This window comes from Mesorhizobium sp. L-2-11 (assembly GCF_016756595.1).
Classification (GTDB): domain Bacteria; phylum Pseudomonadota; class Alphaproteobacteria; order Rhizobiales; family Rhizobiaceae; genus Mesorhizobium.
The window spans coordinates 3,393,822-3,509,164 of record NZ_AP023257.1 but is presented as its reverse complement, the minus strand read 5'-3'; the positions used below and the strand labels follow the sequence as shown (position 1 = coordinate 3,509,164).

Sequence of the window (115,343 nt, the reverse complement as noted above, 5' to 3'; positions counted from 1 at the left end):
AAGCGATCGTGGCGCCTTCAATGTGGCTAAAAGCATGGATCCTGGCGCCGGTGGCGATTGTCACGCCCGGCCCGAACCAGACATTGGGCTCGACGATCGTGTCGGCGCCGATCTCGGTATCGTGCGAAAAGAACACGCTTTCGGGCGCGATCAACGTGACGCCGGAGAGCATGGCTTCGCGCCGCCGGTGCGTCTGCCAGATGCCTTCCGCCGCAGCCAGTTCGGCGCGGTTGTTGATGCCGAGCACATTCTCGAATCCGGCCTCTGCCGCAACGACGTCAAAACCCTGCCCGCCGGCGATCTCGACGATGTCGGTGAGGTAATACTCGGCCTTGGCGTTGTCGTTGCCGACCTGGTCGAGCAGCTGCAGCGCGTGCTTGCCGGCGACCGCCATCAGACCGCCATTGCAGAAGGTGATTTTCTTCTCCTCGTCGGTGCAGTCCTTTTCCTCGCGGATGGCGATGAGCTTGCCGCCCTTTTCGATCAGCCGGCCATAGCCGGACGGATTTGAGGTGCGGAAGCCGACCACAACGACGGCAGCGCCTTCAGCCAGTTTCAGGCGCGCAGCGGTCAGCACCTCCGGGTCGATCAGCGGCGTATCGCCGAACATCACCAGGATGTCGTCGTAACCCTTTGAGATTGCACCGCGAGCCGCCAGTACGGCATGCGCCGTGCCGAGCCGCTTGTCCTGGACGAAGGTTGCCGCCTTCGGCGCGAATTTTTGCGTCGCCTTGCGCATCTCGTCCGCGCCATGGCCGATCACCAGCGCCAGATCGCCGCTGCCTGCGGCTTCCGCAGCCTTGACGACATGGGCGACCATCGGCAGGCCGGCGATCGGGTGCAGCACTTTTGGCACGGCGCTTTTCATGCGCGTGCCCTCGCCGGCGGCGAGGATGACGGACAGGCAGGTTCTCTGGCTCATGGAATGCGACCATATGAAAAGGGTTGGGAATCAAGGCATGTCTAGTCCGGAATCTCACTACCATTGGCGCCATGCTGCACCAATGCGGTTAAATTCCGGTGAGACTGGAGCAGCTGACTCTTAATCAGCGGGTTCACAGTTCGATCCTGTACTGTGCTTCGGCTTCTGAACAGCCAGCACGCTAACCCAACTGGCCCAACACCGGAAAGTTCTCCAGCAGCCAGTAGGAAGCGGCCTGCACGCCGCCGGTCAGGAAGAACACGCCGGCGACGACCAGCAGTGCGCCCATCGTCTTTTCGACACGGCCGAGATGGACGCGGAATTTTGCCAGAAAGCGCATGAAGGCGCCGGAAAACAGCGCCGCGATCAGGAACGGGATGCCGAGGCCGAGCGAATAGGCGGCAAGCAGTGCCGCGCCCTCGCCCACCGTCTCGCGGCCGCCGGCCAGCGTCAGGATCGGTCCCAGCACCGGTCCGATGCAGGGTGTCCAGCCGAAGGCGAACGCCAGTCCCATGACGTATGCGGCAACGATACTGGCCGGCTTGCCCTGCGACTGGAAGCGCGCCTCGCGCGACAGCAGCGGGATGCGCACTATGCCGAGAAAATTCAGCCCCATCAGGATGATAAGCACGCCGGCGGCCATCGCCAGCGGTTCCTGCCAGACGCGCAGCAGCCGGCCGATGGTCGAGGCGCCGGCGCCCAGCGCCACGAAGACTGTCGAGAAGCCGAGAACGAAGGCGATTGAGGCATAGAGCAGCGGGCTGCGTGCGTCGGCCTTGGCGGTGACGCCGGCATTGCCGCGGAAATCATCGACCGACACGCCGGCCATATAGCAGAGATAGGGCGGCACCAGCGGCAGCACGCAAGGCGACAGGAACGAGATCGCCCCCGCCCCGACCGCGCTGACATAGCCGATGTCCAATGCCATTCCCGAAACTCCTGATGGTTTGCGCTGCCATATAGCGGCGACCGCGCCGATCCGCCAATCACCAATGCGTGGCAAGTCGCACACGGCCGCCTGCCACGCCTGTCTCGCCCATCAAGGTCGCATCATGCCGGCCGCCTCTCCACACCAGGGCTGGCGCGTGATCGATGTTTCTCTTATATCGGCGGAAGTATTTGTCCCGTTCTCCCGGATTCATTGCCGGTTTGTCCAACGATTAGGGCAGCCGCTCTGCGTATCCAGGATTGCGGATATCACGTGACGCACCCTGGGTTGCGCGCCCAATGCAGGACTGCATTTTGGCCGCTTCCCCTTGACCGGATGCAAAAGCGCGGCCATGTGAGCGACAATTATACGAGATTTCGTCGCGCGCAGCGGAATTCTTCTGCCGCACCACAGCTGATATGAGACCTCATGGACGTCGTCGTCGTCGAATCGCCGGCCAAAGCGAAGACAATCAACAAGTACCTCGGAAAGAACTACAAGGTCCTGGCCTCGTTCGGCCACGTCCGCGATCTGCCTGCCAAGGATGGCTCGGTGCGTCCGGACGAGGATTTTGCCATGTCCTGGGCTGTCGACACCGCCTCGAGCAAACGTCTCGCCGACATTGCCAAGGCGGTCAAGGACGCCGACGGCCTGATCCTCGCCACCGATCCGGACCGTGAGGGCGAAGCCATTTCCTGGCACGTTCTGGAAGTGCTGAAGCAGAAGCGCGCGCTGAAGGACAAGCCGGTCAGCCGCGTCGTCTTCAACGCCATCACCAAATCGTCAGTGCTGGAAGCGATGGCCAATCCGCGCCAGATCGATGCGCCGCTGGTCGACGCCTATCTCGCCCGCCGCGCGCTCGACTATCTCGTCGGCTTCACGCTGTCGCCCGTGCTGTGGCGCAAGCTGCCCGGCGCCCGCTCCGCCGGCCGGGTCCAGTCGGTGGCGCTGCGCCTCGTCTGCGATCGCGAATTGGAGATAGAGCGCTTCATCCGCGAGGAATACTGGCAGATCGCTGCCATTCTCGGCACGCCACGCAAGGAAAATTTCGAGGCGCGGCTGACCGCCTTCGATCGCAAGAAACTGCAAAAGCTCGACATTTCCAACAAGGCGCAGGCCGACGACATCAAGGCGATGCTGGAAGGCGCGACCTTCAAGGCGCTGTCGGTCGAAGCCAAGCCGACCAGGCGCAATCCAGGTCCGCCCTTCACCACCTCGACGCTGCAGCAGGCCGCCTCCTCGCGCCTTGGCTTTTCGGCCACCCGCACAATGCAGGTGGCACAGCGGCTCTATGAAGGCATGGACATCGGCGGCGAGACCACCGGCCTGATCACCTATATGCGAACTGACGGGGTGCAGATGGCGCCCGAGGCGATATCAGCCGCGCGCGAAGCGATCGCCAAAGAGTTCGGCCCAAAATACCTGCCCGAAAAGCCGCGCAACTACACCACCAAGGCCAAGAACGCCCAGGAAGCGCACGAAGCGATCCGCCCGACCGACTTCATGCGCACGCCGGCTTCGGTCAGGCAATATCTCGATGCCGACCAGGCGCGGCTTTACGAGATTGTGTGGAAACGCGCCATCGCCAGCCAAATGCAGCCAGCCGAGATCGAGCGTACCACGGTCGAGATCGAGGCGGTCAACGGCGCCCGCAGCGCGGAGCTTCGCGCCGTCGGTTCGGTCGTTCGTTTCGATGGCTTCATTGCCGCCTACACCGAGCAGAAGGAGGAGGATGCGGAAGACGAGGAAGACCGCCGTCTGCCTGAGATCCGTGCCGGTGAACAACTCGAGCGCGAGGCGATCAACGCCACCCACCACACCACCGAACCGCCGCCGCGCTATTCCGAAGCCTCGCTGATCAAGAAGCTGGAAGAGCTCGGCATCGGCCGGCCGTCGACTTACACGGCGATCCTGAAGACGCTGGAGGACCGCGACTACGTCACCCTAGACAAGCGCAAGCTGTTGCCGCAGGCCAAAGGCCGGTTGTTGTCGGCCTTCCTCGAAAGCTTCTTCGAGCGCTATGTCGAATATGATTTCACCGCCTCGCTCGAGGAAAAACTCGACGAGATTTCCGACGGCAAGCTCGCCTGGAAGGATGTGCTGCGCGATTTCTGGAAGGATTTTTCCGGCGCCGTCGCCGACATCAAGGAATTGCGCGTCACCGACGTGCTCGACGCCCTCAACGAGGAACTGGCGCCGCTGGTGTTTCCGGCGCGAGAAGACGGTTCGAACCCCCGCATCTGCCCGAAATGCGGCACCGGCAACCTGTCGCTGAAGCTCGGCAAATTCGGCGCCTTTGTCGGCTGCTCGAACTATCCCGAATGCTCCTTCACCCGCCAGCTCGGCGACGCCGCCAACCCCAATGCCGAAAACGGCAATGGCGAGGACGGCACCAAGGTGCTGGGCAAAGATCCCTACACGGCGGAGGAAATCACGCTGCGCAGCGGTCGTTTCGGCCCCTATGTCCAGCGCGGCGACGGCAAGGAAGCCAAGCGCTCCAGCCTGCCCAAGGGCTGGACCGCCGATTCGATCGACCACGAAAAGGCCCTCGCCCTGCTGTCGCTGCCGCGCGACGTCGGCAAGCATCCGGAATCCGGCAAGATGATCTCGGCCGGGCTGGGGCGTTACGGTCCGTTCGTGCTGCACGACGGCACCTATGCCAATCTCGACAACATCGAGGACGTGTTCTCGATCGGTCTCAACCGCGCCGTATCGATGATCGCCGAGAAGCAGTTGAAAGGCCCGGGCGGGCGCAATGGCGGCACGGCCGCCGCCTTGAAGGAACTTGGCGAGCATCCGGCGGGCGGCGGCAAGATCGTCGTGCGCGACGGCAAATACGGGCCCTATGTCAATTTCGGCAAGGTCAATGCGACGCTGCCGAAGGGCAAGGACCCGCAGTCGGTGACGATCGAGGATGCGGTGGCGCTGATTGCCGACAAGGAAGCCAAGGGCGGCAATGGCGGCAGAAAGCCCTTCCGCAAAGCGGCCGCAGCTGCCAAAAAGCCTGCGGCCAAAAAGCCGGCGGCCCAGAAAACGGCGGCGAAGAAAGTGGCCAACAAAAAGGGATAGTGCATCGTGGCGCGCAGGGTATCCGGAAGAAGTCATGGCGATCTGCGCACCGCCGACACCAGGGCCAAGGTCAAGGATGATTACCGGCCGTCCCGCGACGAGATCCTGCGCTACATCGCCGAAAATCCGGATCGCTCAGGCAAACGCGACATCGCCAAGGCGTTTGCGCTGCGCGGCGAGGACCGTATCTGGCTGAAGGACGTTTTGCGCGACCTGCAGGATGAGGGGCTGCTGACCAAGGAGCGCAAGCGGCTCGCCCGCGTCGGCGCCCTCGCCCATGTCGCCGTGCTCGACATCTTTGGCCGCGACGCCGACGGCATGCTCTTGGCGCACCCGACCGAAGCTGTGGGCAACGGCGAGCCGCCTGTCATAGCGATCCGCGTGTCGCGCGGCGCCGGCGGCCCGACACCGGGCATTGGCGACCGCGTGCTGGCCAAGACCTTTCCAACCGATGATCCGACCGGCCCTGCCTATACCGGGCGGGTGATGAAGATCTTTGAGAAGCGCAGCGAGGCCGTTCTCGGCGTTTTTCGCGTGCTGCAGGACGGTACCTTCCGCATCGAGCCTGTCGAAAGACGCCAGCCGGAGCTGGTCGTCGACAAGGAATTCCAGAACGGCGCCAGGAACGGCGATCTGGTCGAGGTCGAGCCGGCGCGGGCCTCCCGCTACGGGCTGCCCAGGGCCAAGGTGCTGGCGGTGCTGGGTTCGCTGACCAGCGAAAAGGCGGTCTCGATGATCGCCATCCACGCGCACGACATACCGCATATTTTCCCGGCAGACGTCATCGCCGAGGCGGAGGCGGTCAAGCCTGCGGCATTAGCTGGCCGCGAAGACTGGCGCGAGCTGCCGCTGGTCACCATCGATCCGGCCGACGCCAAGGACCATGACGACGCCGTGTTCGCGACAGCAGATCCGGACGAGAAAAACCCCGGCGGCGTGGTCGTTACCGTGGCGATTGCCGATGTCGCCGCTTATGTGCGCTATGGCACTGCGCTCGACCGCGAGGCGCTGAAGCGTGGCAACTCGGTCTATTTTCCGGATCGTGTGGTGCCGATGCTGCCCGAGCGCATCTCCAACGATCTTTGTTCGCTGCGCGAAGGCCAGGACCGCCCGGCGTTGGCGGTCCGCATGACCTTTTCGGCCGATGGCCGCAAGCTCAGGCATTCGTTCCACCGCATCATGATGAAATCGGCGGCGAAGCTCGCCTATCGCCAGGCGCAGGCCGCGATCGACGGCGCGCCGGACGACAAGACCGGCCCGATCCTCGACACGGTGATGAAGCCGCTGTGGGACGCCTATGCCGTGGTGAAGCGCGGTCGTGAGACGCGCCAGCCGCTCGAGCTCGAACTGCCGGAGCGGAAAATCCTGCTCAAGGAGGACGGCACCGTCGACCGCGTCGTCGTGCCGGAGCGGCTCGACGCGCACAAGCTGATCGAAGAATTCATGATCCAGGCCAATGTCGCGGCGGCCGAGACGCTGGAGGCGAAACGACAGGCGCTGGTCTACCGCATCCATGACGCACCTTCGCTCGCCAAGCAGGAATCGCTGCGAGAATTCCTGCAGACGCTTGGCCTGTCGCTGGCGCGCGGCGCCCAGATGCGGCCGAACCAGTTCAACGGCATTCTGGATCGCGTCCGCGGCGCCGACCATGAAGGGCTGGTCAACGAGGTGGTGCTGCGCACGCAGATGCAGGCTGAATATTCGCCCAGCAATATCGGCCATTTCGGCCTCAATCTGAAACGCTATGCGCACTTCACCTCGCCGATCCGCAGATACGCCGACCTGATCGTGCATCGCGGGCTGATTGCCGCGCTCGGCTTCGGTGCAGGCGGACTGACGCAGGATGAAGCGGAGCGGCTGGAAGAAGTTTCTGCTCTGATCTCAGCCACCGAGCGCCGCGCCATGGCCGCCGAGCGCGACACGGTCGACCGGCTGATCGCCGCCTATCTGGCAGAGCGTGTCGACGATCGCTTCGATGCACGCATTTCGGGCGTCACCAAATCGGGACTATTTGTCCAATTGCCGCAGTATGGCGCAGATGGTTTCATTCCGGTCTCAAGTCTGGGCGGCGATTACTATATATACGACGAAACTGCCCGATCGCTTTTCGGAGAACGCACCGGCAAGGGCTATCAGCTTGCCGACCGCGTCGAGGTTCGCCTGATCGAGGTGGCGCCTATGGCCGGCGCGATGCGTTTCGAGATGCTGACCGACCCAAAGCCGCTGCCCGGCTCCAAACGGTCGTTTCACAAGGCCAAGGGCCGCGCCCGTGCGTCGCAATCGCGTCCAGGCTCGCGCGGCAGGAGACGGTAATGCCAAGCGATCTGAAAAAGAACGAACAGGTTTTCGGCGGCCAACAGCACTCGGGCCGGATCGCCCGCCCGCTGTGGACAGCGATGAAGCGTGGCGCGCTTGGCCGCTGCCCGCATTGCGGCGAGGGAAAGCTTTTTCGTGCCTTCGTCAAGACCGTCGATAAATGCGATCATTGCGGCGAGGAGCTTCATCACCACCGCGCCGACGACCTGCCGGCCTACCTGGTGGTGGCCATCGTCGGCCACATCGTGCTCGGCGCCTTCATGGGTTTCGAAGCGGCCTCCACTCTGTCCACCTGGCAGCACGTCGCCATCTGGGTGCCGCTGACCATCCTCATGGCGATCGTCTTGCTGCAGCCGGTCAAGGGCGCCGTCATCGGCCTGCAATGGGCGTCCTATATGCACGGCTTCGGCGGGGAAGAAGATCTGATCGCACCGCATCCCGAGGCTTGAAACCGAGGCTGGCGCAAATCGGCATGGCTGGACGCCACTTTCGCATCGGAGCAGATTCCGCTAGGTCGTGCGCATGGACGTTATGACCAAGGCGGAAGTCGACAAGGTTGAGCCGATCGCGCTCAACGCCAAGCCTATACGCCCGCGCGACGCCGCGACATTGATCCTGCTCGACCGCAGGGGCGCCGAGTTCCTGGTGCTGATGGGCAGGCGCCACGCCCGTCACGCCTTCATGCCGGGGAAATTCGTCTTTCCCGGTGGCCGTACCGATCCGGTCGACAGCCGAATTCCCGTTGCCACAGCGCTGCACCCTGAGGAACAGGCGAGGCTGACCGCCGGCGTTGGCCGCACCAGCCCGGCCCGCGCTCGCGCCATCGCCCTGTCGGCGATTCGCGAAACCTATGAAGAAGCCGGCCTGCTGATCGGCCAGAAGGGCGCCTTCGCCACGACCAGGCGCGATTGGCAGGGTTTTGCCGAGCACGGCGTAAGACCGTCGCTGGAGGCGCTGCGCTTCATCGCGCGCGCCATCACGCCGCCAAACCGGGTGCGACGCTTCGACACGCGCTTCTTCAGCGCCTGGCGCGAAGACGTCGCCGTGGAGCTGCCGGACGGCGGTCCCACCAACGAGCTGGAGGAACTGGTCTGGCTGCCGCTCGCCAAGGCTAAAGAAGCTGATGTGCCCGATATCACCAGGGCTATCCTGGAGGAGCTGGAAAAGCGGCTCGTCGACGATCCGCTGCTGCGCCCCGGTGGTTCCGTGCCGTTCTACCGGCTTGTCCGCAATCGCTTCGTTCGCGAAATTCTGTAGAGCTAGAGCATTCCCATCCCATGACGGTCGATACCCAGCAAGAGATCAAGGAACGCGTCCATTGGCTGCCGATGATCGCGGCGATCTCGTCGATCAGCGTCGTCGGCATCGCCATCGGCCTCGGCATGCCGCTGCTCAGCGTCATTCTCGAAACGCGCGGCCATTCGGCGTCGATGATCGGCTTCAACACCGCTGTCGCCGGCCTCGCCTCGATCGCTGGCGCACCGCTCGCCACCCCGCTCGCGATGCGGTTCGGCGTCGCCAGGACGATGCTCGCTATGATCGCCACGGGAGTGCTGGCCTTTGTCGGCTTCCATTTCGCACCGGACTTCTGGATGTGGTTTCCGCTGCGCGTCCTGCTCCACATCGCGCTGACGGTGCTGTTCATCCTGTCGGAATTCTGGATCAGCACATCGGCGCCGCCGCACCGGCGCGGTCTCGTGCTGGGCATCTACGCCACCGTACTGTCGCTCGGCTTTGCAGCCGGGCCATGGCTGTTCGCCCAGCTCGGCAGCGCCGGCTTCCTGCCCTTCGGCGTCATCATGGCGCTGGTGACGCTGGCAGCCATTCCAGTTCTGGCGGCCCGCAACGAGAGCCCGATGATCGTCACCAACGGCGAAACCAGCAACTTCCTGCGCTACATCTGGTTGGTGCCGACGGCGACCGCTGCGGTGCTGGTGTTCGGCGCGGTCGAGACCGGCGGCTTTGCGCTGTTTCCCGTTTACGGCAATCGCATCGGCTACTCCGAGGCCGACGCCGCCCTGCTGCTCACCATGATCGGCCTCGGCAACGTGCTGTTGCAGATCCCGCTCGGCATGATCAGCGACCGCGTCAGCGACCGCCGCTATCTGCTTCTGGCCTGTGCAACCATCGGTCTTGCCGGCACCATCTTCATGCCGCACTTCGCGCAGAACTGGCATCTGATGGCGGCGCTTCTGTTCGTCTGGGGCGGCGTCGTCGCGGCCATGTACACGATTGGCCTGGCCCATCTCGGCTCGCAGCTTTCCGGCCACGACCTGGCCTCGGCCAACGCTGCCTTCGTGCTCTGCTACGGTGTCGGCATGGTGCTCGGTCCGCAGGCGATCGGCATCGGCATGGACCTTTTCGGCCCCTCCGGCTTCGGCTGGGCGCTCGGCATGTTCTTTGCCTTCTATATCGCGCTGGTCGGCGCCAGGCTTATCCGGAAAATCCTGTAGAAAGTCCCGATCGATGCCTCGTGTGGCGCAAGGCTGCTGACATAACCGTGTCAGCAGCACCTGGGTAGATTGTCAGCAACACGCCACGAATATGAGGATGCCGCCATGATCGACTCCGGGTTTGAAACGAAATCGCTGCGGATGGAATTGCTGCTGCTTGTGACCTTCCAGGCGCCGGCTTCCGATGTCGACCGCATCATGGAAGCGGTGGTCGCGATCGCCCCGCTGACGATGGGCAAATACGACAGCAATGCCTACCAGTCGGCGCACGGCATCGAGCGCTACCGGGCGCTCGAAGGTGCTGCCGCCGGCGCCGAGACCGAATTGCGCCGACGGCATGGCACGGTGGAAGTGTCGTTCGAGCTGCCCGACGACCAGGCGTTGGCCGCCCGCATCGTCGAGGCGATCTTCCAGGTCCACAGCTACCAGGAGCCGGTGATCCGCATCCAGCCGATCCTCGCCAGCCGCTCGAAGGGATTGGACGACAGTTGCAATCCGAACCGCTGGTGGAACACCACGGGAGATTGGAAGAAGGCGGCTACAGTTAAGGAAGAGGCGCTCTCGCAGGGTTGACTTTCCGGGCGCGTTGTTTATGTGTCGCGCCAAGTTTCCCGCGTCCGGGTGTTTTCCCGTGCTCCAGCGGCCAAGACCCACGAACATAACGGACTGAAACAATGGCCAAAGCCGCAAACATCAAGATCAAGCTCCTGTCGACCGCCGACACCGGTTTCTTCTACGTGACCAGCAAGAACAGCCGCACCAAAACCGACAAGCTGTCGTTCCGCAAATACGATCCGGTCGCCAAGAAGCACGTCGAGTTCAAGGAAACCAAGATCAAGTAATCTGCTTCCTGCTCTAGACAAAAACGCCGCCCCCTGGGCGGCGTTTTTGTTTTTAACGCTGGAAAAGTGCATAATTTCCAATGCTTGGCGCAGAGTCTTGATGTCATTTTTAGAATGGGGGCCGGCCGGCGTTTGGCAGCGGTACGAGGAGGCCACTGTGTGCCAGCGCCGGCCGGCCGACCCCACGGACCCAGGAGATGCGGCGGACCTGAATCATGGGGTATTCTTCGGATCGATACGGCGATCTACGCTCGCGCCGGTCCCGTCATTGGCCTGCACATTTGCGCAACAGCCTGTGAAAATCAACAATTTCTTAACCACGCCCGGCGAATCGCCTGCGTTAAGGTAAATTCGTAACCCTGTCGCATTGACAGGATAATCAGCCCTTACGCCGCCTTGGCGACGACCCGATTGCGGCCGGCGCTCTTGGCTTCGTAGAGCGCGAGGTCGGCCCGCTTCATCAGCCCGGAAACCGAGTCGACACCCTTCAGCACCGCCGACACGCCGACGCTGACGGTAACCTCGATCGTCTTGCCGTCCTGACCGACGGCAAACGGCATCTGGGCGATCTCGGCGCGAATACGCTCCGCGACCTTTTCAGCGACCGCGCCGTCCGTGTCCGGCATCACCACGACGAACTCCTCGCCACCGAAGCGGCAGGCGAGATCGATGCCGCGCACATTCTTGCGCAGCCGTCGCGCGAATTCGCGCAGCACCTCGTCGCCGCCGTCATGGCCATGCGCGTCGTTGACGGCCTTGAAGCGGTCGAGATCGGTGATCATCACCGACAGCGGCCGCCGCCGCGCCACGGCACGGTCGAACAGTGTCTGCAGATGGCTGTCGAGGTAACGGCGATTGTGCAATCCCGTCAGCGCGTCGGTCACCGCCATCTCGATGGTCTGGGTGACGCTGGCGCGCAACTGGTCGTTGTAGCGCTTGCGGCGCACCTGCGTGCGCAGCCGCGCGGTCAGTTCCTGCTGGTCGATCGGCCGCATCAGATAATCGTTGATGCCGAGCTCGAGGCCGCGGACGATGCGCCCCTCCTCACCCTGCTCCGCCAGAAGGATGATCGGCACGAAACGGGTGCGGTCGAGCGAACGCAGTTGCGAGCAGAGCCTGAGCGGATCGAAATCGGCAAAACCCGTCGAGATCATCACGCATTCATAGGGCGTCTCGGCGGCCTGGAAGAATCCGGCATGCGGATCGGTGGCGATGTCGAGGTCGGCGCTGCCGCGCAGCATTTTCTGGACGCGCTCAAAGGAGGATTTACGCTCGTCGATCAGCAGAACCTTCGGCATGGTGTCCGCGGATGCGAAGTTGCGGCTCAACAGCTCCTCGATGCCGATATTGCGCGTGGTCGAGGCGCGCAGGCGCAGCTCATCAGTCAAGGTCTTCAGCCTGACCAGGCTTTTGACGCGGGTCATCAATTGCAGATCTTTCACCGGCTTGGTCAGAAAATCGTCCGCACCGGCCTCGAGGCCGCGCACCCGGTCCGAAACCTGGTCGAGCGCGGTGATCATGACGACCGGGATGTGCGACGTCGCCGGATCGCTCTTCAGCCGGCGGCAGACCTCGAACCCGTCCATGTCAGGCATCATCACGTCGAGCAGAACGACATCGACCTTGCCGTTTTCGCAGGTCTCGATCGCATCCAGCCCGTTGGTGGCGGTCAGCACCTCGAAATATTCGGCAAGCAGCCGGACCTCGAGCAGCCTGACATTGGCAGGGATGTCGTCGACGACGAGGATCCGTGCGGTCATCTCATAAAGCTCCGGCTCGACTGGAAGGACGCATCAGGCGTCGCCCAGGTAGGATTTGATGGTTTCGATGAAACGCGGCACCGAGATCGGCTTGGAAATATAGGCTTCGCAACCACCCTGGCGGATACGCTCCTCATCGCCCTTCATCGCGAATGCGGTGACGGCAATGACCGGGATGACATGGAGGTCGTCGTCCTCCTTCAGCCATTTGGTCACTTCCAACCCCGACACTTCGGGCAGCTGGATGTCCATCAAAATGAGGTCCGGCTTGTGCAGTCGCGCCAGATCCAGCGCTTCCAGACCGTTTCGCGTGCGTACCGTCTCGTAACCGCTCGCTTCGATGAGGTCGCGAAAGAGCTTCATGTTGAGCTCATTGTCCTCGACGATCATGACCTTCTTAGGCATCAAATTCCCGTCCCGGCCTGCCTTCCGCTCGAAGGATGCCGCCATGCGCCCTCGCCGGTACGCACCAAACCCTGCTCCACTCTACCGCGAGATAATTGACGAAACGGAAACCGGCTGCCGGAAAAGCTTCGCATTTCACCGCGAACTCCGCATTGCAGAGACAGATGGCTTGCCGCAGGCGACGCTTGCGATTACTGCCAAAAACAGACTCATTCCACGCACAAGAAGGTAGCGATGGCAAACGCAGCGTCAATGCGCGAGGAAGCAGAAACCATTGCCGTGAAGGCATTGGGCTTCGTCGCCGCCGATCCGGAACTTCTGCCGCGCTTCCTGGCGATCACCGGCATCGAGGCACATTCGATCCGCCAGGCCGCCGGCGAGCCGGGATTTCTGGCCGGCGTGCTGCAGTTCATCCTCGCCCACGAGCCGACGCTCATGCGGTTCGCAGCGGAAACCGGAACGCCGCCGGCTTCCGTCGGCATGGCGCTGCGGGCGCTGCCGCTTGGCGACGACGATCATGAGCGTTCGATATAAGCGACGACCGGATCGCCAAAGCGCTTACGGCGTCTGTTCTTCTTCGCTGTCGCCACCGTCATCATTCCCATCCGGATCGGCCGGTTTGACCATGACACCATTGACGGTGACCGAACCGTCCGGCTTGCCATTGACGACCCATTCGATGCGGCCGTCCGGCAGCGTCTTGCCGAATCCCTTGATCGCAAGCGCCACCGGCACATATTGCGCGGCTTCCGGCTCCGACTTCGCCGCCGCCTGCAGGCTCTCCACGATCCTGTCATAGCCTGCTATATCGATGGTCACATTGGCCTCGGGCTTCATGCCGGCGAACGTCATCTCGCCTTGCATCGCGATTTCCATGTCGCCGTTTTTCACCGTGCTGTGGCCGATGACAAATTTCGGCGTCTTGGCCATGAAATCAGCCTTGATCTGATCGCCGAAGTCGGCCGGCAGCGGTGGATTCCTGTTCAGATCAAAGGCTTCGATCGCTTTCTTCGCCATGCTGTCGAGATCGATATTGGCGCCGCCGAAATTCAGGCTGACATCGGTGGGCAGCAGCGCCGTGCTCCAGGCGGGCACAAGACTCTGGGGGATCTTCAGTCCCGCGGCCCTGATCGAATAGTAGATTGCTCCGTTCTGGGCGATGCCGTCGGCCCCGAAGCCCGTGTCCAGCTCGGTCGCACCGAAATGCCCGACCGGGCTTTCGACGGTGAGATCCTTGAACCCGTAGGTTCCGTCGATCCGCTCCCACAGCGGCAGCGCGGCGAGCAAGAGCGATTTGAGCTGCCCCTGGTTGGCCTTCAGGCTGGCCTCGTCTCCATTGGCGACGGCAAATGCCAGCAGATCGAGAAGCGGTCTGGTCCGCACGCCTTTGCCGGTCGCGTTCACCGACAGCGTTGGCGATTTGATCGTAAGCGGGAATTTCAGCCCGCTCTTGGGATCGTCAAAGTCGAGCGCTTCGGTGAAATCGGCGAGCGTCTGCGTCGCGGTGAAATCCACGCCGCCATTCGCAGCTTTGCTTGCTTTCATGGTGGCCGTACCGGCGCCGGTGCTCACCCTGGCGCGCTGCACGCTGTCCCGGGAATTCATCGTCATCCCGGCTATCGACTGTGTGGCGCTGGTGAAAGCCGCCAGTTCGGGATCGTAGACGCCGGAAAACTTGCCGTCTGTAATCGAGAACTGCATGCTCTGCGGGCCCTCTGGCCCCTTGAACTCGAAGGACCCGCTTTGCGACACATCCGCCGAGACGCTCCATGTCCCGTTGCTGCTTGGCTTGACGAGCAATGCGTAGGGGCTGAAGTCGAACTTGAAGGAATGCTGTGCCGCCAGCAGGTCCACGACAGGTTTGAAATCGACGGCGAGCTTGTAGGCGTCGCCTTCCACCGAAACCTTGAGGAAACCGCTGTCGATCGCCTTGCTGCCGATATAGCGGGCAAGATTTTCGGAGAGCTGCTTGGCACCCTCGCCGTCGACGGTCTGGCCGAAGGCAGGCGCGCTGAGCGCGAGGACAAAGACGGCCGGCAGAACACGATTCACGCAGAATCTCCGTTGCTATTTCCGTGGCAAGAACTCCAGCCGCAACCGTAAGCGGAAACCGGCGGGCTGCAATCCCCTCGTTGCGGCTGGAAGCCGATCTATAACGACCCTTCGCCGCCTGCGCTATCCTCCGGCATCGACTGTGGGGTCGCCTTCTTCGACGTGACAACGCAGGCGGTGCGGGCGTTGAGCAGGCCCCAGCCGAAGACGGCGTCCTTGCCCGGCGCGCCGAGATCTTCCGCCGACTTGCCAAGCGCGTCTTGAATGTCGGCAGCGGTGGCGTTGCTGTTTGCCGATTTCATCAAAGCAGCGGCTGCGGTGACGAAGGGCGCCGCGAAGGAGGTGCCGGTCTTCGGCCGTGCGCCGCTGACCGACGCGGCCGTCCACACCTGGACGCCGGGAGCGGCCAGGTCGATGTGCTCGCCACGGCCAGCACGCCTGTAGGGGCGCTTCATGCGATCGACCGCCGTCACCGCGATCACTTCAGCGTAGGCCGCCGGATAGGCAGGTTCGGCCCTGGGACCGCCATTGCCAGCGGCGGCGACGATCACCATGCCGCGTTCGGAAAGTTTTCGGACAAACTGCTCGAGAAGCGCATTCGCAGGACCAGACAGGCTCATATTCGTCACCTGCACGCCGCGCGCCGAAAGCAGGTCGAGCGCGCGAAGCAGATCGTAGGCGTCCGAGCGGTCATCCTGGCGATCGCCGCGATGAAACGAATCGACCGCAATGAGCCTGGCGTGCGGCAGCAGGCCGGGGGTACGGCTGTCAGCGCCGCCGACGAGCAGGGCCGCGACGGCGGTGCCGTGCTGGCGGCCGGACTCGGCAACGCCGTCGTCCGACAGGCGAAGAACTTCGACCCGGCCTTTCGAGAAGGCGGCATGCGCAGGATTGATCGCCGTGTCGATAAGGCCGATCGTGACATTGCCACCGCAGCCGGCCGGCAGCCCGGTACCGGCCGGCCAGCCGATCAGGCCCGCGGCGGTGCAGTGCGGCCCGGCACATTCGGTTTCTTGTCCGGGTCGGTAGTAATGCACGAAATCTGCCGTCGACTGCGGAGCGGCATCGATGACAAGATCGCGCGCAGCCTCCAGCGGCATGTTGGGTGGAATGCGCAGCCGAATCAGCTGCGATCCAAGAAGCTGAATGTCGGCACGGTCCAGTACGGTGAAGCCGGTTGCCTGAAGCCGACCGATCTCAGCCGAACTCAGCCCGGTCGCCACGATCTGGTCAGGTGCCCGAGACGGCAAAGGGAGGGCTGGCCGTTGCGTACGCCGGCCGCTGCGCCTTGGCGGGCGTGGAAGAAACCGATCCGTTAGCGTGCGAAACAGGTTCGGTCCGGTCGATCGGCGGGACGACGTTTGCGATCCACCAGACGAAGCGCCGGACCGACCCCCGTCATCACCACCGCCGTCGTCGCCGCCATCGTCACCGCCACCATCGTCATCGGCGAACGCCGATCTTGGTCCGAACTCGCCGAGCCCCAGTTGGCCGCTCGGCGCCTGAGGATCGACGATCAATGCAACGGCGACCCAGAAAAGCAGCAGGGCTTTTTGCCTCAACCAGGAGTTGTGGAACATCATCTCCCTCGCATTTCCGGCCTTCGCCGATTTTCCGACATCGCGAGGCTAGCGGAGCTATCCGGCGATAAGCTAGCCTTGCGAGGAACGGGCGCGGGGCCGCTTTATTCCAGAACTTGGAGCAACATGCCGGAAAAAGCCGACCGCGTCCAAGATCAGCTTGTCGCTTTTCTGCCGAATCTGCGCCGATTCGCGATTGCGCTGTGCCGGTCCCGCGATATGGCGGACGATCTCGTCCAGCGCGCCTGCGAACGGGCGCTCGCCAACGAGCAGCGTTTCGAGCCAGGGACGCGCTTCGACGCGTGGATGTTCAAGATTCTGAGAAATCTGTGGATCGACGATATCCGCAAGCGCAGGGTCGCCGGCCCGCAGGACGATATCGACGAGCGCCATGACATCGCCGGCGCTTCCGGTGAGCGCGAGATGGAGGCGCGGCTGGCGCTGAACAGCGTGGCGCAAGCCATAGGCGAGCTCGCCGCCGACCAGCGCGAGGTGCTGCTTCTGGTCTGTGTCGAAGAGCTTTCCTACAGGCAAGCCGCGCAAGTCCTTGCCGTGCCGATCGGGACGGTGATGAGCAGGCTGGCGCGAGCCAGGAAGAATCTGGCGGAGGCGACTGGAATATCTTCGGCGCCCGCCCGTTCTCCGGTCACAAAAGGGGCTGCAAAATGACCGAAGAGACTTTTTCGGACGAAATCCTGATGCGATTCGCCGACGGCGAGCTTGATCCCGACATGGTCGCCAGGATCGAGCAGGCGATGGAAACGGACGACCGTCTGGTTGCCAGGATCGCTGTGTTCATCGAGACAAGGGCGCAGGCGCAGGCCGCGCTGAAGCCGCTGCTCGACGAGCCGGTTCCCAAAAAACTTATCGCGGCCGTCGAGCAGGTGATCGAGGCCAGGCGTGCCGGCGAGAAAGCGGCGACGGCGTCGATATTGCCCTTCGGCAGCAGGCGCGTAGCAGGGCCCGCCTCGAGGTCTCGATGGATGCTGCCAGTTGCCGCCTCTCTCGCGGCGGCCGTTGTCGGCGGGCTCGCCGGCTATTGGGCAGCAGGCACCGACGAACGCACGCGGGGCGGCTTGTGGGTAGCCGGCGTCATCCGGCCGGCCCTGGCCCAAGCCCTTGAAACGGTCGAGTCCGGCAAGGAGATCAAGCTCGCCGGGATCAGCGACCGGTTCCGGGCCATCGCTACGTTCCGTAACGATAAGCAGGATTTGTGCCGCGAATTCGAGGTCGACTCGCAGAACCGCTCCACGGTGGTGTCGGTCGCCTGCCGTTCCGGCGACGAATGGCGCGTCAGCTTCGCGGTCGTGGCGCCCGGCGACGCCGGAGGCTATGCCCCGGCCTCGTCAACCGAAGCCCTCGACGCCTATCTTTCGGCGATCGAAGCAGGCGCTCCGATGTCAGCCGAGGAGGAAGTCCAGGCGCTGACCGAGATCCGTCAAAAGGACCGGAAGTGAAGCTGCGACGGCCCGGCTTTTTTGGAATAAAGCCGGGGATCGCCCGTTACTCCGCCGGGCCGCAACTGCCGGCCCGGTCTGAAACAAGGAGTAACTACCATGGCAAGACACTGGAAACTCAAGTCGGCACTGGTCGCAGGAATGGCAGCGCTCGCGGGCACCGCGGCGCAGGCAAAGGAGTCTCCCGCGGCGCCGGAAACCGAGCGTCCGCCAGCCGCAATGTCCAGCCAAAGCGACGGTTCCTTCATCGTCGCTGGCAACAGCTCTTCAAATTCGAGTTCCAATTCGTCGTCCAACGGTTCGTCGAATTCCAGCTCTAATTCGTCGAGCAATTCGAATTCGAACTCGTCGTCGAACTCCAGCTCCAATTCCTCGAGCAACTCGAATTCGAACTCATCGTCGAACAGTTCCTCCAACTCGAGCTCGAACGGTTCGGATCGCGGCTGGTCGCGCAACTGGCGGCGTTGACATCGGCCGGACGATAGAGCGACTGCGCGCTTCGACCCGCCGCTTTCGCAATCCACCGAGAAACGGGGGCCAACTGGCCCCCGTTTCGCATTCGCTGGCGATTGGCAGGCCGGCGCTCCACGGCGCCCCCCTCTGTCCTGCCGGACATCTCCCCCACTTGGGGGGAGATCGGCAGCTTCGCGGACAGCTCCTCCTTTTTTGCAAGGTTAGTGGTTGGCGAAATCAGTGATGAAGGCCGATCTCCCCCCTCGTGGGGGAGATGTCCGGCAGGACAGAGGGGGGCGCGAAGGATCACTACAGATCAGCATTAGGGTCTGCGCCGCTTCGCTTCGCGCCCCTGGCAATCCACAAGGAAACGGGGCCAGCGGCCCCGTTTCGCATTGTTCTCCGGTAAATAATTTAGCGGGCCGCGCGGGCCCATTTGCGATACCAGCCTTCGCTGGCAATCGTGTTGCGGTAGACCGTTTCGCGCTCGGTCGCCTCGGCTCCAGTCTCCGCCCCGATCTCGGCCTTGAGCGCCGAATCTTCGCGGCGAAACGGTATCACCTGGACGAGCGGCGTTGCCTTTTCGATGACGTAGAGGCCATCCGGCACGGTCGCAAAGAACGGAAAATGGATGTGGGCTGCATAGGTGTCGGTATCGACGATGCCGGCGACGCATTCAAAAGGCTGAGCCGGCCGATTGAGCGGCGGCAGGAACAGACAACTCCAGCCCGGCGGGGTACGGATCGACCAGTAATTGTGAAATTTGCATGGCGGTGCCGGTTCCTTCGGATTGCCGGCGACCTGATGGGCGCCATGATTGCTGACCATCACCCTGTCGAACTCCCAGCCGGCATCGACGGCGCTGCCGCCATCCTTGATCTCAAGGCGGACTGTCGCCGCGAGCGGCAGGATCCAGCCGGTTGTCATCGCGTCGAGAAACGGCATGCAGCGCTTGACGGTCAGGCCATTGTTGGTGGCCGAGGCTTGCTGCTGATCGACCGGCGGCAATTTGCGGAACCAATCCGGCAGGACCGTCTTGGCCGCCACCGGCGGCGCGATGACGCCATGATCTTCCGGCCGACAGGAAAACCGGATCGAGCGAGAGGTCTTCTGGGAAGAGCGAGAGGTCTGGGAAAAATGAAACATCGATGGCCTCCATGGAAAAATCCGAGGAGGAACGGGCCGCAGCCGGATTTATTCCCGGGCGGGCGTCAACCATCTGACGATGCAGGCCGACCACGAAAGTTCGGCCGCCGCAGAGCGACAGCGGCGCGCACAGCAGCGTTGGCTAAAGCACCAATCGCATCAGCGGCCGGCCCGCCTTGCGCTCGACCAGCCTCTCGAAACCGGCTTTCTCGAAGACCCGCGACGAGCCGACGAACAGCCCGATCGAACGCGAATCCTTCGACAGGTCGATCGGACATGCCTCGACCAGCCGAGCGCCATTCTGGCGAGCAAATTCGATGCCGCCTTCGACCAGCCGGTGCGTTATCCCTCTGCCGCGCGCCTTGACGCGGATGAAGAAGCAGGAAATCGCCCAGATGCCCGGATCGGTGGCGTCGGCGGGATCGACCGGCGCCGAGCCCCTGCCTTTGTTGTTCCATTCGGGCACGTCGGCGCGCGGGCCGATCTGCATCCAGCCGACCGCCTTGCCATCCTCGAACGCCAGCAGGCCCGGTGGCGGTCCGGCCTCGATCCGCGCCTTGATGTGGTCCTTGTTGCGCTCCCGGTTGCTGGCGCGGCGCGCTGCCGGCGAGAGCCGGAAATGTGTGCACCAGCAGCCGTAGCAGGCGCCCTGCTTGCCGAAAAGATCTTCAAAATCCGCCCAAAGCTCGGGCACCAGCGGCGCTATGGTCGTATTCACGAACTCTCTCCCGGCCCACTGCCTTGTCGTGGCGTCCGTCCTGACGTACCATTGCTTTTGTTCTCTTTATGTTCGCAACAATGGCGGCTCCTGTCAACAATCCCGATCACGGTTTTTGCCGCGACTGCCTGGCCTTTCAGCGCAGTGCAGCACGGCGCTGCGAGCGCTGCGGCAGTCCGCGGCTTGCCCGCCACCCGGAGCTCTATCGGCTGCATCTTGCCCATATCGATTGCGACGCGTTTTATGCGGCGGTCGAAAAGCGCGACAACCCGGCGCTGAAGGACCGGCCGTTGATCATCGGCGGCGGCAAGCGCGGCGTCGTCTCCACCGCTTGCTACATTGCCCGCATCCACGGGGTGCGCTCGGCAATGCCGATGTTCAAGGCGCTCGAAGCCTGTCCGGAAGCGGTCGTCATCCCGCCTAACATGGAAAAATACGGACGCGTCGGCCGCGAGGTGCGCGCCATGATGCAGGCGCTGACGCCGCTGGTCGAGCCGCTCTCCATCGACGAAGCGTTTCTGGACCTTGCCGGCACCGAGCGCCTGCATGGCTTGCCGCCGGCGGTGGTGCTGGCGCGCTTTGCGTTGGGGGTGGAGAAAGAGATCGGCATCACCGTTTCATCAGGCCTCTCCTACTGCAAGTTCCTGGCCAAGGTGGCGTCGGACTTTCGCAAGCCGCGCGGCTTTTCGGTGATCGGCGAGGCCGAGGCGACCGGCTTTCTGGCCGAGCAGCCGGTGACGCTGATCTGGGGTGTCGGAAAAGCCTTCGCAGCCACGCTTGAGCGCGACGGCATCCGCACCGTCGGCCAGTTGCAGCGCATGGAACGCGGCGACCTGATGCGCCGCTACGGCGTGATGGGCGACCGGCTCTACCATCTTTCACGCGGCCAGGACGACCGCCGCGTCCACCCCGACCAGGATGCGAAAAGCGTCTCGGCGGAGAACACATTCGACACCGACATCGCCTCCCCCGAGGAATTGATTTCGGTGCTGAGAGCGCTGTCGGAAAAAATCTCAGGGCGGCTGAAGAAATCCGGCATTGCCGGGCGCACCGTCGTGCTCAAGCTGAAAACGCAGGATTTCAAGACCCGCACCCGCAACCGGCAACTCGGCGACCCGACACGGCTGGCCGACCGCATTTTCTCGACCGGGCTCGAGTTGCTGCGCAAGGAGGCGGACGGCACCAGATACCGGCTGCTCGGCATCGGCGTCAGCGACCTCTCGAATGACGAAAAGGCCGATCCGCCCGACCTCGTCGATATCCAGTCTCGCAAGCGTGCCATGGCCGAAGGCGCCATCGACACGCTGCGCGACAAGTTCGGCCGCAGGGCGGTGGAGACCGGCTACACCTTCGGCAAGGGCCGCAACGCCCCCCCGCCAGAGCCGATCGAGGACTAACGGTCTGGCGTTTGGAACCCAATGCGGGGACGTTGCGGCCAGCCCTTTCTCCCCGTCACTATACGGGGAGAAATGCCCGGCAGGGCAATGCGGGGCAGCGCCGGCTTCAACAATTCCAGGAACCCTGCTCGCCGCCACTATCGACCGGTTGGCGCTGCCCCTCACCCGCCTGCCGGCGACCTCTCCCCGTATAGTGACGGGGAGAGGGACGATCTCGACGATTTTCGCCAATTGTCAGCGTTGGAGGATGTGTGCCGCGGTGGCCAGGCTCTTTCTGCCCGTAACTATACGGGGAGAAATGCCCGGCAGGGCAATGAGGGGCAGCGCCGGCTCGCCGACATCGATCGGGCGTGTGACTATTGGCGCGACTGGCAAAACCGTACTGATAGAAGGAGCAATGACGATGAAAGACCGCAGTCATGACGACGCAATGGCCGATCTTTTCCGGGACGATCCGGCGACGGCCGCTGCCACGCTCGACGCAATCCTTGCGGATGGCGACCAAGGCGAACTGCTGGTGACGCTCCGGCAAATGATCAAGGCGTTCGGCGGCGTGCCCGCCGTCGCCAAGTCGGCCGAGCTGAACCCCACGCAACTCTACCGTACCCTTTCGGAGAAGGGGAACCCAGAGCTGCGCAGCCTGAATGCCGTCCTTCGCACGATGGGCCTGCGCTTGGCGGTGCGGCCACTCGGCGAATCCGTGCCGCACGTCTGACGTTAAGGGGCACTGTGTCGCTTTAATCGGGAATTTCGCGACAATGGCCCTAGCCTTGAGCTAGGGCCTCAACGGTTTTTTGTCGCCGCTTCGATTTCGTCAGAACATCAAAGATCACCGCTCCCATGACCAGGCTGCCGCCAACCCATGTAGCCCAGGCGGGAAGCTCTCGGAAGGCCAGCCAGACCCAAAACGGTGCAAGCGGATTTTCCATGCTGCCTATGAGGGCGGAGCGTGTTGCCGAGATCAGCCGTGTTCCGACCGTCATCAGAAGCAGGCCGAGGCCGAATTGAGCTGTTCCGAACAGCACAAGGTCTAGCATGGTCGGGGCCGTCACCTGCATGGGCTGAGCGAATGGCAGCACCACAAACGCGCAGAGAAAGGCCGACAGGCCGGCGGCCGGGAGCATGGAAACGTGCCGATTCTTGCGGATGATGACCATCATTGCCGCATAGGATAGCGCCATCGTTGTCGCGAAGGCGTAACCCGCCAGATAGCCGCCCGAGGCTTGCGGGTTTACGATGATCGTCACGCCAACTAGCGCGAAGAAACTGGCCGCCCATGTCGTCCAGTCCTCACGCTCGCCTACGAAGACAAGGGCGAGTATGGCCGTCATGAATGGAATTGCGGCGTGGATTGTCATAACGTCCGCCACCGCAGCCAGGCGCAGCGCGTTGATGAAACAGATCGTGGCGAGGGTCGACAGGACCATGACCCAGAGGCCGGGCATCCCCATGGTCCGAATCGCCCCCCACAAGTCGTGCCGATAACGCCAGGCCACATAAGCGCCGATGAACAGGCCGCCGAAGATTCCGCGCCAGAACAGGACCGTCCAGAGATCGAGCGTGATCAGCCGGGTGAAGTATCCAGAGAGGCTATAGGCGATCGAAGAGCCGATAATCAGCAGCGTGCCGAGCCATTTTCCTTGATCGTCTTGCATCGTCACCCCCTTGCATCCGGACCTTTGTACTCCGATGCTACTGACACCGTTTTGTCAGTGGTGTTGGGAGGGACGCTCGTGCGCCGCGCCGATCGACCTTTCGATATTATCCAGGCGTTGCGCGGAAAGACGAAGCCGACGACCGCCGCTGCGCTGGCGCAGCAATTGGGGGGTGACGACCCGCACCATCTATCGCGACATCGCGACCTTGCAGGCGCGGCGCATCCCAATCGAGGGCGAACCGGGGCTTGGCTATTTTGCTGCGCAAAGGCTTCGATCTGCCGCCGCTGATGTTCACGATGGAGGAAGTCGAGGCCATCACTATCGAAGCCAACCTCGTTCATCGCATTCGTGACCTGAAATTACAGGAGGCGGCCGAAAGCGGAAGGGGATACAGTTCGGCCCGTGGGGATCGAACTGCTTGACGTGCGTAATGCCATCCGGACATGTTGTAAGATCGTAATCAACCTATATCGACGAGCAACAGCGCCGATCGCGACGCACGATTTGGCCATAGCTACGGTCTATTATGTCGATGTCACGTTGATCGCCGCATGGTGCGAGCTTCGCGGGGTTTATCGCTATTTCCGGGCAGATCGCATCGTGCAATCCGAAGTGCTCGAAGAGCGGTATGCCGCCGATAGCAGCCCTATGATGGCCGAGTGGATGGCGAAACGTTCGCAGAAGTCCGGACTTTTGCGCTATCTGCACCCAGATTTGGGTGCGGCAAGGTGACAAGCGTCCCTTGATGCAGCCCGAAGAAAAAGAGACTTGCGGCGACTATACAAATTTTTGTATAGTCGCCGCATGAAAATGCTCAAGTTCCGGGGTAGCGCCCTCAATGATCTGCGCGCTTTCCCGAACTTGGCACGGCGCGAAGCCAGCTCGACAAGGTACAGAACGAGCAACCTCCAACCGACTGGAAGCCAATGGCGACAATCGGGAAGGGTGTGCAGGAAATCAGGATTCGGGACGACGCCGGCGCGTTCCGGCTGATCTACGTCGCCAAATTCGCCGATGCGGTCTACGTGCTGCATTGCTTTCAGAAGAAAACGCCGAAGACCCGCAAAATGGATCTGGATCTGGCGGCGAAACGCTACGGCGATCTGATGAAGGAGTTGGGCTAATGAGCAACGAGACTTTTGCAAGTGTGTGGGACGCCATCGAAGACACCCCCGCCGAAGCAGAGAACATGAAGCTCCGCTCCACACTGATGATGGCGCTGGAACAGCATATAAGGGCAAAGGGCTGGACGCAGGTCGAAGCCGCGCGCCAGCTCGGCGTGACGCAGCCCCGCGTATCCGACCTCCTGCGCGGTAAGATCAACCTGTTCGCCCTCGATACCCTCGTCAATATGGTGGTCGCGGCCGGACTGCATGTTGAACTGCGCGTTCTAGAGGCTACCTGATCGGCATTGCCGGTTATTTTGTCGCTTTGATCGGGAAATTCGCACGAGTCATGCAGTGCCACTGCCAGCGTCGAGGCAGACTTGTGGCAGAACGAGCTTTATTTCTCCGGTCGCTTTGAAGGGCATCCTGCTGAACGGGTAAGCGGTACCCCATAGGTCAGCGCTAGCGGACCGGAGATGCGCCGCCCTATGGGCTTCGCTGACTTCGGTTCGGAAAAAACATGGTCGAACGAGAAGATCAGATGCGCCGCAAATCGATGCGGCTGGTCATCACGCGCTCGCCGGTTTTCGGGTCGACGTCGATAACGGTCAGCCGCATGCCGTCCTCGCCGTTCTTCTCGACGGTCATCTGCGCGGTGCGATCGCCGTTGACCTCCTTGGCCCAGCGGATGCCGAGATTGATCGCATTGCCCGAGCGCTTGCCGCTGAGCTGCGCCGGCCCGGTGCGGGATCCGACATAGGTGCCGGTGTACTTCGTCCCGCTGGATTTCAGATCGGCACTGATGGCGCGCGTCACCACGACGAGACCGCGGCAGGTGCCGTCCAGCGACAAGGAACTCGATGTCGCGTCGGAATCGAAGCGGCAGGAGACGTTCATCGTCGGCGCATCGGTGGTTACCTTGACAGTGCCCTTGCCGGCAAAATTCCCCTCGAACGAGCGGAGAAATTCGGCCTCGTCGGCATGAGCCGCGCCGGCCGCAGCCATCAGGCAGCCGGCAAGTGCAAATCGTGCGCATGATTTCATTGGATCTCTCCCCTTGAACTGGCTGTTGGACCAACGCTCGCCGTGACGGCAGGTTCCGCCTTCAACATGACCGTTTTGCTACAAGTCGCTTCTGGCCCAGCCGAATGCGTCGACTAGCGGTTGCGGTGAAAGTCCAGGCTTGCGACATAGCGCGCATGGCACCTTCGCTCCCCAAGGCCGCGTTCTGGATGGCGCTGTCGATCGCATCGTTTCTGACGATGTCGGTCGCCGGCCGCGCCACGACCGCCGAGCTCAACGTCTTCCAGGTGCTGGAACTGCGCTCGGTGATCGGCCTGTTCATCCTCCTGCCGCTGGTGATGATGTCAGGCGGTTTTGCGGCGATGCGCAGCAATCGCCCCACCGCCCACATCGCCCGCAACGTCGTCCATTTTATCGGCCAGGCGGCTTGGCTCTACGCCTTGACGCTGATCCCGCTGGCCGTGCTGATCTCCATCGAATTCACGACGCCGATTTGGACGGCCATTCTGGCGGTCGGCTTTCTTGGTGAAAGACTAAGCCGGCCAAGACTTGCAGCGATCGTGCTCGGGCTGATCGGGGTGCTGATCATCGTCCGTCCAGGCATCGGCTCCGTCGATCCGGGACATGTTGTCGTGCTGGGTGCCGCGGTCTGCTTCGGTATATCCGTGGTTTTGGTCAAATCGCTGACGCGGACGGACAGCGTCGTGTCCATCATCTTCTGGATGCTGGTCATCCAGTCGGTGCTCGGCCTTATCCCGGCACTCTACGAATGGCGCAACCCGCCGCTCGAACTGTGGCCGTGGATCCTGCTGATCGCCTTCACCGGCATGTCGTCGCATTTCTGCATGGCCCGTGCACTCGCCTATGCCGACGCCACCGTCATCTCGCCGATGGACTTTTTGCGGGTGCCGCTGTCGGCGCTGATCGGCTGGCTGCTGTATCAGGAGCAGATCGACGCCTTCACCGCCGGCGGCGCCTTGCTGATCCTGCTGGGCAACCTGCTCAATCTGCAGAAAAAAGCGACCAAACCAGCGGAAGTGGCAGCGTCTTAGCATTGCAGCCAAACGTCTTCGTTTGGCGTCCGACAAAATGCGTTGAAGCAAAGCGCTAGTGGATGGAATCTAACGCTTGGTGCCCGCGTTTGACGGCGGCAATCATCTGTCGGGGATGCGCTGCTTGTTGACGAACTGGGGATCGTTGGAGGGCTTGAACTGGCGCCGGAGGTTGGGCTGCAGCCCGTGCGCCTTCCAGATGCGACGCCAGCGCTTGCGCTGATGATGCCAGCCGCTTGCGCCATCATGGCGACGGTCCAGTGCGTCGTCTCGCCCGGCGGATCGGCAAGCGTCAGCGCCACCACGCGCTCGGCCACCTCGGGTCCGAGAGGCGGAATGCGCGAGGGCCGGGTCTTGTTGCGCAACAGCCCTCGAAGCCTTCAGTGGCGAAGCGCTCCTGCCAGCGCCACACGCAGGTCTCGATTTGCCGGTTGCCGCATGATCTCGACGGTGCCGGAGCCGTTGACGCCGGACATGCCGAGCGCGATCGCCCCGCCATTGGGGTTCGCGTGGTCGGCGTCCTGGGCGATTACGGCGGCTGATGATCCTCTAGAGCGGGATGAGATTACCTGCGGTCATAGCCTGAGTTTGCGAAGTAATTTGAGCACTCGAGCGGTGTGACGCGGTTGAGAATCTGGCCGATGGCGTTGCAGACCGTTTCAACGGTGCGCTTTGCGGCCTTTCGCAGCCAGTGCTTGAGCTTGGCGAAGAGCTGTTCGATCGGATTGAGGTCAGGCGAGTATTTCGGCAGGAAGAAGAGCCTCGCGCCGGCCTTTCGGATGGCGCGACGCACGGCCTTGCCTTTGTGGCTGCCGAGATTGTCCATCACAACGATGTCGCCCGGCTGGAGAGTGGGCACGAGAACCTTCTCGACATAGAGGAGGAACCTCTCGCCGTTGATCGGCCCGTCGATGAGCCAGGGCGCTTCGACGCGATCATGACGCAGCGCAGCCAGAAAGGTCATTGTCTTCCAGTGGCCATTGGGAACTTTGGCCTTGATCCGCTGTCCGACCGGTGCCCAACCCCTGAGCGGGGCCATGTTGGTCTTGGTCCAGGTCTCGTCGATGAACACCAGGCGGGCGGGGTCGATCCGGTCCTGATACAGAACCCATTGCCTCCGTCGGCGCGCAACATCGGGACGATCTTGCTCGGCGGCGATCAGCGTCTTTTTTTGTGAGACAGCTTCTCGGCGTGCACGAACTCCCACACCGAGCGGTAGTCAACCTTCAGGCCACGCTCGCCAAGTTCGGCCACAAGCCCGCGCAAGGTGAAGTCCTTCTCCCGGCAGCGCTCGACAAGCCAGTCGCGCCACGCTCCCGATATCTTCTTCGGCTTGTAGCCGCCCACTTGGCGGGGCGCCACGCTCCCCGTCTGTTCCACCCGCTTCAGCCACTCGATCGCCGCGCTGTAGCTGACGCCAAATCGAGCAGCCGCCGCGCGCCGCGAAAGCCCTTCAACCTTGACCGCCGCAACAACCCGTTCGCGCAGGTCCATTGAATATCCAACCATCAATGCTGGCCTCCTGCCCAGCAGCAAGGTTGAATCAGATCATCGCTGATTTGGGAATCCCACGACTCCCATAAATCTCATCCCGCTCTAGCCAGAATGATGACTGGCGTCGCGAGATAGTTCCCACCGACGGCAAGGGAAAATGCGATGTGATGACGATACGTCCATTGTCCGAGCAAGCCTCCAGGAATGCCCACCGCGTCCGGCGTGCCTGGTCAGGGTCCGTGTCGTACCGAAAGCTCCAGTCGGGGTATATGCATTGCATCGGCCAATGCATGAGATCGCCGGAAAACACTGCTACGCCTCGGGATCTCAGGCCGATGGCTACGTGCCCCGGGGTGTGGCCCGGCGTCGGCTCCAGCCACACTTCGCCATCGAGTTCATAATCCATATCGACAAACACAGCCCGACCAGCCTCGACGATTGGCAGCACATTGTCCTCATAGGTCCGTTCGTCGGCGTCGCCGGAGGCGGCCTGTGCGGCCTCGAACTCGCGCCGCGCCATGATGTAGCGGGCGTTCGGGAATGTCGGTATCCAACGCCCGTCCACCAATCGTGTGTTCCAGCCGCAATGGTCGATATGAAGATGGGTGCACAGCACGTAGTCGATCTGCTCGGGAGCAACACCCGCATTCGCCAGGCGCGCCAAAAAGGTGCCGTCATTGCGGCGATGCCAATGCGGGAAGTATGCGCACGTCTTGCCGTTGCCGACGCAACTGTCGACCAGAATGATGTGGTGGCCGGTACGAACCAGAAAACTCTGGATGGGAAGAATAAGCCGGCCGGTTGCCGGCGATATCAATCGGGGCGTGAGCCAATGAAGATGCGGTTCGAGTGCTTCCTCGGTGCAGTCGGGGAACCATTCCGACGGCGTCACCAGAGGGTCGCACATCTCCAGAATTCTGGTTACCCAGATATTCCCGATTCTCCAATCGTCCATTGATGCGATCCTTCTTCGATCGAGGACGGATCGCTAGAGATAACATTTGCGGCAAGATGGCGTCAGACATTTCTTCCGATACGAAGAAGGAGGCGCTCGCGATGTGGCCGCGCTTACGTTCTTAACCACTAGAATGCAGTTTTGGATTCGCAAAACCGCGCTCTCGCCTGGCATTTCAGTCGCCTTCGTCGGGTATGTTGAGGAGATGCCCGCAGGCCTTGCAGTGGACGGCGTCGGCTTCATGCCGCTGAAGGCCGCATTGCGGGCACGGGAAGAAGACCTTGTTGGGACGGAAGAGCGCCTGTGCCAGCCTGACGAACAGCGATATGCCGATGATCATGGTGACGATGGCAGTGAGCTTGCCGGCTATCCCCGGCAGGACGATGTCGCCGAAGCCGGTCGTGGTCACCGTGGCGACGGTGAAATACAGCGCATCGACATAGCCTTCGAGACCGGCCCCGGTGCGGAAGAAGAAGGTGTAGACGAAACCGGTGACGACAAACAGGAATGTCAGGAGATTGATGACTGCGTGGCTTGCCTCGCGCCATTTTTTGAGGCCGCGCATCTCGAAAAACCGCCACAGCGCGCCGCTGCGCGACAGCGACCACAGCCGCAATATGCGCAGGAAACCCAGATTGGCCAGCGCCGAAGGCATCAGCAGCGTCAGCAGGATGAAGGCGTCGACCCACGACGTCGGCTGTTTCATCAGGCGCAGCATGTCGTTTGAGGCCAGCAGCCGGGCAATCATGTCGGCGGCGACAAGCGCTGCGACAGAATAATCGAGCCAGAGGAACGAAGGCGATTCCTGGATCACCGGTGTGGCGATGAAGAAGGCGATGATGGCAACGTCGATGATAATAGCCGCAAGCTGAAACCTGAAGGCCGCGGGCGTGCGCCCGTGATAAAGCTTGCGCAACATGTCGCGCAGCCGCGCCAAGGCTGAAAACTCCGACCCGTCCTTGTCTGCCGGCTTCATGACCATTGCGATAGCCTTCGCTGCGACAGCCGTCCAGTGGGCAGAGCAGAGGGAAGCCGCTGTGGCTTGAGAACATCCGGAGCGTTCCAGACCCCGGAACGCAATCAGACCGGTTCGGCCTCGATGATGCTGATGCGAGGTCCGGCTTCAACGATACTCGCGACCCGAAAATCCGACGCCGCCAGCAGCAACCTGAATTCTTCCGCCGTGCGCTCCTGCCCGCCCGGCATGACCAGCATGTTCAGATCGCCGAATTTTGCGGCGGCGCCTTCATTGGACGGCGCCAGAATGCTCTCGATCACCAGCAGCTTGCCTTCTGGGCGAATCGCCCGGCGGCAGGTTTTCAGGATCCGGATGTTTGTGTCGTCGTCCCAGTCATGCAGGATCCATTTAAGCACAATCGCATCGGCGCCCTCGGGCACCGAGACGAAGAAATCGCCGGCGACAATGTCGCAGCGATCTGCCACACCCGCGGCGTCAAAGACCGGGCCGGCCTTCGCCACGACCTGTGGCTGATCGAATAGAATGCCGCGCTGGCCGGGATTGCGGCGGAGGATTTCGGCAAGCAGCGCGCCCTGCCCGCCGCCGACATCCATAACGGCAGAGAACCGCCGAAAGTCATAGGCCGCGAGCACCGCGGCGGCGACGCCACGCGACATCGCCGTCATCGCCCGGTCGAAAATGACGGACTCTTCCGGATGCCCCGCCCGGTATTCCCAAACGCCCTTGCCATAAGCGTGGCGAAAGGCGTTTTCGCCTGTGCTGACACTGTGCAGCAGATCGCTCCATGCCTGACGGAAATAGGGCCGCCCGGCCAGTATCGCCCATGGCGCGACCGAATGCTGAACATCGGATCGCAACGCACTGCCAACCGGGGTCAGCGAGAAGGACCGGTCTTCCGCTTCATGGAACACGCCGACCGACGCAAGCGCGCGCAGCAGCCGGTAAAGCGCCTGCGGATGGGTGTTGGTCAACGCGGCAAGTTCGCCGCTGGTGCGTTTCCCGTCCTTGAGATGGTCTGCGATGCCCAACGTGGCGGCGACGCATATCGCCTGAGACACCTGGAAGCCATTGACCATTTTCTGGAGTTCGGCAGCGGCATCCCGCTCATCCATGACCCGCTCCCCCGGCCGCCAAAAGACCTAGGCCGCCGAGCTCACAATACCAGCGGCATCGTCACCGGGCAATGCGACCGAACTGGCGGAATACGGTCGTTAGCTCACACCAGCTCCACTTCCACCACACCCGGCACAGCGCGCATGGCCGATGCGATCTGTGGCGAGACGCGGTAACGGCTGGGCAGTTCGATCTCGACCTCGCCCTGCGCCTCATCCTTGATGACGATGATGCTCACCTGACTGTCGCCGCGCTGGGTAAGCTGCGATTGAATCGCCGACGCCGGCCGGTCGTCCCTGACAAAGATGCGCAAGGCCTTCTGGATGCGGCTTGCCTCGTCCTCCAGCGACTGCACCGTCTGGATGCGCAGATTGACGCCTTCGGGCCTGTCTTCGGCCGATACTGTGATCACCACCGAACGGCCGGGCTCGAGCAGGTCGCGATATTGCGCCAGGCCTTCGGAAAACAGCACTGCTTCATACTGGCCTGACGTGTCGGAGAACTGCACGACGCCCATCTTGTTGCCGGTGCGCGTCTTGCGCTCCTGCTTGGTGGTGACGGTGCCGGCAAGCCGCCCGGCGGCAGCGCCGCGTTTGACGGCGGCCGAGAACTCGGCCCAGGTCTGCACCCGCATCTTCTGCAGCGCCGCCTTGTATTCGTCCAGCGGGTGCGCCGAGAGATAGAAGCCGACCACCTGGAATTCACGGTGCAGGCGGTCGGCGGCAAGCCACGGGTCGGTCGCCGGCAGATTGAGCGCCTGTGACTGCGCGCCGAGCGAGGCGCCGAAAATGTCGTGCTGGCCCGACATTGCATTCTGCTGCGCCAGCGACGCCAGCCCCATCATCCGCTCGACGCCCGCCATCATCGCGGCACGGTCGTGGCCGAAGCAGTCGAGCGCACCGGCCATGATCAGGCTTTCGAAGACCCGCTTGCCGACGATCTTCGGGTCGACCCTTTCGCAGAAATCGGCGAGGTTCTTGAACGGTTTTGCGCCGCGCATGGCGACGATATGCTCGACCGCCGCGTCGCCGACGCCCTTGAGCGCGGCCAGCGAGTAGAAGATCCGGTTCTCGCCGACTTCGAAGGCGCGGAAGCTTGATATCACCGACGGCGCCACGACATCGATGCCGAGGCGCAGGGCATCCTGGCGGAAATCGGCGAGCTTGTCGGTGTTGCCCATGTCGAGCGTCATCGACGCGGCCAGGAATTCGACCGGGTAATGCGCTTTCAAATAAGCCGTCTGGTAGGAGACGACCGCATAGGCGGCGGCATGCGACTTGTTGAAACCGTAGTCTGCGAACTTTGCCAGCAGGTCGAAGATGAAGTCGGCTTGCGGCTTGCCAACGCCGCGCTCGATCGCGCCCGAGACGAAGCGCTCGCGCTGCTTGTCCATCTCGGCGCGGATCTTCTTGCCCATGGCGCGGCGCAGCAGGTCGGCTTCGCCCAGCGAATAGCCGGCAAGCTCCTGCGCGATCTGCATCACCTGCTCCTGGTAGACGATAACGCCTTGCGTCTCCTTCACCAGATGGTCGATCTTCGGGTGGATCGACGCCATCTCTTCGTCGCCATGCTTTCTGGCGTTGTAGGTCGGGATGTTCTCCATCGGGCCCGGCCGATAAAGCGCGACCAGCGCGATGATGTCCTCGATGCAGTCGGGCCGCATGCCGATCAGCGCCTTGCGCATGCCGGCACTTTCCACCTGGAACACGCCGACCACCTCGCCGCGCGACAGCATGGCGTAGGTATCGGGGTCGTCGAGCGGGATGTGGGCGAGATCGATCTCGATACCGCGGCGACGGATCAGCTTGACCGCGGTTTCCAACACCGTCAGCGTCTTCAGGCCGAGGAAGTCGAACTTCACCAGCCCGGCCTGCTCGACATACTTCATGTTGAACTGGGTGACCGGCATGTCGGAGCGCGGATCGCGGTACATCGGCACCAGTTCCCAAAGCGGCCGGTCGCCGATGACGATGCCGGCGGCGTGCGTCGAGGCGTGGCGGTAGAGCCCTTCCAGCTTCTGCGCCATGTCGAGCAGCGTCTGCACGATCGGCTCGCGCTCCGCCTCTTCGGCAAAACGCGGCTCGTTGGCGATGGCATCGGCGAGCTTGACCGGATTGGCCGGGTTAGACGGCACCATTTTGCTGAGCTTGTCGACCTGGCCATAGGGCATCTGCAGCACGCGGCCGACATCGCGCAGCACCGCGCGGGCCTGCAGCGTGCCGAAGGTGATGATCTGGCCGACCTGGTCGCGTCCGTATTTCTGCTGGACGTAGCGGATAACCTCCTCGCGCCGGTCCTGGCAGAAATCGATGTCGAAGTCGGGCATCGACACGCGGTCGGGATTGAGGAAGCGCTCGAACAGCAGCGAGAAACGTAGCGGATCGATGTCGGTGATGGTCGTCGAATAGGCGACCAGCGAGCCGGCGCCCGAGCCGCGCCCCGGCCCGACCGGAATGCCTTGCGCCTTCGCCCATTTGATGAAATCGGCGACGATCAGGAAATAGCCGGGGAATTTCATCTTCTCGATAATGCCGAGCTCGAATTCCAGCCGTTGGCGGTATTGCTCGACCGTATAGCCAGGGGCCAGGCCGTGCGCGGCGAGCCGCGCCTCCAGTCCTTCATGCGCCTGTCTGACAAGCTCCTGCGCCTCCGCCTTCACCGCCGCGTCGGCGTCGGCGACATCGCCGCCGGCAAAGCGCGGCAGGATCGGGTTGCGGGTCTTGGGATAGTAGGAGCAGCGCAGCGCGATTTCGACGGTGTTGTCGATCGCTTCCGGCAGATCGGCGAACAGCCTCGCCATGTCGGCCTGGCTTCTCAGAAAATTGTCTGAAGACAGCCGCCGGCGATTGTCGACGGCGACGACCGACCCTTCGGCGATGGCGATCAGCGCGTCATGCGCCTCATAGTCGTCGCGCGAGGAGAAAAACGCCTCATTGGTGGCAACCAGCGGCAAGTCGTTGGTATAGGCGAGATCGACTGACGATTTCTCGATGACCCGGTCATAGCCAGAAACCCGTTCCAGCTCGACATAGAGCCGGTCGCCGAACAACGCCTTGAGCGCCAGAAGCCGTGTCTCGGCGAGGTCGCGGCGGTCCTCTTTCAGCGCGTTGCCGATCGGGCCGCGCGGCCCGCCGCTGAGACAGATCAGGCCGTCGCAATAGCCTTGCAGCATCTCGGTCGTCAGATGCACGGCCTCGCCGGGCGGCGTCTCCAAATAGACCCGGCTGACCAGCCTGACCAGATTGCTGTAGCCGGCCTCGGTCGCCGCGATCAAAACCACGGGCCGCATTTCCGGGCCTTGTCGCCTGCGGTCGCGCTGGCTGTCGCTGGCTTCACCGGAAAAAGCGAGAGCGGTCTGGCAGCCGATGATCGGCTGGATACCCTCCTTCACCGCCTTTTGCGCAAATTCGAGCGCGCCGAACAGATTATTGGTGTCGGTGACGGCGATGGCCGGGGCGTCATCCCTCACCGCATGACCGACGACCGTGCCGAGCTGCAAAGCGCCCTCGAGCAGCGAATAGGCCGAATGCACACGCAGATGAATGAACGGCCGCGCCGGCGCTTCCGGCCGCGACGCCTTCACAAAGGCCTCGCGCCGCAACGGATCGCGGGGAAGTGTATCATTCGCCATGGTTTTTTAGCGCCGTTTGAAAGGACTCAGTCGATGAAGATGTATTGTCCGGCACCGGACGATGCGAGTCCAGCGGCAGTGAGGCACAAAGCAAGAACAAACGCGCTGTGCGACAGAAAATGCGAATTCCTGCCCCACCCGAACTCGTGCCAACCTATTGTCAGGTCGCATTCCTTCGCGCCCCCCTCTGTCCTGCCGGACATCTCCCCCTCTAGTGGGGAGATTGGCTATCATCTCGGCTTTCGCCAATCTCGTCGGATGCAGAAGGGGTGCTGTCCTCGAAGCTGCCGATCTCCCCCCTGGAGGGGGAGATGTCCGGCAGGACAGAGGGGGGCGCTGTCCCGCCAACCTTGGAAGAGTGCCAAGGCGCGTTTCAGCCTCACGCAAATTCCATGATCACCGCGTCGACGGCGAGACTGTCGCCCGGTTTTGCCTTGAGTTTCGACACGGTGAGATCGCGTTCGGCGCGCAGCACATTTTCCATCTTCATCGCCTCGACCACTGCCAGCGTCTCGCCGGCCTTGACCTCCTGCCCTTCGGCAACGGCGATCGACACGACAAGGCCGGGCATCGGGCAGAGCAGCATCTTGGAGGTGTCGGGCGCCACTTTTTCCGGCATCAGCCTTTCGAGTTCGGCGATGCGCGGCAGCATGGCGCGTGCGCTCACCGACATGCCTTTCCAGGCGATGCGAAGCCCGTTCGGCACCGGCCTGACCTGCGCGGCAATTCTTCGCTCGCCGACCGTTCCGCGCCAGACGAGATCGCCCGGCCGCCAGTCGGACGCCACCGTCAGCGCCGTGCCGCCGTCGATCGACAGCCCGAGTTCCATCGGAATGGAGATCATGCCTTCGATAACCGAAGCCGAAAGGTAATCCTTGCCGATCTTGACCACCCAATCGCGTTTCAGCACACCCGAATGCGGCGCCAGCCGCCCGCCGAGCCGGTCGAGCCGGTCGCGGCGCAGCAGTTCGACCGCGGTTGCGATGGCTGCGAGCACGGCCTTTTCCTCGCTATCAGGCACGATCGGCGCGAAGCCGTCCGGATATTCCTCTGATATGAAGGCGGTCGATATCCGCCCTTCCCGCCAGCGCGGATGCTGCATCAGCGCCGCCAGGAACGGCATGTTGTGCTCGATGCCGTCGACGACAAAACTGTCGAGCGCTTCGGACATGGCGTCTATTGCCGCGAGCCGCGTCGGCGCCCAGGTGCACAGCTTGGCGACCATCGGATCGTAGAACATCGAGATTTCCGAACCCTCGGTAACCCCGGTATCGTTGCGGATGACGATGTCGCCGGACTGTCCCTCTTGCGGCGGCCGGTATCTCGTCAGCCGGCCGATCGACGGCAGGAAATTGCGATACGGGTCCTCGGCGTAGAGCCGGCTTTCCACCGCCCAGCCGTTCAGCCTGACGTCGCTTTGCTGGATGGCGAGCTTTTCGCCGGCCGCTATGCGGATCATCTGCTCGACCAGGTCGATGCCGGTGACAAGCTCTGTCACCGGGTGCTCGACCTGCAATCGCGTATTCATTTCAAGGAAATAGAAGTTCTTTTCGCTGTCGACGATGAATTCAACCGTGCCGGCGCTCTGATAGTCGACCGCCCTGGCCAGCGCCACTGACTGCTCGCCCATGGCTTTCCGGGTCTTGGCGTCGAGGAAGGGCGAAGGCGCCTCTTCGACAATCTTCTGGTTGCGGCGCTGGATCGAGCATTCGCGCTCGCCGAGATAAAGCGCGTTGCCGTGCGCGTCGGCCAGCACCTGGATCTCGATGTGGCGCGGATCGACCACGAACTTCTCGATGAAGACGCGGTCGTCGCCGAACGAGCTTTTGGCCTCCGACCGCGCCCGGTCGAACCCGTCGCGCACCTCGGCCTTGCTCCAGGCGATGCGCATGCCCTTGCCGCCGCCGCCGGCCGAGGCCTTGATCATCACGGGATAGCCGATCTCGCCGGCGATCTTTTCCGCATGGACAGCATTCTCGATGACGCCGAGCCAGCCGGGCACCGTGCTGACCTTGGCTGCATTGGCGAATTTCTTCGACTCGATCTTGTCGCCCATCGCCCTGATCGCTCTGGGTTTGGGGCCGATGAAGACGATGCCGTCTTTCTCCAGCGCCTCACAGAAGGATGCGCGTTCGGACAAAAACCCGTAGCCTGGATGCACGGCTTCAGCACCTGTCGCCTTGCAGGCAGCGATGATCCTCGCCGGCACCAGATAGCTCTCAGCGGCCGGCGAAGGCCCGATATGGACAGCCTCGTCGGCCATTTCGACATGTACGGCGTCGCGATCGGCATCCGAATAGACCGCCACGGTGGCAATGCCCATCTTGCGCGCCGTCTTGATGACGCGGCAGGCGATCTCGCCACGATTGGCGACCAGGATTTTTGTGAACATGCGGGTTGCGTTCCCTCGGCTGCCTTTCTTTTATGGGCTTCGCCCGGCCGGTCAAGGCAAGTTGGCGCATATCCCCGGGCGCAAGTCGTCCGGCGCCGGCCAAACCCGGCAACGAACTGTCAATTCGTCCCATAGTCCAGAACCTGCAGATACGCTAATGCTCCGCCCCGATTGCAGATTTGCCCTGAGAGGAGATCCCCGATGAAAACCCGCGCCGCTGTCGCTGTCGCCGCCGGAAAGCCGCTGGAGATCCTGGAGGTCGACCTCGACGGCCCGCGCGCGGGCGAGGTGCTGGTCGAGATCAAGGCGACCGGCATCTGCCACACCGACGAATTCACGCTGTCAGGCGCCGATCCCGAAGGCATCTTTCCGGCGATCCTCGGCCATGAGGGCGCGGGAATCGTCGTCGACGTCGGCAAGGGTGTCACCTCGGTCAAGAAGGGTGACCACGTCATCCCGCTCTACACGCCGGAATGCCGGCAATGCCCGTCCTGCCTGTCCAGAAAAACCAATCTGTGCACCGCAATCCGCGCCACGCAGGGGCAAGGGCTGATGCCGGACGGCTCGTCGCGCTTCTCGATCGGCAAGGACAAGATCCTCCACTACATGGGCTGCTCGACCTTCTCCAACTTCACCGTGCTGCCCGAGATCGCGCTCGCCAAGGTCAACCCCGACGCGCCCTTCGACAAGATCTGCTACATTGGCTGCGGCGTCACCACCGGCATCGGCGCGGTGATCAACACGGCCAAGGTCGAGATCGGTGCCACGGCCGCCGTCTTCGGCCTCGGCGGCATCGGCCTCAACGTCATCCAGGGGCTGCGCCTTGTCGGCGCCGACATGATCATCGGCGTCGACCTGAACAACGACAAGAAGGAATGGGGCGAGAAGTTCGGCATGACGCATTTCGTCAATCCGAAGGAGATCGACGGCGACATCGTGCCCTATCTCGTCAACATGACCAAGCGCGGCGCCGACCAGATCGGCGGCGCCGACTATACGTTCGACTGCACCGGCAGCACCAAGGTGATGCGGCAGGCGCTTGAGGCATCGCACCGCGGCTGGGGCAAGTCGGTGGTCATCGGCGTTGCCGGCGCCGGCCAGGAGATCTCAACGCGCCCGTTCCAGCTCGTCACCGGACGCACCTGGATGGGCACCGCCTTCGGCGGCGCGCGCGGCCGCACCGACGTGCCGAAGATCGTCGACTGGTACATGGACGGCAAGATCGAGATCGACCCTATGATCACCCACACGCTGAAGCTGCAGGACATCAACAAGGGTTTTGACCTGATGCATGAGGGCAAGAGCATCAGGAGCGTGGTGGTTTACTGAGAAATCGCGACGTGGACCGCGAAGAAGCATAGCAATCGATTTAGGTTTGCGCTGCCCCTCATTGCCCTGCCAGGCATTTCTCCCCGTATAGTGACGGGGAGAAAGACGCCTTCGCAAAGGATTTCGCCAATCTCCAGCGTTGCAGAAAGTGAGCGGAGATTGCAGCCAGATTGTCCAGCCGATAGATAGGTAACAGTTTGAACCGGATACATAGGTTACAGTTTTCCCCCCTTCTCCTGCGCAGTGGTGTCCGCCGCAGCGCCGGCTGGTCGGGGTTGCAAGGCGCTGCGGCGGACCAGGCGCATTCGCTTGAGATCGATGTGGCCGAGCGGGTGGGCGTAGAAGCGTAAGGCCCATTCGCCGGTTTCGGTTTCTTCGACGGCGACCGGCTCGCCGGCAAGCGAGGCCGAGACATAGATCTCGCCGCCCTGCCACTTGATCGCGCCATTGTTGCGCACGCGCCTGACTGCGGCCTCGGCCGGATAGTCGGGCTCGGGCACGTTGGCCGGCATTTGCCGCTCGCTACCGCGGTAGTATTCGGCCGGCGTGTCCATGCCGAGCGCCTCATGCGGACGCTCCTCATTGTACTCGCGACGGAAGGCGTCGAAAGCCTGGCTCTGCGCCTGTCTGTCGATCTCAGGCGCCTTGGCCAGCGGCAACATGGTCAGGTGAAAGCGCTCGTGGCAGCCGTTCTGCTGAGGCTTGCCGGGCGCGATCCGCTCCAGCGCGATGCCGAGCTTGATGAAGCGCACCGCAAGCGGCGTCAGCCCGGTGACGCCGGCCGACGCGAAGGGTGAACCATTGTCGCTTCTGAACCGATCCGGCAGACCATGCTCCTCAAACAGCCGTTCGAACACCGGCCAGGCCTCCTCATCTGCCGTCGAACCCGTCGCTTCGAGCGCCAACAGGTAGCGGCTCCACGCATCCAGCACTGTCAACGGTTCGCAGCGCCACCCGTCACGGGTCCGGAACCAGCCCTTGTGGTCGCCCGTCCACACCGCATTCGGCCTTTGCGCATCTGGCCAGGGGCCGTTGCCCACAGCTCTCCAGCGCCCCCGCCGCCGGCCGACAAGGCCGTGGCGCTTCAGAATCTCGCCGGCCGTCGAGATCGCCGGCCACGGGTGCGACGGCGCCTCACGCTTGAGCCGCCCGATGATCTTCTTGGGCCCCCATGCCGGATGCGCCTCCTTCAGCGCAACGATCCGCTCAACCAGATCGGCAGCGGTCGCGCGGCCGTGATTGAGCGGCGCTCGCGGCAGATCATGCAAACCTTCCGGGCCGAACTCCCGGTAACGACCAAGCCACTTGTAGCCGATCTTGCGCGATATCCCGTACCGCTCGCAAACAGCCGTCATCGTCTCCTCTCCCGAAAGGCAATCCACTATAAACCTCAACCGCTCGTCCATGATGTCAGTCTCTCGCCAAACCATCGCCGGTACCTCCCGGCGGACAAGAAAACTGTCACCTATGCAATCGGTCTACTCTGTTACCTATCTATCCGGTTCGGACAAGATTCCCTTCTCCCCGTCACTATACGGGGAGAAGGTGCCGGCAGGCGGATGAGGGGCGGCGCCGACATCGACATTAGTCATTCCAACATGGGTTGGCTTTCATACGCTTGGAACGAACCATGCCCGCACCCGCCATTTACGTCGATGCCGATGCCTGCCCGGTAAAAGTCGAGGTCGAAAAAGTCGCCGAGCGCCATGGCGTCGCCGTCACCTTTGTCTCCAATGGCGGCCTGCGCCCGTCGCGCGATCCGATGATCCGCAACGTCGTCGTATCCAAGGGCGCCGACGCGGCGGACGACTGGATCGTCGACAATGCCAAGCCCAACGACATCGTCGTGACATCAGACATCCCGCTTGCCGCCCGCACGGTGGCGCTCGGCGCTCATGTGCTTGGGCCGACCGGACGCCCGTTCACGCCGGAGACGATCGGCATGGCGGTGGCGATGCGCGACCTCAAGCAGCATCTGCGCGAGACTGGCGAAAGCAAGGGCTACAACGCCAGTTTCGCGCCGCAGGACCGCTCGCGGTTTCTCGGCGAGCTCGACCGCATCCTGCGGCGTGCGCTGAAATCCGCCGAACCGGATTAGCGCCTGATCCCGAACCGCAGGTCAGCGCAGCAAAATCGGAATCGATTTTTCGGGATCATGCGCACAATTAAAAAATGCTATGATGACGATTTGCGCGTCCGAAGGACACGCGGCGGTAGAGAAGATGGACCGCCATCAGAGGCCGGGCCATGACGACCGATCTGCCCCTGAAGAAACCACTGCACCGCCACATGCAGTTCGCGGTGTCGGCCTGCGTCGGTGTCGTGGCCCTGGCGATCGCGTTGGTCTTTCGCACTCCGCTCGCCTTTTCGATCGGCGCCAATGCGTTTTTCGCCGCCTACACCGTCATCGTCGTCGCCCAGATGCCGCTGCTCACCGGCCGCTATCTGAGCAAGAATGCCCGCGCCACCGACCAGCCGGTTCTGGTCATCTTTGCGGTGACGCTGATTGTCGTCGCCGTTGCAATCATCTCGCTGTTCCAATTGATCAATCGCGAGGGCAGCGCGCACCCTGTCGAACTCACCTTTGCGCTGCTGTCGATCCCGCTAGGCTGGTTCACCATCCACGCCATGACGGCGCTGCACTACGCGCATGTTTACTGGGTCAATGATGAAGAGACCGACACCGGCAGCAAAGCGAAACAGAAAAAGCCGGTCGGCGGCCTCGTATTTGCCGGTAAGGAACGGCCGGACGGCTGGGATTTCCTCTACTTCTCGACCACCGTCGGCATGACCTCACAGACCTCCGATACCGCGGTCTCGACCACGCAAATGCGTCACATCGTGCTTTTGCATTCGATCCTGTCGTTCTTTTTCAATACAGTGATCGTCGCCGCCGCGGTCAACCTCGCCGTCAGTCTCGGGAGCCGGTAGCACCGGGCAGTCTGTAATAATTCCGTGATCGGATGAAACATCGCTTTGGCCGGCAACGTATTGGGAGGAGAACGATCGGAAAGGCCGACTAAGCGGCCGGAAGGACGCGAAAAAATGCAATCGGTTGCCAGGAGCCAATCCACTGTAGGGCCAGATACTGCCGCGCCGAAGGATGCAACGCTGATCTACCGGCAGTCGCGCTGGACGCGGCTGACGCACTGGCTTTGGGCCATCTCGCTGTTCTTCATGCTGCTTTCCGGCCTGCAGATCTTCAACGCCCGCCCACAGCTCTATATCGGCAAGGAATCGGGATTCGCCTATAACAACACCATCTTCGCCATCGGCGCCGAGAACACCGCAAACGGCCCGCGCGGCTACACCGAAATCTTCGGCAAGCGCTTCGACACAACCGGTGTGCTCGGCTGGTCGGGGCCGGCGGGTCGGGAGACGTCCCGCGCCTTCCCGTCCTGGGCGACGATCCCCTCCTATTATGACCTCGGCACCGCCCGCGTTGTCCATTTCTTCTTCGCCTGGATACTGACCACGACACTGGTCGTGTGGCTGGTCGCCAGCCTGGTCAACGGCCATCTGCGCCGCGATCTTGTCCCGCGCATCGACGATCTCAGGCGCTTGCCGCGAGACATCGTCGATCATGCCAAATTCAAGTTCCACCACACGCGCGAATACAACACGCTGCAGAAGATGGCCTATGGCGGCGTGATGTTCGTGCTGCTGCCGCTGATGATCATCACCGGCCTTGCCATGTCGCCGAGCATGAACGCGGCGCTGCCGTTCCTCAACGACCTGCTTGGCGGCCGGCAGACGGCGCGGACAATCCATTTCATCGTGATGCTGCTGCTCGTCGCCTTCTTCATCATCCATATGCTGATGATCATCGCTGCCGGCCCGATCAACGAGCTGCGTTCCATCATCACCGGCTGGTACCGGACCGATCCGCCGGTGCATGGCGGCAAGACGCCGCAGAGGAGTGCGTGAGATGGCGAAGTTTGTGATCAGCCGCAGAAAATTCCTGACCTCGGCCAGCCTCGGCGTCTCCGGCATCATGCTGTCGGGTTGCGATGCCTTCGACAGCCAGCTTCGCGTCGGCGACGGCCTGCGCAGTTTCCTTGAAGGCGCCAACGGCCTGACCTGGCGCGCGCAACGCCTGCTTGCCGGCGATTCGCTGGCGCCGGAATTCACCGAAGCCGACATTCGCCAGCCGCAGCGGCCGAACGGCGTCACCGCGCCGGACGACGATGTCTACAAGGGCCTACTCGCCAACAATTTCGCCGACTGGCGCCTCGAGGTCTCCGGCCTCGTCGAAAAGCCGCTGTCGCTGACCCGTGAGCAATTGATGAACATGCCAAGCCGCACCCAGATCACCCGCCATGACTGCGTCGAAGGCTGGAGTTGCATCGCCAAATGGACCGGCACGCCGCTGTCGCTGGTGCTGGATCAGGCGGTGGTCAAGCCGCAGGCGCGCTACGTCATGTTCCATTGCCTCGACACGATCGACCGCAGCCTGTCCGGCGACATCAAATATTACGGCTCGATCGACCTGATCGATGCCCGTCACCCGCAGACGATCCTTGCCTATGGCCTGAACGGCAAGCCGCTGCCGGTCGAGAACGGCGCGCCGCTGCGCGTCCGCGTCGAGCGCCAGATCGGCTACAAGATGCCAAAGTATCTCCGCAAGATCGAACTGGTCGACAGTTTCGCCGCCATCGGCGGCGGCAGGGGCGGCTACTGGGAGGACAATGGCTACGACTGGTACGGCGGCATCTGATCGCAGAGCATGATCCCCGAAAAGTGGAAGCCGGTTTTCGGAAAAATCATGCTCAAAAGAAAATAGCCGCTCAGTAGCTATCGCGAAGACTTGTCGCTGACAGGTGACAAGGTGTCGCCGACAGGCTATGGATGACGAGTCGAGGGCTCGAAACGAGTCCTACCTGTTTGCGGGAGAGAGCAGCGAGAGCTGCCGCCGAAGGGGAAATCGCCCGAAATCTCTCAGGCAAAAAGAACCGTAGACGGGAAAGGCACTCTGGAAAGTCGGGGTTTTATTCGCCCCGCGCCGAAGGTGTAAGCGCTGCCGACAGAGTTACGGGGCGCGAGTCTCTCAGGCTTCAGACAGAGGGGCACGGACTGGCCGCCACTCGCGGCCGATTGCGTGCGACTCTGGAGACGACATGACGGGCGACGACACCAAACACCTTCCCCTCGAAGACTTGCACTTGGCCGCCGGTGCGCGCTTTGGCGCCTTCGCCGGCTGGTCGATGCCGCTCACCCATTCGGCCGGCGTGATGAAGGAGCACCTTCATACCCGCGAACATGCCGGCCTGTTCGACATCTCGCACATGAAGCTGTTCGAGATCAGTGGCCCGGGCGCTGAGGCACTGCTCAATCGTGCCTGCCCGTTCGACGCCGGCGCGCTTGAGATTTCCCAGTCCAAATACACGTTCTTTCTCAATGAAGCGGCCGGCATCATCGACGATCTGATCGTCACCAGGCTCGGCCGGCAACGCTTCATGGTCGTCGCCAATGCCGGCAATGCCGAAGCCGACGAAAAACACCTTCGCCAGCTTGCCGACTCTGATGCCAAGGGGGACTTTGACGCCAAGATTGAAGCACTCGACCGCGTCTTCCTGGCGATCCAGGGTCCCGAAGCCTGGGCTGCCCTGTCGCGCGCCGGCATCGAAACCGGATCGCTGCTGTTCATGCACGGCTTCGAGCCGCGCGAAAACTGGTTCATGAGCCGCTCGGGCTATACCGGTGAAGACGGTTTCGAGATCGGCCTGCCGGAAGCGGACGCGCGAAATCTCGTCGCCAAACTGCTCGAGGACGAGCGCGTGATGTGGGTTGGGCTGGCCGCCCGCGACAGCCTGCGGCTCGAAGCAGGGCTGTGCCTGCACGGATTGGACATCACGCCTGAGATCGACCCGGCCAGCGCCGGGCTGATGTGGGCGATTCCGAAGGAGGTTCGCGCCTCTGGCGCTTTCATCGGCGCTGACGCATTGCGTGCAATCCTGGAGCGCGGCCCGGCGCAGAAACGCGTCGGCCTGAAGCCGGAAGGCCGCCAGCCGGTGCGCGCCGGTGCAGCCCTTTTCGATGCCGACGGCAATCCCGCCGGGCACGTCACCTCCGGCGGCTTCGGCCCGTCGGCCGGCCATCCGGTCGCCATGGGCTACGTCCAGGCGTCGCTGGCCAAACCTGGCGCAAAACTGTTCGCCGACGTTCGCGGGACCAAAATCCCGGTCGATATCAATCCCCTGCCCTTCACGCCGCATCGCTATCGCAAAGGATGAACTTCATGGCAAAGACCTATTTCACCGAAGATCACGAATGGCTCCGCGTCGAAGGCGGTGTCGCCACCGTCGGAATCACCGACTACGCGCAGGAGCAGCTCGGCGATCTCGTCTTCGTCGAATTGCCGGAGCCTGGGAAAAAGCTGGCCAAGGGCGATACCGCCGTCGTGGTCGAATCGGTCAAGGCGGCGTCGGACGTCTATGCACCGGTCGACGGCGAGATCACCGAGGCCAACACCGCGCTTTCGTCCGATCCGTCCCTGGTCAATTCGGCGGCGACCAGCGACGGCTGGCTGTGGAAGATGAAGCTGGCCGATGAAAGCCAACTCGAAGGTCTCCTGGATGAGGCCGCCTACAAAGCCCATATTGGTTGAAAGAGCAGGACCAGGAAGATGACCGGAGCACCCTACCCCTTCTCGGCCCGCCATATCGGCCCTGGCCTCAATGATGTCAGAGCCATGCTGGCGACGATCGGCGTTCCCTCGGTCGAGACGCTGATCAGCCAGGCGGTGCCGAAATCGATCCGGCTCGACCGGCCGCTGGCTTTGCCGGCCCCGGCGAGCGAAGCGGAGGCGCTGGCCGAGCTGTCAGCGACAATGGCGAAAAATACGGTTTTGAAAAGCTTCATCGGCGCCGGCTACCACGGCGTCCACGTGCCGCCGGTCATCCAGCGCAACCTGTTCGAGAACCCGGCCTGGTATACCGCTTACACGCCCTACCAGGCCGAGATCAGCCAGGGCCGGCTCGAAATGCTGTTCAATTTCCAGACCTTGGTCACCGAACTGACTGGGCTGCCGGTGGCGTCGGCCTCGCTGCTCGATGAGGCGACGGCGGTGGCCGAAGCAGTCGGCATCGCGTTACGCCACCACCGCGACAAGCGGACCAAAGTGGCGCTGGCCGGCACGCCGCATCCGCAGACGCTTGACGTCGTGCGCACCCGCGCCGAGCCGCTCGGCATCGAGGTCGACGGCGACACGATCGACGACAACACAGCCGCTCTGCTGGTCTCCTGGCCCGATACGTTTGGCATCTATGGCGACCACCGGGCGGCAATCGAGAAAGCCCGCGCCATCGGCGCGCTGGTCGTCTTCATTGCCGATCCGCTCGCCCTGACGCTGACCGACGCGCCGGCTGCGCTTGGCGCCGACATCGCCGTCGGCCCGATGCAGCGCTTCGGCGTGCCGATGGGCTTTGGCGGGCCGCACGCCGCCTATTGCGCCGTTTCCGACAGGCTGACACGGCTGATGCCAGGCCGACTTGTCGGCCAGTCGACCGACAGCAAGGGCCGGCCCGGCTATCGCCTCGCGCTACAGACGCGTGAGCAGCATATCCGCCGCGACAAGGCGACCTCCAACATCTGCACCGCACAGGCGCTGCTCGCCAACATGGCGACCGCCTATGCGATCTGGCACGGCCCTGCCGGGCTGCAGGCGATTGCCGGCCGAATCCATGCATTGGCCAACCGGCTGGCTGACGGTCTCAAGGCAGCAGGAATCTCGGTGCTTGGCGCCAACCGCTTCGACACGGTGACGGTGGAAATGAAAGGCAGAGCCGGGGCGATTGGCGCCGCTGCCGAAAAGACCGGCCGATTGCTGCGCGTTATCGACGCCGACCACATCGGCATCAGCTTCGACGAGACCTCGACCGATGCGGATCTGGAGGCGATCGCGGCGCTATTCGGCGCCAAGCCGGGCACAGCCGTCGGCAGCACCATGCCCGGAAAACCGCGCGGCAAGGCGTTTCTCACGCAGCCTGTCTTCCGCGAAAACCACTCGGAAACCGAGATGATGCGCTTCCTGCGCCGGCTGGCCGACAAGGACCTGGCGCTCGACCGCGCCATGATCCCGCTCGGCTCCTGCACGATGAAGCTCAACGCCGCCGCCGAGATGATGCCGGTAAGCTGGCCAAGCGTCGCCAATCTGCATCCATTCGCCCCGGCAAGCCATTCGGCCGGCTATCGCGCCATGGTCGGCGAACTGGAAGGCTGGCTGGCGGAGATCACCGGCTTCGACGCGGTGACCCTGCAGCCCAATGCCGGCAGCCAGGGCGAATATGCCGGGCTGCTCGCCATTCGCGCCTATCACCGCTCACGTGGCGAAGGCAACCGCACCGTCTGCCTGATCCCGTCATCGGCGCATGGCACCAATCCGGCGAGTGCGGCGATGGCCGGCATGAGCGTCGTCGTCGTGCGCTGCACCGAGGATGGCAATATCGATTTGGACGATATGAGTGCCAAGGCCAATGAGCATTCCAAGAACCTCGCCGCGCTTATGTTCACCTATCCCTCGACGCATGGCGTGTACGAGGAAGGCGCGCGCCACCTCTGCGCCCTCATCCATGAACATGGCGGCCAGGTCTATTTCGACGGCGCCAATCTCAACGCGCTGGTCGGCCTTGCCCGCCCCGGCGACATCGGCGCCGATGTCTGCCACATGAACCTGCACAAGACCTTCTGCATCCCGCATGGCGGCGGCGGTCCCGGCGTCGGCCCGATCGGCGTCAAGGCGCATCTAAAGCCGTATCTGCCCGGCCACGTCAGCGAAGGCTCGGGTCATGCGGTGTCGGCTGCACCGTTCGGCAGCGCTTCGATCCTGCCGATCACCTGGATGTACATCCGCATGATGGGCGCCTCGGGCCTGAAGCAGGCGACCGAGACGGCGATCATTTCCGCCAACTATGTGGCGACGCGGCTCGCACCGCACTTCCCGCTGCTCTACAAGGGCAGGCACGATCGCATCGCGCATGAATGCATCCTCGACACCCGCGTGCTCAAGGACAGTGCCGGCATCAGCGTCGACGATATCGCCAAGCGGCTGATCGACTATGGTTTCCATGCGCCGACCATGTCGTTTCCGGTCGCCGGCACGCTGATGGTCGAGCCGACTGAGTCCGAGCCCAAGAACGAGCTCGATCGCTTCTGCGAGGCGATGATCGCGATATCGGGCGAGGCAGCCAAGGTGGCGAAGGGCGAATGGCCGCTGGCCGACAACCCGCTGGTCAATGCGCCGCATACCGCCGCCGAGGCGCTGGCCGGCCAGTGGACCCATCCCTATTCGCGCCTGGAGGCGGCCTACCCCGCCGGCGATGCCGACACATCAGCCAAATACTGGCCGCCGGTGTCGCGCATCGACAATGTCGCCGGCGACCGCAACCTCGTCTGCTCCTGCCCGCCGCTGTCGGAGTATCTGGGGGCGGCGGAGTAAACCATGATCCCGAAAAGTGGAATCCGGTTTTCGGACAAGATCATGGTCTAACAAGGAGATAGACCACGATCCCGAAAAGTGGAAACCGGTTTTCGGACAAGATCATGGTCTAACAAGAAGATAGAAGCCTCAATCAGGCCGAACGCAAGGCCGGCGCGTCGGCCTTGCTCGCCTTGTTCTGGGCGACGACGCGATTTCGCCCGGCGCGCTTTGCCGCATAGAGTGCAGCGTCGGCTTCGGCCAGCACATTGTCGAGACTGGTGCCATCCGTCCCGCCAAAGCCGATGCCGCCACTGACTGTGCTGCGCAACGGACCAAGCTGGGTGGCGACGACTTCCGTGCCGAAGGCGACGCTGATCTTGCTCGCAATGTCGTAAGCCTTCTCTTCAGTCATCCGCGACATGACGAGGACGAATTCCTCGCCGCCCAGCCGGAAGGCGTCGACTCCGGTCCTGGCATATTTCCTGATGACAGCGGCGAAGCGGCGCAGAACCTGATCGCCGACCGGATGACCGAATACATCGTTCGTTTTTTTGAAATGATCGAGGTCGAACATGGCGACGGACATGAACGGGCCGAAAACCCGCTCACCGTAGAATGCCGTCAACGCCCGCCGGTTCATCAGCCCGGTCAAGGGGTCGGTCATAGTCTCGGCCTTCAGTTCGATCTGCGCCTGCAAATGATGCAGGGAGAGCGTCAATGCGCCGAGTCCCGTCATGCAGGCGACCGCCACGGCGGAATTCAACCGTTCGGCCCAGTTGTCGGGCGCAACGCCGAGCACCCATTGGCCCTTGACCAGCAGGACCGTGCCGCAAAGTCCGAAGGACAGCGCACAGACGCCGCTCAGGAACGAAACGACCAGCAATATCCGGCGATCATGGCCACCTTTGATCCAGAACATCACCCCGATAAGCGAGAGCAGCGCCGTTACCGTCGCGTAGGTGACGATGAAGCCGACGCCATCAAGGCCCAGCGAGGTCGCGCCTGCGCAAACCGCCATCGCAGCCAGGGTCGGCAAGATGGCGCGCCTGTAGTCGCGGACGCCGAGATACTGCATGGCCGACAGGCAGAGGGTCAGGAAGCCCAGGCTGAGAAGCGCAAGCAGGATCTGGCAAAGCCAGGGGCTGGGATGCCTGGCATAATGCCAGAACAGGACCACATGCGCGACGAGCACGAGAATGCCGCACGCCACAGACAGCACAAAGCGTGCCTGTGGCGCGGTGAACCAGATCGCAAACATGGTGATGCTGAGGCACGTGCCCGACAGCGCTGCCGCAAGCAGGAGCGAACTGTAATCCAACATGCCTAAGCGACAGCCTCTTCACGGGTTCTGCCGCATCCTAGGTCAGCAGCAATCCGCGAATACCCTTTTTCGGCCAACCTTCCGGCGTAACCTTCGGACAAGGTTTACAAAACGTCGATGCCCTCGACGCATTTCCGCCGCTTGGTTGTCGAATGGTTTTGCAGTAAGAGGCTCTATCCTCGAACGTAACGGGAACCTCCGTCGCCTGCCCGCAAAAAGCGTGGCAGTATCGGGTGGTGATTCGCAGCATCGCAATCCAGGATCAGCATGAACGACAGCAACGATCTTTTCGGCAATCTTGACAAGCAGCCGCAACCGGTTCGCGCCACCGTGCGCCCGGCCGACCCGCTGGTGCAGGCGGCGAAGCGGCCGGCATCCCGCGACGGCAGCGAGAGCTACAGTGCCGCCGACATCGAGGTTCTGGAAGGACTGGAGCCGGTGCGGCGGCGGCCCGGCATGTATATCGGCGGCACCGACGACAAGGCGATGCACCATTTGTTCGCCGAGGTCATCGACAATTCGATGGACGAGGCGGTCGCCGGCCACGCGACCTTCATCGATGTCGAGCTTTCGGCCGACGGATATCTGGCGGTGACCGACAATGGCCGCGGCATTCCAGTCGATCCGCATCCGAAATTCAAGAAGCCGGCGCTCGAAGTCATCATGACGACGCTGCATTCGGGCGGCAAGTTCGACAGCAAGGTCTACGAAACCTCGGGCGGCCTGCACGGCGTCGGCGTCTCCGTCGTCAACGCGCTGTCGGACCATCTCGAGGTCGAGGTCGCGCGGGGCCGCCAGCTCTATCGCCAGCGCTTTTCGCGCGGCGTTCCGGTGACCGGCCTGGAGCAGCTCGGCGAGGTGCATAACCGCCGCGGCACCAGGATCCGCTTCCATCCCGACGAACAGATCTTCGGCAAGGGTGCCGCTTTCGAGCCGGCGCGGCTCTACCGCATGACCCGCTCGAAGGCCTATCTGTTCGGCGGCGTCGAGATCCGCTGGACCTGCGATCCCTCGCTGATCAAGGAGAAGGACACGACGCCGGCCAAGGCCGAGTTCCATTTTCCCGGTGGCCTCAAGGATTATCTGAAAGCCTCGCTCGGCGACGAATTCCAGGTCACCCGCGAAATCTTTGCCGGCAAAAGCGACAGGCAAGGCGGCCACGGCTCGCTCGAATGGGCGGTGACCTGGTTCGGCGGCGACGGATTTCTCAATTCCTACTGCAACACCATCCCGACCGGCGAAGGCGGCACCCATGAGGCCGGCTTCCGCAACGTCTTGACCCGCGGCCTGCGCGCCTATGCCGAGCTGGTCGGCAACAAGCGCGCTTCGATCGTCACCTCGGAAGACGTCATGATCTCGGCGGCGGGCATGCTGTCGGTGTTCATCCGCGAGCCGGAATTCGTCGGCCAGACCAAGGACAGGCTGGCGACGATCGAGGCGATCAGGATCGTCGAGGCCGCGATCCGCGACCCCTTCGATCACTGGCTGGCCGACAACCCGCAGGAAGCTTCGAAGCTGCTCGAATGGGTGATCGCGCGTGCTGACGAGCGGGTGCGCCGCCGCCAGGAAAAGGAAGTCTCGCGCAAGAGCGCGGTGCGCAAGCTGCGCCTGCCCGGCAAGCTCGCCGACTGCACGCAGAATGCCGCGGCCGGTGCCGAGCTCTTCATCGTCGAGGGCGATTCGGCCGGCGGCTCGGCAAAACAGGCACGTGACCGCGCCAGCCAGGCAGTGCTGCCGCTGCGCGGCAAGATCCTCAACGTCGCCAGCGCCGGCAACGACAAGCTGGCTGGCAACCAGCAGATTTCCGACCTGATCCAGGCGCTTGGCTGTGGCACTCGGTCAAAATACCGCGATCAGGATCTGCGCTACGACCGGGTCATCATCATGACCGACGCCGACGTCGACGGCGCCCATATCGCTTCTTTGCTGATCACCTTCTTCTATCAGGAGATGCCGAGCCTGGTCCGCGGCGGCCATCTCTATCTGGCGGTGCCGCCGCTCTACTCAATCCGCCAAGGCGGCAAAGTCGCCTATGCCCGCGACGATGTGCACAAGGACGAGCTTCTGCGCACCGAGTTCACAGGCCGCGGCAAGGTCGAAATCGGCCGCTTCAAGGGGTTGGGCGAAATGATGGCCGCCCAGCTCAAGGAAACCACCATGGACCCGAGAAAGCGCACGCTGCTTAGGGTCGATGTGATCGACGCCGAGGCGGCGACCAAGGATGCGGTCGACGCGCTGATGGGCACCAAGCCGGAAGCCCGCTTCCGCTTCATCCAGGAACGTGCGGAGTTCGCCGAGACCGAAGTGCTGGATATTTGAGCGTCTTCTGCTCCGCCCAGCACCATCGTCATCCACCTCGCTGACTTTCGAAATTGGCTCCCCCTTCTCCCCCTGTGGGAGAAGGTGGCCGAGCGAAGCTCGGTCGGATGAGGGGTGCTCCAGCTTGGTAAAAACGCACTCCGTCCAACACCCCTCTTCCGTCTCGGCGCTGCGCGCCGATCCACCTTCTCCCACAAGGGGAGAAGGCAAAACCGCGCTATTACCGCCACGGTTTCAACTCTCATCGCCCGATAGAAGCGATTTGGCTCCCCTTCTCCCCTTGTCTTGTGGGAGAAGGTGGCCGAGCGAAGCTCGGTCGGATGAGGGTGTTCCAGCTTGGCAAAAACCGCACTCCGTCCAACACCCCCCTTCCGTCTCGGCGCTGCGCGCCGATCCACCGCCCAGGGCGAGTCACGGGCCTCGCCCGCCCTTCGGGCCCACAAGAGAAGAAGACAAGACCGCGCTATTACCGCCACGGTTGCAAACTCTGGTCGCCGACACTAGGCAGCCGCGATTGCCAGCGCGTGGCCACGCGCGTTTTCGCGCAGCGCATCGAGGTGGATCGATTTGACCAATCCGGCGAGATCGCCTTCGGCCGACTGCCCGCCCAATTCCTTCAACATTAGCCAGCTGACTTCCTGGACGCCGGCGAGGCGCTTGCCGTTGGCGACCTCGCGCCAGATCTTTAGCGCTCGCAGGATGATGGCGTGCGTGACCGCGGCAAGGCCGGCGCTGCGGAACAGCGCCTGCAGCGCCACGTCATGCCCGCCGGCCAGCAACGCCCTCACTCGTTGTTCGGATTGCTGGCTGAGCGCAACCAGCGCCGAGCCGAAGAAGTCGACCTTGCCATGCGCGATGGTGCGAATGATGAAGCTTGCGGTCAGGTCGCCGCGCAGGCGCAGATGCTCGATGAGCGCCGCATGTTCTTCCTGGCGCGTGCCTTCGATCAGCGTCATGGAAGCTTTGACGCAGGCGTCGCGCATGACGCGCTCGGTTCTGGCACGGCCCATCAGTGCCACCACCAGCGGCGAGCCTTTAAGCGTTTCACCAAGTTTTATCAGCAGCATATGCCGGCAGTCGGCCGGCAGGCGCGCATCGGAAATCAGCGCTTCGCGCACCGAAGGCAGATGGCCATGGCGTTCGGCGATACGGCGGAAGCTGAGCGAAGCGATGTTGGCGCCGCTGTTGGCGAGAAGCGTGGCGCAGGCTTCCGGCTCGCCGATTTCGGCGATCGCCGCTGCGACCGCCATGGAGACACGCGCACGATCCGCGATCAGTTTCTGCGTCGCCTTTTGGCCACCGGCAACGCGGTCGATCAGATCGGCATCGGTGAGCATCGGCGAACGTGCCAGCACCAGGCTTGCAACTTCCGGTTGATCGGACGCCAGCGCGCTGATGATCTGCAGCGGCGCGTGATGGCTCATCGACAGCGCTTCTGCAATCGCCAGCCGCACTTTCGACGAGGCATCGTCGAGCAGCAGCGTCAGCGCGGCCTCCGCCGCGCAGCGATCCTCGAAAGGCAGATCGGCATTGATGTAGGCGCGAGCCAGAGCGCCTGCCGCAGCGGCGCGCTCCGAAACCCTCGCCGTGTAGATCCATTTCAGGAAATGCGAAACAACCATGCCGTCCGCTGCGCCCCTAGCCCGAGTCCGTTCCCGCCCCGTGACGACCGTAGGCAGAAATGGTTTACGAACGGTTCACCATGTTTGTTAACTGGCTTGCGAGCGCGGTATGCAGCGCCTATCAACCTTTCCTTAGGGCGACATGGTCCCTTTCGGAAAGTACGCTCTAACACTTTGAATCTTCGCATCGTGCTTTCCGAAAAATCGATTCCGATTTTCGGGCCGATGCGGCAGCGGAGGACATCGATCATGGCTGGGCTTTATCTGGAAGAGTTCGTCGTCGGCCATGTCTTCCGGCACACGCTGCGGAAAACCGTCACTGAAAGCGACAACATGCTGTTTTCGGTAATGACGCTGAACCCGCAGCCGCTGCACATCGATTTCGACTTCGCCGCCAAAAGTGAATGGGGCAAGCCGCTGGTCAATTCGCTGTTCACGCTGGGCCTGATGATCGGCATTTCGGTGAACGACATCACCGTCGGCACCACAATCGCCAATCTCGGCATGAAGGAGACGGTGTTTCCGCATCCGGTCTTCCACGGCGACACGATCCGCGTCGAGACGACGGTGGTGTCGGTGCGCGACTCCAGGTCGAAGCCGGACCGCGGTATCGTCGAATTCGAGCACCGCGCCTATAATCAGAATGACGTGCTCGTTGCCAAATGCACGAGGCAGGCGATGATGATGAAGAAGGCGGCCTGACCGATGCGCTCGCTGCTGTTCGTTCCCGGCGATTCCGAAAAGAAGCTGGAAAAGGCGTTTGGCGCCGACGCCGACGTGGTCATCGTCGATCTCGAGGATTCGGTTGCGCCACAAAACAAGGCTTTGGCACGCGACATCGCCGCACGCTTCATCACCGAACACAGGCAACAAACCAGATCCGCAATCTATGTCCGCATCAATGATCTCTCGGCCGGCCTGACCGATGACGACCTGGCGGCACTCGTGCCGGTGAAACCCCACGGCATCATGCTGCCGAAGTCGAACAGCGGCCAGGATGTCCAGCATCTCTCGGCCAAGCTCAGGGTGCACGAGGCCGAAAGCGGGCTGCCGGATGGTGCGATAAAAATCCTGCCGATCATCACCGAAACAGCTGCCGGCGTGCTGGCGGCTGCGACCTACGCCAACGCAAGTGCGCGGCTTGTCGGCGTGACCTGGGGTGCGGAAGATCTATCGGCAGCAATCGGTGCGCGCACGGCCCGCGACGAGAACGGCCGCTACACCGATGTGTTCCGCTTCGCCCGCACCATGGCCATCCTCGCCGCGGGTGCTGCGGAAGTCGCGGCGATCGACACGGTTTTTCCGCACTTTCGCGACATGGCCGGCTTCGCGGCGGAATGCGCCGAGGCAGAGCGCGACGGCTTCACCGGCAAGATGGCGATCCATCCGGCGCAAGTGCCGGCCATCAACGCCGCCTTCACGCCGTCGGCCGAGGCGGTGAAACACGCCCTGGTGATCGTCGAGGCATTCGAGGCGGCTGGAAATCCCGGCGTCGTCGGCATCGATGGCAAGATGTACGACCGGCCGCATCTCACGCTGGCAGAGCGACTTCTGGCGCGAGCCAGAGCGGCAGGGATTCCGGCCTAATATTTTGCCAGCCTAATCTTTTCTCCAGCGAGGCCGGCTCATTGAAAATATCTCGCTGACGCTGGCATAGTCCATATAGCCGAGACGGCCGACATTGCCCGCCTTGACGATATCGAACATGCCGTCTTTCAGAAATGCATCATCGATATGCACGCCGACGACTTCGCCGGCAACGACGACAGCGCTGGTAAGCGTCCCGTCCAGTGCCTTTGGCCGCAGGATTTCCGTCACCCGGCATTCAAGCGCCGCGGGCGCTGCCGCGACACGGGGCGGCGCAACAAGACGCGAAGGCGCCATGGTGAGATCAGCATAGTCGAATTCGGTGACGCCGCGCGGCGCATCGACCGCCGTGCGGACCATTTTTTCAGCGAGATCGCGGCTGACGAGATTGGCGACGAACTCGCCTGTTTCTTCGGCGAAGGTGGCGCTGTCCTTCTCGCCTTCGGACGAAAACCAGACGATGAAGGGCCGCGTCGAAAACGCATTGAAGAAGGAATAGGGGGCGAGGTTGACCTCGCCAGCCTTGTTCACCGTCGAGATCCAGCCGATCGGCCGTGGTGCCACGATCGCCTTGGACGGGTCATGCGGCAGCCCGTGACCTTTAGACGGCTCGTAGAACATTCAGCCCACCCACGGCCCTGCATAGTCGGCATAGAGCTTTGCCGGATCAGGCCGCGGCCGCTCGGGCGCCGGCCCCTGATAGGAGCCGATATGGACGAATCCGACGACCCGCTCATGCGGCGCCAGTCCCAGGATCGCCCTGCCCTCCGGCACATCGGAATACCAGTTGCTGATCATGTTGGTGCCATAGCCCAGCGCATTGGCTGCTATCATGAGGTTCATCGCCGCCATGCCGCCGGACAGGAACATCTCCCATTGCGGGATTTTTGGGTTTTCCTTCGGACTCGACACCACGCCGATCACCAGCGGCGCGCGCGAAAAGCGCGCCAGTTCCTGGTTGTGGCGGCCTTCTGGCAGCGGCCCTTCGCGCTGTGCGGCAAGGGCTGCCAGCTTCTTGCCGATCTCGACGCGTGCCTCGCCCCGGTAGAGGATGAAGCGCCAGGGCTCGAGCCGGCCGTGGTCCGGCACCCGCGAGGCGGCGGCAATCATCGTCGCGATGTCAGCGTCGCTAGGTGCTGGTTCCTTAAGCTCCGGGATCGGCGCGGAATTTCGGGTCAGCAGAAAATCGATGATCGGCGACGCCATGGGCGCAAGTCTCCTTGGAATTTAAGCTGAAGCGCACCATCGGGGCATCGGGCGGCTCGGGCATTGGCGCGGCGCGCCGACAAAGAGCCTCTAGCAGAAGCTGATCGGACTCTTAAGCCTTGAAATTGCCACCGCCTTGGGCTTCAACGCAAGCCATGTTTGAGGGGACATTGCGACTTTTCCCGATCTGGCTCGCTGCCGCACTGTTGATGGTGCCGGTTTCGCTTGCCGCAGCTCAAGATGCGGACGGCCTCGGTGATCTGAAGCTTCCCGGAATTTCGAACTATGCGCCTCCGAAAAGCGATGCACCCCTGGCAGCGAGGAGCAGCGGCGCGATCACGCTGTCGGCGCAGTTGACCGACAAGGGCGCCGACATCACCCGCGGCATCGTCTGGCGCGTCTTCAAGCCTGACCCCACCGGCGACGGCAAGCTGCCGATGGTCGCTTCCGCCCATGGCGGCAGCGCGGTGTTCCAGCTCGAGCCCGGCAGCTATCTTGTCCATGCCTCTTACGGCCGGGCCGGTGCCACCAAGCGCATCACCCTCGGCAAGGACGCCAAGCGCGAAAGCCTTGTGCTCGATGCCGGCGGACTCAAGCTCGACGCCGTGCTGTCGGGCGGATTGCGCATACCGCCGAAGAAATTGCGCTTTTCGATCTATGAAGGCCAGGCCGAGGCCAATCACGATCGCGCCCTGATCATACCCGATGTCGAGCCGAACAGCGTCGTGCGGCTGAACGCAGGCGTCTATCACGTCGTCTCGACCTATGGCTCGGTGAATGCGGTCATCCGCTCTGACATCCGCGTCGAGGCCGGCAAGCTGACCGAAGCGGCCGTCGAGCATCGTGCGGCGGAGATGACCATGAAGCTGGTGCGCGAGCCGGGCGGAGAGGCGATCGCCGACACCTCCTGGTCGTTGCTCAACGAGTCCGGCGATCCCATCCAGGAAACCGTCGGCGCCTTTGCTTCGATGGTGCTTGCCGAGGGCGACTACACCATTATCGCCAAGAACCGCGACCGCATCTATCAGAAAGATTTTACCGTCGTGGCCGGGCAGAACACGGAAATCCAGGTTTTGGCCACGGAGGCCTCGGCGATCGATCCTCAGGAAGGCGCGGACTAAAGCGTCGGGGCACTGCCTTACAGGCGCCGGCGGTCAAGCCGCTTTGCGCATGCGTCGCGGCAGAAACTGGCCGCCGCCGCGCGGCTCGGCCGGAGCCAGATCGAAGACGGCCCGGTAAAGCCGCTCGAGCAAAGCCTTGCGGTCGCGCACCGGCTCTAGCTCGTCCCATCCCAGCACGTAGCCGACGCGCACGTCGATCGATTTGCCGGACAGCCGCGCGAATTCGTGGATGAGCAGGGAAGTACGAAGCGTTAGCGAAGCCTTGCCGACGAACTTCGCCACGCGCCCTTCACGCTCGGCCAGGTTCATGGGTCCGCTGACCAGGTGGAACAGCCGGCCGTTCTGGCCGGAAAAGTGCATCGGGACAACCGACGCCTTGGCGTCTTGGACAAGACGGGCCGGAAACATCTTCCACGGCAGGTCGCGCGCCCTGCCAAAACCTTTCGGCGCGGTGGCGACGCCGCCCGCGGGGAAGACGACGATGATGACGCCGTCTTTCAACAGCCGCACCGCCTCGTGGCGCACCGCCATGTTGTTCCTGAGCGCGTCCTTGGTCTCGGAAAAGTCGATCGGCAGCGAATAGGGCTCCAGCTCGCGGATCTTGAGCAGATCCTTATGGATCATGACGCGGAACGGGCGCTGCAGCTGCTCGGCCAGCGACAGCACCGCAATGCCGTCGCCGATGCCGAACGGATGATTGGCGACGATCACCAGCGGCGTGTCGGGCAATTTTTCTGGCGGCCACTGGCCAGTGGTCCGCACCCTGACATCGATCAGCTCCAGCATGCGGCTGAACACACGCTCGCCGGTCGGCGCCACATGACGGCGCCAAAAGTCATAGAGCGCCGCGAAGCGGTCGCGGCCGGACAGGCCTTCGATGGAGTGGATGAACCAGCGCGTCAATGCCGGCTGATGCGGGCTGGCATAGGAAAGCTCAGGAAACGGTCTTTCGCGCATCTTCAGCTTGAGCATTAGGGCTCGTTACAAGGCTGGCGTGACAAGCATATGAAATGGCGGTGGTGATCGCTCCACCGCCATTTCATCGACAATCCGGCTGAACTCAGGCCGCTCGTTTGCGCCTGCGGTCGGGCGTCACTGCTTCTTCGGTAAGCATCGCCACCGCCTGGCCAAGGCCGAGCGACTCCTGGTCGCGCGAGCCGAGCCGGCGGATGTTGACCGTCTCTTCCTCCGCCTCGCGCTTGCCGCAGACGAGGATGACCGGAACCTTGGCCAGCGAGTGCTCGCGGACCTTGTAGTTGATCTTCTCGTTGCGAAGATCGGCTTCTGCCAACAGTCCGGCTGCCTTCAGCTGCGCGACGACCTTTTGCGCGTAATCGTCGGCATCGGAGGTGATCGTTGCAACCACCACTTGCAGCGGTGCGAACCATAGCGGGAAATGGCCGGAATAATTCTCGATCAGGATGCCGAGGAAGCGCTCCATCGAGCCGCAGATGGCGCGATGCACCATCACCGGCTGCTTTTTTTCCGAATCCGAGCCGATGTAGAAGGCGCCGAACCGTTCCGGCAGGTTGAAGTCGACCTGCGTGGTGCCGCATTGCCAGTCGCGGCCGATGGCGTCCTTCAGCACATATTCGAACTTCGGCCCGTAGAACGTGCCCTCGCCCGGATTGACGCCCGTCTTGATCCGGTTGCCCGACCGCGCCGCGATCTTGTCGAGCACATCCTGCAGCACGCCCTCGGCATGATCCCACATCGCGTCGGTGCCGACGCGTTTTTCGGGGCGGGTCGCCAGCTTGACCGTGATTTCGTCAAAGCCGAAATCGGCATAGGTCGACAGGATCAGGTCGTTGATCTTGATGCACTCGTCCGCGAGTTGTTCCTCAGTGCAGAAGATGTGGGCATCGTCCTGGGTAAAGCCGCGCACGCGCATCAACCCATGCAGCGCGCCGGACGGCTCGTAGCGATGCACATTGCCGAATTCCGCAAGTTTTACCGGCAGATCGCGGTAGGACTTCAGCCCGTGCTTGAAGATCTGGACGTGGCCGGGGCAGTTCATCGGCTTCAGCGCAAACATCCGGTCGTCGTCGGTGTCGTCGCCGGCAACCGTCACCTTGAACATATTGTCCCGGTACCAGCCCCAGTGACCTGAGGTCTCCCACAGGCTCTTGTCGAGCACTTGCGGCGCGTTGACTTCCTGATAACCCTGCTCGTCGAGGCGGCGGCGCATGTAGTTGACCAGGTTCTGGAACAGTCTCCAGCCCTTGGCATGCCAAAAGACGACGCCCGGCCCCTCCTCCTGGAAATGGAACAGGTCCATCTCGCGGCCGAGCTTCCTGTGGTCGCGCTTTTCGGCTTCCTCCAGCAAGGTCTGATAGGCATCGAGCTGCGCCTGATCGGCCCAGGCCGTGCCATAGATGCGGGTCAGCATCGGGTTGTTCGAATCGCCGCGCCAATAAGCGCCGGCCACCTTCATCAGCTTGAAGGCGCTGCCGATCTGTCCGGTCGAGACCATGTGCGGGCCGCGGCAGAGGTCGAACCAGTCGCCCTGGGCATAGATTTTTAGGTCCTGATCTTCGGGAATGGCGTCGATCAGTTCCAGCTTGTAGCGCTCGCCCTTGTCGGCAAAGATTTTCTTCGCCTTCTCACGCGACCACACCTCTTTGGTGAACGGCTTGTTGCGCGCGATGATCTCGCGCATCTTCTTCTCGATCACCGGGAAATCGTCGGGCGTGAACGGCTCGTTGCGGGCAAAATCATAATAGAAGCCGTTCTCGATCACCGGGCCGATGGTCACCTGCGTGCCCGGCCACAATTCCTGCACGGCTTCGGCCAACACATGCGCTGCGTCATGGCGGATGAGCTCCAGCGCGCGCGGGTCTTCGCGGGTGATGATCTCGACCTTGCCGGACTTGCCGAGCGGGTCGGAAAGATCGCGCAGCACGCCATCGATCGAGTAGGCGACCGCCTTCCTGGCCAGCGACTTCGAAATCGATTCCGCCAGGCCGGCGCCGGTCATCGCCGCATCGTAGTCGCGGACGGAGCCATCGGGAAATGTCAGGGAAACGGAATTCAGCATAAAATTCTCCTATCCAGTCCCGCAAACGAGCGCGGGTGGTGACATGCATGTCGCCCAGAAACTGTGCAGCGGTTTTGGGCAATGACATGCAAAAGTAAAAAGCCGGATGCGTCCGGCGGCAGTCTTTTATGGGCAGATTTTCGTGCCGTAAAGGCGAATGGCCGATCACTTGCTCTTGTTGACGAGATTCGGCAGCTGTTTCAGGAACACCGCCCGCGTCTGAGGACCCTTCGGCGTATCGGAACGTTTCGTATCGATTACCAGGCGGGCAAAGACGATGCTGCGGGAATCCTTGTTGGCCCAGCCGACAAACCAGCCGAGCGAGCGCCAGCCATCTGAGCGCTTGTCGACGCTGTCGCCAAGCCTGGTGGTGCCGGTCTTGCCGTGGACGGTCCAGCCACCTGCCTGGAAGGTCGGCAAGATCGCCCTGGTCATCGCGTGGGCCTTGTCCGAAACCGGCAGTTCGCCGGCAAGCAGCCGGCGCAGGAAGTTCGCCTGTTCGACCGGCGATATCTCAAGCGAAGAATTCACCCAGGACCGGGTGAGGCCATCATTCTTGCCGGCATTGCCGGCAACATCGGTGTTGCCGTAATCGAATTTCGAGACGTAGCCGGCAAACCGCTCGTTGCCGAGCCGGCGGGTGATTTCCTGCGAAAACCACAGCACCGAGTCCTTTTCCCAGATCGTTGGGTCGACGGTTTTCTGGTCGCGCTTGACCGCCTTGAACTCGGGCTTGTAATCCCAGGCCGGCGTGTGCTCGTCGCTCAGGATTCCCGAATCATAGCCGATCAGCGCCAAGGGCACCTTGAAAGTCGAGGCGGGACTGAAGCGCTGGTCGCAGACCCCGTCCCGATACAGCGTTTCACCGCTTGCAGCATCCAGGATCAGCGTGCATTCGACCTCCTCCAGCGGCGCCGATTGAGCGCCGATCGGAAAACCCAAAAGCCAGGCCAGAAGGTAGAGAACCACGGCGAAAACGAATGGACGGCGGTCTAGCTGGCGCATTGGGACAATCTCTCCTGAGGCATGTCAGGAGCGGCTTAGCTAGGCGTCTTGTCTCGATTTTGTCTTAAATGCGCAACGTGCGGTTAACCCTAGCAAATCGTAAAGATCCTGCTCGATGCTGAGCTTACGCCCCACCGGCAGTTTCAGGATCACTGCGCTTTTTTCCGATCCGCCAGTACCGCCAGGGCGTGAACCAGACATAGGGCTCGGCCAGCACCTCCGGTACCCGGTCGATGCCATGCGTTCCGCCCGGCCCGCAGCGCAGCACGCGGAAAAAACCCATCCAGCCGCCGGCCCATAGCCCATGGCGGGCGATCGCTTCGTGCGCGTATTCGGAACAGGTCGGCAAATGCCGGCAGGAATTGCCGACAAAGCCGGACAGCGTCAGCTGGTAGAAGCGCACGAGCGAGGTGCCCAAAATTCGGCCGGGCGTCTTGCGCCACGGACCCGGCCAGTTGCGTGTATATCGCGGCCTCTGATGCGTGTGGTCGGTCGCCATTTGACGGCTAGGCCGCCTGTTCGGCGCGCTTCTTCTCGATCTGGCCGATCGCGTCGACCACGGCATCGAAGGTCAGCATGGTCGAGGCATGGCGCGCCTTGTAGTCGCGCACCGGTTCGAGATATCTGAGGTCGGCGAAGCGACCTTGGGGCGGCGCGCCGTTTTCCTTCAGCATCTTCAGCATCGTCTCGCGAACGCTGCGCAATTCATCGGCGCTGGCGCCGACGACATGCTGCGCCATGATCGAGGACGACGCCTGGCCAAGCGCGCAGGCTTTGACGTCATGGGCGAAATCGGTGACGATGCCGTCATCCATCTTCAGATCGACAGTCACCGTCGAGCCGCACAGCTTGGAATGCGCGCGCGCGGTTGCATCGGGATGGTCGAGCCGGCCGATCCGCGCGATGTTCCCGGCAAATCCCAGAATTTTCGCATTGTAGACGTCGTCGATCATATTTTTCCAATCCGTCGCCGCCGAGCGAACAGCGATTGCCGCAGACGGCCTTCCTTTCGCTCGCAACGATCATATATAATGCTGGTACTCGGGTATGGACAAGGCAACCGACAACCGCGTCCCTGCTCAAATCACTTCACGCCGCTTACGGGCTGGAAACAGGGCACGTTTCTAACACCCGAAAGGTCGTGGTCCGTTCAACTCGTTCCTCCTGAGAGGGGAACTACGGGAGACGCCTTTATGGATGCCGTCATCAAGAAATTCATGCCCCCTTCCGCCTATATGGAAAAGCCGGTCACCGATCGGCCGACCGAAGCCGAAGCCGAGGCCGCGGTGCGCACGCTGTTGCGTTGGACCGGCGACAACCCGGACCGGGAGGGCCTGGTCGACACGCCAAAGCGCGTGGTGAAGGCCTATCGCGAAATGTTCGGCGGCTACGACAAGTGCCCGGCCGAGGAACTCGGCCGCACCTTCGAGGAGGTCGCCGGCTATGACGACCTCGTCCTGGTAAAGGATATAACGTTCCATTCGCATTGCGAGCACCACATGGTGCCGATCATCGGCAAGGCGCATGTCGGCTATCTGCCGGACGGCAAGGTCGTCGGCCTGTCCAAGATCGCCCGCGTCGTCGATATCTTTGCCCAGCGCCTGCAGACCCAGGAAGCGATGACCGCACAGATCGCCGGCGTCATCCAGGATGTGCTCAATCCACGCGGCGTCGCCGTCATGCTCGAAGCCGAGCATATGTGCATGGCCATGCGCGGCATCCGCAAGGAAGGATCCACGACGCTGACCTCGACCTTCACCGGCGTCTTCAAGGACACGCCCGAGGAACAGGTCCGCTTCGTCACCATGGTGCGCGGCGGCAGGGGCTGAACGAGCCTCGCCGGCTGCCAGCCATGATCGTGAGAAATGAGAACCGGTTCTCGAATCAGATCATGGCCAAACAACAAGACAGCGCCTCGCCCATTCCGATCCTATCGGACTGGGCGAAGCGCTGAACAAGGACCGGCGATGTCGGCAGTGGAATTTCCGAAAGCTCCATCAGACAAGAAAACACTGGAAGAAAGCACGGTCTTTTCGCCGCGCTTCGATGCCGGCGGCCTGGTCACCGTCGTCGTCACCAATGCCGAAGACGGCATGCTGCTGATGGTCGCGCATATGAACGCCGAGGCGCTGGCGCTGACGCTGGAAACCGGCATCGCCCACTACTGGTCGCGCTCGCGCAGCGCTCTGTGGAAGAAGGGCGAAACGTCCGGGAATGTCCAGAAAATCGTCGAGATGCTCACGGATTGTGACCAGGACGCAATATGGCTGCGCGTCAAAGTGATGGGCCACGACGCAACCTGCCACACCGGCCGGCGTTCCTGCTTTTATCGGACGGTGGGACTGATCGACGGCAAGGGGACGCTTGCCAGCGATGGCAGCAAGCCGCTGTTCGATGCGCAAGAAACGTATCGAAAGCCCCATGAACCATCCATTTGAACCATTCGCCGAACTGCAATCACGTATATTCATGATTTCGATACGGCCTGCCGATAATTTAGCCGCGGGACAAGGGAGATTGTGATGCTCGACTGGGCGTCATTGCATAACAGACCTGACGTTCGGGAGGCCAATGGCCTGTCATCGGCCGCCGGTGCATCCAAAATCAGCTCCGCCAGGAAAACAGGCATTTCGCTGGCATTGGGCGGCGGCTGCGCGCGCGGCTGGGCCCATATCGGTGTGCTGCGCGCGCTCGACGAAGCTGGCATCGAAGTGTCGATGATCGCCGGCACCTCGATCGGCGCGCTGGTCGGCGGCTGTTATCTTGCCGGCAAGCTGGATGAACTGGAAGAATTCGCAAGAAGCCTGACCAAGCGGCGCATTTTTGGTCTTCTCGATCTCAATTTGCGCGGCAGCGGATTGTTCGGCGGCATGAAGCTCGATGCACGGCTGCGCGAGCACATGGCCGGCATCCGTTTCGAAGATCTGCCCAAGCCTTTCGTCTGCGTCACCACGGAGATCCGCACCGGCCATGAAATCTGGCTGTCGGGCGGCTTGCTGATCACCGCCATGCGCGCCTCCTATGCCCTGCCCGGCGTGTTCGAACCGGTCAGTTGCAACGGGCGCGTGCTGGTCGACGGTGCGCTGGTCAATCCGGTCCCGGTCTCGGTCTGCCGCGCCTACGAGCAGCCGCTCGTGGTCGCGGTGAACCTTCACTACGATCTGTTCGGCCGCGCCGCCGTCATCAAGCACAGCGCCGGCGAACTGGTCGTCGAGAAGGACGCGCCAAGGCCCGGCCTCATCGACACAGGGCACCAATACCAGACACGGCTCGGCATTACCGGCGTCATGGTCGAAGCCTTCAACATCATCCAGGACCGCATTTCGCGGGCGCGTCTGGCCGGCGACCCGCCTGATCTGTCGCTGCAGCCAAAGCTCAGCCATATCGGCCTGACCGAATTCCACCGCGCCGACGAGGCGATCCGCATCGGCTATCAGGTGACGATGGCCCAGATCGACGAGTTGGCCCGCCTGCAGGCGGTTCTCGCCTGAACAGCGACTGACCGTCCGCGCAGAAAAAGGAAGCTAATCCTCAGGCGCGCGCGGCATCGACGATGCGGAACTGCACAGTGCGGTTGCCGTTCCAGTAATTGCCCGACAGCGAACCGGCGACATGCACCGGCTTGCCCCTGTTCTTGAACAGGAATTCGCCGAGCGCCGTATCGACGGCGCGAAACGCGATCGCCTGGATGCGGCCGCCGCTTTCCGACTGCAACTCGGCGCGGATGTGATTGGTGCCGACCGGCCTCGCATCGGCAAGGCGATGGCGCGGCAGCGCAAAGACTGGTGCGACGTGCCCGGCGCCGAACGGGCCGGCTTTCTCCAGTGCATCGAGCAGGCCAAGCGTCGCGCCCTCGGCGGCCAGCGCACCGTCGATCGCCAGGCTTTCCTCGCCCTGCAGCCGGAACACCTCGGCCGCCGCGCGTTCCTCGAAGAAGGCCCTGAGCGCGCCAAGTTTCGCCCGCTCCACCGTGATGCCGGCCGCCATGCCATGGCCGCCGCCCTTGACGATCAGCCCGGCAATGGCCGCCTCGCGCACCAGCCGGCCAAGATCGAAGCCCGACACCGAACGGCCCGACCCCGTGCCGACACCATTGGCGTTGAAGGCAATGGCGAAAGCCGGCCGGCGCGCATGGTCCTTGAGCCGCGAGGCCAGCAGGCCGACGATGCCCGGATGCCAGTTGGAGCTGGCGGTGACGACGATGGCCGGACCATTGCCGCCGGCAAGCTCGGCATCGGCCTCGACGCGTGCCGCGGCCAGCATTTCCAGTTCCATCTGCTGCCGCTCCTGATTGAGCCGGTCCAGCGTCTCGGCGATAGTGCGGGCCTCGACAGGATCGTCGGTGGCGAGCAGGCGGCCGCCGAGTGCTGCGTCGCCGATGCGCCCGCCGGCATTGATGCGCGGGCCGATCAGATAGGCCAGATGAAAGGTGCTGACCGGCTCGCCGATGCGCGAGACCCGCGCCAATGCCGCCAATCCTTCGTTCCGCTGCTGGCGTGCGATCTGCAGTCCCTTGACCACGAAGGCGCGGTTGACGCCGGTCAGCGGCACCACGTCGCAAACGGTGGCCAGTGCAACGAGGTCGAGCAGGCCGAGCAGGTCCGGCGGTGCGGCACCCGGCAACCGGCCGCGCAGGATCTTCGCCGTCTGCACCAGCGCCAGGAAGACGACGCCGGCGGCACAAAGATGGCCCTGCCCCGAAAGGTCGTCCTCGCGATTGGGATTGACGACCGCAACCGCTGCCGGCAACGGACCGCCGAGCTGGTGATGATCGAGCACCACGACATCGGCGCCGGCAGCGTTCGCCGCGTCGATGGAAGCGGCGCTGTTGGTGCCGCAATCGACGGTGACGATCAGCGTCGCGCCGCGCGAGACGAGTTCGCGCATCGCTTCCGGATTGGGGCCGTACCCTTCGAAGATACGGTCCGGTATGTAGATCTCCGCAGGCACCGAGAAATGCGTGAGGAACCGCTTGAGCAGCGCCGACGAGGCCGCGCCATCGACATCGTAGTCGCCGAAGATCGCCACCTTTTCCCTGGCAACGACTGCCCCGGCGATGCGGGCGGCGGCCTTGTCCATGTCGGTCAGCGACGCCGGGTCCGGCAAAAGATCGCGGATGGTCGGATCCAGGAACCGCTCGGTCTGCTCGGCGGTCACGCCGCGCCCGGCGAGCACGCGCGCAACGATGTCCGGCACGCCATAGCCTTGCGCGATGGCAAGCGCGGTCATGTCCTGCCGCTCGGTCAGCCGGTGTTCCCAGGAAACACCTGATGCAGACTGCCTGACATCGAGGAAGATACGGTTTTCGCCCGTCATGCGACGCGCCGTCTGCGGATTGTCATTGCTCACAATATGCGACGGCCAGCCCTGAGTCGGGAATCAAAACTTTTCCAGATCCTGGTGCCTGGCCTTGATCTCGCGCACGGTGCGCGACGACGAGCGCAGCACGATCGTGTGCGTGGTGATGGAATTGCGGCCGAACTTGACGCCGGCCAGCATGTTGCCGTCGGTCACGCCGGTTGCTGCGAACAGCACGTCGCCGCGCGCCATGTCGTGCGCGCGGTAGACCCGCTTCGGATCGAGGATGCCCATCTTCGCTGCGCGCGCCAGCTTTTGCGGTGTGTCGAGGATCAGCCTCCCCTGCATCTGGCCGCCGGTGCAGCGTAATGCTGCCGCCGCCAGCACACCCTCCGGCGCGCCGCCGGTGCCGAGATAGATGTCGATGCCGGTTTCGTCCGGATCGGTGGTGTGGATGACGCCGGCGACGTCACCGTCGCCGATCAGCCGGATCGCAGCGCCCGTGGCGCGCACCGCCTCGATCAGCGCGCCATGGCGCGGCCGGTCGAGGATGCAGGCGGTGATCTCCGACACAGCCACGCCCTTGGCCCTGGCCAGGCTGGCGATGTTTTCGGCCGGCGTGGCGTCGATGTCGATGACGCCGTCCGCGTAACCCGGGCCAATGGCGATCTTGTCCATATAGACGTCGGGCGCGAACAGAAGGCTGCCCTTTTCCGCGATCGCGATGACCGCCAGTGCATTGGGCAGGTTCTTGGCGCAGATCGTCGTGCCTTCGAGCGGATCGAGCGCAATATCGACCGCCGGGCCTTTGCCGGAACCGACCTCTTCGCCGATATAGAGCATCGGCGCCTCGTCGCGTTCGCCTTCGCCGATCACCACCGTGCCGTTGATGGCGAGGCGGTTGAGCTCTTCGCGCATCGCGTCGACCGCGGCCTGGTCGGCAGCCTTTTCGTCGCCGCGTCCGCGCAATCTGGCTGCCGCAACGGCGGCCCGTTCGGTCACACGCACCAGTTCCATGGTGAGTATCCGGTCAAGGCCGGCGACGATGTTCTGGGCAATGTTCATCGGTGAAAAATCCTCGTTGGCAGATTGCCTCCCGTTAGAGCGCCGCGCGTCCAATGGACGAGCAAAGGACGCTCTAAGTCTTTGAATCTACGCATCGTGCTTTCCGAAAATCGATTCCGATTTTCGGGCCGATGCGTAAGAGGCGCGCCGGTTGTGTCAAAGCTCCATGACAACAGCAAGACCTCAGCGGGTCATTTTTGAAAACACAATGATATCAATCGATTGAAGGAGAAAAGAGAATGCCTATTCCGCCCGCTCGATGCGGATGACCTGCGGCTTGTCGGTCAGATGATCATCCCTGGTGATGCCGTCGACGGCCTTGCGGACCGCCGCCTCCGTCGTCTCGTGGGTGACGAGAATCACTGTTTTCTGCAAGGCGGTATCCGGCCCGGCGGCGTGCTGCACGATCGATTCCAGTGAAATGTCGTTGTCGGCCATGCGTTTGGCTATTGCCGCAAAGACGCCGATGCGGTCATGCACGGTCAGCCGGATGAAATAGCCGCCGGCATGGCTGCGCATCTGCGCTTTCTTGTAAGGACGCAATTCCTTCGCCGGCAGACCGAAGACCGGACCGTGCCGGAAGCCGGGCCGGCTCTTGGCGATGTCGGCAATGTCGCCAACCACTGCCGATGCGGTGGCATTGCCGCCGGCACCGGGACCGGAGAGCAAAAGCTCGCCAAGGATATCGGTTTCGATGGCCACCGCATTGGTGACGCCGTGCACCTGCGCGATGACCGAGGCCGTCGGCACCATGGTCGGGTGCACGCGCTGTTCGATACCGCTTTCCGTGCGCTGGGCGACGCCAAGCAGCTTTATCCGGTAGCCGAGATCCCCGGCCGCGCGGATGTCGGCCTGGCTGATGTTGGAAATGCCTTCCATATAGATGTCGTTGGCGGCAATCCTCGTGCCGAAGGCAAGGCTGGTCAGGATCGACAGCTTGTGCGCGGTGTCGTGGCCCTCGATGTCGAAGGTCGGATCGGCCTCGGCATAGCCCAGCCGCTGCGCATCCTTCAGGCAGTCGTCGAACGACAGGCCCTCGGCTTCCATGCGGGTCAGGATGTAGTTGCAGGTGCCGTTGAGGATGCCGAAGACGCGGGTCACCGAATTGCCGGCCATCGCCTCGCGCATCGTCTTGATGACCGGAATGCCGCCCGCCACCGCCGCCTCGTAATTGAGCAGTACGCCCTTCTTCTCGGCGGTCTCGGCCAGCGCCACGCCATGTTTGGCGAGCAGTGCCTTGTTGGCGGTGACGACGTGGCGGCCGGCTTCAAGTGCTGCTTTCACGGATGAATGCGACGGCCCTTCGTCGCCGCCGATCAGCTCGACGAAGACGTCGATCTGGGCGGTCTGCGCCATCGCCACCGGATCGTCGAACCACTTGGCTGCGCCGAGATCGACGCCGCGGTCGCGTTTGCGATCGCGGGCCGAGACGGCCGACACGACGACCTCGCGGCCGCATTGCCGCGTCAGTTCAGCCGCCTTGTCGCGCAGCACGCGCGCCACCGACGCGCCGACGGTGCCAAGACCGGCGATTCCAACACGCAACGCTTCAGCCATGTCCGGCGACGCCCCTCAAGAATTTGGTCGATGTGGTACCAGGCAACTCAACGATGCGCGGCGAGCGGCACCACATTGTTGGGCTGTTTGGCGCTGGACGCCAGGAAGCGCTTGATGTTGCGCGCCGCCTGCCGGATCCGGTGCTCGTTCTCGACCAGCGCGATGCGCACATGGTCGTCGCCATGCTCGCCGAAGCCGACGCCCGGCGCCACCGCCACGTCGGCGTGCTCGATCAGAAGCTTGGAGAATTCGAGCGAGCCGAGATGCTTGAACGGCTCCGGGATCGGCGCCCAGGCGAACATCGACGCCGCCGGCGCCGGGACGACCCAGCCGGCGCGGCTGAAGGCGTCGACCATGACGTCGCGGCGCTTGTGGTAGATGTCACGCACTTCGGCGATATCGGCGCCGTCGCCGTTGAGCGCATGCGCCGCCGCCACCTGGATCGGCGTGAAGGCGCCGTAGTCGAGATAGGATTTCACCCGCGTCAACGCCGAGATCAGCCGCTCGTTGCCGACGGCAAAACCCATGCGCCAGCCGGGCATCGAAAAGGTCTTCGACATCGAGGTGAACTCGACCGTCACGTCGATCGCGCCCGGCACCTGCAGCACCGAGGGCGGCGGATTGCCGTCGAAATAGATTTCCGAATAGGCAAGGTCAGACAGGATGATGATGTCGTTCTTCTTGGCGAAGGCGACCACCTCCTTGTAGAAATCAAGCGAGGCGACCTGCGCCGTCGGGTTCGACGGATAATTGAGGATCAGCGCCAGCGGCTTCGGGATCGAATGGCGGATGCCGCGCTCCAGCGCCGGAATGAAGCCGTCGTCCGGCTCCACCTGCAGCGAGCGGATGACGCCGCCCGACATGATGAAGCCGAAAGCGTGGATCGGATAGGTCGGGTTTGGGCACAGGATCACGTCGCCGGGCGCGGTGATGGCCTGCGCCATATTGGCAAAACCCTCCTTCGAGCCCAGCGTCGCCACCACTTGCGTGTCCGGGTCGAGTTTCACGCCGAAACGGCGGGCATAGTAATTGGCCTGGGCGCGGCGCAGGCCCGGAATGCCGCGCGACGACGAATAGCGATGCGTGCGCGGGTCGCGCACGACCTCGCACAATTTGTCGACGATGGCCTTGGGCGTCGGCAGGTCCGGATTGCCCATGCCAAGGTCGATGATGTCGGCGCCGCGCGAACGGGCACTGGCCTTCAGCCGGTTGACCTGCTCGAAGACGTAGGGCGGAAGCCGGCGGACCTTGTGAAATTCTTCCATGTCAGTTCCAGTGGTGGGGTCAATTCCAGACGGTCAAAGTAGTTTGGCTAAGGTGCTTGTCGGTCGCGCGATATAATCCTATTTGCAGCTAGGGTCGAGGGCGGGATCGCATTTGGCTTCGATCTGCTTCAGCGCATCGGTGCCGTGCTGCTTTGCCAATGTGGTCAGCGCCGCCGGGTTCGCGACCTTGACCGCGCCGCCCTTTGAACCCTGCGCCTGTGCCTCCGCCTTCAACTGGGCGAGCCTGGCGTTCTTTTCCGCCTCGGTGAATTGCTCCGCCGCCGCCTGCGGCGGGATATTCAGGTTCGGATAGGTGCCGGTGTTCTTCGGCCCGTCGGTAGCAGCGACAGGCGTAGCGCCCTCGATATTGGTGCTCGAACAGCCTGATATCGCCAAAAAGACCACCGCCGCGCCTGTGCGGCAAAAACGACCAGTGCCAGAAAAAACGGTTTTGCCAGTATCAGTCGTCATATTGTTTTCCCTGGCAGCCAAGATAGAGCGCGTTGGACCCTGTTGGATGTGCCATGATACTATGTCAAGAAAACGCTTCGGGAGGAACCCCGCGAACCATGTCCAAAACACCCGATTCGGGCAAAGCGGAAGATGACCGGCCTTCGACCGTCGAGCAATATCTGGTCAAGGACCCGGAACGCTTCGCCTTGAACCTGGCCCGCATGATCGAGCAGGCCGGCAAGGCGGCTTCCGCATGGGCCGAGCCACGCGAAAAAGGCGAGGTGCGCGATCATGTCGCCGAGCCGGTCGTCGACATGGTGAAAACCTTCTCCAAGCTCAGCGAATACTGGCTTTCCGATCCGCAGCGCGCGCTGGAGGCGCAAACGCGGCTGTTTTCCGGCTACATGACCGTCTGGGCCAACTCCATCCAGCGTCTCAGCGACGGCGGCGAAGACGCCGAAGACGCGGTCAAGCCCGAGCCCGGCGACAAGCGTTTCCAGGACCCAGAATGGGGCCGCAACGCTTTCTTTGATTTCCTCAAGCAGGCCTATCTCGTCACCTCGCGCTGGGCGAACGAACTGGTCGAGCACGCCGATGGCCTGGACGAGCACACCCGCCACAAGGCCGGTTTCTACGTCAAGCAGGTGTCCAACGCCATCTCGCCGTCGAATTTCATCCTGACCAACCCGGAATTGTTTCGCGAGACAATCGCCTCGAATGGCGAAAACCTGGTGCGCGGCATGAAGATGCTGGCCGAGGACATCGCCGCCGGCAAGGGCGACCTGAAACTGAGGCAGGCCGACTATTCGTCTTTCGAGATCGGCAAGAACCTGGCCACGACACCCGGCAAGGTGGTGGGCCGCAGCGACGTCGCCGAGATCCTGCAATATGATCCTGCGACCGAGACCGTGCTCAAGCGGCCGCTGCTGATCTGCCCGCCATGGATCAACAAATTCTACATTCTCGATCTCAACCCGCAAAAATCCTTCATCCGCTGGGCCGTCGAGCAGGGCCACACCGTGTTCGTCATCTCCTGGATCAACCCGGACGAGCGCCACGGCACCAAGAGCTGGGAGGCCTATATCAGAGAGGGCCTGCAATACGGCCTGGACACGATCCAAAAGGCAACCGGCGAACAGGACGTCAACGCCGTCGGCTATTGCGTCGGCGGCACGCTTCTGGCGGCGGCGCTGGCGCTGTTGGCGCAGGAAGGCGACCACCGCATCAAATCGGCCACCTTCTTCACCACCCAGGTCGATTTCACCTATGCCGGCGACCTGAAAGTGTTCGTCGACGAGGAGCAGGTCGCGGCCGTCGAAAAGGCGATGAACGAGAAGGGCTATCTCGACGGCACCAAGATGGCGACCGCCTTCAACATGCTGCGCTCGGGCGACCTGATCTGGCCCTATGTCGTCAACAACTACATGCGCGGCAAGGATCCCCTGCCCTTCGACCTGCTCTACTGGAACGCCGATTCGACCCGCATGGCCGCAGCCAACCATTCCTTCTACCTGCGCAATTGCTATCTCGAGAACAGACTTTCGCAAGGCGAGATGGAACTGGCGGGCCGCGTCGTATCGCTGAAGGATGTCACCATCCCGGTCTATAACCTCGCCTCCAAGGAAGACCATATCGCGCCGGCGCTTTCGGTGTTCCTCGGTTCGAAATATTTCGGCGGCGAGGTCGACTACGTCCTGGCCGGCTCCGGCCACATCGCCGGCGTCGTCAATCCGCCGGCGGCGCAGAAATATCACTACTGGACCGGCGGCAAGCCAACCGGCGACTTCAACGAGTGGCTGGCCAAGGCCACCAACCATCCCGGCTCCTGGTGGCCGCACTGGCAACGCTGGATCGAGGCCAGGGACGACACCCGCGTGCCGGCCCGCAAACCCGGCAAGCGCATGAAACCCCTGGGCGATGCGCCGGGCACCTATGTCAAGGTGCGTGTGTAACCTTCTGTAATGTGTGGTGAGTTGACGCGCCGGTAAAAGCGGGCGAAATGGTGTCGTCAACCCTTAAGCACTCTCGATTCTTCTCTAGCCGTCGAATTACTCTGGGGCTTGCGGATTTGACACAGGTCTCGTTTCCGTTCGGGGACAAGGGTTTATTGCGGCGAGACGTTTCGGTGCCGCCAATGAAGTACCGACCGGACATCGAGGGGGAATTTGGTTTTGAAATCAGCAGGATCGCGCCTCGCGAAGGGAGAAAGCCGCGCCATTGCGGCCGCGCTTTTCTCCGTGCTCCTGGCGTCCTGCACCTCGGCCGGCGACCCGTCCCTGTCCGTCGGCATGCCTGGCTACAATGCCTCGGCTACGGACACGGCCTCCGGCACCCAACAGGTCACCACCGATTCGTCGTCGCAGATGACGACTTCACAAATGACGATGACCGCCAAGGGCGACGCAAGCCTTCCCGAGCAGGTCGCTTCTGTGCCAGTGGCCAAGCCAGGGGCGCAGGCCCTCCAGGGAGGCGCCAGGTCGGATGCCGGCTTCCCCGTCGCGGCTGCAGCGGGCGCAGAGACGGCTGCGGGCCAGACGCCGCAGCCACAGGCGGCGCAGACGGTTGAACAGGCCGACGCTGCTACGCAGAAGACTGAAGCCGCCGATGCCGGCACGGCCGCGCCGAAGTCAAAGGCCGAGGCCGCCGCGCCGGCGATGAACAACCCGGTCTATGTGACCGCCGCAGAGCCGCAGGCCTATGCGCCGAAGAAGAAGGGGTTCCTCGCCTCTTTGTTCAGCGCCACGCCCGCCTCGGCAGCACCTGCCCCGCAGGCCAACAACAGGTCGGGCGAGCAACCGCCGGCGGCGCAGCCCAAGGCCGCACAGCCCAAGCCGGCGGCAAAACCCGCCATCACCCTGGCTTCGGCCAAACCGGCTGAAAAGCCGGTGCAACTGGCTTCGCTCGGCGATACCAGCCGTTTCACCGATGACGGGCTGCCTGGCGTGCGCAAGACCGCGCTTTTCGGGATCAAGCGCAAATCCGGCCTCGACGACGACAGCGACGTCGATCTGAACGAGGATGACGCCTATCAGGTGGCATACGCTCCCGGTCTTGCCCGGCTGGCGCCCAACGGTCTTTTGAAGCAGACCGAGAATGTCGACGTTGCCTGCCTAAAACCTTCGCTGGTCCGCGTGCTGAAGACGATCGAGGGCCACTACGGCAAGAAGATGATCGTCACCTCCGGCTATCGTGACCCGGCCCGCAACCGCCGCGCCAACGGCGCCAAGAATTCGCTGCACATGTATTGCGCCGCCGCCGACATCCAGGTTCCAGGCGTCCCGAAAGCGCAACTGGCAAGCTACATCCGCAGCATGCCAGGGCGCGGCGGCGTCGGCACCTACTGCCATACCGAATCCGTCCACATCGACGTCGGTCCCGAGCGCGACTGGAACTGGCGCTGCCGTCGGCGACGGTAACGGCTGGTTCTCCCCTCGTTTTACGCAACTTGAAAAGTGTGCCGTCTCAGATGGCACGCGATGCTGCGTCGAACTGGGAGAAATCGCCGAAAATGCGCGGCTTTGTGGTCACCGAAAAAAGTTGTCGCAGGTAGCGGCAGACGGGTTGCCGGTTTGGTGCAACGCAACTATAAGCGCTCACATCTGAGCGCGCCCATCGTCTAGCGGTCAGGACACCGCCCTTTCACGGCGGTAACAGGGGTTCGATTCCCCTTGGGCGTACCAGTAAAATCCAAGCAAAACCAGCTACTTGCCTCACCGGCAGGATTCGTGAGAGCTGGCCGGGTTAATTCTGGGCTAGTATGGACCGCTGTCGCCGGTGCCGCACTCGATTCGGCCGAAGGAGTGTCGACAAGCCCAAATCTCTTCTTTGTTGGCGAAACCACCTGCCGAACAAGTTCGGGTCGGCCGAGGCGGCCAGGATGCTCAGGGGGTCGGTGTTCATCGGCCACCCCGCTCATGTAATGGTCGAGGGTCGAGGTGATATCTCGCGACCGGCGCTGGAGGCCGGTCATGTCGAGCAGCCGGCGCAGCGTGTTGGCGCCGCGCTGGTACATGTCGAGGTTGGGGTGCGAGATGTGGTCTGGCGCGGCGGTGGCGAACCGGCGCTCCAGCTTCTCCATCTCGATGGCCAGCACCGATATGCGGCGGACGCCGCTCTTCTCGGCCTCGCTGCATGCGTCGGCATCGCCAAGGTCGGAGATGTGCAGTGCCATGACCTCGCGCACTCGTCGCGCCCAGTAGGTTCGGCCGTCGAGTCCGGGGAGCAGGTTGCGTCCGTTGGTGACTCGGGTGCGCTCGTTCGGCACCGGCATGACGACCGACGAGGGTAGATCGTCCCTCATGGCAGCGCATCCGGCTTTGCGGCCCCATCGATCTCGCTCTCCAGCGTAGCCTCTTCGAAGCCGATGATGCCCGCCTTCTGACATCGCAAAGGCGCTTCGGCTGCCACGGGTGAACCTGCTCATTTCCGATAACGTCGGCCTCGGCAAGACGGTGGAAGCAGGACTCGTCCTGCGTGAAATGCTGCTTCGCCGTCGCGTCGATTACGTCGTCGATTCCAGCCCGGCGGCGATGACGGCGCAGTGGCAGGCCGAGCTGGCGCAGAAGTTCGGTCTTGGGTTCACCATCATAGATCGCGACTACCTGGCCACCGTCGCCGCAACTACGGCTCGCAGGTGGGCCGCAAATATCTCGGGATTGTCGGTTCCGCCAGAACGGTAATTCTGATATCAGAGTTTTTATGCCAAAGCAACAAACCGTGATATCAAAGAAACGGCGCGGCCCGGCTCCTTCTGGAAAGGGCGCGCCAATTATGGTCCGCTTGCAACCTGACTTGCTCGCTGGCGTCGATCAATTCGTCGCCGAGCATGACGTTTCGCGACCTGAAGCCGTTCGATTGATTATTCGTGACTGGCTGAGCAAACACCAGGTGCTGAAGGCTGAGTGAAACCGCCGGCGCTGTTAAAGCCCGATTCTCGTCAAGCACTCCCTCCAGGGAGCCGGCTTGCGCCGCATCGATTCGGCCCGCGTTGGGCGGTAAACGCCTGTTTTTCGAAGTAGATCAAACTGCCTGCTTCCCCTCCTGCCACATTGAATCCAGGTCGAACAATTGTCGTGAACGCTGGCCGACTTCCCGCTATTTCCATTCAAACCTGTCGGTCGGCTCAAGGCCGGATTGAAATTCGTGGCGAAGGGCCGCCAGAGCTGCCGTTTTCCCATTCAGGTAGGCATCGAAGAACGACACTGCTCCGTCTTGCACAAGGCGAGTGTAGCGGGTCTCCTCCTCGGGGCCGTGGGCGTGTGGTCCGTGCTTCAGGCCGGAAAACGCATTGTGCTCAGCACCGTCGAGAACGAGCAGATATTGATGAGGGATGGTCAGCGCTTCGTAAGGAAGGGTCCGCTGAATCGGATCGAATTCCTTGTTGCCGGGCACCGCATTGCCATCTTTCGTGCCGGTGATGTGAAACAGCGGGATATCGATATCGCGGTATAGGGCGGCCAACTCACCGCCTTGGATGGGTATGTTCGGGCTCATCACCAGGCCAGCGCGAATGCCTGGCTCCTTGAACGACCACTGGCCGCCCGGACCCATTCTCTGCCCTGCTGCAACCATCGTCGAGACGCCTCCATACGAGTGTCCGGCCATGCCGATGCGTGTCAAATCCAGGCGGCCGGCGAGCCGCCCCTCGCCGTTCATGCGCGCAAGCTGGCGCAGGGCAAAGGGCACGTCCTGAAAGCGCGCGCGCGCAGCATTGGCGTCCCACATGGCTTCACGAAGAATGCGGTAGACTTCCGCAAGAGAGTTTGCCTGCTGCCAGATCGAACTGTCCGTCCCGCTATGCTGCAGGTGCACCGCCACGTAACCGCTTTGCGCCAGGCGCCGCCCGAGGTAAGGCATCGCCTCGCGCGATCCGCCGATGCCATGCGACACAAGGATCAACGGGCAAGCGCCAGATAGGGCAGCGGGGGCATAAAGCCGGTACGGCACCGAACGGCTGCGCGATTCATCGCGAAAGGCGCCATCAATGACAGTATATCCCGAAGGTTTATCATCCACGGTTTCGTTCATCCGCCAGCCTCGCAGGAATGTATGCCCGGTTCCTTGACCCACTGGGCCGAAAGCATTAAGGCAATTACAGGTAGAAGCCACATCCAAGACATCTATTGCCCGTAAGGTTCGTGCTATGGTGGTGTTTGAAACAAGCGCTCACTATTACCGCTTCTTTGCCAACGAGTCTCGTCGTGGCGGTTCTCCCCTCTATGAAAAGCTGTCGCTTGGGATCGCGGACGATGTCGCGCTGCAGCGCCTGGCGGCAGGGCGCAGGAAGGGTCAGCCGGCGGCGAACCTTGTCTTCGGCGCGGTACAGTATCTCCTGCTTGGGGGCGTCGACCATCCGCTCAAGGAGTATTATCCGAGTCTGGGCGGAACGCGGCCGGCCGACGATCGCGCATTCGAACTTTTCGCGGCTTTTTGCGGTGCCCACGAAGCCGAACTCGTCGACATCATCGCCAAGCGCGCCACCAACACCAACGAGGCTGGCCGCAGCGCGCTGCTGCTGCCCGCATTCGCTCTTGTTGCGCGCGAAGCGGCCGCTCCCCTTGGCCTCGTCGAGATCGGATCCAGCGCCGGCCTGAACCTGAACTTCGACAGGTATGGATATCGATACACGGACGGAAAAGGCGCTCCGAAGCTGGAGCGGTGGACCGATGCGGATTTTGTCCTTTCCTGCATCCTTGAAGGGCCCGGCGTGCCTGTATTGGGGACGTTCCCGCCTCCCATAGCATCGAGGATCGGCCTCGAACTTTATCCGACCGATGTTCGGGATGAGAATGAACGCCGGTGGCTCAAGGCGCTTGTCTGGCCCGAGCGCATTGACCGGCTTACAAAACTGGATGGCGCCTTGAAGGTCGCCGCCGCGCATCCGCCCCGGATCAGAGGCGGCGACGCCGTGTTGAATCTGAGCTCTGCGCTGGCCGAGATTCCGCCTTATCAAGCCCGGTGCGTGTATCACACGATAATGGGCTATCAGCTTTCTGGCGATCAACACCGACGCATAAACGATATCCTGTTAGAGGCGAGCAAGACGGCGCCGGTCTGGCGCGTCACCGTGGAAGGCGAGGTCGCACACCCCAACCCCACTGAGACGTTCAATCCTCTCAAGGTCAGCAGATACTTCGATGGCGATCGCAAGGTAAAAACGCTCGCGGTCTGCGATCCGCACGGACTATCGATGGAGTGGAAAGGCTAGCAGGTCGACGGGTTTTACCCAGCCATTCCCGTCTTTGACCAAATCCATGTAGCAAAAGCATGCCCTCGAGCCTGACGCTGGGCCTGACCCGAGGGTGCGCAGCGGTCTTGCGACGTGCATGAAACACGACTTTAAGCGCGTCGCATGAATCCATTCAGACGCGATGCGCTTTACTCCAGGATGTCCACATCATCGGCGATGGACAAACGATCGCGCGGCAGAGGCACGCGCAACTGGTTGCGATTGATTAAGGCCTTGGCAAAGTCCGGTTTGAGCGTCAGCGCCTCGTCAAAGCTGGCGAGCGCTTCATCAATGCGCCCCAACGCCCGCAGCGTAACCCCCCGATTGTTCATGGCCTGCACGAAATCGGGTTTCACCGCGATGGCTTTCTCGTAGCAGGCGAGAGCCTCGTCATACCGTTTCAGGCCGCGCAAGGCATGCCCCCTGTTGTTATAGGCGGCTGCGGCTTTCGGATTGATCTCAGTGGCACGAGCCAGGTAGGTGTCAGCTGCCTGATACTGACCGGCCTGAAGACATAGAACGCCCAACATGTAATTAGCGCCGTAATGCCGGGGATTTGCAGCGAGTACCTCCAGATAAATCCTCCGGGCATCCAAATATTGCTTGCCTCGATGGCGTTGCAGCGCACTCGCAAATTGCTCCTCAATATGCCTAGCCGCCACAACCTCGTTCAGCAGCCGGCGCGCCTCCAGATTGCTCGGTTCAGTTTCGAGCACCTGCCTGCAACCGCGTTCCGCGAGATGGAGCTTCCCCTCCTGACGCAGCTTTCGCACCGACGACATCACTGAGGGAAGGCTTCTTCGATCCAGCCTGTTTCTGCGGCTGTTGGTGGGGTCGATCCGGACACCCTCTACAAGCCGCTCCTTCGATCCGAAACTGTACTTGTAGGAAAAATCTCCAGTGCCAAGGTCGTAAGTCCTGAGGCCGTTTTGAATTGCCCAACGGATGCTGTAGGCGTGAAGCACCAGGCCCGGAGGAGGCTTGCGAATTGCGAGATTGCGGCTGACGAGGAAACAGACGAGCGAACGCTTTGACTTGTCGATAAACGCAATGTGTACTCCTAATGGAGTATCGCCTTTCCACAACACGGGCGCGAACAGTACACTCGCCTTGTGGCATTCAAGTAACATATAGCGGCAGTTGGCAATAATACCCTGAGCATAGACACGGCTCTTGGCCTCCCACTGCGTAAGCCAAAGTTGAAAGAAGACCTCCAGGTCGCTTTGGATTGTCTCAAAGTCCGCCAAACTTATCCGGTATTCTCCGCCATTTTCGACCTGACGAAGAAAATGGCGGACATCACGACGGGTTTTCGGGCCAAGGTTGCCGTCCAGGAATTCGTCCCAATCGGCTGGCAAATCGACATACATATAGATGTCGTGATTTATATTTTCGCCTGTCCGGGTCGTGTGGCGACGTCGTTCGATCTTTTCTTTGACAAAATCGTTGTCGGAAAAGCTTCCGAGCAGCATTTGACGGCGCCTGGCCGATATCGAAATGTCGTCGCAGTGCAGTGCTCTCCAATTCAGCGCCTGCAGGCGATCGGCGAACGCCGAAATGACTTGCTCTTCGAATTCGGGCACGCAGATGAAGCCCGTATAGGTGGCAAAATACGAGCCGGCCATCCTTATGCTGCTATAAAAAACCCCCGTCTGCTCATCAAGCCCGGTGACGAGTTGTAGAGGGAAGAAGGCGACATACTCGTTTGTTGCGGGAGACGGCCGCGCAGCCAAGATCACCCAACCTGGGCGTCGCAGCCAATTCGACATCCATGGCCAGGACAGGAAAAAGTTTGCCTCCGGATCGGAGTCATATATCCGGTCCCAATTCTCTCTCAGCGGCTCCAACGCTGCGAATTTGTCAACCATATCGATTTGCATGCGCTGACCATCACTGAAGTGCCTTATCGAGCGTTTTGCGGTTATCTTTGCCGCTTTCTCTGACGCCTGAGACTGTGCGTCAAAACATGTCCCACCAGTTCTTCATATTTGATCCCATGCAGGGCGGCCGAACGATAGACCGCCGAGGCCGGCGCCATGTTGCAGGCGATGTTCACTTCGATGAAAACGGTCCGCCGAGTGTCGGGATCATAACGGAAGTCGAAGCGGGCATAGTCGAATGGCGACATCTCGGCCACCAATCGCGCGGTTGCCTGCGAAACCTCCTCGGCTCCCGGTCCGTCGTAAGGAGCGGACTTGTAGGAACTGTTGAGCCCCCGCTTTGCTTCATTGGTCAGAACATTGTCGCCGGGGCGGCCGCGCTCCTCGAAGACAGCCAATGAACCCGGGGGGAAGCCCTCGACAATTGGAACCGTCAGATTGAGGCCCGGCACAAACTCTTCTGCAATGAATTCACGGCCGCCGTGACGCGGATCCGAGATGGTTGCCAGCGCATCCCGCCAATCCGCTTCATTCTCGACCTTTACAATTGCATCGGAAGCGATACCCCCTCGCGGCTTGACAATCCACGAACCGGGCAGGCTGAACTTGTCATTGCTGATCTCACCTGGCTGCATGATCCTGTGCTTCGCGACATCGAGCCCCAGGGAAGCAGCCAACTGCTTGGCCAATACCTTGTCTTCCGAGACCGCCCGACTTGACGCCGATGCGCCGAGACACGGGACGCCACGATAGGCCGCGATTGCCGGCGCCAGGAGCTCGTGACCATCGAATATCGCATGAGAGTGAATGGCATAGAGGAAATCGAAGTCGAGAGGCCCGAACAGCACCTCGTGCTCGCTCGCAGGCGTGACCCTGAAGCCCAGCCCCCGCAGCGTTTCGAGCATGATGGCATGGTAGACGACGTGGTAGCCGTACTTGGCCCTGCGCTCCGGGCTGGAGTCGAGCGCATGACGCGCCAAAAACAGCACATGGGTTTGCGCCAGCTCTTCCGGCGATGGGGTCAACAAATATTCCAACGTCGGCATTTATGAGCCTGATGTGTTCAAAACGCTTTGCCATGCTTGCATCATGGCTCGAGCCGGTCAAGCAGAACCACGAGCAATATCCTGGGCGGCGTTGAAGGTCGAAATGGTACAGATCCAGACTGGGATGCTGGCCGCACTGCCCGGTAAAGACACGCCCTGAGCAGTTCGGGCTCGCGGTCGTCCCTTGACGGGAGTCAAGGCCACGGCTCGAATGTAGAAGCCTGCTTGCTTCCGAGAAAATTCCCAAGGGCCTGGATAGCGTCTATCGTATGCTGGGCATTGTCTATGCGAGCCCACCTATTTTTCTCTGCATTTGTCCTGATGGCTCCTCGGTACACATAGAAAGGAAGCGAAGACTCAGCCAGTTTTTCTCTATACTGCAACGACGCGATGTTTTTCAGCGAGATCGTAATAGCGTCAAGGTATCGCCCTGCTCTCACCTCCTCCCCTGTCCGCTGCGCCACCTCGAATGCATAAGCAAGCCCCTCGGTGTAAACTCCGTCCGAGGACGCGTGTGGGAGGCCGTACTGAGGGGTTGCTGGATTGAAGAATCGTCCAATCCTGTGTGACCGGTCCTGAAGTTCAAGCAATTTGTCGTTCAGAGTAAACACAGCCTCGGCGAATTTATCGGCTTTCGTTAACGCAAATAGATGCCGATATGCGATGGTGTGCCAAGGGACGTATGCCGGATAAAAGTTATCGGCGATCTTGCGGACATATTCCTCTAAATAGAATTCTGCACTGCGCGCCGCTTCTTCGAAATACCGGGTTAATCCAGTCCGGAAATAATATTCAAGCAAAGCTACTAATGCTTCCCCCGAGTAAAATGTTAAGAGGTATTTCGCGTCGAAAGAATAATTCGGCTCCTTTAGCCAAGGTCGAAAGGACCCGTCTGCATTCTGGAGCGCAAGGATGCCATCCGCGGCTGCATTCGCCTTTAACTGGAACTGTTCAAAGTGAGGACTTGCCGAGAATGTGCGAAGCAGCATCGCATTCGCCCCGAGCTTTGACTTGCCATCATATTCAATGTAACCAATACCACCCTCCTCCCTATACCAGATATTCATGATGAACGACAAATTCCGGCGATGAACAGGGCGAAGCGAGAGATCTTTGACGCTCATTTCCGCTAACGTGCGCGATGACATAAGCTGTCTTAGTTCATTGTTTTTTTCAGATCTCTCGCCGGTATAGGGATTGATACTGTAGGTAAACAGGCCCTTTTTTCCAATATTGCGGATTATCCAGGCTTCCGCCAAATCTCGGATCCTTGCCACCTCCTCCGGCAGCGTCTCGATCGTCGGTCGTTCGGGAGACCGTTCGGGCCGATGAAAGTTCTTCTTCGGCATGAGGCGTTTGGAGGTTTGAATCCGGTGGGCGGACATGGTTTCGCCGAGATTGATCGAGTTCTTGGCTGCTCTTCAACTGCCGACTGTAACGGCACGATCCATGCGGCGGCAACGGCCTCGGCTGCAGGGCCGGGCTCCAAATGAGCGTAGAGAGCCGTGAAGATCCTGGTTTGTCGCTGCAATTGAAGGGCCGGTGTGCGACGATGCCCGGCACGGGTGAGGATAGTTTCGCGGCCGATAGTCCACCCTCGCGCCGGCCCTCCTGTTCAGTATTCCAAGCGGAAGGTGAGCGTCTTTAGACGCTCACCTTCACGATTATCGAGCGAAATATCTGGTGGGTCGTTAGCCGCCGCTGCCGCCGCTGCCGCCACTGCCGCCGCCACCGCCGCTGCCGCCACTGCCGCCACTGCCGCCGCTGCCGCCACTGCCGCCGCTGCCGCCGCTGCCGCCGCTGCCGCCGCTGCCACCGGTGCCGCCGCCGCCGCCGCCACCACCGCCGCCGCCGCCGCCACCGCCACCGCCGTCGCCATCGCCGTCACCGTCGCCATCGCCGTCACCGTCGCCATCGCCATCACCGTCACCATCGCCGTCGCCGTCGCCGTCGCCGTCACCATCACCGTCGCCATCACCATCGCCGCCATCGTTCAAGACGGCGGCAATAAGGGCCGTGGTAATCGGCGGGCACATATCGATTTGCTCGGCGGAGAGAATGCTGGTGCGGTTGGCTGCAATACAGCAAACCGCGAAATTGGCTTCAGTGAGAGGTTGGCACTGTGCAGCCGCAAGCCGCGGACGCGGACTCTGCTGTGCAGTTGCCGGTGTGATCATTGCCACCGTGAAGGCAGCGGATGAAAGGAGTAGTATTCTTAGAATCGTGCTCGAGACGTCAGGGTACAGGTGCATTTTCTTCCTCCTTTGAGGGAAAAAAGGCGCTCCCGTCCCCTTTGGTTGCGCGAAGGGTCAATGTTACCGACCATCGGTAACACTTTATTAAGTATGGCAAACAATTTGTTCCCGTGCAATCGCGATTCTCAGGGTTGATTTACCATACCTCTTCAGGATTATGGCGATCCACCAAAGGGGACACTTAGTGATTCGTTCAGCGGCGCTTCTCGCGGCGGCCATTTTGCTGGCCGGCTGCAACAATCAAACCACCGGAACAGCAACGAAGATGGCCACGCAAGGCTACGCCTTTGCACCGGCCGCCTTCTACAAATTCTGCGCCAGCGATCCGGCGCTCTGCAGCACTCGCGGCAAGGTCAAAGCGGTCGACCTCACGCCGAGTCTGGAAGCGGAACTTGCGAGCGTGAACATTTCGGTCAATCGCCGCATCAGGGAGAGAGGCGACAGATCCTCCGCAGGCCAAGCCGACGTTTGGGGCTTGCCGACCGCCGAAGGCGACTGCGAGGATTTCGCCATCCTCAAGAAAGCCGAGTTGCTGAAACGCGGCTGGCCGGCATCCGCCCTGTTGCTGACCGTTGCGACACTTGGCGGCGCCGGTCATACGGTCCTGACGGTGCGGACCAGCAAGGGCGATCTGGTGCTGGATAACAGGACGGGCGCGATCAGGAATTGGTCACGGACGTCTTACCGTTATTTTGCTCGGCAGTCCCAGTCCGAAAACGGTAAGTGGACGCGGATAAGAACCTGACACCCGTGCCTTGATCGCCCAGCGGCGATTTCGCCGCAGCGCAAAACCATCTTCCCTTCCATCTGACGTCCTCAGCCCGACGGTTGGCCGCGACCGTCACCGGCTCTGCGCGATAATGCGTCCAGACAGCGGCGGCCCAGCGCCGATCGCGACCTACGTCGACCTCGATGCGCGCCGCACAGGGCAAGCGTTCAATGCGGAAAGGAATTGTTTTCGACGACCCGCCAAATATCCTTGTTGATTGCGCTGATCGCCTGGATGGAGGCGCTGATCCGCTTCATCTCGGAATCGTCGAGCTCTTCGATCTTCCCATATTTGATTGCATCCTTGCTGTCGAAGATGCGCATCAATTGCGTGCTCGCGTGCGTTCCCGTCTCGTCGAACGAATAGATGCAGTGGCTGTATTTGTTGCGCAGCTTTCCCTGCCGGGTAAGCTGGCTGGCAATCTCCAGAACCTGGCGTCGGCATTCAACCGGTGTTCCCGCCATCTTCGCCAACCGCTCGACTAACTCGATCCGTGCACGCGTGGTGTTCAGCGTCAGGAAAATGACGATCGCCGTCTCCTTGTCTACTTTCGCCAGACCGGCAATCAGGTAGATCAGCAAGCTCTCTGTGTTGGTCCATGTGTAGTTCAATTGACCAACAAGCAGTAAAATCTCCTGGAAGCGTGGCATCGACCTGCTCACGTGAGAGTTGAGATCACCGGGCGATCCGCACTGGGAACCATTCCAGCGGCCGCAACCCGTCGGGCATGAAAAAGGGCTGCGGCTTCAGTCCTGTTGTGGGCGCCCAGCTTGTTGATGACGTTGTGCATGTGAATTTTGACGGTGTGTTCGGAAAGGCGAAGTGCGGCGGCTATGGTTTTGTTCTGCAGTCCCTGCGACGCCATCTCCAGGATCTGAATCTCCCGACATGTCAGTTGGCCAGACTCCTCGAGTGCGGCTTGCCGTTTGATGGCGGGCTTCAGTTCCTTCGCGTCGCTATGGGGCATGCCGTTATTCAGGTACGGCTGAAACATGGCCAAGGGGAAATATTCGCCTCCGCGCAGCATGAGCCTGATCACGGAAAGCCAAACATCCAGCTTCAGGTTCATGGGAAGCACGCCGCGCAGCACTCGCGACGCAAAGACCTCATCGGGGGAAAGCCGCCTCCTGCCATCGTCCTGCATCACAGCGGTCATGGCCGCGGGGTGGAAGCGAGCCAGCTGGGCGGAACAGGAATCGATCTCGCTTAGAAACACAGCATCGATCAGAATGAGGGAAACTGGAGAATCGAACGCAGTCCAGGTGGCGGACAGGTCGCGAACGCGCTCAGCCCCGATCCACGGGAATTCCCTTTCGACGGCATGCACCAGGCTATCGGAGATCGTGTCGTCAGGGGCGATGAACAGCAAGGTTCGTCGGGCCCAGGATTCTCTTTCGGCTGTATCGGGTCGAACTCGTCCGCTCGCCCCTACCCCATCCACCCCATTCATGGCCCACCCCGCTACTAACACTCGCTAAAGGCCGGGAACCCCTAACCCGGACGACACACGTTAACGACTTCCTAACTCAAAAATAGGCAAAAAAATATAGTCCTGACGAGCTAGGCATTGCCTGGGCAACCCTGTGCCGGCAGCGGCGCGGCGCACAACTATCCGCCATTCACGATTGCCAAGGACCTGATCTTCCGTCCAGGATTTACCCCTTCATGGCGAGCAGATCGACCCAAACGGGCTAGCTCCAACTATCAGCTTACAATTTACGGCTGACGGTCCCAGACTTCCAATGTTCCGTATTGGGAGTTTGGGGGACATCCAGAGATTCACGAGAGCAGCGAGCGACCGCACCGTTGGGCGGCGCAAGCGACAACTCGTGCGCAATCTGGATGCCTCGCTCCCCGTCAAAGGGAGGTAACGCCGTACAAACAGACGATGACCGGATCTCCGGCCTTAGTCCCCTAGGCGCAGGCGATCCAAAACCAACCACATGAAAACTTAACGGCCGCGAGCAGCCCAAGACCACGTCAGAGTGAATGTGGTTCGGTTGTCGCGGCCCCTAACCAAGGGAACGACAATGACTACTCGCAACAGCAACAACTCCAACACCGGTTGGCAGTTCATCGGCGATGTCTCCGATGACGACACCACAATCGATATCGGAGATGGCGACGCCAAGAGCGACGCCAGCGCCGACGCCAAGAGCGACGCCAGCGCCGACGCCAAATCCGATGCCGATGCCAAATCCGCCGCTGACTCCAAGAGCGACGCTGACGCCACTGGTGTCGGCGTAGGCGTAGGTGTGGGTGTCGGAGCTGGCATCGGCATTGGCGACGCCACGGCCAATTCGACCAGCAACAACACCAACAACAACAACAACAGCAATACGAGCAGCAACACCAATAACAACAACAGCAACAACAACAACTCGAACACCAACACCAACAACGTTAACACCAATGTTAACGCCAGTGTTAGCGCCCACGCGTCGTCAGATGGAAAGTCGGACGACGACTTCGCTGACCTCGACGACGTGAATGTCGGCCTTGGCGGCGTCATGATGTTCAGCCGCGACGGCGACATCAGCTTCGATCCGGGCGATGACATCAGCTTCTCGGACGTCCTGAACGGCGCGTTTGCCGGGGCTGGCAATGGCCACAGCGCCACCATCATCAACCAGACCGGCGACATGAAGGACAACGACTATCTCGGCAGCGCGACGGTCAAGAATGATGGCTACTTCGGCAACAAGGGCGACGCCAAGGGTGGCTACGCCAAGTCCGATGAAGGCATTGATGCCGGCGGCGACGGCGGCCATGCCGGCGATTCGGTCGCTTTGGGCGGCTTCGGCGCCAAGGGCGGCGATGCCTATACCGGCAGCGCCAAGGGCGGCGACGCCAAGGGCGGCGGCGTGGCCGTGAGCGTGCCGATTGTCGTCGGCTCCGCGGACGCCAAGTCCGACGGCGGCAACGCCTATGGCGGCGACGCCGTGCCGATCGCGGCTAGCGGCGACGCCAAGGGCGGCGACGCGACCGGCGTGGCAGTCGGCGCAGGCCTCGGCGGTGACGGCAAGGGCGGCTATGGCGACAGCGGCGACGCCAAGGGCGGCTACAGCGGCGACGCCAAGGGCGGCGATGGCGGCGACGGCGTCGGGCTCGGCCTGGGCCTCGGCCTCGGCGTCGGCGTCGGCGGCGACTCCAAGGCCGACGGCGGCGATGCGGACGCCAAGGGCGGCGACGCTGGCGCGATTGGCTTTGCCGACGCCAAGGGCGGCGACGGCGGCAACGGCGGCAATGGCGGACGCGGCGGCGACTCGACCGCGGTGCCTGTCGCCCTGGCGCTGATGGACGATGCCGAGGCTGGCAGCGACAACGATCCCTGGGGTGGCAACAAGAGCAATGACAACGTCGCGGTAGCTATCCCGATCGCCGCGAATGGCGACACCGATGCCGGTAACACCGGTGGCGGCGGCGGCGGTGGCGGCGGCGGCGGCGGCGGCGGCGCGAATGCCGGCAACTTCGCCGATGTCGATGGCGGCGCTGCAAGCTCGACTGGCGGCGGCGCAGGCTCGACCGGCGGCGCTGGCTCCGGCACTGGCACTGGCTCTGGCTCTGGCTCTGGCGTCGGCGGCGCCGGCGGCAGCGGCACCAGTGGCGCGGGTGGGGCTGGCACGAGCGGCGACGCAACCGGCGGAGCCGGCAGCGGCGGAGCCGGCAGCGGCTTGGCGAGCAACATCAACACCGGTGGCGCAGCCACCAGTGGTGCGGCCACGGCCGGCGATGCTACCGGCGGCGATGCGACCGGCGGCGCTTCGACGGCGACCGGTGGAACGGGCGCGGTTGCTCTCAGCGGCGCCTGGGCTGACGGAGCGGACGGCGGCTATGCCTGGAGCGGCGACGCCACGGGCGGCGCTGGCGGCAACGGCGGCGCAGCGACTGCGACCGGCGGCGCGGCTGGCGATGGCGGCGGCGGCGGCAGCTGGGGGTCGAATATCGGCCACGACCAGCACATTGAAGCCATAAGCCAGGCCAACGCCAATGGCACCATCGACATGAACGGCTTCAACCAGCAGATCGTCATGGGCGCCAACCTGCAAGGCCACTCGGTCGACATGACTGTGGTGGGCGGCAACCTCTCCAGCTCGGTGGTTGGCGAAGACGACGCGGCATAACTGGCATGGCAGGTCTCGCAACGGCGAGATCTGCAAAAAAGAGGCTGCGCGGGGGAAAACCCCGCGCAGTCTTTCGAACCAGAGAAGAGAAGCGCGACCCGGCAAGGGCGCGGATGATCTCGAAAACCGGAGGAAACTTCCGTGTATATGGACAAGATCACCGAGGCGATCAGCCACTTTGTGGGACTCTTTGAAATCACGCTGGAGCAAGCCCGTCTCAGGAAAGCCTATGACGAATTCAAGGCGGCCCAGGCGGTCGAGGAAGAAACGCCGGAGCTTGCCAGTCAAACGGTCAACGTCGACGCAGGATACGATCTGGAGGATTTCGTTCCCTCCATCGAGTATTCGCCAGTTGCACCGAAACTTGTCCTGACGACACCCTGGTCGGATTTCCAATTCGTTCCTCCAGACATCCCCGCGATCCCGCAGCCGGACGTAGCCTATCCAGGTTACCTGTTCCACCCGGACGCGCCGCCGATGGGGAGCGCGCCTTCGCGCCTGATCCTGCCGCAGATCGAGCCCCCTGGCTCGGTGGCGGTCCTTATCAATCAGGAGCTTCAGCTCTCCGACAACGACTATACAGGCGCTGGCGGACATGGCCTGAAATTCACGCCCGCAGCAGCGAACCATGCTGCCGAAATGGCGACCTTGCTGGACGCGGCGGCGGATCTGTCTCCCATCGACGATCTGGACATGCCGGGTTCGTCCGAGGAGATAGTGGCTGTCATCAAGACAGCCGGCGAACGGCTCAACGGCTATCCGGAGGAAACGGATGGCGAGGCCGAGGTTTTCGTCGTCAAGGCTGACGTCATCGAAGGCACTTACGTCAATGGGCAATCCGTCGACGAGGCGCCCAAGCTCGACGATCACCTCCCGGAGCAGCACCGTCGAGCCGATGAGGAGGAGGACGAGGAAGAAGAGCCCGAGCAACCCTCCTACACGCCTGGGTCCGGCAGCATCAACATCGATGTTTCGGTCGAGCTGGAAGCCGGCGGCAATCTCCTCGTCAACAGCGTGGCGATGGCCAACAATTGGCTGCAGTCGCCGGTTTGCGCGGTGATGGGCGACCATGTCGAGCTCAACGCAATCATTCAGATCAATGTCGCGTGCGACAGCGACCTCGTCAGTTCCTCCATCAACGGTTGGGGCCTGAACGCCACCGATCCGACCCAAGGCTTCAATATCGCGATGTTCAAGCGCATCGATCCGTCGGCGGACGCTGCGGCGTCGCAGGCCAAGCAGGGTGACTTTCCCAAGCACTGGGTCGTCACTGAGGTCGAAGGCGACCTGCTCATCATGAACTGGATCCAGCAATACGCCTTCATGATGGACAATGACGTTTCCGTCCTGTCGTCATCGGGAGTCAAGACGCTGGTGACAGCCGGCGCCAACACGGCGGCTAACGAGATTTCGCTGGACGAACTGGGCTTCAATTACGACCTGATCGTCGTCGGCGGAAATATATATGACGCCAACATCATCCACCAGCTGAACGTGCTCCTGGACAACGACCTGATCGGCGCGGTCGATGGTTTCCAGACAACCGGCGAAGGCGCGGCCTCCACCAGCGACAATCTGCTTTGGAACCAGGCCAACATCGTCAATTACGGCGCCGGCGATCGCTTCGAGGCGATGTCTGAAGCTTATCGCAAGGCGTGTGAAAGCCTACAGAACGGCAAGGGTGACCTTTCCGACATATTGAACGATGGCCCATTCGCGGGCATCGGGGCGGTTCGGGTGCTCTACATCTCCGGCGACATCCTCAATCTGCAATACGTCAAACAGACCACCATTCTTGGTGACAGCGATCAGGTGGCGCTCGCCATGAATGCGCTGGGGCATCCGGAGGCGGACTGGACAATTTCGACGGGAACCAACTCACTGGTCAATTATGCCTACATTGCCGACGTGGATTCCACTGGCAAGACCTATGTCGGCGGCGGCATCTATTCGGACGAGATCCTCATCCAGGCGGAGCTGATTTCCACCGGCCCCGATCTTGGCGGCCAGAATCCCGACGTGCTGGTGAATGAAGCGGTCGCTTTCCTCGATGACGACATGCTGGCGCCGGAAACCTCTCAAAACGTGGCGTATCCTTCGCTCGTGCCTGAGCAGACCTATTCCGATCCGATGCAAAGCGTTCTCGCGTGATTTTCGAACCGGGGTGGCAGCAATGACCGAAGATCACGATCAAACCGGGCGCGCTTTCGCCCAGGAACCAGAATGGGATCGGCCCGATGACGGCGGCGAAGCAGTCGCGCGAAGCGAGGCGTCGATCGAGGCCGCCGAGCCGATCTCACAGTCTTTGTTTCGTGAGAGCAAGGCGGTCGATCGTTCGGTGGAAGAACTGGACGATGTCGTTGCCGAATTGCGGCGCCTGGTGGACGCCCGGCCAGCCGAAGCGCCACCATCGCTTCGCGACGCGAGGCCAGCCAAGCTCACCGAACAAGCCAAGGTCACCGAACTGGTCAGGATCACCAAAGAAGCGCGCCCTTCCACCGCGCCTTTACTTGGTGACAGCCGCGCTCAGCAACGCGAGGTGCAACCACCCTCCCCGCAAGCAAAAGCGCCTTCGGCTCCGCCGCCGGCCACGCCCACGGCTCCAGCCGCAGACAGCATTGGAAAGCCCGACCCCATCCGGCCAATGAGCCCTCGGATCTCCGAGCCGGCCCAGCGTGCCGTGTCCCCCAAGGAAGAACCCGCGCGCAGGCCCGAGCCGGAAATATTGGAACGGAAGACGCCGAGCGCACTGCAGGACGCGCCCGCCAAGCGGGACCAGCCGAGCGCGCGAGGAGGCGAGCCGCCCACTCAGGAGATCCGGCCACTGAGCCCTCGGATGCCCGAGCCGGCCCAGCGCGCCGTATCACCAAAGGAAGAACCGGCGCGCAAGCCCGCGCCGGAAGTACTGGAACGGAAGGCGCCGAACGCGCCGAAGGACGCGCCCGGCAAGCAGGACCAGCCGAGCGCGCGAGTAGAGCCGCCCACGCAGGAGATGAAGAACAAGCCGGTTCTGCCCGGCGTGACAATCGAGGGCGACCGCGGCCCCTTGCTTGCCCGGGAAGTGCCTGGCGGAGGCGGTCCAACCGGAACCGGCAAGGGCGGCGGCGGTGGCGGCGGCAATGGCGGCGGCGGCGCGTTCCACAAGCGTCTCGGCCCAGTCGATCTCTCGGCAAGCCTTACGGCCGGCCTTCGCGCGGTCAAGAAGAACCTCATCGCGGTGATGATCTTCACGATCGCGACCAACGTGCTGGTGCTTGCGATACCTGTCTACCTCTTCCAGATTTCGGATCGCGTCCTGACGAGCCGCTCGGTCGACACCCTGGTGATGCTGACGGTCGTAATTGTCGGCGCGGTCATCCTGCAGTCTATATTTGACGCCATCCGGCGCTTCATCCTCATGCGCACAGCGGTCGAGGTCGCCGCCCAATTGGGGGGACCAATCCTCAGCGCAGCCGCCAGGGCTTCACTGCACAGCAACGGGCGCGAATATCAGACGCTGGGGGATCTTCAGCAGCTGCGTACGTTCCTGGTGTCCGGCACGTTGCTGTCTCTTCTCGACGCGCCGATGGCCCCGTTGTTCATGCTGGCGATATTCCTGATCCACCCCGACCTCGGCTTTATCGTCGTGGCGACGGCGCTGCTGCTGCTGGCCATCACGCTCGCCAACCAGCGCGCAACCGCCAAGCCGTTCGGCGAGGCCAACACAAGCCAAACCAAAGCCAACCTCCACGTCGATTCGATGTCGCGCAACTCGCAGATCATCAACGCGCTGGCGATGATCCCGGAAGCCGTGTGGATCTGGGGCAAGGATACCGGCAACTCGCTCAAATGGCAGGTCATAGCTCAGGACCGAAACATAGCCTTTGCTTCTCTTTCCAAGGGCGTCCGGCTGCTGACCCAAGTCATCATGCTTGGCTGGGGCGCCTATCTGGCCATCGAAGGCACGGTCACGGGCGGCATGGTCATCGCCGCGTCTATCATTGCCGGTCGCGCACTTGGCCCGATCGAGGGTGCGATTGAAGGGTGGAACCAGGTTGTGCAGTCACGCGCCGCCTTTGGCCGCATCAGTGCGCTGCTGAAGGAATCCCCGCTGAACTTCGAACGCCTGAAGCTGCCGCGTCCGGAAGGGCGTCTCGATGTCGAGCGGCTGCTGTTCGTGCCGCAAGGAACCAAACGTGTCGTGCTCAATGGCATCGGCTTTGGCCTGGAGGCCGGAGACTCGCTTGCGATCATCGGCAATTCGGGCGCCGGTAAAACGACCCTGGGCAAAATGCTCGTCGGCTCGATCCTTCCAACTTCGGGAAGTGTGCGGCTCGACCTGATGGACCTGCGGAACTGGGATCAGCGGCAATTTGGTGAAAGCATCGGCTATCTTCCCCAGGACGTGCAGCTTTTCCCGGGGTCTATCAAGGCGAACATCGCCAGAATGCGCGAGGACGTCGATGATGGCGCAATTTACGAAGCCGCCAAGCTGGCCGACGTTCACGAACTGATCGCCTCGCTTCCGCATGGCTACGAAACCTTCGTCGCCGCCGATGGCGCGCCGCTTTCTGGCGGGCAGAAGCAGCGGATAGCTTTGGCGCGCGCCTTTTTCGGCAGCCCGAAATTGGTGGTCCTCGATGAGCCGAATTCAAACCTCGACACCACTGGCGAGTTGGCTTTGTCGCGTGCTCTACAGCAAGCCAAAGAGCAAAAGATCACGATGGTGACGATCACGCAGCGGCCTGCTTTGCTGCAGACCGTGGATAAGATCCTGGTGCTCGTCAACGGCACCGTGGCTCTTTTCGGGATGCGGCAGGACGTGCTCCAGGCTTTGGCGGCGCGCGGCATGAGCCTCGATGGCGGCCATTTTGGCAATATTCAGGTCAAATGAGAGAGATCTGCCGTGAAGGAAATAGCCAAGATCGAAGACGCTCAATGGTATGGCGCCGTTCCGCGTTCCATTTGGAAGCAGACGACCGCTGGATTGCTGCTGATGGCCGTCACCTTCGGCGGATTTGGCACCTGGGCATTCACTGCACCCCTCGCAGCCGCGATTATCGCGCAAGGGAGCTTCGTGGCCACTGGTCAGAACAAGATCATCCAGCACCTGGAAGGGGGTATCATCAAGCAGCTTCTGGTTAGCGAAGGCGACCATGTCGAGACCAATCAGCCCTTGGTGCTGCTCGACGAAACGGCGGCGCGGGCAAAGGAACGGCAGTTGTTCTTCCGACAGGCGCGGCTTGAAGCGATCGTGGCGCGCTTGACCGCCGAGGTGGATGGGGCGGAGACTATACAGTTCCCGGCGATAATAACTGAAAATCGCGACGACCCGGAAATTGCTTCAATCGTCCATAGCCAGCGCCTCAACTTCGAGGGCTCGCGCACCAAGTTAAGCAGTGAGATCCGATTGCTCGACCAGAACATCGGCGCCCTGAAGTTCCGGGCGGGCGGTTATGAGCAGTTGCTGAAAGCGGTTACGATACAGCTCGGTCTTCTACGCGAGGAATACAACGGCAAGAAGACCCTGCTCGACCAAGGGTTGATCCGCGCGACCGAAATCAAGGCGATTCAGCGCGCGATAGCAGATGCCGAAGGGCAGATGGGGCGGCTCTCGGCCGAGATATCCGAGACCGGCGCCCAGGTCGTCAAGCACGAACAGGAGATGCGGCAGACAGAAAACGCCTACCGCCAGGCGGCGCTCGACGAGCTCGAGGGCGTTGAAGCCGAACTGGACAGCATCCGCGAACAGTCCCGCGAGGCGCAAAACGTGCTGCGCCGGGCGACGATCAACGCGCCGGTTTCGGGCACTGTCGTGCGGTTGTTCTACCACACGTCCGGCGGCGTGATCGAGAGCGGCAAGAGCATCATGGAGATCTTGCCGGCGAATGTGCCGCTTATCATAGAAGCGCAGGTGCCTCGCACCGAGATCGACAATGTGAAGGTCGGACAAAAGGCGACGGTACGGCTGGTCGCGCTCAACGCGCGCACGACGCCGGTTCTGAACGGCGAAGTTTACTACGTCTCGGCCGACGCGCTCCCCGACGCCTCCGGTCCGACCGCAAAGGAGGTTTATCTGGCGCGCGTCAAGCTGCCAGTCAGCGAACTGGCGCGCGTGCCTGGATTTGCTCCGACGCCTGGCATGCCTGCCGAAATTCTCATCCAGACGGCGGAGCGGACCTTTTTCAACTACCTGTCCAAGCCGATCAAGGACAGCATGGCCAGGGCATTTATGGAACGCTGATCGTAGGCGGGGGGTAATATGCAGATCGACGTCTTAACACGCCCGGAAGAACTGAAGGGGCTTCGCGACAACTGGGACGACCTCTACGCCAGGGATCCCGACGCGCATTTCTTCGTGTCGTGGGATTTTCTGTCCCACTATCTTCGACGCTTCGATGGTGAATGGTTCATTTTGGCGGCGCGCAGGGGGCCGCCGGGCTCTCCCTATGTCGCGCTTCTGCCGCTCCGGCTGCGCACCAGGATGAGGAAGAATACCGGCGAAATCTACCATGAAGTATATATGGGGGGAAACCACGCAGCCGATTATACCGGCATCCTCTGCGCGCCGGAATACGCCTACCGGGCAATCGCGGTTTTCGCCAAGCATCTGAAGACGATGCATTGGGCCAGCCTGCATTTGGAAAACCTGCGGATGTCGGAACGCAGGATAGGCTGGCTGATGGAGCAGCTTTCCGACAATCGGCTGACGATGCGTCGGATGAAGCGCGTCAACCAGGTTGACAATGTTGACAACTGCATATGCCCGGCGATCGACCTCCCGTCCTCATGGGAAGATTATCTTCTGCACAATCTCAGCGCCAACACCCGCCAAAAGATGCGGAGATTTCTCCGCAAGCTGGAGAACTCTGACGAGTTTCGCATAACGCATGCCGACGCCTCGACCATCGAGCGCGATATCGAAATCCTGCTCGAGTTCTGGCGCATCAAGTGGACGCCGCGGAAGGGGAACCTCGTTCCCGGCCTGGTCAAGAGCAACCGACTGCTGTTCAGAAAGGCTTTCGAAAACGGCACGCTGTTTATGCCGGTGCTTTGGCACGGCGACCGGCCTTTGAGCGCTCTCGCGATCTTCCTCGATCCGGTCAAGAAGAGCATGCTGTTCCACATGGTCGGGCGTGACGAGACGGCCGACATGCTCCCGTCGGGCCTGGTCCTGCATGGTTATTGCATTCGCCGCGCGATCGAGAACGGTTTCCGGACATACGATTTCCTGCGCGGCAACGAACCTTACAAATATTCCTTCGGCACCCACGACACCATCCTCAATTGCACACAGGTGCGAACCAAAACCGGCCGGAACCTTGGCGACCGGCTGGAAAGGCGATCCTTGGTCGGCGCGTTGCAGGAGGCGGACCGCCTCCACAAGAAGGGTTGGATCATCCAGGCTGAGAACGTCTATCGCCAGATCCTGAACACCGAGCCGACGCATGATCAGGCTCTATACGGCCTCGGTCACGTTTTGGGTACGAAGGGCGATCACCGCCAGGCTGCGGAATGCTTCGGCGCGCTTGCGGCCAAGTCGCCGCAATCCGTAAACGCTTGGCTTTGCCTGGGCATTGCGCAGCAGTCGCTAAACGACCACTCCGCAGCCATCGAGTCGTTTGGGCGAGCCACGGACCTCGATCCAGGCCTCAACCTGGCGCGTTATGCCCTGGGCCGCAGCCTTCTCGTCCTGCAGCGGACGGATGAGGCGGCCCAGGCTTTCACGCTGGTCCTTGAGAATGGATCGCCCGCGCCGGCGGAAACCGCCCTGCGCGCAAAGGCCCGGCGACAATTGCAGCAGTTGAGGACAGCCAAGCCGCTCTACATTCTAAAGAAACCGGAGCGCGAGAAGCCCGTCATCCAGCCGTCGTTGCCGCTGGGGCTGACGAACCTGCTCAAGGTACCGCGGCCGGCAACCGCGAGCCGCTCCACCTCTTCTGTGGCTTGACGAGGGCTTCGTTGTCTGCCTGCCGCCGCAAGTCGCTCAAACGACTCGTGCCGCTTCGTCATCGCGCCGATTGAGGCCAGCGTTGTAGCGCAGCACGGCCAACGTCGGTAAGCGCATAAACGCCGCGCTCGGCCCTGGCGAACCAGCCATAGACATTGTGAAGCAGGATGTTGGCGGCGCGTGGCGAAATGGTTTTCAGGTCGCGCGGGCGTTTTGGCCCGTCGACCATGGCAGCGGCGCAAGCAAGCGCGTCCTGCCGGTAAGCGGTCATGATCGGCGTACGCGAGCCGCCGCCGACCACGGGGTCGCCGCGCCGGCGCCGATGCTCGTCCACCAGGCGCGATCTCCGCCTCGGGTCTCGCCGGGGCGGCAAGGCGGCCGGACTGAGCAGCAATTCGACGTTGCCGGCGGAGCCAACCCCGAGCAGGCCGAAGCCGAGCCGCCTGCACAGCGCACGGAACCGGCGATCATGCTCGCGGCCTTTGCCTCGACTTGACATCCTCGCCGCGAGCCAGACCTCATCGCATGACGCAGCACGGTCAACACCTTGAAGGATGAGCTCGAGGTTGAACTGCAGCTTCAATTCGCAGATGACGAGCACGGGCGGCTCGCCGTCACGCAGTCCCACGACGTCGCAGCCGCCAACTTCGCCTTTGACAGTGAAGTCCAGACTCTCAAGAAACCGCTTCACCGGGATGTAAAGAGACGTTTCCTGCATGCGCGACGCATAGCCGATTCGTGGCTGGCTGGCACAGCATCACCGACAGGCTTTGCCACCGATGGCAGATTTGTCACTCGTGAACACATCAAGCAATTTTCTGGGACTTGCCCGCTCGGCCGTTAAGCCCTAAGCCCCCTCGCCTCGCCTCCGCGCTTGCGCGGAACCATCATATCCCTGGCCAGCAGGCGGCTCACCCGGCAGAATGCCATGAACGCCCGGCAAGCCTCCTCGGTCTCGACCAGGTCGACGGTGGCGCCGAAGCAGGCGTTGAACGCAGCCTGATAGAGCGCGCCCTGGCGGCGAGCCGGCCAGCCTTGCAGGAAATCCAGCGCCTGTTCGACGCTGTAGATTTCCTCGACCGGCAGGCCAGGCGCGATCGTGATGCGCACCGGCACCTCGAATTGCAATCTGTCCATTCCTGTCTCTCCAGTACGCATTCCCGCAGCAACGCCGCTCGTCGCAAGAAGTTGCTTTGACCGGCTTCTCGCCCAGGTCCCACATCTTGTTGAGAAATATGTCGTCAGTGCGGACGAACCGCTCGGCATGGGCCGGACACGCACAAGATGGAAGCCGCAAAGCGTGAATATCACCGGCTTGAGCCCGGTCGCCGGCAGTTCGTCCTTGAACCTGGCGCCGTCCGGTGCCAAATCTGGGAGACTTTTTCTAACGGGCTCATCAGAAGCCCTTTCATCCGGCAAGACAGACACAATGGTCACCTATCTCGACGCCGCCACGGCACCGCTCAGAAACACCGGCCAGATCCGCCTCTATGGCGAAGAAGGCTTTGCCGGCATGCGCAAGGCCTGCGATCTCACCGCGCGCTGCCTCGACGAACTGGTGCCTATAGTGGCGCCGGGCGTCACCACCGAAACCATCGACCGCTTCGTCTTCGAGTTCGGCATGGATCACGGCGCACTGCCGGCGACGCTCAACTATCGCGGCTACACCAAGTCGTCCTGCACCTCGATCAACCACGTCGTCTGCCATGGCATCCCTGACGGCAAGCCGTTGAGGGATGGCGACATCGTCAACATCGATGTCACTTACATCCTCGATGGCTGGCATGGCGATTCCTCGCGCATGTATCCGGTGGGCACGATCAAGCGCGCCGCCGAGCGCCTGCTCGAGGTCACGCATGAATGCCTGATGCGCGGCATCGCCGCGATCAGGCCCGGCGCCCGCACCGGCGCCATCGGCGCCGCCATCCAGACCTATGCCGAAGCCGAGCGCTGCTCGGTGGTGCGCGATTTCTGTGGCCACGGCGTCGGCCAGCTCTTTCACGACGCGCCCAACATCCTGCACTATGGCAGCGCCAGCGAGGGCGTCGAGATGCGGCCGGGCATGATCTTCACCGTCGAACCGATGATCAATCTCGGTCGGCCGCACGTAAAAGTGCTGTCGGATGGCTGGACGGCGGTGACCCGCGACCGCTCGCTGTCGGCGCAGTACGAGCACACGATCGGCGTCACCGAGACCGGATGCGAGATTTTCACGCTGTCGCCAAAAAACCTCGACCGCCCCGGCCTGCCGGCATAGTGTTTGTGCGAGGGCCGGATCTTTCCGGTCAAGAAAATACGGGCGGCTTATGGGGACAACCAGCGACGACGACGAGCGGGGGTTCTTTCCCGAAAGACCGGTGCAATCGCTCGCGAAAGCCAAATCGGACGAAAAGCCGCACTATCTCGGTCATCGCGACCGATTACGCGAACGGTTTGCGGCCGCGGGTTCCGACGCCCTCCCCGATTACGAATTGCTGGAGCTCTTGCTGTTTCGCCTGATCCCCCGCGCCGACACCAAGCCCCTCGCCAAGGCATTGCTGGCACGCTTCGGCACGCTGGCGGAGGTGCTTGGCGCGCCCGTCGCACGGCTCGAGGAAGTCAGAGGTATCGGTCCGACGGTGGCGCTCGAGCTGAAGATCGTTGCCGCCACGGCGCAACGCGCGGCGCGTAGCGAGATCAAGGGCCGCGAGGTCCTGTCGTCCTGGACGCAGGTTCTCGGATACTGCCGGTCGGTCATGGCCTTCGAGGAGCGCGAGCAATTCCGTATCCTGTTTCTCGACAAGAAGAACGCGCTGATCGCCGACGAGGTGCAGCAGGTCGGCACCGTCGACCACACGCCGGTCTATCCGCGCGAAGTGGTCAAGCGCGCGCTCGAACTCTCCGCCACGGCGATCATACTGGCGCACAACCATCCGTCAGGCGACCCGACGCCGTCGCGCGCCGACATCGAAATGACCAAGCTGGTCATCGAGACGGCCAAACCGCTCGGCATCGCCGTCCACGATCACATCATCATCGGCAAGAAGGGTCATGCCAGCATGAAGGGCCTCTTGCTGATCTGACGCCCTGTTTGGACAAGCAGCGGCCCGAAAGCGTCCCGTCTCGTGTCATGACACGCCAGGCAGCGACGAACGTGCCGCGACAGCGCGGCCTCCGACCGCGATGGCGAGCGCGACGACGATCAGTATTGCCGCGACCGCAAACGTGATCCGCATACCGGTGGCGACAGTGTCGGGCTGCGCCGTTGCGATGTCGATGGCCTCTGAGGCGAATGCGAACACAGCGCCCATGACGGATGCGCCGGTGATGAGCCCGAGATTGCGCGACAAATTGAGCAAGCTGGAAATGACGCCGCGCTGGTCAGGGCTGATCTCTGACATGACAGCGGTGTTGTTTGCGGTTTGGAACAGCGCATAGCCAGATGTGATGACGGCGATCGGGGCGATGTAGCCAGGGATGCCTGACATTGCCGGCATCACGGATAGGATGAAGCAACCGGCGGCTATCGCCAAAAGCCCAATGATGGTCATGCGCCCGGCGCCAAAACGGTCGGCTAAGCGACCAGCCGGCACACCGGACAGCGCCGCGACCAGCGGTCCGACAGACATGACGATGCCAACAACAGCCGCATCGAGCCCGAGCGCACGAGACAGATAGAACGGCCCGACCACCAGTGTCGCCATCATCACCGTCGCAACGAGCGCGCTCGTGGCGAGGCTCGCACTCAGCATCGTATTGCCGAACGCGGCCAATCGGATCAAAGGCGACGCCACTCTCGCCTCGACAAGCACAAAAAAGCCGGCCGCCAGGACTGCAGCCACCAACAGCGCCAGGTTGAGCGGACCAAAATTGCCGCGCCCGATCGTCATCGCGAGCGCATAGGCACCAAGCGTCAGGGCAAGCAGCAGCGTGCCGACAACGTCGAAGCCGGCCCGATCCGTCTTCGGCTCCCGGCGATCAGCCGGCAAATGGCGATAGGCGAGACCAAATGCCAGCAAGCCCAGTGGCACGTTGACGAGGAAGATCGCCCGCCAACCGGCTCCGGCAATCAGCAGACCGCCGAGCGAGGGTCCGAGCGCGGTGCCGATCGCCGACATCGTGCCGAGCAGCCCCATGGCGCTGCCGGTCCTTGCCTTCGGTACCGACTCACCGACAAAAGCCATGGTCAGGGTCATCATGATGGCCGCCGCCAAGCCCTGAGCCGCCCGGGCTGCAATCAGCAGCCAGAGCGTCGGCGCGACGCCACACAGGACCGAGGCCACCGTAAACAGGAACAGCCCGGCCAGCAGCAGCCGCCGGCGACCGGTGATGTCGGCCAGTCGCCCGACGCTGACGATCAGGATGGTGATGGCGAGGAGGTAAGCCAGCACGATCCACTGGACCTCCTGGAACGATGCGTCGAACGCCTGGGTCAACGTTGGCAACGCGACATTGGCGATGCTGATGCCGAGCGAGGACAGCAACATCGACAGCGCAAGGCTGGCGAGCGCCCACCGAACCGAAGCTGCCCGTTCTGGATTTCCGGCGACCGCCCGTCCTGCATCGATTGGCTTCAACACGAACTCCCGTTTTCTGGCCGACTCCCCCACACGGAGCTGGCAGACAGGTAGTCCTTTGCTTGATAGGGCGGTAGCTGCATCATTTGCACTTATTCGTTGCGTTTGACGCCATATCAAATCATGCCGCCCATGCTACGATCAGCAGATGGCGCATCCCGATCTCAATCTGCTTGTCACGCTTGACGTGCTGCTGACGGAAGGCAGCGTGGCGCGCGCCGCCAAAAGGCTGCGGCTGAGCCCGTCGGCGATGAGCCGGGCGCTGGCGCGATTGCGTGAGACGACGGGCGATCCGCTGCTGGTCAGGGCCGGACGCGGCCTCGTTCCGACACCTCGGGCCCTCGAGCTCCGCGATCGCGTCGGTCGGCTTGTGCAGGACGCCGAAGCCGTTTTGCGCCCTGTTGAGATGCTCGACCTGAAACGGCTTGTGCGGACCTTCACGCTCAGAAACCAGGACGGCTTTGTCGAGAATTTCGGGCCGGATCTCATTGCGCGCGTCGGCGAACAGGCACCGGGCGTGCGGCTGCGTTTTGTATTGAAGCCGGACAAGGACAGCACGCCCATGCGCGACGGCAGCGTAGACCTGGAAACCGGCGTTGTCGGCAAGGACACGGGACCGGAGATGCGCGCGCAAGCGCTGTTCCGTGATCGTTTCGTCGGCGTCGTGCGGATCGGGCATCCATTGTGCGAGGTCACGATGACCCCTGCCCGCTACGCAGCCGGCCGGCACATCCTCGTCTCCCGTCGCGGGCTCGACAGGGGACCGATCGACGACGCCCTTGAGTCGTTAGGGTTGAAACGGGAGATCGTGACGGTCGTCGGCGGCTTTTCGGAAGCTCTGGCCCTGGCGCGTGCCTCGGACCTGATCGCCAGCGTTCCCGAACGCTATACGGGAAACCTGCGCGATGGAATGTTCTGCTTCCCTCTGCCGGTTCCCCTGCCGGAAATCACGGTCTCACTTTTGTGGCACCCGCGGCTGGATGCCGATCCGGCGCACCGCTGGCTGCGCGGCTGCGTTCGAGACGTTTGCGCTGGAAAAACTCACTGGATCCCTTAAAGCGCAGCGGTCAGGGCGGCTGATCCGATCACGGCAACTCGGCGTTGCAGGTGCGGCGATCCGGCCGACCGCCTCGCTGAACCCCGGTTAGGTTGAAATCGGCCCCCCTCGCCCCGACAGCAACCCGAACCGCCAGCACAGCAGAAGCCGGTCTGCTCTGCCTGATCCCGTCGGCACCATCCCGAATCAGCCTCCTCCCCGCGAGGCGGCGCCCGTTCACGATCCGGCAGCAAGCCGTGTTGTTCGTTGCCCGAGCAGGTTTTTTCTTCGCCGCAGCCTTCTTCTTCTTGGGTTCTTCCACATCATCGCCATTGTGTTTTCGGCTGACGGGAACACCGCACTAGAATTTCGACCGGAAATCGAGCTATGATGCATTTGGCATTTCCTGGGACGGCTTCGCGCCCTTGGAATGCCGGGAGGAACGGGATATGGCCATAGCGCTTGTACTCGTTTTGGTAGTTGTGGGCTCAGTGTTGTTCCACTTCCTGAGCCCATGGTGGTGGACGCCGATTGCCTCTAACTGGGACTATATCGACAACACCATCATCATCACCTTTTGGATCACCGGCGTCGTCTTCGCCGCCGTCGTCCTATTCATGGCTTATTGCGTCTTCCGCTTCCGTCATCGGGAAGGCAACCAGGCGGCATACGAACCCGAGAACAAGCGGCTCGAATGGTGGCTGACGATCGTCACCGCAATCGGCGTCACGGCCATGCTGGTTCCCGGCCTGTTCGTCTGGAACCAGTTCGTCAGCGTCCCAAGCGACGCAACAGTGGTCGAAGTCGTCGGCCAGCAATGGCAGTGGAGTTTCCGCTTGCCCGGCAAGGACGGCAAGCTCGGCACATCCGACACCCGCAACGTCAGCCCTGAAAATCCCCTCGGCGTGAACCCCGGTGACGCCAACGGCCAGGACGATGTCGTGGTCGAAGCCGCCGATCTGCATCTGCCGGTCGGCAAACCGATCAAGATGCTGCTCCGCTCGATCGACGTGCTGCACGATTTCTACGTGCCGGAATTCCGCGCCAAGATGGACATGATCCCAGGCTCGGTCACCTATTTCTGGTTCACCCCGACCAAGACCGGAACTTTCCAGGTCCTGTGCGCCGAACTTTGTGGCCAGGGGCACCCGTTGATGAATGGCGTGGTGATGGTCGACACGCCGGAAGATTATCTGGCGTGGCTCGGCGAACAGCAGACTTTTGCGCAATTGTCGGCCCCCCAGCAGGTGGGCTCGGCAGAGTAGACGCCGGCAGGACGGCGATTTGGGTTGAAATTGCGGCAGGGCTCGAAACTGTCGAGTCAGGCCGAAAAGGGCACGGAGGTGTTCCTATATGGTCGATGTCACACCTGCAGATGCGGTACCGCCGGCCGAAGTCGCGGAGATGGAACTCTATCATCCGCACAGCTGGTGGACGAAATACGTCTTTTCGCAGGACGCCAAGGTCATCGCCATCCAGTATTCGGCGACGGCGACGGCAATCGGCCTGGTGGCGCTGGTGCTGTCCTGGTTGATGCGGCTGCAGCTCGGCTTCCCCGGCACGTTCGACTTCATCAGCCCCGAAGCCTACTACCAGTTCATCACCATGCATGGCATGATCATGGTGATCTACCTGCTCACGGCACTGTTTCTGGGCGGCTTCGGCAACTACCTGATCCCGCTGATGGTCGGCGCGCGCGACATGGTCTTTCCCTATGTCAACATGCTGAGCTACTGGATCTACCTGCTCGCCGTGCTGGTTTTGGTGTCGAGCTTCTTTGCGCCCGGTGGACCGACCGGCGCCGGCTGGACGCTCTACCCGCCGCAGGCGATCATGTCCGGCACACCAGGCGGCCAGGACTGGGGCATCATCCTGATGCTCGTCTCGCTGATCCTGTTCATCATCGGCTTCACCATGGGCGGCTTGAACTACGTCGTGACAGTGCTGCAGGCCCGCACACGCGGCATGACGCTGATGCGCCTGCCGCTGACCGTCTGGGGTATCTTCACCGCGACCGTCATGGCGCTGCTCGCCTTCCCGGCGTTGTTTGTCGCCTGCGTCATGATGCTGTTCGACCGTGCGCTCGGCACCAGCTTCTTCATGCCAGCCATCGTCGAGATGGGCGAACAACTGCAGCACGGCGGCGGCAGCCCGATCCTGTTCCAGCATCTGTTCTGGTTCTTCGGCCATCCCGAGGTCTACATCGTGGCGCTGCCGGCCTTCGGCATCGTGTCCGATCTGATCAGCACCCATGCGCGCAAGAACATCTTCGGCTACCGGATGATGGTCTGGGCCATCGTTGGCATCGGTGCGTTGAGCTTCGTGGTCTGGGCGCACCACATGTATGTCAGCGGCATGCATCCCTATTTCGGCTTCTTCTTTGCCACCACGACTTTGATCATTGCCGTCCCGACCGCGATCAAGGTCTACAACTGGGTGCTGACGCTGTGGCGCGGCGACATCCACCTCACCGTTCCGATGCTTTTTGCCCTGGCCTTCATCGTCACCTTCGTCAATGGCGGGCTGACCGGATTGTTTCTCGGCAATGTCGTCGTCGACGTTCCGCTATCGGACACGATGTTCGTCGTTGCCCATTTCCATATGGTCATGGGCGTCGCCCCGATCCTGGTGATCTTCGGGGCGATCTATCACTGGTACCCGAAGGTCACTGGCCGGATGCTGAACGAGGCGATGGGCCAGTTCCATTTCTGGGTCACCTTCCTCGGTGCCTATCTGATTTTCTTTCCCATGCACTACATCGGCCTGATGGGCGTGCCGCGCCGCTACCACGAACTGACCGCCACGACTGTCATGACCGAGTCGGCCCACGATCTGAACGCCTTCATCAGCATAATGGCGTTCCTCGTCGGCTTTGCCCAAATCGTGTTCCTGTTCAATCTGATCTGGAGCATTCGCCACGGCCGCGAGGCTGGCGGCAATCCGTGGCGCGCCACGACACTTGAATGGCAGACGCCGGAAACACCGCCCGCCCATGGCAATTTCGGCAAGGAACTGCCGATCGTCTATCGCTGGGCCTATGACTACAGCGTGCCTGGCGCCAAGGAGGATTTTATCCCACAAAACATGCCGGGCTCCTTCGGAACCTCCAGGGAGCCGGCATGAGCGTCATTCTGGTGTTCCTCCTCGTTATCGCCGGCTTTGCCGGATGGTGGCTTTCCCACCAGCGGCTGATGGCCAAGCCATGGCTCGAGCAAGGTTTGATAGGGGATGCTATCGGCCTCGAAGGATCGCCGCTGCCGACCGCCAAGATCGGCCTCGGCGTCTTCCTCGCCGTCGTCGGCTGCCTGTTTGCGCTTTTCACCAGCGCCTATTTCATGCGCATGGCGCTGTCGGACTGGCAGGCGCTGCCGCTGCCGCGCGTGCTCTGGTTCAACACCGGCGTGCTGGTCCTGAGCAGCATCGCCCTGCAATGCGCCTCGGTCGCTGCGCGCCGGGGCGAGATCGACGCGGTCAGGCTCGGCCTCGTCACAGCTGGGCTCACCGCGCTTGCCTTCCTGGGCGGACAGCTTGTGGCTTGGCGGGAACTGACCGCCGACGGCTATTTGCTGACCGCCAATCCGGCCAACAGTTTTTTCTACCTGATAACCGGGATGCATGGCCTGCACATACTGGGCGGGCTGGTGGGCCTGGGCAGAACAACTGCCGGCGCCTGGAACGGAGCACGGCCGGAGCGGCTTCGCCTCAGCGTCGAATTGTGCGCCATGTACTGGCATTTCCTGCTTTTCGTCTGGCTCGCCATTTTTGCACTTCTGGCCGGCTGGGCCGCGACTTTTATCGAGATTTGCCGACAGCTGCTGATCTAGGAGGGCCGGACGGATGGCAGACACGACACTGACGCATACCGGCCAAGCACAGCCGCGGCCAGCGGGTTTGCAAGGCGTCGCCGCCGATTGGTCCTCGGATCAGCGCGCCTTCAAGAACGTGTCCTGGGGCAAGGCCATGATGTGGATCTTCCTGCTCAGCGACACCTTCGTCTTCGGCTGCTTCCTGCTCTCCTACATGACCGCGCGCATGTCCACCCGAGTGCCGTGGCCCAATCCGAGCGAGGTCTTTGCCCTTCACATTGGCGGCTCGAACATTCCACTGATCCTTATCGCGATCATGACCTTCGTGCTGATCTCGAGCAGCGGAACGATGGCCATGGCGGTGAATTTCGGCTACCGCCACGACCGCCGCAAGACGGCGATCCTCATGCTTCTGACCGCAGCGCTCGGCGCCACCTTCGTCGGCATGCAGGCCTTCGAATGGACCAAGCTGATCACCGAAGGGGTCCGTCCCTGGGGCAATCCGTGGGGTGCGGCGCAGTTCGGGTCATCCTTCTTCATGATCACCGGCTTTCACGGCACCCATGTGACGTTCGGGGTGATCTTCCTGATCATCGTGGCGCGAAAGGTCTGGCGCGGAGACTACGAAACCGGCCGGCCCGGGTTCTTCACCAGCCGCAGGGGCCGCTACGAGCACGTCGAGATCATGGGGCTCTACTGGCATTTCGTCGACCTGGTCTGGGTGTTCATTTTCGCATTCTTCTATCTTTGGTGAGAGGCAGACATGGCTTTGATGAGAGACATGGCTTTGGTGAGAGGCAGATATGGCTGAAGCAACCGCAAATGGCCTGGGGCAACATACGCTGCATGGAGTTCAAGCGCATGATGCGGCAGCAACCGGCATCGCCCCTGCGGAGGTTCATCAGGAGCACCCGATCAAGCTCTATCTGGTGGTCTGGGTATGGCTGTTCATCCTCAGCGCCTGCTCCTATCTGGTCGATTACGTCGGCCTCCAGGGCTATCTCAGATGGTCGCTGATCCTGATCTTCATGATGCTCAAGGCCGGGCTGATCGTCGCGGTCTTCATGCACATGGCCTGGGAACGGCTGGCGCTGACCTATGCGATCATATTGCCGCCGATCCTGGTGCTGGTCTTCGTGGCAATGATGGTCTTCGAATCGGAGTACACGCTTCTCACCCGGACGCTGTTTTTTGGTTCCGAGCCCTGACGCGCAATCCGGGTTCCGTCGATGCCGGAGGAGTTGTTCACGGCTGCCTTGCCTTGAAACGGTCGACAGCTGGCCCATTTTTGTCACCACCGGAAAACGACAGAAGGAGAACGATTTTTGTCGTTTCTCCGTCGCGAACTCCAGGAAGGGAGGCTCAAGATGACGATCGCAAACAGATTGAAGGACTTTATCGACGAGAAAGGAATTTCCTACGATACCGTCGAGCACCACCGCACGTCGACAAGCAGGCAGTCCGCCTTAGCGGCGCATGTGCCCGGCAGCATCATGGCCAAATCGGTGGTGGTTCACCACGACGGTGGCTATGCGCTGGCCGTGGTCCCCAGCACGCACAGGATCGAGCTCGGCACCTTGCAGGACGTGATGCACCAGCGTATCGGGCTCGCCTCCGAGGACGAGGTGGTTTCGCTCTTCGAGGATTGCGACACCGGCGCCATCCCGCCGATCGGGGCGGCCTACGATGTGCCGGTGATCGTCGATGAAAGCCTCGGCAATGCCGGCGATATCTATTTCGAGGGCGGCGACCACAGGACGCTCGTGCATGTCAGCGGCAAGGATTTCCGCAACCTGACCAGCGACGCACAGCAAGCCCGCTTTAGCTACCCGGCTTACTAACCGCTCTTGCCGACCTGCCGCACCGGCCTTTCGCTGGTGCGGCAAGGCAGGATGTTTTCAGCTCGCCGGTTTCGTGGAAGCCGGCGATTCCACGACTTTGCGATAGACGTGCCAGGTGGCGTGACCGAGGATCGGCAGCACCACCGCCAGCCCGGCGAACACCGGCAGCGAGCCTATGATCAGCGCGACGGCGACAATCAGGCCCCAGACAGCCATGACGATCGGATTGGCCAGCACCACGCGCACCGAGGTGTGGATGGCTTCGTAGGCGCCGACGTCGCGATCGAGCAACAACGGGAACGCGACGACCGTGGTGCACAACACGACCGCGGCGAAGACGAAGCCGATCGCGTGGCCAACGATAATCAGCGTCCAGCCGCGTCCGGTGGCGAATATTTCACTGATGAAGCTGGACAGTGATTCCGGCGGGGCCGGACCGAACACCTGCTGATAAAATAACTGCGCGGTCAACAGCCAGGCGATGAAGATCGCAAGCAGCATGATCCCGACCGCCGCGATGGCCGGCAGCGCTGGAGAATTCCTGACCTCGAAAGCGTGGCTCCATGAGGCATCGAGCCCGGCCTCTCTCCGCCGGCTGATCTCATAAAGGCCGAGCGCCGCGAATGGACCGATCAGCGCAAAACCGGACACCAGCGGAAACAACAGCGGCAACGCGTTGTTGCCCGACGTCCAGACAGCGAGCACGACGCCGACAAGCGGATAGATCAGGCAGAGGAAAACGATGTGCGATGGTTTGACCATGAAATCGTCGACGCCACGCTTGAGCGCATCGAACAGGTCGGAAACGCCGATCTTTCGAATTCTGGTGTGCTCCAGCGTCTCGCTGGCGCCTGCAATCACGTGAAAACTTGCCATGACCATTCCTCCAGACCAGGTCCGGTAAGGTCGCGATTTCACGGTGCTGCCGTTCAGCGTGATTGGCCACGCAAAATCGCGACCTGCACCAAGATCAACATACGCTCTTGCATGGCATTTGTCGCGGCCCTTTATCTGCGGGACGGCTCCGTTGATCCCGCTAGCTCTAACGGCCTTTCTTCGCTAGTCTCAAAGCTGGGTTGAAGGGTGAAGGTCATGGATGGAAAGACCGTTCTTATACTCGGCCTTGGCATAGTTATTCTGCTGGTGCTGGGATTCTGCGCACTGCCAACGTGAGCTTTGAGCAGGTTCGGGGCGCACCTCGTTCAGCAATCGCCGATTCTCAACCCGGCAACCAATCCAAGAACATCAGGATTCAATGCAGCCACGATGCCGTCAATTTCCGGCTGACATGACCGCGCGCATTGCAACGGTGTCGGCAAGCAGCACGGCAAAGATCGCGAAAAGATAGAATATCGAATAGGCAAACAGCGCCTTTGCGCGTTTCATCTCTTCAGCCCATCTTTTGTCGACCAGAAGCTTCCAGGCATGCCAGATGAAACCCGCACCCAAAGCGGCCGAAACAATCCCGTACAATCCGCTCGCGAATCCGACAGCCCAGGGGAGCACGCCGATTGGTGCCAGGATCAGCGAATAGACGAAGATTTGCTTTCTGGTCGAAACCTGGCCGGCCACGTTCGGCATCATCGGAATGCCGGCCGCGGCATAGTCGCCGATCTTGAACAGCGCGAGCGCCCAGAAATGCGGCGGCGTCCAGAGGAAAATGACCATAAACAGGACGAGACTTTCAACTCCGACGGCGCCGGTGGCGGCCGCCCACCCGATGACCGGAGGAAGCGCACCCGCGGCGCCGCCTATGACGATGTTCTGCGGCGTCGAGCGTTTCAGCCACATCGTGTAGATGACGACGTAGAAGAAGATGGTGAAGGCCAGCAGCGATGCGGCGAGCCACCCCACCAGCACGCCGAGCGTCATGATCGCAAGTACGGAAAGCACCAGGCCGAAGCCGAGCGCTTCGCCTGGCGTGACCCGGCCTGACGGGACCGGCCGCTTTGACGTGCGCGACATCAACGCGTCAATATCGGCATCGTACCACATGTTGAGTGCCCCGGCCGCTCCCGCTCCAACCGCAATTGCACCGATTGCAATAACGGCGATGACCGGATTCATCGCCCCGGGCGCCACCATCAGGCCGACGAAAGCGGTAAAAACAGCAAGCGCCATCACGCGTGGTTTCAGCAGCGCAAAGAAATCACTGACCGTCGCTTCCGAAATTGCGCTACCGCTATCCTTGAGGCCGCTTTCCTGAGCCGACATTTCAGGCGACTACCGATTGGCACACGCAATCTGGCCGGCCCTTCGGCCGACGGAAGAGCCGGGTTACTTCCTGGCGGAAGAACCAGGTCATTTGGAGAATTGCTTCAAATAGGCGATGACGTTGGCGAGATCCTCGTCCTTCTTGAGACCGGGAAACGCCATCTTCCCACCTTTGATCATGGCCTTGGGATCGCGAAGATAATTCGTCAGCGTGGCGTCGTCCCATTTGAGGCCGGATTTACCCGCCTCGGTCATGGCTTTGGAATAGCGAAAGCCCGGATGCGTGCCGGCCGTCCGGCCGATGACGCCGCTCAGCGACGGACCGACCTTGTTCTGGTCCTTGTCCACGACGTGACAGACCTTGCATTTGGCGAAGACCTTCTCACCCGCGGCAGCATCCTGTGCCTGGGATTGGCTTGTGACGAAGGTCGCAACGGAAACGACTGCGAAAAACGCGATTGCACGCATGGCATATCCTCCCGATCGCCAAATCTGCCTTGGACGATCAGCGCGTGCCGATACGGCAGGCGCCCCTTCACGACAGAGCGGAATATCCGCGTCTCCCGCATGGAATTGCGGCATCTCCATACCACAGAATCTGGCCGGCAGATAGAAGAAGTCGACCCGCAGGATTGCCGGTCGAGAGGGGCGCGGCAGGCCGATCGACGTCGAGCGCAATCGGAACGCATACCGGGTCGAGGCGTTAGACCAGCTACGGTTAAACATCTGAAAGATCAAAAATCAGAGAAGTGTCTATGAACGACAGGAGCGACCTGGAGGTGCGCCACTGCACCCGCACGATCGACGGCGACACCGTCTTTTACAGAGAAGCAGGTCCTGAAACCGCGCCGGTGTTGCTGCTTCCGCATGGCTATCCCTGCTCATCTTTCCAATATCGCCGGCTGATGCCGGCGCTCGCCGATCGGTGGCGGACGATCGCGCCGGATTTCCCCGGCTTTGGCTACAGTGAAACCCCCGATTCCGCACGGTTCGGTTATGATTTTGACGCTTATGCAACGTTCCTGGAGCGGTTCACCGACGCTCTGGAACTCGGCAGCTACGCCCTATGGCTGCACGACTACGGCTCGCAGATCGGCCTGCGCCACGCCATAGCGCAGCCATCACGGATCAGGGCCCTGATCATCCAGAATGGCGACATCTACGCCGATGCTCTTGGCCCGAAGTATGAAACGATCCGGCGTTTCTGGCGTGATCCTTCGCCAGCGAACCGTGCGCCGCTCGAACAGGCGGTGAGCGAAGACGGCTTTCGCGCCGAGTTCGTAGGCGAAGTCGATGACGACGTCGCTCGACGCGTCCCTCCCGATCTGTGGAAATTGCATTGGCCGCTGATGGATACGCCTGTGCGGCGTGCGCTTTCGGTCGGACTGATGGAGAAGCTCAAGGCCAATCTCGACTGGTTCCCTCGTTACCAGGCATATCTGCGCGAGCAGCGGCCACCGGCAATGATCCTTTGGGGACCGAAGGACGAATACATGCCCGAGCCGGCAGCGCGCGCCTATCTGCGCGATCTCCCCGAGGCCGAGCTGCATCTGCTAAACGACGCAGGGCACTGGCTGCTGGAGACCCATTTCGAGGTCGCCCTGCCACTGGTGCGACGGTTTCTCGGCAAGCTCCTGCGTTAATCGCCCGCACAACACCGCAGCGGATTCCGCCATCGCTGCGCCATCCTCATGACAACCCATCGAGAGGAGCGCACTCCATGATCGACAACGCCACAATCGTCCGTATCTGGCGGGGAACGACACGCCGTGATCTGGCGGACGCCTACGAGGCATATCTACGCGCCGAAGGCATTCCGCCGCTTCAGGAGAAGGCACTTGGCGTGCAGTTGTTTCGCGAGGATCGCGAAGAAGAGACAGAGTTCGTGACGATCTCGTTCTGGCCTGATGTCGAAGCAATGGCGAGCTTCACCGGCGGTGACCCGCACAAGATACATCACCTGCCGCGTGACGAAGAGTTTCTCATCGAGCTACCCGAACGAGTCACCGTGATGCGGATCCTCGTCAATCAATTGCCGCGCGAATAGGGCGGTGGCCGTGACGGCAGCGGTGTTGCGACGTCGGCGACATCGAAAAAGGCCGCCTCGAGGGCGGCCTTTCACATCCAGCAAAATGTCGTGTTATTCGGCGTCCTTGGCGGCCTTCTTCTTCGGCGCGGCTTTCTTTTTCGGCTCTTCCGCATCGTCGGCCTTGTTGGCGTCGGCCTTCTTCGCTGCGGCTTTCTTCGCCGGCTTCGCCTTGGCCGTCTCGCTGTCTTCGTCGTCGGCCATCAGTTCTTCCTTACTGACCTTGACGTCGGTGACCGAAATCTGGCTGAGCAGATGGTCGACCACCTTCTCCTCGAACAGCGGCGCGCGCAACGTGTTCAGCGCTTCGGGATTGCTGCGATAGAATTCGAAGGCTTCCTGCTGCTGGTTGGCCGGATAGCGGCGCACCTGCTCGAGCAGGCCGCGCTGCAGTTCCTCGTCCGACACGCTGACGCCGGCCTTCTCGCCGATTTCGGCGAGAACCAGGCCGAGACGCACACGGCGCTCGGCAAGCCGCATATATTCGGCGCGCGCCTCGTCTTCCGTCGTCTCCTCGTCGGCGAAGGTGCGGCCGGCGGCTTTCAGATCGCGGTTGACCTGGTTCCAGATGTTGTTGAACTCGGCTTCGACGAGCTTCGACGGCGCCTCAAACGCGTAGGCGGCGTCGAGCTGGTCGAGCAGCTGGCGCTTGATCTTCTGGCGCGTCATCGAGCCGAACTGGTTCTCGATCTGGCCGCGCACCACTTCACGCAAACGCTCCAGCGACTCCAGGCCAAGATTCTTGGCCATTTCGTCGTTGATCTCCAACGCACCGGGCTTGGACACTTCCTTGACGGTGACGTCGAAGGTGGCTTCCTTGCCGGCCAGATGCGCCGCCTGGTAGTTTTCCGGGAACGTGACCGTGACCTGCCTCTCGTCGCCGGCCTTGCTGCCGATGAGTTGATCCTCGAAGCCGGGAATGAATTCTTTCGAGCCGAGCACCAGCGGCTGGTCCGTGCCGGCGCCGCCGCTGAAGGCTTCACCGTCGATTTTACCGACATAGTCGATCGTTACGCGGTCGCCTTCGGCGGCCTTGCCGGTCTTCGGTTCGTAGGTGCGCGCCGATTCGGCGACACGCTTGACCTGCTCGTCTATTTCCGAATCCGGCACGTCGAACACCTGACGCGTCACCTTGATGTCAGAGAAGTCCTTGATCTCGATCGGCGGAATGATCTCGTAGTTCAGGCGGAACTCGAAGTCAGCGCCGCCGGCCAGGATCTTCTCGGCCTCCTTCTCGTCCTCGGTCATGATCACTTCGGGCTGCATGGCAGCCTTTTCGCCACGGCCGGTAATGATCGAACGGGTCGAATCGTTGAGGATCTCGTTGACCACTTCGGCCATGAACGACTTGCCATAGACTTTGCGCAGGTGCTGCACCGGCACCTTGCCGGGGCGAAAGCCGTTGATGCGGACCTTGCTCCTGGCATCGGAAAGCCGCGCCATCAGCTTGGCTTCCATGTCACCGGCCGGCACGGTGATCTTGATCTCGCGCTTGAGACCGGAGTTGAGCGTTTCGGTGACCTGCATCATAGAACCTTTGTTTCCACCAATGAGGCAGCCAAACGGCTCTTGCCGTTTACAGCCTGCCGGTATGATCTTGCCGGGAATGGCTTTTGGTGCGGGACTTGGCGATCTGCCCACTCAACGCGGCTCAAATCGTCCAGAAACACGCTCCAAAATGTGAATAAGTCTTTGTTTTTCCGACTTCTTATCACATTCTGCAGAAGTGGATCGTCGCATCCCGTCACATTCGACACGCCTTTTGTCACAGGCGCGGCTAATTTTCAACCATCTTCGCGTCTACAGCGCCGAGCGTCCTCTTGGACGCGCAAAGGATGTTGTAGCACCTGATTTTGCCGCATGGATCCCGATTTTCGTTTTTCGGGAACGGCCGCTATTTTGACCGCGACATTGACAGAATGATGGCTGCCTGGGATCGCCGGCAACGCGGATGCGGCGGAATTGGTGGACGCGCTGGATTTGGGTTCTACTGCGTCCTGGCTCCCGCTGGTGTAGCCACCCCGAAGCAGCCTCTCAACGCAGCGGTCCTGATGCAGAGAAGCCCGCCACCTCAGGAGTGGCGGGCCGGCCGCGAAGCCAGGAGAGTGTTGTCAAAGCCTGCACGGCCGATGCGACACTCCGTTAGCGCAACAGTCTTCTCAGCGGCGTGCGATCAGCATGCAAAGCTCACGTAGGTCGCGATCGTATGTGCCGCTGCTCCCGAGCACGTCGACGCAGCGCTTCTTCATCCGCATCAACTGGCTGCTGGACATCTGCGCGACCCCGCTCATGGCGAGAGTGCCGGGCGTTCCAGGAGTCCCGGATGCTCCAAGGGTGCCTCCAGGAAGGATTCCGCCGACGCCGGCGCCGCTCGCCGCACCAAGATTGGCACCCACACCCGCTGCAATAGCACCGGTGTCGCCTGCATTTGCGCCTGCGCCGGCAGTGATACCACCGGTGCCGCCGAGATTGGCGCCCAGGCCAGCCGTCACGCCACGAGTGCCGCCCACATTGGCGCCGGCACCAGCGCTAACGCCCCTGCTGCCGCCAATCAATGCACCGGCGCCGGCATTCACCCCGCTGCTGCCGCCGATGGAGGCGCCGAGGCCAGCGGTAACGCACTTGCCGCCGCCAACCGATGCGCCGGCGCCGGCACTCACTCCGTTTCTACCGCCGATGGAGGCGCCGAGGCCAGCGGTAACGCGGTTGCTGCCGCCAACCGATGCACCGGCGCCGGCATTCACGCCGTTTCTACCGCCGATGGAGGCGCCGAGACCTGCGGTAATGCGCTTTTTTTTGCCGCCAATCGATGCACCGGCGCCGGCATTCACGCCGCTGCTACCGCCGATCGAGGCGCCGACTCCCGCATTCACGCCGCCACTGCCGCCGATCGAGGCGCCGAGACCGGCGTTTACACCGGCCCGGCCGCCAACCGATGCGCCGGCTCCGACGCTATTGCCTCCTGCGCTGGAGGGAAAAGATAGAGATAAAACAAGTGCACCACAGGCCAAAGCTGTGGCGAAACTCTTAACGACGTTTGCCATGACACTCTCCTTTGGTGGTTACCTCTCAGCAGCAGTTTAAAAGCCTGCTACATTAGCGATAACGAATTCAGGGAGTGTTTGAATTACTAATGCGAAACAATGTTTGCGATCATACCTTACGGTTAGCAAAATATTCCGAATCAATTTGAATGAATTTGAATACATCCTTGGACAGGAAGACCCGGCCGCCGACGAGTTTGTTCGCGCCGCCGTCGCCTACTTTCGACAGAAAGTCCGCGCCGTGGCCGCCGGACGCCAACGCGAGGCCCAAAAACCTCGAGAATCTAAGTGTTGAACTTGTGACATGGGTTGTGACATAGACATGTCACGGTGACACGAAGCCAGCGGGTATGGCGGAATTGGTAGACGCACCAGATTTAGGTTCTGGCGTGAGAACGTGGGGGTTCGAGTCCCTCTACCCGCACCACTGCTCCCCTCGAACAGTGGACTAAGGTTCCAGTACCGGAAGGCGTTGGGGGATCGAGTCCACCTGCGAGGCGATCACGGCCAGAATCGCCATCGCGGCATTCAGGCAGCGGACGGCGCGTGCTTCCTCCGTCCAAATAACTCGTGTTGTCACGAAAATCGCATGTTTGATGCTGTCCGAGCCGGCCACGCTTTCCCAATGCAATCCCGGCCAATTCTAATAGAGCGGTTCCTCGAACAGCATCTTGTCGCCGTCCATCAGCGCCTTGATCTGCGCGGCGCCATCGGCTGCGATTGCGACGCGGACGCCGAACGGCCGCACCCGCATGTCGTTCTGGATCGCCATCCCCTCGCCTTCCGGCAGATAGAAGCGCTCGATTCCGTAATCCGGCGCGATCGTCGCGGCTCCGCTGAGATCCCACCCCTCCGACACATGCCCGACGATATCGACTTCGTCGGATGCTGCCGGCGCCGGCGCTTGCCCGAACCAGGCCGTGGTTGCGCCCCAATAGCCGTCGGCGCCCTGCTTCAGCCTGACCACGATCGGCGTATCGTCGCTCGTCAGCTTGCCGGCCGGGACATTGGCGATCAGCTTCAC

102 protein-coding genes, 2 tRNA genes, 3 pseudogenes and 1 riboswitch (2 of these 108 cut by a window edge) are annotated in these 115,343 nt (G+C 62.2%); of the genes and pseudogenes, 58 read left to right on the top strand and 49 right to left on the bottom strand.

The features are described 5' to 3' along the window. On the bottom strand, positions 1-922 hold the 5' portion of the coding sequence (gene glmU / locus JG739_RS16780; protein WP_202362571.1) for a bifunctional UDP-N-acetylglucosamine diphosphorylase/glucosamine-1-phosphate N-acetyltransferase GlmU. Its footprint begins 440 nt before the window's first position; only the first 922 of its 1,362 coding nucleotides appear in the window; its start codon is at positions 920-922; its stop codon lies off the left edge, out of view. Positions 923-1,103: 181 nt separating this feature from the next. Next, on the bottom strand, positions 1,104-1,850 hold the full coding sequence (locus JG739_RS16775; RefSeq protein ID WP_202362570.1) for a cytochrome c biogenesis CcdA family protein: 747 nt from the start codon (positions 1,848-1,850) through the stop codon (positions 1,104-1,106). Between JG739_RS16775 and JG739_RS16770 the strand changes: the two genes are divergently transcribed. The 8 genes from JG739_RS16770 to rpmG all read left to right on the top strand — a co-directional run bounded on the left by JG739_RS16770 (position 1,837) and on the right by rpmG (position 10,530). Continuing rightward, entirely contained in the window at positions 1,837-2,127 is a 291-nt protein-coding gene (locus JG739_RS16770) for a hypothetical protein (RefSeq protein WP_202362569.1), read from the top strand. The two genes, JG739_RS16775 and JG739_RS16770, sit on opposite strands and share 14 nt — an antisense overlap. A 152-nt stretch (positions 2,128-2,279) precedes the next feature. Beyond that, on the top strand, positions 2,280-4,919 hold the full coding sequence (topA, locus tag JG739_RS16765; protein ID WP_202362568.1) for a type I DNA topoisomerase: 2,640 nt from the start codon (positions 2,280-2,282) through the stop codon (positions 4,917-4,919). A gap of 6 nt (positions 4,920-4,925) precedes the next feature. Then, on the top strand, positions 4,926-7,232 hold the full coding sequence (gene rnr, locus JG739_RS16760) for a ribonuclease R (RefSeq protein ID WP_202362567.1): 2,307 nt from the start codon (positions 4,926-4,928) through the stop codon (positions 7,230-7,232). Continuing rightward, positions 7,232-7,684: a DUF983 domain-containing protein gene (locus JG739_RS16755; protein WP_202362566.1), complete on the top strand. Its 453-nt coding sequence runs from the start codon at positions 7,232-7,234 to the stop codon at positions 7,682-7,684. The genes rnr and JG739_RS16755 overlap by 1 nt, the downstream gene beginning before the upstream one ends. A 73-nt stretch (positions 7,685-7,757) precedes the next feature. Then, positions 7,758-8,492 (top strand): NUDIX hydrolase, encoded by a 735-nt coding sequence (locus JG739_RS16750; RefSeq protein ID WP_202362565.1) that lies wholly within the window; start codon positions 7,758-7,760, stop codon positions 8,490-8,492. Between the two features lie 20 nt (positions 8,493-8,512). Then, entirely contained in the window at positions 8,513-9,688 is a 1,176-nt protein-coding gene (locus tag JG739_RS16745; protein WP_202362564.1) for an MFS transporter, read from the top strand. Between the two features lie 105 nt (positions 9,689-9,793). Then, positions 9,794-10,261 (top strand): hypothetical protein, encoded by a 468-nt coding sequence (locus tag JG739_RS16740; RefSeq protein WP_202362563.1) that lies wholly within the window; start codon positions 9,794-9,796, stop codon positions 10,259-10,261. 101 nt (positions 10,262-10,362) lie between these two features. Further along, a complete protein-coding gene (gene rpmG, locus JG739_RS16735) occupies positions 10,363-10,530 on the top strand; it encodes a 50S ribosomal protein L33 (protein ID WP_006201775.1) in 168 nt (55 codons plus the stop codon). Between the two features lie 386 nt (positions 10,531-10,916). Here rpmG and JG739_RS16730 read toward each other — a convergent pair whose 3' ends face one another. Next, positions 10,917-12,290, bottom strand: a complete 1,374-nt coding sequence (locus JG739_RS16730) for a PleD family two-component system response regulator (protein WP_202362562.1) — start codon at positions 12,288-12,290, stop codon at positions 10,917-10,919. Between the two features lie 33 nt (positions 12,291-12,323). Then, positions 12,324-12,680 (bottom strand): response regulator, encoded by a 357-nt coding sequence (locus JG739_RS16725; protein WP_287247952.1) that lies wholly within the window; start codon positions 12,678-12,680, stop codon positions 12,324-12,326. 249 nt (positions 12,681-12,929) lie between these two features. On the opposite strand from JG739_RS16725, the gene JG739_RS16720 reads away from it, so the two are divergent. Then, on the top strand, positions 12,930-13,229 hold the full coding sequence (locus tag JG739_RS16720) for a DUF3572 domain-containing protein (protein ID WP_202362561.1): 300 nt from the start codon (positions 12,930-12,932) through the stop codon (positions 13,227-13,229). 24 nt (positions 13,230-13,253) lie between these two features. Here JG739_RS16720 and JG739_RS16715 read toward each other — a convergent pair whose 3' ends face one another. After that, on the bottom strand, positions 13,254-14,747 hold the full coding sequence (locus JG739_RS16715; protein WP_202362560.1) for a hypothetical protein: 1,494 nt from the start codon (positions 14,745-14,747) through the stop codon (positions 13,254-13,256). A 98-nt stretch (positions 14,748-14,845) separates the two neighbouring features. Then, the gene (locus JG739_RS16710; protein WP_202367496.1) at positions 14,846-16,327 is read right to left on the bottom strand and encodes a S8 family serine peptidase; all 1,482 of its coding nucleotides are present in this window, start codon (positions 16,325-16,327) and stop codon (positions 14,846-14,848) included. 126 nt (positions 16,328-16,453) lie between these two features. Here JG739_RS16710 and JG739_RS16705 point away from each other — a divergent pair, with 126 nt between their 5' ends. Continuing rightward, positions 16,454-16,996 (top strand): RNA polymerase sigma factor, encoded by a 543-nt coding sequence (locus JG739_RS16705; protein WP_202362559.1) that lies wholly within the window; start codon positions 16,454-16,456, stop codon positions 16,994-16,996. Then, entirely contained in the window at positions 16,993-17,784 is a 792-nt protein-coding gene (locus JG739_RS16700) for an anti-sigma factor family protein (protein WP_202362558.1), read from the top strand. Before JG739_RS16705 ends, JG739_RS16700 begins: the two co-directional genes overlap by 4 nt. On the opposite strand, the gene JG739_RS16695 is transcribed toward JG739_RS16700, so the two are convergent. From JG739_RS16695 to JG739_RS16685, 3 genes are all read right to left on the bottom strand, one after another. Continuing rightward, positions 17,766-18,200 (bottom strand): hypothetical protein, encoded by a 435-nt coding sequence (locus tag JG739_RS16695; protein WP_202362557.1) that lies wholly within the window; start codon positions 18,198-18,200, stop codon positions 17,766-17,768. The genes JG739_RS16700 and JG739_RS16695 overlap by 19 nt on opposite strands. Before the next feature lie 451 nt (positions 18,201-18,651). Beyond that, positions 18,652-19,383 (bottom strand): DUF6065 family protein, encoded by a 732-nt coding sequence (locus JG739_RS16690; protein WP_202362556.1) that lies wholly within the window; start codon positions 19,381-19,383, stop codon positions 18,652-18,654. A gap of 142 nt (positions 19,384-19,525) precedes the next feature. After that, positions 19,526-20,101, bottom strand: coding sequence for a GNAT family N-acetyltransferase (locus JG739_RS16685; RefSeq protein WP_202362555.1), 576 nt, complete (start codon positions 20,099-20,101; stop codon positions 19,526-19,528). A gap of 68 nt (positions 20,102-20,169) precedes the next feature. Between JG739_RS16685 and JG739_RS16680 the strand changes: the two genes are divergently transcribed. Both JG739_RS16680 and JG739_RS16675 read left to right on the top strand, forming a co-directional pair. After that, on the top strand, positions 20,170-21,498 hold the full coding sequence (locus tag JG739_RS16680; RefSeq protein ID WP_202362554.1) for a DNA polymerase IV: 1,329 nt from the start codon (positions 20,170-20,172) through the stop codon (positions 21,496-21,498). A gap of 403 nt (positions 21,499-21,901) precedes the next feature. Then, entirely contained in the window at positions 21,902-22,213 is a 312-nt protein-coding gene (locus JG739_RS16675) for a helix-turn-helix domain-containing transcriptional regulator (RefSeq protein ID WP_202367495.1), read from the top strand. Positions 22,214-22,262: 49 nt separating this feature from the next. On the opposite strand, the gene JG739_RS16670 is transcribed toward JG739_RS16675, so the two are convergent. Next, positions 22,263-23,153: a DMT family transporter gene (locus JG739_RS16670; RefSeq protein WP_202362553.1), complete on the bottom strand. Its 891-nt coding sequence runs from the start codon at positions 23,151-23,153 to the stop codon at positions 22,263-22,265. Positions 23,154-23,187: 34 nt separating this feature from the next. Between JG739_RS16670 and JG739_RS36380 the strand changes: the two are divergent. From JG739_RS36380 to JG739_RS16650, 5 genes and pseudogenes are all read left to right on the top strand, one after another. Then, positions 23,188-23,370, top strand: a pseudogene (locus tag JG739_RS36380) (hypothetical protein); the annotation flags it as partial. Between the two features lie 31 nt (positions 23,371-23,401). Beyond that, positions 23,402-23,578 (top strand): hypothetical protein, encoded by a 177-nt coding sequence (locus tag JG739_RS35380; protein ID WP_244749458.1) that lies wholly within the window; start codon positions 23,402-23,404, stop codon positions 23,576-23,578. Further along, entirely contained in the window at positions 23,559-23,888 is a 330-nt protein-coding gene (locus JG739_RS16660; protein WP_202362551.1) for a WYL domain-containing protein, read from the top strand. Before JG739_RS35380 ends, JG739_RS16660 begins: the two co-directional genes overlap by 20 nt. A 72-nt stretch (positions 23,889-23,960) precedes the next feature. Further along, positions 23,961-24,280 (top strand): annotated as a pseudogene (locus JG739_RS16655) (type II toxin-antitoxin system RelE/ParE family toxin). Beyond that, positions 24,280-24,561 (top strand): helix-turn-helix domain-containing protein, encoded by a 282-nt coding sequence (locus JG739_RS16650; protein ID WP_202362550.1) that lies wholly within the window; start codon positions 24,280-24,282, stop codon positions 24,559-24,561. The pseudogene JG739_RS16655 and the gene JG739_RS16650 overlap by 1 nt, the downstream one beginning before the upstream one ends. Before the next feature lie 238 nt (positions 24,562-24,799). On the opposite strand, the gene JG739_RS16645 is transcribed toward JG739_RS16650, so the two are convergent. Further along, on the bottom strand, positions 24,800-25,306 hold the full coding sequence (locus JG739_RS16645) for a hypothetical protein (protein ID WP_202362549.1): 507 nt from the start codon (positions 25,304-25,306) through the stop codon (positions 24,800-24,802). Between the two features lie 155 nt (positions 25,307-25,461). Here JG739_RS16645 and JG739_RS16640 point away from each other — a divergent pair, with 155 nt between their 5' ends. Further along, entirely contained in the window at positions 25,462-26,337 is an 876-nt protein-coding gene (locus JG739_RS16640) for a DMT family transporter (protein ID WP_202362548.1), read from the top strand. Between the two features lie 123 nt (positions 26,338-26,460). Here JG739_RS16640 and JG739_RS35375 read toward each other — a convergent pair. From JG739_RS35375 to JG739_RS16610, 7 genes and pseudogenes are all read right to left on the bottom strand, one after another. Further along, positions 26,461-26,801, bottom strand: a pseudogene (locus JG739_RS35375) (helix-turn-helix domain-containing protein); the annotation flags it as partial. 101 nt (positions 26,802-26,902) lie between these two features. After that, positions 26,903-27,846 (bottom strand): IS630 family transposase gene (locus tag JG739_RS16635; RefSeq protein ID WP_446720497.1). Its coding sequence is split into 2 segments (ribosomal slippage): positions 26,903-27,510 and positions 27,510-27,846, totalling 945 coding nucleotides; the frame shifts between segments, so codons are not numbered across the junction. Between the two features lie 34 nt (positions 27,847-27,880). Beyond that, complete coding sequence (locus JG739_RS16630; RefSeq protein ID WP_202362547.1) at positions 27,881-28,723, bottom strand: MBL fold metallo-hydrolase; 843 nt, start codon at positions 28,721-28,723, stop codon at positions 27,881-27,883. Positions 28,724-28,961: 238 nt separating this feature from the next. Then, positions 28,962-29,762 carry a potassium channel family protein gene (locus JG739_RS16625; protein ID WP_202367494.1) on the bottom strand — a complete coding sequence of 267 codons (801 nt, stop codon included), beginning with the start codon at positions 29,760-29,762 and terminating at the stop codon, positions 28,962-28,964. A gap of 104 nt (positions 29,763-29,866) precedes the next feature. Next, positions 29,867-30,877: a methyltransferase gene (locus tag JG739_RS16620; protein ID WP_202362546.1), complete on the bottom strand. Its 1,011-nt coding sequence runs from the start codon at positions 30,875-30,877 to the stop codon at positions 29,867-29,869. 104 nt (positions 30,878-30,981) lie between these two features. After that, a complete protein-coding gene (gene dnaE, locus JG739_RS16615) occupies positions 30,982-34,509 on the bottom strand; it encodes a DNA polymerase III subunit alpha (RefSeq protein WP_202362545.1) in 3,528 nt (1,175 codons plus the stop codon). 379 nt (positions 34,510-34,888) lie between these two features. Continuing rightward, positions 34,889-36,901: an acetyl-CoA carboxylase biotin carboxylase subunit gene (locus tag JG739_RS16610; RefSeq protein WP_202362544.1), complete on the bottom strand. Its 2,013-nt coding sequence runs from the start codon at positions 36,899-36,901 to the stop codon at positions 34,889-34,891. A 201-nt stretch (positions 36,902-37,102) separates the two neighbouring features. Between JG739_RS16610 and JG739_RS16605 the strand changes: the two genes are divergently transcribed. Beyond that, positions 37,103-38,230, top strand: a complete 1,128-nt coding sequence (locus tag JG739_RS16605; protein ID WP_202362543.1) for an S-(hydroxymethyl)glutathione dehydrogenase/class III alcohol dehydrogenase — start codon at positions 37,103-37,105, stop codon at positions 38,228-38,230. A 215-nt stretch (positions 38,231-38,445) separates the two neighbouring features. Here the strand turns inward: JG739_RS16605 and JG739_RS16600 are convergent, their stop codons facing one another. Further along, positions 38,446-39,660: an integrase core domain-containing protein gene (locus JG739_RS16600; RefSeq protein ID WP_202362542.1), complete on the bottom strand. Its 1,215-nt coding sequence runs from the start codon at positions 39,658-39,660 to the stop codon at positions 38,446-38,448. Positions 39,661-39,860: 200 nt separating this feature from the next. On the opposite strand from JG739_RS16600, the gene JG739_RS16595 reads away from it, so the two are divergent. The 7 genes from JG739_RS16595 (at position 39,861) to gcvP (ending at position 47,666) form a co-directional block, all read left to right on the top strand. Then, complete coding sequence (locus JG739_RS16595) at positions 39,861-40,328, top strand: YaiI/YqxD family protein (RefSeq protein ID WP_202362541.1); 468 nt, start codon at positions 39,861-39,863, stop codon at positions 40,326-40,328. Positions 40,329-40,477: 149 nt separating this feature from the next. Next, a complete protein-coding gene (locus JG739_RS16590) occupies positions 40,478-41,161 on the top strand; it encodes a DUF1345 domain-containing protein (protein ID WP_202362540.1) in 684 nt (227 codons plus the stop codon). Positions 41,162-41,275: 114 nt separating this feature from the next. After that, on the top strand, positions 41,276-42,157 hold the full coding sequence (locus JG739_RS16585) for a cytochrome b/b6 domain-containing protein (RefSeq protein ID WP_202362539.1): 882 nt from the start codon (positions 41,276-41,278) through the stop codon (positions 42,155-42,157). Position 42,158: 1 nt separating this feature from the next. After that, on the top strand, positions 42,159-42,947 hold the full coding sequence (locus JG739_RS16580; RefSeq protein ID WP_202362538.1) for a molybdopterin-binding protein: 789 nt from the start codon (positions 42,159-42,161) through the stop codon (positions 42,945-42,947). Between the two features lie 160 nt (positions 42,948-43,107). Beyond that, positions 43,108-43,195, top strand: a riboswitch (glycine riboswitch). Positions 43,196-43,347: 152 nt separating this feature from the next. After that, positions 43,348-44,463: a glycine cleavage system aminomethyltransferase GcvT gene (gcvT, locus tag JG739_RS16575; RefSeq protein WP_202362537.1), complete on the top strand. Its 1,116-nt coding sequence runs from the start codon at positions 43,348-43,350 to the stop codon at positions 44,461-44,463. A gap of 5 nt (positions 44,464-44,468) precedes the next feature. After that, the gene (gene gcvH / locus JG739_RS16570; protein WP_202362536.1) at positions 44,469-44,837 is read left to right on the top strand and encodes a glycine cleavage system protein GcvH; all 369 of its coding nucleotides are present in this window, start codon (positions 44,469-44,471) and stop codon (positions 44,835-44,837) included. A gap of 18 nt (positions 44,838-44,855) precedes the next feature. Next, positions 44,856-47,666 (top strand): aminomethyl-transferring glycine dehydrogenase, encoded by a 2,811-nt coding sequence (gene gcvP, locus JG739_RS16565; protein ID WP_202362535.1) that lies wholly within the window; start codon positions 44,856-44,858, stop codon positions 47,664-47,666. 133 nt (positions 47,667-47,799) lie between these two features. Here gcvP and JG739_RS16560 read toward each other — a convergent pair whose 3' ends face one another. Further along, the gene (locus tag JG739_RS16560) at positions 47,800-48,969 is read right to left on the bottom strand and encodes a GGDEF domain-containing protein (RefSeq protein ID WP_202362534.1); all 1,170 of its coding nucleotides are present in this window, start codon (positions 48,967-48,969) and stop codon (positions 47,800-47,802) included. Positions 48,970-49,236: 267 nt separating this feature from the next. On the opposite strand from JG739_RS16560, the gene parE reads away from it, so the two are divergent. Beyond that, positions 49,237-51,288: a DNA topoisomerase IV subunit B gene (gene parE / locus JG739_RS16555; protein ID WP_202362533.1), complete on the top strand. Its 2,052-nt coding sequence runs from the start codon at positions 49,237-49,239 to the stop codon at positions 51,286-51,288. A 500-nt stretch (positions 51,289-51,788) separates the two neighbouring features. On the opposite strand, the gene JG739_RS16550 is transcribed toward parE, so the two are convergent. Then, positions 51,789-52,910, bottom strand: a complete 1,122-nt coding sequence (locus tag JG739_RS16550) for a DUF2336 domain-containing protein (protein ID WP_202362532.1) — start codon at positions 52,908-52,910, stop codon at positions 51,789-51,791. Between the two features lie 249 nt (positions 52,911-53,159). Here JG739_RS16550 and JG739_RS16545 point away from each other — a divergent pair, with 249 nt between their 5' ends. Together JG739_RS16545 and JG739_RS16540 are read left to right on the top strand one after the other, a co-directional pair. Beyond that, positions 53,160-53,612, top strand: coding sequence for a MaoC family dehydratase (locus JG739_RS16545; RefSeq protein WP_123150788.1), 453 nt, complete (start codon positions 53,160-53,162; stop codon positions 53,610-53,612). A 3-nt stretch (positions 53,613-53,615) separates the two neighbouring features. Then, entirely contained in the window at positions 53,616-54,497 is an 882-nt protein-coding gene (locus JG739_RS16540; protein WP_202362531.1) for an HpcH/HpaI aldolase/citrate lyase family protein, read from the top strand. A gap of 12 nt (positions 54,498-54,509) precedes the next feature. Here the strand turns inward: JG739_RS16540 and JG739_RS16535 are convergent, their stop codons facing one another. Together JG739_RS16535 and JG739_RS16530 are read right to left on the bottom strand one after the other, a co-directional pair. Next, a complete protein-coding gene (locus JG739_RS16535; protein WP_202362530.1) occupies positions 54,510-55,118 on the bottom strand; it encodes a flavin reductase family protein in 609 nt (202 codons plus the stop codon). Then, positions 55,119-55,703 carry a nitroreductase family protein gene (locus JG739_RS16530; RefSeq protein WP_202362529.1) on the bottom strand — a complete coding sequence of 195 codons (585 nt, stop codon included), beginning with the start codon at positions 55,701-55,703 and terminating at the stop codon, positions 55,119-55,121. Between the two features lie 155 nt (positions 55,704-55,858). Between JG739_RS16530 and JG739_RS16525 the strand changes: the two genes are divergently transcribed. After that, positions 55,859-56,824, top strand: coding sequence for a hypothetical protein (locus JG739_RS16525; protein WP_202362528.1), 966 nt, complete (start codon positions 55,859-55,861; stop codon positions 56,822-56,824). A 33-nt stretch (positions 56,825-56,857) separates the two neighbouring features. On the opposite strand, the gene JG739_RS16520 is transcribed toward JG739_RS16525, so the two are convergent. The 5 genes from JG739_RS16520 to JG739_RS16500 form a co-directional block, all read right to left on the bottom strand. Then, complete coding sequence (locus JG739_RS16520) at positions 56,858-57,796, bottom strand: lysophospholipid acyltransferase family protein (protein ID WP_202362527.1); 939 nt, start codon at positions 57,794-57,796, stop codon at positions 56,858-56,860. An 88-nt stretch (positions 57,797-57,884) separates the two neighbouring features. Next, positions 57,885-59,861 carry a threonine--tRNA ligase gene (gene thrS / locus JG739_RS16515; RefSeq protein WP_202362526.1) on the bottom strand — a complete coding sequence of 659 codons (1,977 nt, stop codon included), beginning with the start codon at positions 59,859-59,861 and terminating at the stop codon, positions 57,885-57,887. A gap of 165 nt (positions 59,862-60,026) precedes the next feature. Further along, positions 60,027-60,866 (bottom strand): class D beta-lactamase, encoded by an 840-nt coding sequence (blaOXA, locus tag JG739_RS16510; RefSeq protein WP_202362525.1) that lies wholly within the window; start codon positions 60,864-60,866, stop codon positions 60,027-60,029. A gap of 124 nt (positions 60,867-60,990) precedes the next feature. Continuing rightward, on the bottom strand, positions 60,991-61,365 hold the full coding sequence (yidD, locus tag JG739_RS16505; RefSeq protein WP_202362524.1) for a membrane protein insertion efficiency factor YidD: 375 nt from the start codon (positions 61,363-61,365) through the stop codon (positions 60,991-60,993). Positions 61,366-61,372: 7 nt separating this feature from the next. After that, positions 61,373-61,819 (bottom strand): iron-sulfur cluster assembly scaffold protein, encoded by a 447-nt coding sequence (locus JG739_RS16500; protein ID WP_023801044.1) that lies wholly within the window; start codon positions 61,817-61,819, stop codon positions 61,373-61,375. A 240-nt stretch (positions 61,820-62,059) separates the two neighbouring features. Between JG739_RS16500 and folE the strand changes: the two genes are divergently transcribed. From folE to JG739_RS16485, 3 genes are all read left to right on the top strand, one after another. Continuing rightward, positions 62,060-62,695, top strand: a complete 636-nt coding sequence (gene folE, locus JG739_RS16495) for a GTP cyclohydrolase I FolE (RefSeq protein ID WP_023801043.1) — start codon at positions 62,060-62,062, stop codon at positions 62,693-62,695. Between the two features lie 138 nt (positions 62,696-62,833). After that, positions 62,834-63,304 (top strand): phosphoribosyl-AMP cyclohydrolase, encoded by a 471-nt coding sequence (hisI, locus tag JG739_RS16490; protein ID WP_202362523.1) that lies wholly within the window; start codon positions 62,834-62,836, stop codon positions 63,302-63,304. Between the two features lie 84 nt (positions 63,305-63,388). Continuing rightward, a complete protein-coding gene (locus tag JG739_RS16485; protein WP_202362522.1) occupies positions 63,389-64,357 on the top strand; it encodes a patatin family protein in 969 nt (322 codons plus the stop codon). 40 nt (positions 64,358-64,397) lie between these two features. Here the strand turns inward: JG739_RS16485 and recJ are convergent, their stop codons facing one another. The 5 genes from recJ to JG739_RS16460 all read right to left on the bottom strand — a co-directional run bounded on the left by recJ (position 64,398) and on the right by JG739_RS16460 (position 70,522). After that, positions 64,398-66,182, bottom strand: a complete 1,785-nt coding sequence (gene recJ, locus JG739_RS16480) for a single-stranded-DNA-specific exonuclease RecJ (protein WP_202362521.1) — start codon at positions 66,180-66,182, stop codon at positions 64,398-64,400. Between the two features lie 63 nt (positions 66,183-66,245). Next, entirely contained in the window at positions 66,246-67,229 is a 984-nt protein-coding gene (gene glpX, locus JG739_RS16475) for a class II fructose-bisphosphatase (protein ID WP_202362520.1), read from the bottom strand. 243 nt (positions 67,230-67,472) lie between these two features. Next, positions 67,473-68,786: a homoserine dehydrogenase gene (locus JG739_RS16470; protein WP_202362519.1), complete on the bottom strand. Its 1,314-nt coding sequence runs from the start codon at positions 68,784-68,786 to the stop codon at positions 67,473-67,475. A gap of 47 nt (positions 68,787-68,833) precedes the next feature. Beyond that, entirely contained in the window at positions 68,834-70,051 is a 1,218-nt protein-coding gene (locus JG739_RS16465) for an LL-diaminopimelate aminotransferase (RefSeq protein ID WP_202362518.1), read from the bottom strand. A gap of 78 nt (positions 70,052-70,129) precedes the next feature. Next, positions 70,130-70,522 (bottom strand): hypothetical protein, encoded by a 393-nt coding sequence (locus JG739_RS16460; RefSeq protein WP_202362517.1) that lies wholly within the window; start codon positions 70,520-70,522, stop codon positions 70,130-70,132. A gap of 98 nt (positions 70,523-70,620) precedes the next feature. Between JG739_RS16460 and JG739_RS16455 the strand changes: the two genes are divergently transcribed. The 5 genes from JG739_RS16455 (at position 70,621) to JG739_RS16435 (ending at position 75,409) form a co-directional block, all read left to right on the top strand. Further along, on the top strand, positions 70,621-72,456 hold the full coding sequence (locus tag JG739_RS16455) for a PHA/PHB synthase family protein (RefSeq protein WP_202362516.1): 1,836 nt from the start codon (positions 70,621-70,623) through the stop codon (positions 72,454-72,456). A 213-nt stretch (positions 72,457-72,669) separates the two neighbouring features. After that, positions 72,670-73,920 (top strand): YcbK family protein, encoded by a 1,251-nt coding sequence (locus JG739_RS16450; RefSeq protein WP_202362515.1) that lies wholly within the window; start codon positions 72,670-72,672, stop codon positions 73,918-73,920. Positions 73,921-74,109: 189 nt separating this feature from the next. Then, positions 74,110-74,184, top strand: a tRNA-Glu gene (locus JG739_RS16445). Between the two features lie 729 nt (positions 74,185-74,913). After that, complete coding sequence (locus JG739_RS16440; protein WP_202362514.1) at positions 74,914-75,183, top strand: hypothetical protein; 270 nt, start codon at positions 74,914-74,916, stop codon at positions 75,181-75,183. Between the two features lie 19 nt (positions 75,184-75,202). Further along, entirely contained in the window at positions 75,203-75,409 is a 207-nt protein-coding gene (locus tag JG739_RS16435) for a ribbon-helix-helix domain-containing protein (protein WP_202362513.1), read from the top strand. Between the two features lie 189 nt (positions 75,410-75,598). Here the strand turns inward: JG739_RS16435 and JG739_RS16430 are convergent, their stop codons facing one another. Next, the gene (locus JG739_RS16430; protein WP_202362512.1) at positions 75,599-76,531 is read right to left on the bottom strand and encodes an alpha/beta hydrolase family protein; all 933 of its coding nucleotides are present in this window, start codon (positions 76,529-76,531) and stop codon (positions 75,599-75,601) included. Positions 76,532-76,646: 115 nt separating this feature from the next. Here JG739_RS16430 and JG739_RS16425 point away from each other — a divergent pair, with 115 nt between their 5' ends. Beyond that, entirely contained in the window at positions 76,647-77,711 is a 1,065-nt protein-coding gene (locus JG739_RS16425; protein WP_202362511.1) for a DUF2332 domain-containing protein, read from the top strand. Positions 77,712-77,881: 170 nt separating this feature from the next. Here JG739_RS16425 and JG739_RS16420 read toward each other — a convergent pair whose 3' ends face one another. The 4 genes from JG739_RS16420 to JG739_RS16405 form a co-directional block, all read right to left on the bottom strand. Next, the gene (locus JG739_RS16420; RefSeq protein ID WP_202362510.1) at positions 77,882-79,612 is read right to left on the bottom strand and encodes a GNAT family N-acetyltransferase; all 1,731 of its coding nucleotides are present in this window, start codon (positions 79,610-79,612) and stop codon (positions 77,882-77,884) included. 41 nt (positions 79,613-79,653) lie between these two features. Next, the gene (locus tag JG739_RS16415) at positions 79,654-80,658 is read right to left on the bottom strand and encodes a hypothetical protein (RefSeq protein ID WP_202362509.1); all 1,005 of its coding nucleotides are present in this window, start codon (positions 80,656-80,658) and stop codon (positions 79,654-79,656) included. Positions 80,659-80,852: 194 nt separating this feature from the next. After that, positions 80,853-82,043 carry a hypothetical protein gene (locus JG739_RS16410; RefSeq protein WP_202362508.1) on the bottom strand — a complete coding sequence of 397 codons (1,191 nt, stop codon included), beginning with the start codon at positions 82,041-82,043 and terminating at the stop codon, positions 80,853-80,855. A 230-nt stretch (positions 82,044-82,273) separates the two neighbouring features. Further along, positions 82,274-82,633 (bottom strand): hypothetical protein, encoded by a 360-nt coding sequence (locus JG739_RS16405; RefSeq protein WP_202362507.1) that lies wholly within the window; start codon positions 82,631-82,633, stop codon positions 82,274-82,276. Positions 82,634-83,067: 434 nt separating this feature from the next. Between JG739_RS16405 and JG739_RS16400 the strand changes: the two genes are divergently transcribed. Continuing rightward, positions 83,068-83,658, top strand: a complete 591-nt coding sequence (locus tag JG739_RS16400; RefSeq protein WP_370464312.1) for a transglutaminase-like cysteine peptidase — start codon at positions 83,068-83,070, stop codon at positions 83,656-83,658. A 191-nt stretch (positions 83,659-83,849) separates the two neighbouring features. On the opposite strand, the gene JG739_RS16395 is transcribed toward JG739_RS16400, so the two are convergent. After that, on the bottom strand, positions 83,850-84,332 hold the full coding sequence (locus JG739_RS16395; RefSeq protein ID WP_202362506.1) for a hypothetical protein: 483 nt from the start codon (positions 84,330-84,332) through the stop codon (positions 83,850-83,852). Between the two features lie 8 nt (positions 84,333-84,340). Continuing rightward, a complete protein-coding gene (locus JG739_RS16390) occupies positions 84,341-85,051 on the bottom strand; it encodes a helix-turn-helix transcriptional regulator (protein WP_244749453.1) in 711 nt (236 codons plus the stop codon). A 661-nt stretch (positions 85,052-85,712) separates the two neighbouring features. Between JG739_RS16390 and JG739_RS16385 the strand changes: the two genes are divergently transcribed. The 5 genes from JG739_RS16385 to JG739_RS16365 all read left to right on the top strand — a co-directional run bounded on the left by JG739_RS16385 (position 85,713) and on the right by JG739_RS16365 (position 95,736). Beyond that, positions 85,713-87,806 carry a hypothetical protein gene (locus JG739_RS16385; protein ID WP_202362504.1) on the top strand — a complete coding sequence of 698 codons (2,094 nt, stop codon included), beginning with the start codon at positions 85,713-85,715 and terminating at the stop codon, positions 87,804-87,806. A gap of 147 nt (positions 87,807-87,953) precedes the next feature. Beyond that, entirely contained in the window at positions 87,954-89,957 is a 2,004-nt protein-coding gene (locus JG739_RS16380) for a type I secretion protein (protein ID WP_446720565.1), read from the top strand. 22 nt (positions 89,958-89,979) lie between these two features. After that, positions 89,980-92,679: a type I secretion system permease/ATPase gene (locus JG739_RS16375; RefSeq protein WP_202362502.1), complete on the top strand. Its 2,700-nt coding sequence runs from the start codon at positions 89,980-89,982 to the stop codon at positions 92,677-92,679. Between the two features lie 12 nt (positions 92,680-92,691). After that, positions 92,692-94,029, top strand: coding sequence for an HlyD family type I secretion periplasmic adaptor subunit (locus JG739_RS16370; protein ID WP_202362501.1), 1,338 nt, complete (start codon positions 92,692-92,694; stop codon positions 94,027-94,029). Positions 94,030-94,047: 18 nt separating this feature from the next. Continuing rightward, positions 94,048-95,736, top strand: a complete 1,689-nt coding sequence (locus JG739_RS16365; RefSeq protein WP_202362500.1) for a GNAT family N-acetyltransferase — start codon at positions 94,048-94,050, stop codon at positions 95,734-95,736. 58 nt (positions 95,737-95,794) lie between these two features. Here the strand turns inward: JG739_RS16365 and JG739_RS16360 are convergent, their stop codons facing one another. Both JG739_RS16360 and JG739_RS16355 read right to left on the bottom strand, forming a co-directional pair. After that, on the bottom strand, positions 95,795-96,454 hold the full coding sequence (locus tag JG739_RS16360) for a DUF2161 domain-containing phosphodiesterase (RefSeq protein ID WP_202362499.1): 660 nt from the start codon (positions 96,452-96,454) through the stop codon (positions 95,795-95,797). Positions 96,455-96,576: 122 nt separating this feature from the next. Then, positions 96,577-96,873 carry a DUF982 domain-containing protein gene (locus JG739_RS16355; RefSeq protein WP_202362498.1) on the bottom strand — a complete coding sequence of 99 codons (297 nt, stop codon included), beginning with the start codon at positions 96,871-96,873 and terminating at the stop codon, positions 96,577-96,579. A 292-nt stretch (positions 96,874-97,165) separates the two neighbouring features. On the opposite strand from JG739_RS16355, the gene map reads away from it, so the two are divergent. After that, a complete protein-coding gene (gene map / locus JG739_RS16350) occupies positions 97,166-97,993 on the top strand; it encodes a type I methionyl aminopeptidase (RefSeq protein ID WP_202362497.1) in 828 nt (275 codons plus the stop codon). Between the two features lie 49 nt (positions 97,994-98,042). After that, positions 98,043-98,798 (top strand): RadC family protein, encoded by a 756-nt coding sequence (gene radC / locus JG739_RS16345; protein WP_202362496.1) that lies wholly within the window; start codon positions 98,043-98,045, stop codon positions 98,796-98,798. Positions 98,799-98,843: 45 nt separating this feature from the next. On the opposite strand, the gene JG739_RS16340 is transcribed toward radC, so the two are convergent. After that, entirely contained in the window at positions 98,844-100,292 is a 1,449-nt protein-coding gene (locus tag JG739_RS16340) for an MFS transporter (protein WP_202362495.1), read from the bottom strand. Between the two features lie 148 nt (positions 100,293-100,440). On the opposite strand from JG739_RS16340, the gene JG739_RS16335 reads away from it, so the two are divergent. The 7 genes from JG739_RS16335 (at position 100,441) to JG739_RS16305 (ending at position 106,975) form a co-directional block, all read left to right on the top strand. Then, positions 100,441-101,349, top strand: a complete 909-nt coding sequence (locus tag JG739_RS16335; protein WP_202362494.1) for a LysR family transcriptional regulator — start codon at positions 100,441-100,443, stop codon at positions 101,347-101,349. Between the two features lie 428 nt (positions 101,350-101,777). Beyond that, entirely contained in the window at positions 101,778-102,593 is an 816-nt protein-coding gene (coxB, locus tag JG739_RS16330) for a cytochrome c oxidase subunit II (RefSeq protein WP_202362493.1), read from the top strand. Positions 102,594-102,681: 88 nt separating this feature from the next. Then, positions 102,682-104,451 carry a cytochrome c oxidase subunit I gene (gene ctaD, locus JG739_RS16325; RefSeq protein ID WP_202362492.1) on the top strand — a complete coding sequence of 590 codons (1,770 nt, stop codon included), beginning with the start codon at positions 102,682-102,684 and terminating at the stop codon, positions 104,449-104,451. After that, complete coding sequence (locus JG739_RS16320; protein ID WP_202362491.1) at positions 104,448-105,152, top strand: cytochrome c oxidase subunit 3; 705 nt, start codon at positions 104,448-104,450, stop codon at positions 105,150-105,152. Before ctaD ends, JG739_RS16320 begins: the two co-directional genes overlap by 4 nt. 13 nt (positions 105,153-105,165) lie before the next feature. Continuing rightward, positions 105,166-105,888: a heme-copper oxidase subunit III family protein gene (locus JG739_RS16315; protein ID WP_123150667.1), complete on the top strand. Its 723-nt coding sequence runs from the start codon at positions 105,166-105,168 to the stop codon at positions 105,886-105,888. A 49-nt stretch (positions 105,889-105,937) separates the two neighbouring features. Further along, entirely contained in the window at positions 105,938-106,342 is a 405-nt protein-coding gene (locus tag JG739_RS16310) for a cytochrome C oxidase subunit IV family protein (protein ID WP_202362490.1), read from the top strand. A gap of 159 nt (positions 106,343-106,501) precedes the next feature. After that, positions 106,502-106,975, top strand: a complete 474-nt coding sequence (locus JG739_RS16305) for an aminoacyl-tRNA deacylase (protein ID WP_023802548.1) — start codon at positions 106,502-106,504, stop codon at positions 106,973-106,975. 57 nt (positions 106,976-107,032) lie between these two features. On the opposite strand, the gene JG739_RS16300 is transcribed toward JG739_RS16305, so the two are convergent. From JG739_RS16300 to JG739_RS16290, 3 genes are all read right to left on the bottom strand, one after another. Then, the gene (locus JG739_RS16300; protein WP_202362489.1) at positions 107,033-107,851 is read right to left on the bottom strand and encodes a DUF2189 domain-containing protein; all 819 of its coding nucleotides are present in this window, start codon (positions 107,849-107,851) and stop codon (positions 107,033-107,035) included. Positions 107,852-108,247: 396 nt separating this feature from the next. Beyond that, positions 108,248-109,189: a heme o synthase gene (locus JG739_RS16295; RefSeq protein ID WP_202362488.1), complete on the bottom strand. Its 942-nt coding sequence runs from the start codon at positions 109,187-109,189 to the stop codon at positions 108,248-108,250. Positions 109,190-109,276: 87 nt separating this feature from the next. Continuing rightward, positions 109,277-109,657, bottom strand: coding sequence for a c-type cytochrome (locus tag JG739_RS16290; RefSeq protein WP_202362487.1), 381 nt, complete (start codon positions 109,655-109,657; stop codon positions 109,277-109,279). Between the two features lie 287 nt (positions 109,658-109,944). Here JG739_RS16290 and JG739_RS16285 point away from each other — a divergent pair, with 287 nt between their 5' ends. Both JG739_RS16285 and JG739_RS16280 read left to right on the top strand, forming a co-directional pair. Further along, complete coding sequence (locus tag JG739_RS16285) at positions 109,945-110,832, top strand: alpha/beta fold hydrolase (RefSeq protein ID WP_202362486.1); 888 nt, start codon at positions 109,945-109,947, stop codon at positions 110,830-110,832. 77 nt (positions 110,833-110,909) lie between these two features. Further along, a complete protein-coding gene (locus tag JG739_RS16280) occupies positions 110,910-111,236 on the top strand; it encodes an antibiotic biosynthesis monooxygenase family protein (RefSeq protein ID WP_202362485.1) in 327 nt (108 codons plus the stop codon). A gap of 93 nt (positions 111,237-111,329) precedes the next feature. Here the strand turns inward: JG739_RS16280 and tig are convergent, their stop codons facing one another. Continuing rightward, entirely contained in the window at positions 111,330-112,802 is a 1,473-nt protein-coding gene (gene tig / locus JG739_RS16275; RefSeq protein ID WP_202367492.1) for a trigger factor, read from the bottom strand. Between the two features lie 632 nt (positions 112,803-113,434). Next, positions 113,435-114,319 carry a hypothetical protein gene (locus JG739_RS16270; protein WP_202362484.1) on the bottom strand — a complete coding sequence of 295 codons (885 nt, stop codon included), beginning with the start codon at positions 114,317-114,319 and terminating at the stop codon, positions 113,435-113,437. Between the two features lie 344 nt (positions 114,320-114,663). Here JG739_RS16270 and JG739_RS16265 point away from each other — a divergent pair. After that, positions 114,664-114,746 (top strand) — tRNA-Leu (locus tag JG739_RS16265). Positions 114,747-114,962: 216 nt separating this feature from the next. Here JG739_RS16265 and JG739_RS16260 read toward each other — a convergent pair. Then, positions 114,963-115,343 carry the 3' portion of a GDYXXLXY domain-containing protein gene (locus JG739_RS16260; protein ID WP_202362483.1) on the bottom strand. It continues 201 nt past the right edge of the window, so the window shows 381 of its 582 coding nt (coding positions 202-582); its start codon lies beyond the right edge, outside the window; its stop codon occupies positions 114,963-114,965.

Excerpts from the sequence above, each read along its gene's own strand:
- JG739_RS16770 (WP_202362569.1), top strand. The coding sequence starts at position 1,837 with ATGTCCAATGCCATTCCCGAAACTCCTGATGGTTTGCGCTGCCATATA.
- JG739_RS16775 (WP_202362570.1), bottom strand. The coding sequence starts at position 1,850 with ATGGCATTGGACATCGGCTATGTCAGCGCGGTCGGGGCGGGGGCGATC.
- topA (WP_202362568.1), top strand. The coding sequence starts at position 2,280 with ATGGACGTCGTCGTCGTCGAATCGCCGGCCAAAGCGAAGACAATCAAC.
- JG739_RS16755 (WP_202362566.1), top strand. The coding sequence starts at position 7,232 with ATGCCAAGCGATCTGAAAAAGAACGAACAGGTTTTCGGCGGCCAACAG.
- JG739_RS16750 (WP_202362565.1), top strand. The coding sequence starts at position 7,758 with ATGGACGTTATGACCAAGGCGGAAGTCGACAAGGTTGAGCCGATCGCG.
- JG739_RS16745 (WP_202362564.1), top strand. The coding sequence starts at position 8,513 with ATGACGGTCGATACCCAGCAAGAGATCAAGGAACGCGTCCATTGGCTG.
- JG739_RS16740 (WP_202362563.1), top strand. The coding sequence starts at position 9,794 with ATGATCGACTCCGGGTTTGAAACGAAATCGCTGCGGATGGAATTGCTG.
- rpmG (WP_006201775.1), top strand. The coding sequence starts at position 10,363 with ATGGCCAAAGCCGCAAACATCAAGATCAAGCTCCTGTCGACCGCCGAC.
- JG739_RS16730 (WP_202362562.1), bottom strand. The coding sequence starts at position 12,290 with ATGACCGCACGGATCCTCGTCGTCGACGACATCCCTGCCAATGTCAGG.
- JG739_RS16725 (WP_287247952.1), bottom strand. The coding sequence starts at position 12,680 with ATGATCGTCGAGGACAATGAGCTCAACATGAAGCTCTTTCGCGACCTC.
- JG739_RS16720 (WP_202362561.1), top strand. The coding sequence starts at position 12,930 with ATGGCAAACGCAGCGTCAATGCGCGAGGAAGCAGAAACCATTGCCGTG.
- JG739_RS16710 (WP_202367496.1), bottom strand. The coding sequence starts at position 16,327 with ATGTTCCACAACTCCTGGTTGAGGCAAAAAGCCCTGCTGCTTTTCTGG.
- JG739_RS16705 (WP_202362559.1), top strand. The coding sequence starts at position 16,454 with ATGCCGGAAAAAGCCGACCGCGTCCAAGATCAGCTTGTCGCTTTTCTG.
- JG739_RS16700 (WP_202362558.1), top strand. The coding sequence starts at position 16,993 with ATGACCGAAGAGACTTTTTCGGACGAAATCCTGATGCGATTCGCCGAC.
- JG739_RS16690 (WP_202362556.1), bottom strand. The coding sequence starts at position 19,383 with ATGTTTCATTTTTCCCAGACCTCTCGCTCTTCCCAGAAGACCTCTCGC.
- JG739_RS16680 (WP_202362554.1), top strand. The coding sequence starts at position 20,170 with ATGTTCGCAACAATGGCGGCTCCTGTCAACAATCCCGATCACGGTTTT.
- JG739_RS16675 (WP_202367495.1), top strand. The coding sequence starts at position 21,902 with ATGAAAGACCGCAGTCATGACGACGCAATGGCCGATCTTTTCCGGGAC.
- JG739_RS16670 (WP_202362553.1), bottom strand. The coding sequence starts at position 23,153 with ATGCAAGACGATCAAGGAAAATGGCTCGGCACGCTGCTGATTATCGGC.
- JG739_RS16650 (WP_202362550.1), top strand. The coding sequence starts at position 24,280 with ATGAGCAACGAGACTTTTGCAAGTGTGTGGGACGCCATCGAAGACACC.
- JG739_RS16645 (WP_202362549.1), bottom strand. The coding sequence starts at position 25,306 with ATGAAATCATGCGCACGATTTGCACTTGCCGGCTGCCTGATGGCTGCG.
- JG739_RS16640 (WP_202362548.1), top strand. The coding sequence starts at position 25,462 with ATGGCACCTTCGCTCCCCAAGGCCGCGTTCTGGATGGCGCTGTCGATC.
- JG739_RS16625 (WP_202367494.1), bottom strand. The coding sequence starts at position 29,762 with ATGAAGCCGGCAGACAAGGACGGGTCGGAGTTTTCAGCCTTGGCGCGG.
- JG739_RS16620 (WP_202362546.1), bottom strand. The coding sequence starts at position 30,877 with ATGGATGAGCGGGATGCCGCTGCCGAACTCCAGAAAATGGTCAATGGC.
- dnaE (WP_202362545.1), bottom strand. The coding sequence starts at position 34,509 with ATGGCGAATGATACACTTCCCCGCGATCCGTTGCGGCGCGAGGCCTTT.
- JG739_RS16610 (WP_202362544.1), bottom strand. The coding sequence starts at position 36,901 with ATGTTCACAAAAATCCTGGTCGCCAATCGTGGCGAGATCGCCTGCCGC.
- JG739_RS16605 (WP_202362543.1), top strand. The coding sequence starts at position 37,103 with ATGAAAACCCGCGCCGCTGTCGCTGTCGCCGCCGGAAAGCCGCTGGAG.
- JG739_RS16600 (WP_202362542.1), bottom strand. The coding sequence starts at position 39,660 with ATGGTTTGGCGAGAGACTGACATCATGGACGAGCGGTTGAGGTTTATA.
- JG739_RS16595 (WP_202362541.1), top strand. The coding sequence starts at position 39,861 with ATGCCCGCACCCGCCATTTACGTCGATGCCGATGCCTGCCCGGTAAAA.
- JG739_RS16590 (WP_202362540.1), top strand. The coding sequence starts at position 40,478 with ATGACGACCGATCTGCCCCTGAAGAAACCACTGCACCGCCACATGCAG.
- JG739_RS16585 (WP_202362539.1), top strand. The coding sequence starts at position 41,276 with ATGCAATCGGTTGCCAGGAGCCAATCCACTGTAGGGCCAGATACTGCC.
- JG739_RS16580 (WP_202362538.1), top strand. The coding sequence starts at position 42,159 with ATGGCGAAGTTTGTGATCAGCCGCAGAAAATTCCTGACCTCGGCCAGC.
- gcvT (WP_202362537.1), top strand. The coding sequence starts at position 43,348 with ATGACGGGCGACGACACCAAACACCTTCCCCTCGAAGACTTGCACTTG.
- gcvH (WP_202362536.1), top strand. The coding sequence starts at position 44,469 with ATGGCAAAGACCTATTTCACCGAAGATCACGAATGGCTCCGCGTCGAA.
- gcvP (WP_202362535.1), top strand. The coding sequence starts at position 44,856 with ATGACCGGAGCACCCTACCCCTTCTCGGCCCGCCATATCGGCCCTGGC.
- JG739_RS16560 (WP_202362534.1), bottom strand. The coding sequence starts at position 48,969 with ATGTTGGATTACAGTTCGCTCCTGCTTGCGGCAGCGCTGTCGGGCACG.
- parE (WP_202362533.1), top strand. The coding sequence starts at position 49,237 with ATGAACGACAGCAACGATCTTTTCGGCAATCTTGACAAGCAGCCGCAA.
- JG739_RS16550 (WP_202362532.1), bottom strand. The coding sequence starts at position 52,910 with ATGGTTGTTTCGCATTTCCTGAAATGGATCTACACGGCGAGGGTTTCG.
- JG739_RS16545 (WP_123150788.1), top strand. The coding sequence starts at position 53,160 with ATGGCTGGGCTTTATCTGGAAGAGTTCGTCGTCGGCCATGTCTTCCGG.
- JG739_RS16540 (WP_202362531.1), top strand. The coding sequence starts at position 53,616 with ATGCGCTCGCTGCTGTTCGTTCCCGGCGATTCCGAAAAGAAGCTGGAA.
- JG739_RS16535 (WP_202362530.1), bottom strand. The coding sequence starts at position 55,118 with ATGTTCTACGAGCCGTCTAAAGGTCACGGGCTGCCGCATGACCCGTCC.
- JG739_RS16530 (WP_202362529.1), bottom strand. The coding sequence starts at position 55,703 with ATGGCGTCGCCGATCATCGATTTTCTGCTGACCCGAAATTCCGCGCCG.
- JG739_RS16525 (WP_202362528.1), top strand. The coding sequence starts at position 55,859 with ATGTTTGAGGGGACATTGCGACTTTTCCCGATCTGGCTCGCTGCCGCA.
- JG739_RS16520 (WP_202362527.1), bottom strand. The coding sequence starts at position 57,796 with ATGCTCAAGCTGAAGATGCGCGAAAGACCGTTTCCTGAGCTTTCCTAT.
- thrS (WP_202362526.1), bottom strand. The coding sequence starts at position 59,861 with ATGCTGAATTCCGTTTCCCTGACATTTCCCGATGGCTCCGTCCGCGAC.
- blaOXA (WP_202362525.1), bottom strand. The coding sequence starts at position 60,866 with ATGCGCCAGCTAGACCGCCGTCCATTCGTTTTCGCCGTGGTTCTCTAC.
- yidD (WP_202362524.1), bottom strand. The coding sequence starts at position 61,365 with ATGGCGACCGACCACACGCATCAGAGGCCGCGATATACACGCAACTGG.
- JG739_RS16500 (WP_023801044.1), bottom strand. The coding sequence starts at position 61,819 with ATGATCGACGACGTCTACAATGCGAAAATTCTGGGATTTGCCGGGAAC.
- folE (WP_023801043.1), top strand. The coding sequence starts at position 62,060 with ATGGATGCCGTCATCAAGAAATTCATGCCCCCTTCCGCCTATATGGAA.
- hisI (WP_202362523.1), top strand. The coding sequence starts at position 62,834 with ATGTCGGCAGTGGAATTTCCGAAAGCTCCATCAGACAAGAAAACACTG.
- JG739_RS16485 (WP_202362522.1), top strand. The coding sequence starts at position 63,389 with ATGCTCGACTGGGCGTCATTGCATAACAGACCTGACGTTCGGGAGGCC.
- recJ (WP_202362521.1), bottom strand. The coding sequence starts at position 66,182 with ATGACGGGCGAAAACCGTATCTTCCTCGATGTCAGGCAGTCTGCATCA.
- glpX (WP_202362520.1), bottom strand. The coding sequence starts at position 67,229 with ATGAACATTGCCCAGAACATCGTCGCCGGCCTTGACCGGATACTCACC.
- JG739_RS16470 (WP_202362519.1), bottom strand. The coding sequence starts at position 68,786 with ATGGCTGAAGCGTTGCGTGTTGGAATCGCCGGTCTTGGCACCGTCGGC.
- JG739_RS16465 (WP_202362518.1), bottom strand. The coding sequence starts at position 70,051 with ATGGAAGAATTTCACAAGGTCCGCCGGCTTCCGCCCTACGTCTTCGAG.
- JG739_RS16460 (WP_202362517.1), bottom strand. The coding sequence starts at position 70,522 with ATGACGACTGATACTGGCAAAACCGTTTTTTCTGGCACTGGTCGTTTT.
- JG739_RS16455 (WP_202362516.1), top strand. The coding sequence starts at position 70,621 with ATGTCCAAAACACCCGATTCGGGCAAAGCGGAAGATGACCGGCCTTCG.
- JG739_RS16435 (WP_202362513.1), top strand. The coding sequence starts at position 75,203 with ATGCCAAAGCAACAAACCGTGATATCAAAGAAACGGCGCGGCCCGGCT.
- JG739_RS16430 (WP_202362512.1), bottom strand. The coding sequence starts at position 76,531 with ATGAACGAAACCGTGGATGATAAACCTTCGGGATATACTGTCATTGAT.
- JG739_RS16425 (WP_202362511.1), top strand. The coding sequence starts at position 76,647 with ATGGTGGTGTTTGAAACAAGCGCTCACTATTACCGCTTCTTTGCCAAC.
- JG739_RS16420 (WP_202362510.1), bottom strand. The coding sequence starts at position 79,612 with ATGCAAATCGATATGGTTGACAAATTCGCAGCGTTGGAGCCGCTGAGA.
- JG739_RS16415 (WP_202362509.1), bottom strand. The coding sequence starts at position 80,658 with ATGCCGACGTTGGAATATTTGTTGACCCCATCGCCGGAAGAGCTGGCG.
- JG739_RS16410 (WP_202362508.1), bottom strand. The coding sequence starts at position 82,043 with ATGTCCGCCCACCGGATTCAAACCTCCAAACGCCTCATGCCGAAGAAG.
- JG739_RS16405 (WP_202362507.1), bottom strand. The coding sequence starts at position 82,633 with ATGGCGACGGTGATGGTGACGGCGACGGCGACGGCGACGGCGATGGTG.
- JG739_RS16395 (WP_202362506.1), bottom strand. The coding sequence starts at position 84,332 with ATGCCACGCTTCCAGGAGATTTTACTGCTTGTTGGTCAATTGAACTAC.
- JG739_RS16385 (WP_202362504.1), top strand. The coding sequence starts at position 85,713 with ATGACTACTCGCAACAGCAACAACTCCAACACCGGTTGGCAGTTCATC.
- JG739_RS16380 (WP_446720565.1), top strand. The coding sequence starts at position 87,954 with ATGGACAAGATCACCGAGGCGATCAGCCACTTTGTGGGACTCTTTGAA.
- JG739_RS16375 (WP_202362502.1), top strand. The coding sequence starts at position 89,980 with ATGACCGAAGATCACGATCAAACCGGGCGCGCTTTCGCCCAGGAACCA.
- JG739_RS16365 (WP_202362500.1), top strand. The coding sequence starts at position 94,048 with ATGCAGATCGACGTCTTAACACGCCCGGAAGAACTGAAGGGGCTTCGC.
- JG739_RS16360 (WP_202362499.1), bottom strand. The coding sequence starts at position 96,454 with ATGCAGGAAACGTCTCTTTACATCCCGGTGAAGCGGTTTCTTGAGAGT.
- JG739_RS16355 (WP_202362498.1), bottom strand. The coding sequence starts at position 96,873 with ATGGACAGATTGCAATTCGAGGTGCCGGTGCGCATCACGATCGCGCCT.
- map (WP_202362497.1), top strand. The coding sequence starts at position 97,166 with ATGGTCACCTATCTCGACGCCGCCACGGCACCGCTCAGAAACACCGGC.
- radC (WP_202362496.1), top strand. The coding sequence starts at position 98,043 with ATGGGGACAACCAGCGACGACGACGAGCGGGGGTTCTTTCCCGAAAGA.
- JG739_RS16335 (WP_202362494.1), top strand. The coding sequence starts at position 100,441 with ATGGCGCATCCCGATCTCAATCTGCTTGTCACGCTTGACGTGCTGCTG.
- coxB (WP_202362493.1), top strand. The coding sequence starts at position 101,778 with ATGGCCATAGCGCTTGTACTCGTTTTGGTAGTTGTGGGCTCAGTGTTG.
- ctaD (WP_202362492.1), top strand. The coding sequence starts at position 102,682 with ATGGTCGATGTCACACCTGCAGATGCGGTACCGCCGGCCGAAGTCGCG.
- JG739_RS16320 (WP_202362491.1), top strand. The coding sequence starts at position 104,448 with ATGAGCGTCATTCTGGTGTTCCTCCTCGTTATCGCCGGCTTTGCCGGA.
- JG739_RS16315 (WP_123150667.1), top strand. The coding sequence starts at position 105,166 with ATGGCAGACACGACACTGACGCATACCGGCCAAGCACAGCCGCGGCCA.
- JG739_RS16310 (WP_202362490.1), top strand. The coding sequence starts at position 105,938 with ATGGCTGAAGCAACCGCAAATGGCCTGGGGCAACATACGCTGCATGGA.
- JG739_RS16305 (WP_023802548.1), top strand. The coding sequence starts at position 106,502 with ATGACGATCGCAAACAGATTGAAGGACTTTATCGACGAGAAAGGAATT.
- JG739_RS16300 (WP_202362489.1), bottom strand. The coding sequence starts at position 107,851 with ATGGCAAGTTTTCACGTGATTGCAGGCGCCAGCGAGACGCTGGAGCAC.
- JG739_RS16295 (WP_202362488.1), bottom strand. The coding sequence starts at position 109,189 with ATGTCGGCTCAGGAAAGCGGCCTCAAGGATAGCGGTAGCGCAATTTCG.
- JG739_RS16290 (WP_202362487.1), bottom strand. The coding sequence starts at position 109,657 with ATGCGTGCAATCGCGTTTTTCGCAGTCGTTTCCGTTGCGACCTTCGTC.
- JG739_RS16285 (WP_202362486.1), top strand. The coding sequence starts at position 109,945 with ATGAACGACAGGAGCGACCTGGAGGTGCGCCACTGCACCCGCACGATC.
- JG739_RS16280 (WP_202362485.1), top strand. The coding sequence starts at position 110,910 with ATGATCGACAACGCCACAATCGTCCGTATCTGGCGGGGAACGACACGC.
- tig (WP_202367492.1), bottom strand. The coding sequence starts at position 112,802 with ATGCAGGTCACCGAAACGCTCAACTCCGGTCTCAAGCGCGAGATCAAG.
- JG739_RS16270 (WP_202362484.1), bottom strand. The coding sequence starts at position 114,319 with ATGGCAAACGTCGTTAAGAGTTTCGCCACAGCTTTGGCCTGTGGTGCA.